Annotated in this window: 80 protein-coding genes, 1 tRNA gene and 3 pseudogenes; 43 read left to right on the top strand and 41 right to left on the bottom strand. The window is 63.3% G+C overall.

Features of this window, described 5'->3' with window-relative positions:
• Positions 1–20 precede the first annotated feature (20 nt).
• From AC1RWI_RS10525 to AC1RWI_RS10500, 6 genes are all read right to left on the bottom strand, one after another.
• On the bottom strand, positions 21–260 hold the full coding sequence (locus tag AC1RWI_RS10525; protein WP_043352270.1) for a hypothetical protein: 240 nt from the start codon (positions 258–260) through the stop codon (positions 21–23).
• Positions 261–339: 79 nt separating this feature from the next.
• Positions 340–606, bottom strand: coding sequence for a hypothetical protein (locus AC1RWI_RS10520; protein ID WP_043349159.1), 267 nt, complete (start codon positions 604–606; stop codon positions 340–342).
• Positions 607–825: 219 nt separating this feature from the next.
• The gene (locus tag AC1RWI_RS10515) at positions 826–1,644 is read right to left on the bottom strand and encodes a LytR/AlgR family response regulator transcription factor (protein ID WP_492866204.1); all 819 of its coding nucleotides are present in this window, start codon (positions 1,642–1,644) and stop codon (positions 826–828) included.
• Positions 1,645–1,678: 34 nt separating this feature from the next.
• Positions 1,679–2,794, bottom strand: a complete 1,116-nt coding sequence (locus AC1RWI_RS10510; RefSeq protein WP_492866202.1) for a sensor histidine kinase — start codon at positions 2,792–2,794, stop codon at positions 1,679–1,681.
• Entirely contained in the window at positions 2,787–3,686 is a 900-nt protein-coding gene (locus AC1RWI_RS10505; RefSeq protein WP_043349153.1) for a sterol desaturase family protein, read from the bottom strand. The genes AC1RWI_RS10510 and AC1RWI_RS10505 overlap by 8 nt, the downstream gene beginning before the upstream one ends.
• A gap of 74 nt (positions 3,687–3,760) precedes the next feature.
• The gene (locus AC1RWI_RS10500; protein ID WP_492866200.1) at positions 3,761–4,273 is read right to left on the bottom strand and encodes a DUF6622 family protein; all 513 of its coding nucleotides are present in this window, start codon (positions 4,271–4,273) and stop codon (positions 3,761–3,763) included.
• A gap of 511 nt (positions 4,274–4,784) precedes the next feature.
• Between AC1RWI_RS10500 and AC1RWI_RS10495 the strand changes: the two genes are divergently transcribed.
• Positions 4,785–5,153, top strand: coding sequence for a DUF1484 family protein (locus AC1RWI_RS10495; protein WP_052494674.1), 369 nt, complete (start codon positions 4,785–4,787; stop codon positions 5,151–5,153).
• Between the two features lie 108 nt (positions 5,154–5,261).
• Here the strand turns inward: AC1RWI_RS10495 and AC1RWI_RS10490 are convergent, their stop codons facing one another.
• The 3 genes from AC1RWI_RS10490 to AC1RWI_RS10480 form a co-directional block, all read right to left on the bottom strand.
• Positions 5,262–5,642 (bottom strand): RidA family protein, encoded by a 381-nt coding sequence (locus AC1RWI_RS10490; protein WP_043349146.1) that lies wholly within the window; start codon positions 5,640–5,642, stop codon positions 5,262–5,264.
• 195 nt (positions 5,643–5,837) lie between these two features.
• Positions 5,838–6,794: a prolyl aminopeptidase gene (pip, locus tag AC1RWI_RS10485; protein ID WP_492866197.1), complete on the bottom strand. Its 957-nt coding sequence runs from the start codon at positions 6,792–6,794 to the stop codon at positions 5,838–5,840.
• A 144-nt stretch (positions 6,795–6,938) separates the two neighbouring features.
• Positions 6,939–7,640: a DUF2076 domain-containing protein gene (locus tag AC1RWI_RS10480; protein WP_492866195.1), complete on the bottom strand. Its 702-nt coding sequence runs from the start codon at positions 7,638–7,640 to the stop codon at positions 6,939–6,941.
• A 281-nt stretch (positions 7,641–7,921) separates the two neighbouring features.
• Here AC1RWI_RS10480 and AC1RWI_RS10475 point away from each other — a divergent pair, with 281 nt between their 5' ends.
• Positions 7,922–8,359, top strand: a complete 438-nt coding sequence (locus tag AC1RWI_RS10475) for a YciI family protein (protein WP_043349138.1) — start codon at positions 7,922–7,924, stop codon at positions 8,357–8,359.
• An 87-nt stretch (positions 8,360–8,446) separates the two neighbouring features.
• Here the strand turns inward: AC1RWI_RS10475 and AC1RWI_RS10470 are convergent, their stop codons facing one another.
• Positions 8,447–8,797 carry a DUF1428 domain-containing protein gene (locus AC1RWI_RS10470; RefSeq protein ID WP_492866193.1) on the bottom strand — a complete coding sequence of 117 codons (351 nt, stop codon included), beginning with the start codon at positions 8,795–8,797 and terminating at the stop codon, positions 8,447–8,449.
• Positions 8,798–9,132: 335 nt separating this feature from the next.
• Here AC1RWI_RS10470 and AC1RWI_RS10465 point away from each other — a divergent pair.
• Both AC1RWI_RS10465 and AC1RWI_RS10460 read left to right on the top strand, forming a co-directional pair.
• Positions 9,133–9,219: transfer RNA gene (locus AC1RWI_RS10465), tRNA-Leu, on the top strand.
• Between the two features lie 148 nt (positions 9,220–9,367).
• Positions 9,368–9,775: a hypothetical protein gene (locus AC1RWI_RS10460; protein ID WP_052494673.1), complete on the top strand. Its 408-nt coding sequence runs from the start codon at positions 9,368–9,370 to the stop codon at positions 9,773–9,775.
• Between the two features lie 78 nt (positions 9,776–9,853).
• Here AC1RWI_RS10460 and AC1RWI_RS10455 read toward each other — a convergent pair whose 3' ends face one another.
• The 3 genes from AC1RWI_RS10455 to AC1RWI_RS10445 form a co-directional block, all read right to left on the bottom strand.
• Complete coding sequence (locus AC1RWI_RS10455; protein WP_043349131.1) at positions 9,854–10,228, bottom strand: hypothetical protein; 375 nt, start codon at positions 10,226–10,228, stop codon at positions 9,854–9,856.
• 164 nt (positions 10,229–10,392) lie between these two features.
• Positions 10,393–10,761: a c-type cytochrome gene (locus tag AC1RWI_RS10450; protein ID WP_043349128.1), complete on the bottom strand. Its 369-nt coding sequence runs from the start codon at positions 10,759–10,761 to the stop codon at positions 10,393–10,395.
• Between the two features lie 158 nt (positions 10,762–10,919).
• Entirely contained in the window at positions 10,920–11,684 is a 765-nt protein-coding gene (locus AC1RWI_RS10445) for a DUF899 domain-containing protein (RefSeq protein ID WP_492866224.1), read from the bottom strand.
• Positions 11,685–11,817: 133 nt separating this feature from the next.
• On the opposite strand from AC1RWI_RS10445, the gene AC1RWI_RS10440 reads away from it, so the two are divergent.
• The 3 genes from AC1RWI_RS10440 (at position 11,818) to AC1RWI_RS10430 (ending at position 14,385) form a co-directional block, all read left to right on the top strand.
• Positions 11,818–13,038 carry a helix-turn-helix domain-containing protein gene (locus AC1RWI_RS10440; RefSeq protein ID WP_492866191.1) on the top strand — a complete coding sequence of 407 codons (1,221 nt, stop codon included), beginning with the start codon at positions 11,818–11,820 and terminating at the stop codon, positions 13,036–13,038.
• Positions 13,039–13,101: 63 nt separating this feature from the next.
• Positions 13,102–13,788 carry a Vgb family protein gene (locus tag AC1RWI_RS10435; RefSeq protein ID WP_492866189.1) on the top strand — a complete coding sequence of 229 codons (687 nt, stop codon included), beginning with the start codon at positions 13,102–13,104 and terminating at the stop codon, positions 13,786–13,788.
• A 234-nt stretch (positions 13,789–14,022) separates the two neighbouring features.
• Positions 14,023–14,385, top strand: coding sequence for a hypothetical protein (locus tag AC1RWI_RS10430; RefSeq protein ID WP_492866187.1), 363 nt, complete (start codon positions 14,023–14,025; stop codon positions 14,383–14,385).
• Between the two features lie 54 nt (positions 14,386–14,439).
• On the opposite strand, the gene argC is transcribed toward AC1RWI_RS10430, so the two are convergent.
• On the bottom strand, positions 14,440–15,369 hold the full coding sequence (argC, locus tag AC1RWI_RS10425; RefSeq protein WP_492866185.1) for an N-acetyl-gamma-glutamyl-phosphate reductase: 930 nt from the start codon (positions 15,367–15,369) through the stop codon (positions 14,440–14,442).
• A 129-nt stretch (positions 15,370–15,498) separates the two neighbouring features.
• Here argC and AC1RWI_RS10420 point away from each other — a divergent pair, with 129 nt between their 5' ends.
• Complete coding sequence (locus AC1RWI_RS10420) at positions 15,499–16,383, top strand: LysR family transcriptional regulator (RefSeq protein ID WP_492866183.1); 885 nt, start codon at positions 15,499–15,501, stop codon at positions 16,381–16,383.
• Between the two features lie 704 nt (positions 16,384–17,087).
• Here AC1RWI_RS10420 and AC1RWI_RS10415 read toward each other — a convergent pair.
• The gene (locus AC1RWI_RS10415) at positions 17,088–17,759 is read right to left on the bottom strand and encodes a Crp/Fnr family transcriptional regulator (protein WP_492866181.1); all 672 of its coding nucleotides are present in this window, start codon (positions 17,757–17,759) and stop codon (positions 17,088–17,090) included.
• Between the two features lie 137 nt (positions 17,760–17,896).
• Here AC1RWI_RS10415 and AC1RWI_RS10410 point away from each other — a divergent pair, with 137 nt between their 5' ends.
• From AC1RWI_RS10410 to AC1RWI_RS10395, 4 genes are all read left to right on the top strand, one after another.
• Entirely contained in the window at positions 17,897–19,000 is a 1,104-nt protein-coding gene (locus AC1RWI_RS10410; RefSeq protein WP_492866179.1) for a 2Fe-2S iron-sulfur cluster-binding protein, read from the top strand.
• A gap of 24 nt (positions 19,001–19,024) precedes the next feature.
• The gene (locus tag AC1RWI_RS10405) at positions 19,025–19,504 is read left to right on the top strand and encodes a hypothetical protein (protein ID WP_492866177.1); all 480 of its coding nucleotides are present in this window, start codon (positions 19,025–19,027) and stop codon (positions 19,502–19,504) included.
• A gap of 16 nt (positions 19,505–19,520) precedes the next feature.
• A complete protein-coding gene (locus tag AC1RWI_RS10400; RefSeq protein ID WP_492866175.1) occupies positions 19,521–20,420 on the top strand; it encodes a sterol desaturase family protein in 900 nt (299 codons plus the stop codon).
• Between the two features lie 698 nt (positions 20,421–21,118).
• Entirely contained in the window at positions 21,119–22,702 is a 1,584-nt protein-coding gene (locus AC1RWI_RS10395) for an MFS transporter (RefSeq protein WP_492866222.1), read from the top strand.
• Between the two features lie 191 nt (positions 22,703–22,893).
• Here the strand turns inward: AC1RWI_RS10395 and AC1RWI_RS10390 are convergent, their stop codons facing one another.
• Together AC1RWI_RS10390 and AC1RWI_RS10385 are read right to left on the bottom strand one after the other, a co-directional pair.
• A complete protein-coding gene (locus tag AC1RWI_RS10390) occupies positions 22,894–24,594 on the bottom strand; it encodes a GMC family oxidoreductase (protein WP_492866173.1) in 1,701 nt (566 codons plus the stop codon).
• Between the two features lie 150 nt (positions 24,595–24,744).
• The gene (locus AC1RWI_RS10385; protein WP_492866171.1) at positions 24,745–25,716 is read right to left on the bottom strand and encodes a LysR family transcriptional regulator; all 972 of its coding nucleotides are present in this window, start codon (positions 25,714–25,716) and stop codon (positions 24,745–24,747) included.
• A gap of 227 nt (positions 25,717–25,943) precedes the next feature.
• Here AC1RWI_RS10385 and AC1RWI_RS10380 point away from each other — a divergent pair, with 227 nt between their 5' ends.
• The 6 genes from AC1RWI_RS10380 to AC1RWI_RS10355 are packed head-to-tail and all read left to right on the top strand — an operon-like array spanning position 25,944 to position 32,486.
• Positions 25,944–27,536 carry a flavin-containing monooxygenase gene (locus AC1RWI_RS10380; protein ID WP_492866169.1) on the top strand — a complete coding sequence of 531 codons (1,593 nt, stop codon included), beginning with the start codon at positions 25,944–25,946 and terminating at the stop codon, positions 27,534–27,536.
• Between the two features lie 14 nt (positions 27,537–27,550).
• The gene (lipP1, locus tag AC1RWI_RS10375; RefSeq protein ID WP_492866167.1) at positions 27,551–28,486 is read left to right on the top strand and encodes a LipP1 family hormone-sensitive lipase; all 936 of its coding nucleotides are present in this window, start codon (positions 27,551–27,553) and stop codon (positions 28,484–28,486) included.
• A gap of 11 nt (positions 28,487–28,497) precedes the next feature.
• Positions 28,498–29,253: an SDR family NAD(P)-dependent oxidoreductase gene (locus AC1RWI_RS10370; RefSeq protein ID WP_492866165.1), complete on the top strand. Its 756-nt coding sequence runs from the start codon at positions 28,498–28,500 to the stop codon at positions 29,251–29,253.
• 18 nt (positions 29,254–29,271) lie between these two features.
• A complete protein-coding gene (locus AC1RWI_RS10365; RefSeq protein ID WP_492866163.1) occupies positions 29,272–30,033 on the top strand; it encodes an SDR family NAD(P)-dependent oxidoreductase in 762 nt (253 codons plus the stop codon).
• Between the two features lie 11 nt (positions 30,034–30,044).
• A complete protein-coding gene (locus AC1RWI_RS10360) occupies positions 30,045–31,394 on the top strand; it encodes a DUF1214 domain-containing protein (protein ID WP_492866161.1) in 1,350 nt (449 codons plus the stop codon).
• Positions 31,395–31,454: 60 nt separating this feature from the next.
• The gene (locus AC1RWI_RS10355) at positions 31,455–32,486 is read left to right on the top strand and encodes a DUF1254 domain-containing protein (protein ID WP_492866159.1); all 1,032 of its coding nucleotides are present in this window, start codon (positions 31,455–31,457) and stop codon (positions 32,484–32,486) included.
• A 136-nt stretch (positions 32,487–32,622) separates the two neighbouring features.
• Here AC1RWI_RS10355 and AC1RWI_RS10350 read toward each other — a convergent pair whose 3' ends face one another.
• The 9 genes from AC1RWI_RS10350 to AC1RWI_RS10310 all read right to left on the bottom strand — a co-directional run bounded on the left by AC1RWI_RS10350 (position 32,623) and on the right by AC1RWI_RS10310 (position 42,489).
• Positions 32,623–33,195: a hypothetical protein gene (locus AC1RWI_RS10350; RefSeq protein ID WP_492866157.1), complete on the bottom strand. Its 573-nt coding sequence runs from the start codon at positions 33,193–33,195 to the stop codon at positions 32,623–32,625.
• Between the two features lie 308 nt (positions 33,196–33,503).
• Positions 33,504–34,499: a fumarylacetoacetate hydrolase family protein gene (locus AC1RWI_RS10345; protein WP_492866155.1), complete on the bottom strand. Its 996-nt coding sequence runs from the start codon at positions 34,497–34,499 to the stop codon at positions 33,504–33,506.
• A gap of 54 nt (positions 34,500–34,553) precedes the next feature.
• Positions 34,554–35,516, bottom strand: coding sequence for a Bug family tripartite tricarboxylate transporter substrate binding protein (locus tag AC1RWI_RS10340; protein ID WP_492866153.1), 963 nt, complete (start codon positions 35,514–35,516; stop codon positions 34,554–34,556).
• Positions 35,517–35,550: 34 nt separating this feature from the next.
• Positions 35,551–36,579 (bottom strand): porin, encoded by a 1,029-nt coding sequence (locus tag AC1RWI_RS10335; RefSeq protein WP_052494671.1) that lies wholly within the window; start codon positions 36,577–36,579, stop codon positions 35,551–35,553.
• Positions 36,580–36,657: 78 nt separating this feature from the next.
• Positions 36,658–38,262 (bottom strand): AMP-binding protein, encoded by a 1,605-nt coding sequence (locus AC1RWI_RS10330; RefSeq protein ID WP_492866151.1) that lies wholly within the window; start codon positions 38,260–38,262, stop codon positions 36,658–36,660.
• Positions 38,259–39,497: a thiolase family protein gene (locus AC1RWI_RS10325; RefSeq protein ID WP_492866149.1), complete on the bottom strand. Its 1,239-nt coding sequence runs from the start codon at positions 39,495–39,497 to the stop codon at positions 38,259–38,261. Before AC1RWI_RS10325 ends, AC1RWI_RS10330 begins: the two co-directional genes overlap by 4 nt.
• 74 nt (positions 39,498–39,571) lie before the next feature.
• Positions 39,572–40,252 carry a TetR/AcrR family transcriptional regulator gene (locus AC1RWI_RS10320; RefSeq protein WP_043349086.1) on the bottom strand — a complete coding sequence of 227 codons (681 nt, stop codon included), beginning with the start codon at positions 40,250–40,252 and terminating at the stop codon, positions 39,572–39,574.
• Between the two features lie 70 nt (positions 40,253–40,322).
• Positions 40,323–41,126: a cyclase family protein gene (locus AC1RWI_RS10315; RefSeq protein ID WP_492866147.1), complete on the bottom strand. Its 804-nt coding sequence runs from the start codon at positions 41,124–41,126 to the stop codon at positions 40,323–40,325.
• Positions 41,127–41,514: 388 nt separating this feature from the next.
• Positions 41,515–42,489: a LysR family transcriptional regulator gene (locus AC1RWI_RS10310; RefSeq protein ID WP_043349083.1), complete on the bottom strand. Its 975-nt coding sequence runs from the start codon at positions 42,487–42,489 to the stop codon at positions 41,515–41,517.
• Positions 42,490–42,609: 120 nt separating this feature from the next.
• On the opposite strand from AC1RWI_RS10310, the gene AC1RWI_RS10305 reads away from it, so the two are divergent.
• Genes AC1RWI_RS10305 through AC1RWI_RS10290 form a run of 4 tightly spaced genes read left to right on the top strand, consistent with a single transcriptional unit; the run spans position 42,610 to position 47,232 of the window.
• The gene (locus AC1RWI_RS10305; RefSeq protein WP_043349080.1) at positions 42,610–43,839 is read left to right on the top strand and encodes an acyl-CoA dehydrogenase family protein; all 1,230 of its coding nucleotides are present in this window, start codon (positions 42,610–42,612) and stop codon (positions 43,837–43,839) included.
• On the top strand, positions 43,836–44,978 hold the full coding sequence (locus AC1RWI_RS10300; RefSeq protein WP_492866144.1) for an NAD(P)H-dependent flavin oxidoreductase: 1,143 nt from the start codon (positions 43,836–43,838) through the stop codon (positions 44,976–44,978). Before AC1RWI_RS10305 ends, AC1RWI_RS10300 begins: the two co-directional genes overlap by 4 nt.
• A 47-nt stretch (positions 44,979–45,025) precedes the next feature.
• Positions 45,026–46,030 carry a Bug family tripartite tricarboxylate transporter substrate binding protein gene (locus AC1RWI_RS10295; protein ID WP_492866142.1) on the top strand — a complete coding sequence of 335 codons (1,005 nt, stop codon included), beginning with the start codon at positions 45,026–45,028 and terminating at the stop codon, positions 46,028–46,030.
• The gene (locus tag AC1RWI_RS10290) at positions 46,027–47,232 is read left to right on the top strand and encodes a CaiB/BaiF CoA transferase family protein (protein ID WP_492866140.1); all 1,206 of its coding nucleotides are present in this window, start codon (positions 46,027–46,029) and stop codon (positions 47,230–47,232) included. The genes AC1RWI_RS10295 and AC1RWI_RS10290 overlap by 4 nt, the downstream gene beginning before the upstream one ends.
• 211 nt (positions 47,233–47,443) lie before the next feature.
• Here the strand turns inward: AC1RWI_RS10290 and AC1RWI_RS10285 are convergent, their stop codons facing one another.
• Together AC1RWI_RS10285 and katG are read right to left on the bottom strand one after the other, a co-directional pair.
• Positions 47,444–48,046: a cysteine hydrolase family protein gene (locus AC1RWI_RS10285; protein ID WP_492866138.1), complete on the bottom strand. Its 603-nt coding sequence runs from the start codon at positions 48,044–48,046 to the stop codon at positions 47,444–47,446.
• A 166-nt stretch (positions 48,047–48,212) separates the two neighbouring features.
• Complete coding sequence (gene katG / locus AC1RWI_RS10280; RefSeq protein WP_492866136.1) at positions 48,213–50,414, bottom strand: catalase/peroxidase HPI; 2,202 nt, start codon at positions 50,412–50,414, stop codon at positions 48,213–48,215.
• 283 nt (positions 50,415–50,697) lie between these two features.
• Between katG and AC1RWI_RS10275 the strand changes: the two genes are divergently transcribed.
• Entirely contained in the window at positions 50,698–51,162 is a 465-nt protein-coding gene (locus AC1RWI_RS10275) for an aminoacyl-tRNA deacylase (RefSeq protein WP_492866134.1), read from the top strand.
• A gap of 27 nt (positions 51,163–51,189) precedes the next feature.
• Here AC1RWI_RS10275 and AC1RWI_RS10270 read toward each other — a convergent pair.
• The 6 genes and pseudogenes from AC1RWI_RS10270 to AC1RWI_RS10245 all read right to left on the bottom strand — a co-directional run bounded on the left by AC1RWI_RS10270 (position 51,190) and on the right by AC1RWI_RS10245 (position 56,853).
• Positions 51,190–53,300, bottom strand: a pseudogene (locus tag AC1RWI_RS10270) (penicillin-binding protein 1A).
• A gap of 264 nt (positions 53,301–53,564) precedes the next feature.
• Positions 53,565–53,912, bottom strand: coding sequence for a cupredoxin domain-containing protein (locus tag AC1RWI_RS10265; RefSeq protein WP_043349057.1), 348 nt, complete (start codon positions 53,910–53,912; stop codon positions 53,565–53,567).
• 36 nt (positions 53,913–53,948) lie between these two features.
• A complete protein-coding gene (locus AC1RWI_RS10260) occupies positions 53,949–54,893 on the bottom strand; it encodes a metallophosphoesterase family protein (protein WP_492866132.1) in 945 nt (314 codons plus the stop codon).
• 126 nt (positions 54,894–55,019) lie between these two features.
• Positions 55,020–55,805 (bottom strand): anti-sigma factor family protein, encoded by a 786-nt coding sequence (locus AC1RWI_RS10255; protein WP_492866130.1) that lies wholly within the window; start codon positions 55,803–55,805, stop codon positions 55,020–55,022.
• Entirely contained in the window at positions 55,805–56,344 is a 540-nt protein-coding gene (locus AC1RWI_RS10250) for a sigma-70 family RNA polymerase sigma factor (RefSeq protein WP_043349047.1), read from the bottom strand. The genes AC1RWI_RS10255 and AC1RWI_RS10250 overlap by 1 nt, the downstream gene beginning before the upstream one ends.
• 164 nt (positions 56,345–56,508) lie before the next feature.
• The gene (locus tag AC1RWI_RS10245; protein ID WP_052494668.1) at positions 56,509–56,853 is read right to left on the bottom strand and encodes a DUF4148 domain-containing protein; all 345 of its coding nucleotides are present in this window, start codon (positions 56,851–56,853) and stop codon (positions 56,509–56,511) included.
• 403 nt (positions 56,854–57,256) lie between these two features.
• Here AC1RWI_RS10245 and AC1RWI_RS10240 point away from each other — a divergent pair, with 403 nt between their 5' ends.
• From AC1RWI_RS10240 to AC1RWI_RS10230, 3 genes are all read left to right on the top strand, one after another.
• Positions 57,257–57,475, top strand: a complete 219-nt coding sequence (locus AC1RWI_RS10240; RefSeq protein ID WP_492866128.1) for a hypothetical protein — start codon at positions 57,257–57,259, stop codon at positions 57,473–57,475.
• A 200-nt stretch (positions 57,476–57,675) separates the two neighbouring features.
• Positions 57,676–59,373: an adenylate/guanylate cyclase domain-containing protein gene (locus AC1RWI_RS10235; protein WP_492866126.1), complete on the top strand. Its 1,698-nt coding sequence runs from the start codon at positions 57,676–57,678 to the stop codon at positions 59,371–59,373.
• A gap of 162 nt (positions 59,374–59,535) precedes the next feature.
• Positions 59,536–60,558 (top strand): class I fructose-bisphosphate aldolase, encoded by a 1,023-nt coding sequence (locus tag AC1RWI_RS10230; RefSeq protein WP_492866124.1) that lies wholly within the window; start codon positions 59,536–59,538, stop codon positions 60,556–60,558.
• Between the two features lie 264 nt (positions 60,559–60,822).
• Here AC1RWI_RS10230 and AC1RWI_RS10225 read toward each other — a convergent pair whose 3' ends face one another.
• Positions 60,823–61,644 (bottom strand): aminotransferase class IV family protein, encoded by an 822-nt coding sequence (locus AC1RWI_RS10225; protein WP_492866122.1) that lies wholly within the window; start codon positions 61,642–61,644, stop codon positions 60,823–60,825.
• 152 nt (positions 61,645–61,796) lie between these two features.
• Between AC1RWI_RS10225 and gcvA the strand changes: the two genes are divergently transcribed.
• The 3 genes from gcvA to AC1RWI_RS10210 all read left to right on the top strand — a co-directional run bounded on the left by gcvA (position 61,797) and on the right by AC1RWI_RS10210 (position 67,384).
• Entirely contained in the window at positions 61,797–62,729 is a 933-nt protein-coding gene (gene gcvA, locus AC1RWI_RS10220) for a transcriptional regulator GcvA (RefSeq protein ID WP_492866120.1), read from the top strand.
• Positions 62,730–63,200: 471 nt separating this feature from the next.
• Positions 63,201–64,436: an ABC transporter substrate-binding protein gene (locus tag AC1RWI_RS10215; RefSeq protein ID WP_043352254.1), complete on the top strand. Its 1,236-nt coding sequence runs from the start codon at positions 63,201–63,203 to the stop codon at positions 64,434–64,436.
• Positions 64,433–67,384 (top strand): bifunctional diguanylate cyclase/phosphodiesterase, encoded by a 2,952-nt coding sequence (locus AC1RWI_RS10210; RefSeq protein WP_492866118.1) that lies wholly within the window; start codon positions 64,433–64,435, stop codon positions 67,382–67,384. The genes AC1RWI_RS10215 and AC1RWI_RS10210 overlap by 4 nt, the downstream gene beginning before the upstream one ends.
• Positions 67,385–67,456: 72 nt before the next feature.
• Here AC1RWI_RS10210 and fusA read toward each other — a convergent pair whose 3' ends face one another.
• Positions 67,457–69,505: an elongation factor G gene (gene fusA, locus AC1RWI_RS10205; protein WP_492866116.1), complete on the bottom strand. Its 2,049-nt coding sequence runs from the start codon at positions 69,503–69,505 to the stop codon at positions 67,457–67,459.
• Positions 69,506–69,711: 206 nt separating this feature from the next.
• The gene (gene pdxR / locus AC1RWI_RS10200; RefSeq protein WP_492866114.1) at positions 69,712–71,283 is read right to left on the bottom strand and encodes a MocR-like pyridoxine biosynthesis transcription factor PdxR; all 1,572 of its coding nucleotides are present in this window, start codon (positions 71,281–71,283) and stop codon (positions 69,712–69,714) included.
• 147 nt (positions 71,284–71,430) lie between these two features.
• Between pdxR and AC1RWI_RS10195 the strand changes: the two genes are divergently transcribed.
• The 8 genes from AC1RWI_RS10195 (at position 71,431) to AC1RWI_RS10160 (ending at position 78,168) form a co-directional block, all read left to right on the top strand.
• On the top strand, positions 71,431–72,168 hold the full coding sequence (locus tag AC1RWI_RS10195) for an NAD-dependent epimerase/dehydratase family protein (protein ID WP_492866112.1): 738 nt from the start codon (positions 71,431–71,433) through the stop codon (positions 72,166–72,168).
• Positions 72,165–72,710 (top strand): cupin domain-containing protein, encoded by a 546-nt coding sequence (locus AC1RWI_RS10190; RefSeq protein WP_492866110.1) that lies wholly within the window; start codon positions 72,165–72,167, stop codon positions 72,708–72,710. The genes AC1RWI_RS10195 and AC1RWI_RS10190 overlap by 4 nt, the downstream gene beginning before the upstream one ends.
• A 145-nt stretch (positions 72,711–72,855) precedes the next feature.
• Positions 72,856–73,032, top strand: coding sequence for a hypothetical protein (locus tag AC1RWI_RS10185; RefSeq protein WP_158408288.1), 177 nt, complete (start codon positions 72,856–72,858; stop codon positions 73,030–73,032).
• A 240-nt stretch (positions 73,033–73,272) separates the two neighbouring features.
• A complete protein-coding gene (locus tag AC1RWI_RS10180) occupies positions 73,273–74,073 on the top strand; it encodes a substrate-binding periplasmic protein (protein WP_082054922.1) in 801 nt (266 codons plus the stop codon).
• Between the two features lie 67 nt (positions 74,074–74,140).
• Positions 74,141–74,857: an amino acid ABC transporter permease gene (locus AC1RWI_RS10175; RefSeq protein WP_063778419.1), complete on the top strand. Its 717-nt coding sequence runs from the start codon at positions 74,141–74,143 to the stop codon at positions 74,855–74,857.
• Positions 74,857–75,630: an amino acid ABC transporter ATP-binding protein gene (locus tag AC1RWI_RS10170; protein ID WP_492866219.1), complete on the top strand. Its 774-nt coding sequence runs from the start codon at positions 74,857–74,859 to the stop codon at positions 75,628–75,630. Before AC1RWI_RS10175 ends, AC1RWI_RS10170 begins: the two co-directional genes overlap by 1 nt.
• 44 nt (positions 75,631–75,674) lie before the next feature.
• Positions 75,675–77,111 carry a dihydropyrimidinase gene (gene hydA, locus AC1RWI_RS10165; protein ID WP_492866107.1) on the top strand — a complete coding sequence of 479 codons (1,437 nt, stop codon included), beginning with the start codon at positions 75,675–75,677 and terminating at the stop codon, positions 77,109–77,111.
• Between the two features lie 52 nt (positions 77,112–77,163).
• Entirely contained in the window at positions 77,164–78,168 is a 1,005-nt protein-coding gene (locus tag AC1RWI_RS10160; protein ID WP_043349010.1) for an NAD-dependent epimerase/dehydratase family protein, read from the top strand.
• 477 nt (positions 78,169–78,645) lie between these two features.
• Here the strand turns inward: AC1RWI_RS10160 and AC1RWI_RS10155 are convergent.
• Positions 78,646–78,987: pseudogene (locus AC1RWI_RS10155) on the bottom strand (IS5/IS1182 family transposase); the annotation flags it as partial.
• 98 nt (positions 78,988–79,085) lie between these two features.
• Positions 79,086–79,949: a class I SAM-dependent methyltransferase gene (locus tag AC1RWI_RS10150; protein ID WP_043349006.1), complete on the bottom strand. Its 864-nt coding sequence runs from the start codon at positions 79,947–79,949 to the stop codon at positions 79,086–79,088.
• Positions 79,950–80,017: 68 nt separating this feature from the next.
• Between AC1RWI_RS10150 and AC1RWI_RS10145 the strand changes: the two genes are divergently transcribed.
• Complete coding sequence (locus tag AC1RWI_RS10145; RefSeq protein ID WP_492866105.1) at positions 80,018–80,266, top strand: DUF736 family protein; 249 nt, start codon at positions 80,018–80,020, stop codon at positions 80,264–80,266.
• Here the strand turns inward: AC1RWI_RS10145 and AC1RWI_RS10140 are convergent.
• On the bottom strand, positions 80,161–81,054 hold the full coding sequence (locus AC1RWI_RS10140) for an NAD(P)/FAD-dependent oxidoreductase (protein WP_492866103.1): 894 nt from the start codon (positions 81,052–81,054) through the stop codon (positions 80,161–80,163). The genes AC1RWI_RS10145 and AC1RWI_RS10140 overlap by 106 nt on opposite strands.
• Before the next feature lie 117 nt (positions 81,055–81,171).
• Here AC1RWI_RS10140 and AC1RWI_RS10135 point away from each other — a divergent pair, with 117 nt between their 5' ends.
• Entirely contained in the window at positions 81,172–81,804 is a 633-nt protein-coding gene (locus AC1RWI_RS10135; protein ID WP_492866101.1) for a TetR/AcrR family transcriptional regulator, read from the top strand.
• Positions 81,805–82,088: 284 nt separating this feature from the next.
• Here the strand turns inward: AC1RWI_RS10135 and AC1RWI_RS10130 are convergent, their stop codons facing one another.
• Positions 82,089–82,994 carry a LysR family transcriptional regulator gene (locus tag AC1RWI_RS10130; protein WP_043348994.1) on the bottom strand — a complete coding sequence of 302 codons (906 nt, stop codon included), beginning with the start codon at positions 82,992–82,994 and terminating at the stop codon, positions 82,089–82,091.
• A 169-nt stretch (positions 82,995–83,163) separates the two neighbouring features.
• Here AC1RWI_RS10130 and AC1RWI_RS10125 point away from each other — a divergent pair.
• The 4 genes and pseudogenes from AC1RWI_RS10125 to AC1RWI_RS10110 all read left to right on the top strand — a co-directional run.
• A pseudogene (locus tag AC1RWI_RS10125) lies at positions 83,164–83,312 on the top strand (IS110 family transposase); the annotation flags it as partial.
• Positions 83,313–83,911: 599 nt separating this feature from the next.
• A complete protein-coding gene (locus AC1RWI_RS10120; RefSeq protein WP_492866099.1) occupies positions 83,912–84,481 on the top strand; it encodes an ureidoglycolate lyase in 570 nt (189 codons plus the stop codon).
• A complete protein-coding gene (locus AC1RWI_RS10115; RefSeq protein ID WP_492866097.1) occupies positions 84,465–85,400 on the top strand; it encodes an allantoinase PuuE in 936 nt (311 codons plus the stop codon). The genes AC1RWI_RS10120 and AC1RWI_RS10115 overlap by 17 nt, the downstream gene beginning before the upstream one ends.
• A gap of 23 nt (positions 85,401–85,423) precedes the next feature.
• Positions 85,424–86,296: a substrate-binding periplasmic protein gene (locus AC1RWI_RS10110; protein WP_492866095.1), complete on the top strand. Its 873-nt coding sequence runs from the start codon at positions 85,424–85,426 to the stop codon at positions 86,294–86,296.
• The last annotated feature ends 40 nt before the right edge of the window (positions 86,297–86,336 follow it).

Raw genomic sequence — 86,336 nt, 5'->3', positions numbered from 1 at the left:
CCCCCCGCGCCGGGCGCCACTCAGCCCCTGGCGCCGTCGGTGTACGGGTCAACCTGGCGAGCGCCTTCGCCGAACGCGTCGAACTTGCCGGTGCGGCCGCCGTCGGTGCATGGGTCCACTTTGCCGGCCCGGAAGCTGTAGCCGCCTTGGCCACCGTAGAGAGCGCGGTCCTGTGGGGCGGCGGCCTGGGCGGCGCCGGCGAGCAAGGCCGCTGCAAGCGCGGCGGTGGTGAGGGTGGCAATGGCAAATTTGTTGTGCATGGCGTGCTCCTTGAAAGCGGGGTTCGGCCTCTTGCGTGCCGTTGGATCTCGTGACGTTCGTGACGTAAAAGGGGCGGGGTCAGAGAGGAACGATCTTTGGCTCGCCGGAGTCGGGCCTCATCAGCGGCCCGTGATAGATCGGCGAGCCGCACGGGAACGCGTTCGGGATCGCAGGCATGTCCGGCATTTCCGGCATGCCGGGCAGCTTCGGAAACTCGCCATAGCCGGGCTCCCTGCGGATGATCATGGGCATGGGGTAGACACCGGTGCCGCCGGTCACGGCAATCCGGGCGGCCTGCTCAAGCGCGCTGAGGCGAGGCAGGTTTCCGATGGATAGGGTGGACATGGTCTTCTCCTGAGTGGGTTGTGAAGGGGGAGCGCCGGGCTCGACGCTCCCCCTTCACCACGCACACGGCATGCCATGGCCCGGCGCCGCGCCGTGTGCGCGGGCGGGCATAACTCAGGTGGAAAACGATGGTGCCGCGCCAACACGCCGGGCAAGCGTTGGCGGCGCGCAGACACCTGCGCAGGTTTTTTGTCCGTGACTTGCGCGACACCGTGGCGCCTACATCCCCTTGAACGCGTCCGCATAGAGCCGGCTGACCCCCAGCTTTTCGGGCCGGTCGCGCAAGGTCAGGGTGAGCTTGCCGCTGTCATCGCGCAGCGCGCTGGCAATGGCCGTGCAGCGTACGATGGTGCTGCGGTGGACCTGCCAGAAGCACGCCGGATCGATCCGCATCTGCAGCTCCCGCAGCGACATGCGAATCAGGTGCTCGCGCTGCGCGGTGACCACCCGCACATATTTGTCCGCGGCCTCGAAATACAGCACCTCGTCGATCGGCACCATCGCGATGGTATTGCCGGCGCTGGCTTGGATCACCTGCAACGGGCTGGCTGCCGGCGCGGCTGGCGGCGCGGGCATGCCAACGCCAAGCAGCGCGCGCAACTGATCCATGGCAGCGTCCAGCGATGGTGGGGCGCCCTGCGGGGCCGCACGCTGTTGCAGCGTGGCTTGCAGGCGCGCGCAGGTCTTTGCCAGGCGGTTGGCCTGCACGGGCTTTAGCACGTAATCGACGGCCGCATGCTCGAATGCGTGCAAGGCGTATTTGTCGTAAGCCGTCACGAACACGATCAGTGGAAACGGCTTGGCCGAGTCGGGCCAATCCTCGGCCAGGGTCTGCGCTGCCTCCAGTCCGCTCATGCCCGGCATGCGGATGTCCAGGAACAGCAGGTCAGGCTGCAGCGCGAGCGCCTGCGTCACGGCAGCCTCGCCATCGCCTACGGTCGCGACGATGTTCAGCGCCGGCCACAAGCGAGCCAGCTCCGCGCGGAGGTCAGCGGCCAGCAGCGCTTCATCTTCGGCGATCAGGGCAGTGGTTTGCATGGAGGCGATATCGGGCAGAGTGGGCGGCAATCCATCAGAAGAGCGGAAGGCGCACGATGGCCAGCGTGCCGCCGCCGCCATCGCTGCTGCCATCGCCGGCATCCAGCAACTGGAAGCTCGCCGCTTTGCCATAGAGCTGGGCGAGCCGTTCGCGCACCTGCGATGTGCCAAAGCAATCCGGGCCGGGCGGCAGCTCGCTCAAGCCCGCGCCGGTGTCGCGCACGGTGAGCATCAGCGTGCCGCCTTCGCGGCGGGCCGTCACCTTGATCCAGCCGCCCGCGACGATGGGCTCCAGCCCGTGCTTGATGGCGTTCTCAACCAGTGGTTGCAGCAGCAGCGGCGGCACAGGCAGGTTGGCCAGGCCGGCGGGCAGGTCGAGTTCGACCTGCAGCCGCGCGCCCATGCGCACCTGCATCAGCGCCAGGTAGTCCGCAATGCGATCGAACTCGCATGACAGCGGATGCGAGCCGGAGCGCGATGCCTGCAGCGTGGCGCGCAAGAACGAGATCACCTGGTTCAGCATCTCTTGCGCGCGCTGCGGATCCTGCCCGATCATCACGCGCAGGTTGCCCAGCGTATTGAACAGCATGTGCGGCTCCAGCTGCGACTCCAGCAAGCGCAGCTGATTCTCCGCTGCGCTGCGCATGGCCGCCTGCGCCCGCGCGTCCGCAGCCGCCATGCGCCCGCGCGCATAGTGGAAGTAAGAGATGCAGAGCGCCAGCACCAGTGCCACCGTCATGCTCAGCAGCAGGGTGCGCGGATTGCGCAACAGATCCGACGGCGTGCCGTGGCTACCGGTGAGCACGTTGGCAATCGCGTGCCCGCCAAAATAGCCCGCTACGCCAGATATGACGATCCACGGAAACATCCACTTCCAGTCCGGCCAGCGCCGCTGCGTGGCGGGAGTGCCCGGCGAGGCATCTGGCAGCCAGCGCGTGAGGCCATAGTGCCCCAGCTTCACCAGCGCCTGTATCATCAGCGCGATGCACAGGGCGTAGACCAGGTTCATGCCAAACGGCTCGCGGAACATGACGGCGAAGAAGGCGGCGGAACCGAACGCCACGGGCACGCTAATCCGCAGTTGGCGAAACAGCCAGGCCAGTTCCTTGGCGGGATAGCGCATGATGCGCTGCGGCCGGACGTCAGCCATCACCAACGCCCCCGGACATCCCAGCCTGCGCGCGCAGCTCCATGGTGGTACTGCCCTCGCCATGCGGCGTCCAGCCCGGCGGCATGAGCAAGTACCCAAGGAACGCGCGCAAGCTGCGCGCCCCGGCCAGGTCGCGCAACAGATGCACCCACTGCGTGAACTCGATCCGCAACGGATTTGCGCTCTCGATCGGATGCACAAGGCCATACCGGCAGGGCAAGTCCTCGCGCTCCCTCACGTAGGTGCCAAACAAGCGATCGAACACCACCAGCACACCGCCATAGTTCGCATCCAGGTACTCAAGGTTGGACGCGTGATGCACCCGGTGCGCCGAAGGCGTATTGAAGATCCCCTCCAGCCAGCCCAGGCGCGGAATCCACGTCGCATGAATCCAGAACTGATAGAGCAGGTTCAGCGACAACACGGCAAACACGACGCGCGGCTCAAAGCCAATCCAGGCCAGCGGCACGAAGAACAGTGCCGTGCCGGTCAGCTTGCCGAGAACCCCGATGCGAAACGCCGCCGACAGGTTCAGCTGGTTCGGCGAGTGGTGCACCGCATGGTTGCTCCAGAACCACCGCACCCTGTGCGCCGCGCGGTGATACCAGTAGTAGCAGAACTCCTGCCCGACAAACAGCAGCGGCAACGCGATCCAGCCGGTGGGGTGGATCGTCATCCAGCGGTGCTCGAACGCCAGCCGCACCAGCGGCGCCGCGATCGACAGCGGCAAGGCAATGCCCACCGCGATGCGCGCCACCAGATCCAGCGCCGACACCCCGAACGCCCGCCAGTCGTAGCGCTGGCGGCGCGACAAGACGATGGCCTCGATCAAGGCGAATGCCAGTACCGACGGGGCCGCGATAAACAGCTGAAACTTCTCGAATGCGTTCATGACGGCAGGCCTGGACGTGGTTCGGGACAGCGGTTGCTGGCTTGAGTTGCTGGCATCAGTGGCGGCCTGAGTGATCAGCCCGGCACGCTGTCGAGCATTGCCTGCCGGGTCAGCCGCCAGGTCACCAGGCTACGTGAGAGGAAGATACCGCTAACGGCACCATAGATAAAGCCGATCGGCATCGCCACGCCGGCATGCCACAGCAAGCCGGGGTTTACCGCCATGGCCACGCTCACGCCGTAGCGGGTGATGAACAGGCAGAGGATCAACGACAGCGGCACCCAGCTTGCGGGCACCAGCAGGCGGCGATCGGCCTCCAGCCAGCGAATGCCGTTCCAGGCGCCGACGGTGTGGGCCAGCGCCAGCGCGGCAGCCGCGCCGATGCCCCATCCAAGCAGCGCGAGCGGTTGCGCCGAGAAGGTTGACATGACGCCGCCCAGCGAGACCACCGCCATGGCCACGGGCACAGCCGTGGCGCGGGCCGGCGTCATCCGTCTGGGGACGGCTTGCGCGAAGCCGAGCGCGATCAGGCTCGCGAGCAGGATCCAGACCCATCGCGGCGTGTGGAGGAGGATTTCGGTGAGCATGGGGGCGTCCAGTCTTGTCAGGGGGAAACGCGATGATGCTCATGTTCGGCCGACACTGGCGCGTTGGGCAGGTCGCTGCGATGAAACGCCGGATGGTGTCGCGAAGTGCAGGCGATGGCGGGCGAGTAACCAATCAGCGGGGCTGCAGGCGAACTGGTCTCGAGGGGGAGATCGACCGTGGCGCGAACGCGAAAGCTGCGACACGTCGGCGATTCCTAGCTCCGCCGGGTCGATTGACTTCGACCGTTGGCTGGCCGAAAATCTGCCACGTCACCCCAAACAAGGGTGACCGGGTGTGGAAACCCGATTCGTCACTAGCGGACTGCCGCTTTCTGCGGCTTTTTTGTGTCCGTTGCGTTCGCGCACGCCTATAACTTTTCTATGGCGGGCCGGGCGGGGCAGCCTTCGGGCTGACCGGATGTAGTGACGCCGGTTTCCACCCCCGCTGCGGGTCCGCCACCCTCATGTGGAAATGAGCGGCGGGCCTTCCATTCTGTCACTGGAGGCCGCAATGCCTAATACCGTCGCTCGCTCAGAGCAAACCACTCACCTTGATCCACCAGAGCGCTCGCTCGCCATCTCCCGGCAATCCTCCCTGCTAGCAGAACTAATCCGCCTGACCTTCCCGGCCGACACGCCCACCAAGCTCAGCGTCCAGGAACTGGCCTACCAACTCGAGGAACTTCGTAGCCGTGCGCAAAGCACCGCGCAAGAAAGCTGCGCCGACCTGCTGCGCGTCAGTGCAGGGCTTGGCGCTGTGCTCAGGCTGCTGGATTTTGATAGCGACGATGTGGAGGACAGCCACGGGCTGCACTGCCTGCTGACCCCGTTGAAGCAGCAGCTGGATGAGGCTTTGAACCGGGTGCAGGGCATGCTCTGAGCCAGGGCGGCAGGGCGAGCTGTGCCACCGTCCCGCAGGCGGGGGCGTGGCCGCTCGTAGCCGCCGTATCAGGCACTCGGCCACTCAGCCACTCAGCCACTCAGCCACTCAGCCGCTAAACACCGCAATGCACTCCACCTCCACCCTGGCCCCAAGCGCCAACCCATTCGCCCCAAGCGCACTGCGCGCCGGATAGGGTGCCTGGAAGAATTCCTTGTAGACCTCGTTGAACACTTGCCATTCGCTGATGTCGGCCAGGAAGATGGTGCATTTGGCGACGTGCTTGAGCGACAGGCCGTGTGCTTCCAGCGTGATGCGGATGTTCATCAGCGCCTGCTTGGCTTCTTCGCGGATGCCGCCGGGCACCAGGCGGGTGCTGCCTTGGACGATGCCCATCTGTCCAGAGAGGTAGAACATATCGCCGACGCGCACGGCTTCGGAGAATGGCAGCCCTGCGGGGAGGACTTTGCCGGAGTTCAGGAATTCCATAGTGCACCCTGTCGGTGAGAGCCTTGAACGGCGCTTTGCTATCCGCCGGCCAATGCGCGGCCGGGTGGCGGCAATGCGGTCTTCCAGTCTAGGACACGGGTGTTCAAGACCCCAACCGCCGGCCATCAAAAGTCCGCTTCGGTGCTGTCGGTGCTTTCGGCGCTGTGCCGCCCAGGGCTGGCAGCACCAGGACGATCATTGCGCCGCGGCAAACCGGTCGCTAGCGGCAATCAGCTGATCCATGATGCCGGGCTCGGTCCAGGCATGCCCCGCCCCTTCAATCAGGTGCAGATCCGAGTCTGGCCATGCCTGGTGCAGCGCGTAGGCGTAGCGGGCCGGGCAGGGCATGTCGTAGCGCCCGTGCACGATTACGCCGGGGATGCCGGCAAGGCGATGCGCGTTGCGCAGCAACTGGCCGTCTTCCAGCCAGGCGAGATGCGTGAAGTAGTGGTTCTCCAGCCGCGCAAACGCCAGCGCGAAATGGCCGTCGTCATGCTTGGCGGTGTTGGCAGGGTCGGGCAGCAGGGTGATGGTTTCTCCTTCCCACACGCTCCATGCGCGGGCGGCCTCCAGCTGCTTTGCCGTGTCGCTGCCGGTCAGCACCTTGCGGTAGGCGGCCATCATGTCGCCGCGTTCGGCTTGCGGGATGGGCGCCTGGAAGCGGGCCCATTTCTCGGGGAACATCTCGGATACGCCGTGCTGGTAATACCAATCCAGTTCCGCCTGGGTGGCGGTATAGATCCCGCGCAGCACCAGTTCGCTGGTCCGCTCGGGGTGTTTTTGCGCATAGGCCAGCGCCAGCGTGGAGCCCCAGGAGCCGCCAAAGACCAGCCAGCGCTCTACGTTGGCGAGCTTGCGCAGGCGCTCGATGTCGTCTACCAGGTGCCACGTGGTATTGGCTTCCAGCCCGGCGTGGGGTGTGGAGCGGCCGCAGCCGCGCTGGTCGAACAGCATGACGTCGTAGCGCGCCGGATCGAACAGGCGACGGTGGTCGGCCGATATGCCGCCACCAGGGCCGCCATGCAGGAAGACGGCCGGCTTGGCGCCGGGTGTGCCGACGCGTTCGTAGTAGACCACGTGGCCGTCGCCGACATCGAGCGTGCCGGTTTCATAGGGTTCGATGGCGGGATAGAGCAAGCGAGGTTGCGGCATGGATCGGGTTCCCAGGGTGAGAAGCGTAGTGCAAGAGTGTATCGCCGTTGCCGGTGTCATCTCCACCCGGGGTGCCGCAGTGCAATCAGAGCGGTGGGGCAAGTCAGGCCGCTGCCATGCACGCCTGGCAAGCCCCCGAACGCGCTAGGCGTTCCAGGTGTCGTCGCTCAGGAAGTCGTCGTTGCCCGATGCGTCATCCAGAAGGCCGCTGTCCAGTGCCGCATCCGGCGAGCCCAGCGGCGAGCGGTCGTCATTGCCGTAGTAGTTGTTGACGACGGTCTCCGTTGGCTGCGCCCCTGCGCCTGGCTGTCCCAGAAAGCCGCTTGCGCTGTTGCCATTGCCGTTGCGATGGAACATGTTCTCGATGCCCTGGAACAGGAGCGCGCCGCCGGCCACGCCGGCAGCTGTGGTGGCAATGCCGCCCAGCGCGCCGCCCAGGCCACCACTCAGGAATCCGGGCCGGGATGGTGGCTGCACGGGCGCAGGCTGGGCCGCCTGGAAGGCCTGCGGCGGCGCCACGGGCGCGGTCATCGGCGGCGGCATGACGGGGCTGGGTGCCACGCGGTTGGCACTGTTGCCCCAGGCGTTTTCCGGGTCGAGGAAGCGATTGGTGCCATTGGCCTGCGCCATCTGCAACTGGCTTTGCAGCGTGGAGATCTGCGCCTTTGCCGTCGCCAGGGCATGGTCAAGCATCATGGCGCGCTGGACCAGCAGGTAGGCGGCATCCGGCTGCCTGGCGACCGCGTCGGCGATGAGGGCGTCCGCCTGGGGGTCCTTGGCGCCAGCCCTGGCCTGCGTGAGTTGGGTCAGGAAGCCTTCCAGCGCTTGCATCTCTTGGGGGGTCATGGCAGCTCCTATCCGGGGGTCCGGGTTATCTTGTGTGATCGCAGTCTACGGGCCGAGTCTTAAGCGAGGCTTAAAAAAACCGATCGGATGTGATTGTCGCGCCTCGCGGCCAGGTCGGGCTGAATCGGGCCAGGTCGGGCCGGGCAGACTCCTCCCACCAGATACTTTGAAGGCGCTGTCGATTTCCGGTATCCCGATTCGTCGTAGTATCAGAGCCGCCCGTCAAACCTGTTCCGGGCTCAGGACGTGCGGCACCCTAAATCCACTCAAGGAGAGCGACGATGCGTGTCATGGTGATGATCAAGGCAACGAAAGAGTCAGAGGCCGGCGAAATGCCCAGCACGGCGCTGCTTACCGCCATGGGCAACTTCAATGAAGAACTCGTCAAGGCCGGCGTGATGCTCGCGGGCGAGGGCTTGCACCCGAGCGCCAAAGGCAAGCGGGTGCAATTTTCTGGCAGCCAGCGGTCCGTGGTCGATGGACCGTTCGCAGAGACCAAGGAGGTGGTCGCCGGGTTCTGGCTGTGGCAAGTCAAGTCCATGGAAGAGGCCGTCGAATGGGTCAAGCGCTGCCCCAACCCCATGCAAAGCGACTCCGAGATCGAGATTCGCCCGCTGTTCGAGCTCGACGATTTTGGTGCCGAGCTCACCCCTGAGCTGCGGGCTCAGGAGGAGCGCTTGTGGGCGCAGGCGCAAGACGCTGCGAAGAAGCCGCGTTGAGGGGTGCGCACGAAAGTGCCCCTCTGGCCAAAACGGTCCCAGCCCGGGAACCCCGGGCAAGGTCAATCACGCACTGCCGTCAAGCCACTAAGCGTCGACGATCACCTCGAAGCCGCCAAAGATCATCCGCTTGCCGTCGAACGGCATCGGCCCCTGGCTGCGCAGCCTGGGGTCTTCCATCGAGGCCTTCATGCCTTCGTCCCGGGCCTTGCGCGATGGCCAGGTGATCCAGGAGAAGACCACGGTCTCATCCTTCTCCAGCTTGACGGCCATCGGGAACGAGGTGAGCTTGCCCTCGGGCACATCGTCGCCCCAGCACTCGACCAGCCCCAGCGCGCCATGATCCTTGAACACCACGGCGGCAGCCTCGGCGTGCGCGCGGTAGACGTCGCGCTTGGCCGTGGGCACGGCGACAACAAATCCATCGATGTAATGCATGTCCGGTCTCCTTTGGGATTGCCTGCGAAGCGGCGAGCCTTGCGCGCGCCGTCATTGGGACGACGAACGGGAGCCGTCGAAATCGACAGGGCACGGGAGGAATGCCAGAAAAAAATACGCTGGGCTGGGAGGGCGGCCAACCGGTGTGGGCCGTGTACTGTGCGCCAAGTGATGAATGGAAATTTCTCCGGCGGCTTGTCCATCGCCCTGGGCCGGACGGACGCAAGCGGGGCCGTCAGCGGGCGTGCTCGGGGAAAGTTGTACTTTTCTGCTGATTCAGCGCGGCCAGCACTTGCAAATTTCGTTACGTTGGGTAGAATTCGCAACCTCACCTAGCCCAGGTGGCGAAATTGGTAGACGCACTAGGTTCAGGTCCTAGCGGTGGCAACACTGTGGAGGTTCGAGTCCTCTCCTGGGCACCAAGATTGAAAGCAAAAGGCCTGCATCCGTGCGGGCCTTTTGCTTTTTTGCTTCTACCGCGTCGTGTCTCGCGCGCGGCGAGCGCATCAGCATCAGCATCCGAATTCACTTGCTGTAACATCACCCGACTCATCTAGCCAAGGAGCGGGAATGTCAAAAGGTCGGGTACGGGTACGGGCATTGCTGGTTGTCGCGATGGCGGCGCAATGGCTGTCGGCCTGTTCGGGCGGCGTGACCGCCAATTCCATCCAGGCCATGGAGCCGAAGCGCGTGCACGCCAAGGCCAGCGTAGGCGACGTGGTGCTGTGCCTGAAGCAGCGGCTGGGCGACGACGCCACCGTGATCGCGTATCCGGAACCGGGCAAGGTTGATATCCGGGTCGGGCGTGCGGACGCGGATGAATACAAGTTCTTCCACCTGATCAGCTTGCGGCGCGCTACCGAGGGCGCCGATGGCACTGACGTCGAGATCCGCAGTTCCGGGGAGTGGCACCCCATGATGAGCGCCAGCCGCATCTCCGGCATGGTGGAAGACTGCACGCCGGGAAGGGCGCACTAAGCGGAACGCCAAATCCTTGCCGATACGCCGCACTGCGGCATTGCCGCGATGGCGTTATGGCGTCAAGGCGTTATGCCGTTACGGCTCCATCGTGCGCAGAACGTGCTCCTGCAGTTGCGATAATTCAAGCGCGATGCCGCCGGGGAACCCCTGGCGGCCGCCGCGCTTGTCGATCAGCAGGTCCGCCAGGAAATTCGATAGCGCGGCTGGGTCGGCCCAAAGCGCTGCCAGCTGGTTGCCGATGCGCGGATAGCTGCGGCACAGTTCCAGGGGCCGCGCCTGTGGTGGCAGCACAGCCAGCCATTTGAGCGCGGTGGCCGAGAGGGTTTTCGCTTCCGCGGTTTCGGGTTGCCGCTGGCCAGCCCAGTCGGGCTCGCCTTGCGTGGGCACGGCGCCATCCAGGATCAGCCTCGCTTCCTCGACGGTGACAAACTCGAATGAGAGGGGTTCCATGCCAACTCCGGATCAGATCTGTGGGGGCGCCATGCCATGTGGCGCCGGCACCTATTCTATCGGTTACGGAGCGTTTGATGCTTTCTGTAGTGCTGGTGTCCTGAGCCTGAAATTCGTTGAAGAAATAAGTTGTCCGAGAAGGCGTGGGGGCCTAGGAGCGAAGGTTACTGGTACGCATGCAGGTAGGCCAGCAGGTCTGCGATCTGCCGCTCGTTGCTGATTCCCCAGAAGCGCATCCTGGTGCCGGGCACAACCTTGCTCGGCGACGCGATAAACGCGCTCAAGGTTTTCTCGGACCACACAATGCCCGATTTCTTCATCTCCGGGGAGTACTTGTAGTCGGTCGTGCCGCCGGCGACCCTGCCGAAGATCCCATTGAGCTGGGGGCCAAAGGCGGCGCGCGCCGAGGGCCCGACGCTGTGGCAGGAGGCACACTTCGAGGTGAATACCGCCTTGCCGGCCTGCGCGTCGCCGGCGGCCTGCGCGGTTGCGTGCAAGGCCAGCGCCAGGGTCAACAATGCGGCGTTCTTCATGGGCGGATGCGGGGCAGGGGAGGAGCCTGGCATTATATTCGCCCAGGCCGCCGCGGACATCGCGTGCAACGCAAGCCAACCCGCAGGCAGCTTTGCGCAAGACGCTGGCGCAGTGAGCGGACCCGGGCGCGGCCCGCCTGTCGTGCCCATGGCCTGGCTCAGCGCTCGCCGTACTCGTCGTGGCGGCGCCACCAGATGCCCGTCTCGTTGCGTCCCTTGGGGGCGCGGTCGAGCCATTGGTACATGCCCCAGAGGCCGTCCACCCCGCGCGCATAGGTGGAGTAGGTGTGATAGACCACGCCATCCTCAAGCACGAACGTGCTCAGGCCCGGCCGATCGCGCGAGTACGTAGCCGCGTCGGTGCCGCATGTGGCCGCGAACCGGGCGACGGGTTCCGGAGCCGGTGTGGCGTCCATCGCGTGGCCGCCGCGCTGGTAGTTGTAGTCGACGAACCCGTCGCGCTGTTGCGCCTCGGTAAAGGAGACGTTGGCGTCAAAGTTGAAGTCGCTGCCGAGCGAGGACGCCCAGGGAAATGTCCAACCCATTCGCCGCTTGTATGCCTGCAGTTTCGCCAGCGGTGCGCGTGACACCGCCGCAAGCGTGACGTCGTGGTTCGCCAGGTGAACCACGACGCCGTCGAACCCGTCCGCGATCGACGAGCAGGACGGGCACCCCGCCGTGTAGTCGGGCCCGAACATGAAATGGTAGACAAGGAGCTGCGAGCGTCCCCGGAAGAGGTCCGCCAGCGAGGCGCTGCCTTCGTCGGTCTCGAACCGGTACGCCTTGTCGACCCGGACCCACGGCAGCGCCTGGCGTTGCCGCGCGAGCGCGTCGCTGCGCCGCGTCAGGTCCTTTTCCGCTTCGAGCAGTGCGAGCCGCGCTGCCAGCCACTCTTCGCGTGTCGCGGTCATGTGTTGCGTCATCATGCTTTCCTTCGTTGGGTGTCCATCGTCGTTCGCTCCGTGCTGGGTACGATGTGCGGGTTGGTGGTCGTGATAGATTAGTGCCGGGCATCCGAACGGTGGGAGTGACAAGGGGGGCGCGATTGGGATTCCGATGGATGCGCTGATCACGGCCGCGGCGCGCGCGCTCGCGGCGGGTGACCCGCTTGGCGCGCTGAACCGGGTTGCCTTGCGCGACGACGCGCCAGCGCTTGCGCTGCGCGGCATCGCGATGGCGCAGCTTGGCGATCTCGTGCGCGCGAAGGCGCTGGTGCGAAGCGCGGCGCGCGCCTTCGGCCCGAAAGAGGCCGTAGCCCGCGCGCGGTGCGTCGTCGCCGAGGCGGAGATCGCGCTGGTCTCGCGCGACCTGAGCTGGCCAGCGAAGGCGCTCGACGCGGCGCGCGCAACCCTGGAGGCGCACGGCGACCGGGTGAACGCCGCGCACGCGCGGTTTCTCGAAGCCCGGCGCTTCCTCCTGATCGGGCGCCTCGACGACGCCGAGCTTGCGCTGGCCCAGCTCGACCCGGCACCCTTTCCGCCCGCGTCCAGGGCCGCCCATGCGTTGGTCGTCGCGGGGATTGCGATACGGCGCCTGCGCACGAAGGCGGCACGCGCCGCGCTTGCCCGGGCCGAGCACGCGGCGCGCCACGCCGGCATCCCCGCGCTGACGGCGGAGGTCCAGAGCGCATGGCTCGTCCTGAAAACGCCCGCGGCGCGCCTGATTGCGCGTGGGGAGGAGCGGCTCCTCCTGCTCGATGAGGTGGAAGCGTTGCTGGCGTCCAAGGCGCTCGTCGTGGACGCGTGCCGTCATGCCGTGCGTGACGCGGGCACGGTGGTCTCGCTGGCGAGGCGTCCGGTGCTGTTCGCGCTCGCACGCGCGCTGGCCGAAGCGTGGCCCGCGGACGTGCCGAGAGACGCGCTCGTTGCGCGGGCATTCCGTGCCAGGCACGCCGATGCGTCGCATCGCGCGCGGCTACGCGTTGAAATCGGGCGGCTTCGCACGGTGCTCGGGCCGCTGGCTGGCGTGAGCGCAACCCAGCGCGGGTTTGCGCTGGTGCCGCAAGTCGCCCACGAGGTTGTCGTGCTGGCGAGACCCGTGGACGAGGCGCACGCGGCGGTGCTCGCCTTCGTTGCAGACGGTGAGTCATGGTCGAGTTCGGCCCTGGCGGTGGCCCTTGGCGCTAGCCAGCGCACCGTGCAGCGGGCACTCGACGCGCTCGCGGCAGCGGGCAAGGTGCAGTCGTTTGGCCGCGGGCGCGCGCGCCGCTGGCTGACGCCGCCCGTGGCGGGATTCGCGACGACCTTGTTACTCCCCGCGCCACTGCCGGGTGACTAGAATTCACTTCATCGATTGCAGCTCATCGATTGCACTTCACTACGGTGTCACGAGGATGGAAACATGAAACGATCGGCGGCAGAAATCACCCGTGAATATGGCCCTTTCCCGGGTGTCGACAGCGTGCACGGGGTCACGTATGACGGTCGGCAAGTCTGGTTCGCCACCGGCGACAAGCTGATCGCGCTGGATCCGGCAAGCGGCAAGACGCTGCGCTCCATGGATGTCGCCGCACACGCAGGAACGGCCTTCGACGGCCAGCACCTGTTCCAGATCGCCGAGGATCGCATCCAGAAGATCGATCCGCAGACCGGCCGCGTGGTCGCCACGATTGCGGCGCCCGGCGGTGGCAACGACTCGGGACTCGCATGGGCCGAAGGGACGCTCTGGGTGGGGCAGTACCGGGAGCGCAAGATCCATCAGGTCGATCCCCAAACCGGGGAGATTCTTCGCACCATCGAGTCCAATCGCTTCGTCACCGGGGTCACCTGGATCGAAGGAGAACTCTGGCACGGCACCTGGGAGGGTGAGCAGAGCGAGTTGCGGCAAGTCGATCCCCGCACGGGAAAGGTCCTGGAGAGCATCGAGATGCCAGCCGGCGTTGGCGTGTCGGGACTCGAGTCCGATGGCGGCGACCAGTTCTTCTGCGGAGGCGGCAGCAGCGGGAAGGTGAGAGCCGTGCGGCGGCCCGGACGAGGCGGCGCGGCCGGCAGCGACACCGGCATCCCCGTCGACGCCACCGGCAAATAACCGAGGCGCCCCGCACGGGCGAAGGGGGCGGCTTGAGGAGCCGCCCGATGCCCGTCGCTAAACGGTATATACTGTTTAGCCTGTTTTTTTGATTTGAGAATCACCGTGAATTCACCCATCATCAAGCCGCCGACGAACGAGGTCTTTCATTTTCCGACGAGCGCGCCAGCAGCCGACAGCAACGCAGCCGCCTCCAAGGAGAAGACGCCAAAGGGCTCGGGCAGCAAGAAGGCAGTGACCAAGGCAGTGCCCAAGGCGGCAACGAAGGCGGCAACGAAGGCCGAAACCAAGGCCGGGACGAAACCCCGGAAGAGCAAACCATCGAAGGTGGAAGCGCGCGCCGATGTGACCGCGCCGAAAAAGGCGCAGGGCGCCAAGAAGGAGAAGGTGCTGCGCGACAGCTTCACGATGCCGAAGTCCGATTACGAGAAAATCGCCGAACTCAAGCAGCGATGCCTGGACGCGGGCGTGCACATCAAGAAGAGCGAGATCCTGCGCGCCGGCTTGCTGCTGCTTGCCGCGAGATCGCCGGAGCAACTGCTGGCCGCGGTCTCAAAAGTCGAAGCCATCAAGACCGGGCGTCCCGCGAAGGCCTGAGCGTCTGGGGCCACGCCAGGTGCTTCGTTAGCGCAAGCCATCGGCCACTATTCACTATTGCCGCGTGAGCATCAGGTCCAGGTTCTGAACCGCAGCGCCGGACGCGCCTTTGCCAAGATTATCGAACACCGCGGACAGCAGGACGTGCCCGTGTTCCGCGTTGGGAAACACGCTCAAGTGCATGTCGTTCGTTGCGTTCAGCGCTTGCGGATCCAGGTGCTGCAAGGCGCGTGATTCGTCCAGCGGCAGGACACGTACGTGGGCCGCATCGGCATAGTGGCGTGCGAGGCATGCGTGTAGCGCGGCGCCATCCACGCCGGGTGGCAGCAGCCGCAACGCCAGGGGCACCGTCAGCACGATGCCCTGGCGGAACGCGCCATACGCCGGGACAAAAATGGGACGCTGCGCCAACCCGGCGTGCAACTGGATCTCCGGCGGGTGCTTGTGCGCGAGTGCCAGGCCATATACCTGGTATGCCGGCGCATTGACGGCACCCTGTCCCTCATGTTCCTCCACGCCAGCGCGCCCGCGTCCGGAGTAGCCCGACACCGCATGAATGCTGACAGGGTAGTCGCCCGGTATGAGCCCGGCCTGCAACAGGGGACGCAGCAAGCCAATGGCCCCGGTCGGATAGCAACCGGGATTGGTGACCCGACGCGCGTTCGCAATGCGCTCAGCCTGTCCCTGCGTCATTTCCGGAAAGCCGTAGGTCCAGTCCGGTTGCGTGCGGTGGGCGGAACTGGCGTCGATGACCCTGACGGCGGGATTCACGATGGCATCCACTGCCTCGCGCGCGGCGGCATCCGGCAGGCAGAGGATGGCGATGTCGCAGGCGTTGATGGCTTGCGCGCGACACCGCGGATCCTTGCGCTCCGCAGCGGCAAGCGTGAATAGCCTGAGGTCGGTCCGATCGCGCAGCCGTTCGTGGATTTGCAACCCGGTGGTGCCTTGGTCGCCGTCGATGAAAACAACGGGAGAGCTCATATGCGGAATACTCCGGTGACTGTGGGGTTTAACAAGGAGAACGAGCCCCTATGTTCCATTGGCCGCTAGAATAGAGAAAGTTGTATTTCATAACGTGAAGATTCAGATTTTCTGAATCTGGAGGCCAGCATGCGAGAGATCAGCCTGGACCGTTTGCGCACTCTGGTCGCCATTGCCGACCGTGGCTCATTTGCCGAGGCGGCGCGCGCATTGCACCTGGCGCCGCCAACGGTCAGCCTCCACATCGCTGAACTCGAAGACCGCATCGGGGCTCCACTCCTGTCACGCAAGCGCGGGCATGTCAGGCCGTCGGCGATAGGCGAGGTGCTGGTGGAGCGCGCGCGTCGACTGCTGGCTGATGCGGAGCAGGCGTTGGACGATATTCAACGCCAGGTACAGGGGCTCGAAGGGCGCGCGCGGCTCGGTGCGTCGACTGGCGTGATCGCGCACCTGTTGCCGCAAGCACTTGAGGTGCTGCGCAAGCACCATCCCGCTATCGACATTCAGGTTGCCGTACTCACTTCGCATGAAACGCTGTCCCGGCTGGCGGATGGAACGCTGGATGTCGGGCTGATCGCACTGCCTCAGCCCCCGGTGGCCGGACTCGTGATAAAGCCCTGGCGCCGCGACCCCGTGATGGCCTTCTTGCCGGCGCATTGGCAGTGTCCGGCCCGCGTCACGCCCGCATGGCTCGCCGCCCAACCTCTCATTCTCAATGACGCGACCACGCGTCTCTCGCGCCTGACCACGGAGTGGTTCGCGGCCGGAGGGCACCATCCTGCGCCGCGCATTCAGCTCAACTACAACGATGCGATCAAGAGTCTGGTAGCGGCAGGTTACGGCGCGGCGCTGTTGCCCCATGAGGCCACCACGCCGTTACCCGACAAGCGCATTGTCATGCGTCCACTGCGCCCGGCGTTGTGGCGTCGGCTCGGCATCGCACATCGCGCGGGGCATGTTGAGCGTTCCACGCAACACGTACTTGATGTGTTGTGGGATCTGCGATTGGCGTAGGCGTTGCCATTCGCTATTCGCCACTCGCCATTCGCCGCTTCGGCTCGTTCTCGCTGGGACAGTAGCCTTATTGCACGCCACGACGAGCAAATGGCCGGTTTGTAGAAATTTGACTGACTGAATTGGGTCGACCACGAAAGTTCGTAGCTTAGTCGGGGCGATCGAGGACTGGCCGGAGACGAACTTCCGGGTTCGGCCATGAGGCGCCATTCGCCTCGGCCGTCGGCGCGACACCCGGGTGGCGGCTTTGCTTCAGCCACTGGCCGCTCGCATATCGAGGACGCAATTCGCATCACCAGCAAAATCGTATGGGTTCGGGCGCACAAGCGCGCACTACTCACAGCGATACCGTCTCTACCTCCAACTACTCGGCGAGCGCATGCGCGCCGTTCCCAGACGACTTATACCCGCCGAACGACATCGACAGATCCGTGCCGCTGCTCGCACGACTGCATGGGGAACCTGACCTTGCTCCGGTGGAGCGGCGTATCCGTATTGCGTGTCGGTTCGCCATTGGCCGCATCATCAATGCAATGCTCACCCAATCCGGGGCCGCTGCGGCTGAGCAATCGGGAATTCGATGAAGAACTGACACGAGCTCTTTGCGTATCTGAGCGCATAGGTCGACAGGCGGCAGGTAGTTATCTGCGGCCCTACAGTCCTACCGTCCCGATGCGTCAGTCGCCCGTACTGCCTTCCTGATCTCAAGGACCATGCTCGACCGCAATACGCAATGCTTCGAGGTCCAGAACGTTGATTGCGCGGTACCGAGTTTCGATCAGTCCGGTCTCTCGGTATCGTCGTAAGGCCGCAGCGACCGCCTCTCGCGTCACACCGAGTGCGTCCGCAATGTCCGCCTGCCTCACGTCGAGTGATAGCTGGCCTGCGCGGGCGTCAACCTCGGCGACGAGATATTGGGCAACGCGTTGCGGCACCGCCAGCCGAAGCGCGCTGTCGAGCTTGTCCGCCGCATGTATCAGCCTCTGAGCCAGTTCCGCTAGCAAGTGGTCGCGCAAATCTGGCTTCCGGTTCAGCAGATGCCGAAACTGTTGATCGGAGATGCGAAGCAACCGTACCGCACCGACCGCTACCGCGTCATGGGTGCGCGGACGCCCCGTCAATAGGGGAATTTCGCCGAAAGCTTCGCCGGGACCAATAGCGGCCACAGTGACCCGCCGGCCCTCGCTATCCATGCGGCTAAAACTCACCCTGCCTTCCAGGACGATTTGAAATGAGCGGTCGTAGTCACCCTGGCGGTGGATCGTCCTGCCAGATCGGTAGCGAACTCCTGTTCCCAACTTCAGCAACTCTGCGCGCATATCTTCATCGAGCGCGGCAAGCAACAAACGCGGTGCAATAGCGGCGTAGGAAGCCATCCTCTCCTCCACATTGTGAACTTATTCACATTCTATTCGGAACCTGACTGATATAAAGCTCGCGTGGCAAGCGTGGCGCGACCCAGCCGCAAAGAGCGAAAGGCGCTGTCTAGAGCACTGAAAGGCCGGAGAAGTAGATGATGAATACCTCAGACAACACGAAGACGGTGCGCGATGACACGCCCATAGCAGGGTTTCGCCTCGAAGTGGCGGACGGCGCAGAATCCTGCTGGCTGCGTCCTGGCGAATCCCTGCTCAAAGCCGCAGTGCGCCAGGGTATACGCATCCCTCACCTTTGCATGACGGGCGAATGCGGTTCATGCCGCTGTCGCCTCATACGAGGCAGGGTACAACTCAAGCGCGATATTTCCCATCACGTCGACGCAGCCGCGCTGCAGCGGGGCTACTTGCTGGCATGCCAAAGCGAAGCGCGAAGCGATGTAGTGCTGGCGGTTCCTGGCCTGTCAAACGACATGCACGTCGGCGCATTGATCAACACGAACGGGCGGATCAAATCGGTTGCAGCGTTAAATCATGATATCCGGCTGGTTACGGTCGAACTGGACAACGCGCTCTCCTACCGTGCTGGTCAATATGCCCAGCTTCGCGTCCCGGGCCATCCGTCCCTGGAGGACACGCCGCGTTGCTACTCGTTTTGCTCGGCGCCCGGGAAAGAACCGCAAACAGAAGTGCAATTCCATGTGCGGCGCGTGTCCGGCGGGCAATTCACCGAATGGCTGTTTGCCGCGAGCCGTGTCGGCCAGCCTGTCAGCTTGACGGGCCCGCTCGGCGAGTTTGGATATCGCGACGATGGGCGCGCCGTCGTGTGCATCGCGGGTGGCAGCGGACTCGCCCCGATCAAATCCATGCTGGAGCACATGTCGTTGCGCGCCAGCGCCCCGGATATAACGCTTTTCTTTGCCGCTCGCAGCCAGCGCGACCTCTATTGCACGGACGAACTCGCGCAACTACAAGAGCGTTGGCCAGGCCCTAGGCGCCTGCTAGTGCTTCCGGTTCTGTCCGAAGAGGCGCCCGATTCCGGCTGGGAAGGTCTGCGCGGCTTCTCCACCGAGCATCTCGAACGCTTCTGCAGTCTGACCGATAGCAGTTTCTATCTGTGTGGCCCGCCGCCCATGATCGATGCAACGCTGGAAAAGCTGCAAGGCGTCACGCCACCGCATTGTGTCCACTACGACCGGTTCCTCGACCGCAGCCATCTCGCTGGTGCGGCGGCCGCCTGATCCCACTTCTCCCAGGAAATCCACGTGCTGAAGAAAATTCTTGTGCCTTGCGTACTGATAACTCTCGCTGCTCAGAGTCAAGCCGCCAGCGACCCTATACACATCACCGTTGCTGGCGCCGTCAAAAACTTATCGCATATGAATATCACGCCCGAGCGCTCGCGCGTGGACATCCTCTCCGAAGGTGCGGGGATCATCATGGCGCAGGGCAAGACGGTCCGCTTTTACGCGCTGTGCAATATCGTCGATACGCTGGCCGGCAAGAAGCAGGTCGATGGCACGGGCGACTGCGAACTGAAATCTACTGCGGGGGGAGTGGCTTACCTCCACTACCGCGGTGATGCAGACCATGCCGATCGCGGATTGATCTCCATAGACAGCGGTACCGGTGATTTTTCCGGTATCTCAGGTAGTGTCGCGGTCGAGGCGACCGTCAATCCTTCCAAAGTTGGAAAGCCCGTCTTTCTGATGGAAGACCGGCAGGACGCCGCCGCTCAGCGGTAAGATCGGGAGTGTGTAGATGAATTTGATTGTCATTTTTGGCCTGATGTTCCTGTTGCTTGCGCTCGATTTTTCGACTGGACAATTTCGCAGCCCGCAAGCATCGAGCAGGCATGAAATCGCCGTTAATCTGCTCAGCCAGGTCATGACATTTTCTGTTCGGGCGCTGCTTCTCGTGGCGCTAGCGTGGCCGATTGCCAGATTTCTACCGCAATGGAAAGGGGCTCTTGCTCACGTCCCGATGTGGCTATTGTTCTTTCTCCTACTGGCCGTCGACGACTACCTCAACTACTGGCTCCATCGCATGGCGCATCATTGGCCATTCCTGTGGCGCCTGCATAAGCCCCACCATACCCCGACCTACCTGAATGTCCTGATGGCGGGACGTGAGAACACGCTCTACTACTTTCTCGTCCCGGCGTTGTGGATGGCGCCCGTGCTGATCTACGTCGGCGCCGGGGGCGCGTCGGCGCTGGTATTTGCATTCAAGGGTATCGTGACATTGCTGCAGCACACAGGCTATCGCTGGGATTTCTGGCTGCGTCGCTATCGCTTTGGCTGTCTGCTACTCAATGTTGTAGAGAAGGTTGTTGTATTGCAGGACTTTCATCACGCGCATCATGGCCTCGGCCGTTACGGCAACGCGTCATCCAACTACGGCAATATCCTGTGTATCTGGGATTCGCTGCATGGCACAACTAGTGGGCAGCAGCAGCCGCGGCGGCAAGATGCGTATGGCGTGCCCGCAGGGATGCCGGTGGAGCCAGGAATGGTTCAATTGTTCTGGCCACTTGCGCGGGCGAAGCGCAGGCGAGCAAAGCACGAGACTGCGCCGGCGCAAAGCTCGGAAGCCGAACTTGCCGCTGCAGCCGCTGTCATCGTTACGGCAAACGGCATCGCAATTGCTGTCGAGAGCTAAAAGGTGTCTGAGCTCTACTGCCCGGAAAGGCCGAACCGAGATGGGCTGGAAACGCCGGGCCAGCGTGAGAAATGCGCTGCGCTGGGCCCGTTCGCCGAGATCAGTGCTTGTGTGGAGCGTGCCGAGCACAAATGGAGATTTCGCTTCGGGAGCGAAGAGTGACCCAAGCGAAGCCCGGGACGGCCGCAGCGCATCGAAAGCAGTCATGGAGATCGCCTTGGCTGAAACGACCGTTTCGGGTCGCTCAGAGACAGTCGTAAGCCACCGTCAGTTACCTCCCGACCTGGAATCCCGCGTGCGCGGCCTGATTCGCCGACTTCGGCCCAATGCTGGGCTGCGAGGCGCTGCGCGAGCGGCACGACATCAAGATTTTGCCAGCCTTGGTATGGCGGATCATATACATTCCCGCCCTTTGCGCGGCTGATGCATTTTGGGTGGGCGCAGCTTCCCGGACACCCGGAAGCCGGCGTCGAACCGCATTTCCGGGGCGAACTGGTGCAGATCGATGGCAGCGATCACGCCTGGTTCCATGCGCTCGACGAGGCGGACCGCGCAACTGATGGGCGCCGCGACCGACCGCTCGCACGCACCCGACCAACCGTATCTGCGGTCACGCGCTCCCGTTACTATGCTAGTAGTCACCATCGACCGGCACGGGAGCGAGCTTGGCCAACCCGGATCTTCTCGATAGCGACCAAATGACCGCGCACGTCGTCGCTGCACAAGCGAGCCCGTGCGACGCACTCGTCATCCGCACGCAGCCCACCGCGGTCGACCGCCCGTGCCGGCGCAAGCGTCTAGCACTCGCCGCGACGATCCTCGGCTCAAGCATGGCGTTCATCGACGGCTCCGTCGTCAATGTCGCGCTACCCGCCATTCAGAGCGAACTCGGCGCGAGCGTCGCGGCGATGCAGTGGATCGTTAACGCCTACCTGCTCTTTCTCGGGTCCATCGTGCTGGTGGGCGGATCGATGGGCGACAAGCTTGGCCGCCGCACGGTATTCATTGTGGGCATCGGGGTCTTCACGCTGGCGTCGGCCGCTTGCGGGTTCGCGCCGGGCGCGAATTCGCTGATCGCCGCGCGCGCAGTGCAGGGCATTGGTGCAGCACTCTTCGTACCCAGTAGTCTCGCGATCATCGGCGCCGTGTACGAAGGCGAAGCGCGCGGACGGGCAATCGGCACTTGGGCGGCCGTCGGAGCGATCACGTCCGCGGCGGCGCCGGTGGCAGGCGGCTGGCTCGTCGACGTGTTGTCGTGGCGCGCGATATTCTTCCTCAACGTCCCGCTTGCAGTGGTGACGATCGCGCTCGCGATTTCGTCGGTGCCGAATAGCCACAAGCTCGATGCGTCTCAACGGTTGGACTGGCCCGGCGCGCTTAGCGTCGCAGCGGGGCTCGCTGCCCTCACCTATGGTCTGACCGAGGCGTCTGCGCGCGGTTTCGCAGATCCGCTTGTACTGTGCGCGATCGGCGCCGGCGCGCTCGCGCTGGTCGCATTCGTGATGATCGAATTGAACAGCCGTCACCCCATGATGCCGCTCGACGTGTTCCGCTCACGCGATTTCACCGGCGCCAACCTCGTCACACTGCTGCTCTACTTCGGCCTGAGCGGCGCATTGTTCTTCCTGCCGTTCACGCTGATCCGCGCACATGCCTATACCGCAACTGAAGCAGGCGCGGCGCTGCTGCCGGTGCCGGTCATCATCGGCTTGTTGTCGCGCTTCACCGGCGGCCTGACGAGCCGCTTCGGTTCACGGATCCTGTTGAGCGCTGGCCCGGGTATCGCGGGAATCGGATTCGTGATGCTGGCGTTGCCGTTTGTGCGCGGCAGCTATTGGGCCGGATTCTTCCCTGCGCTCACCGTGCTCGGGCTTGGCATGACGATCACCGTCGCGCCACTCACAACGACTGTGATGGGCTCGGTGCCGGCTGACCACGCAGGCGTTGCATCCGGCATCAACAATGCGGTTGCACGTGTGGCGAGCCTGCTGGCGATTGCGGTGCTCGGCATCGTGTTCGTGTGGTCGCACCAAGCGGCGCTGTCAGCGCGGCTGGATGAACTGGACGTTCCGAGGGACGCGCGCCTGACCGGGCAGTTGCTGGAGCCGGGGGCGCAAGCCGGGGCAGCAGCGGGCGACGCCCATTTGCCGACTCAAACACCCGTGGCGCTGGCGGAAGCCGAAGCTATCACGGACGCGCTGCGCGCCGTTGCGCTGGTGTCCGCGGTGTGCGCGTTCGCCGGAGCAGGTCTCGCAGTGGCGACCATCCAACCCCGCAGGTGATATGCCTCGTGTCGCAGGACGCGTCCGTTGCCTATCGGCGACCTCCCCTCAACTAGCCGAGATCGGCCAGTTTGAGCCAGTCGCGCCGGGGGCGCCATATGACCCAATCTCCCCGGAAGCTGTCGCCGGATCCTCCTTGAATTTCAAGCCACGACGAATTCCTGACCCGTCCATATGCGCGCCGGCAACGCCTATCTGTCCCCGGTCGCCACTGCCTCGTCCATCGCAACAGCACGCTCCCCCTGCGCACTGGCTGCACCCGCTCTCCCGATCCCCCGCACGAGGTCCGCCGCCTTCTCGCCAATCATGATGGCGGTCGCGTTGGTGTTGCCGCCGATCAGCGTCGGCATCACCGAGGCGTCCGCGACACGCAGGCCTTCCACGCCACGCACGCGCAGTTGCGGATCGACCACCGAGCCAGCATCGCCGCCCATGCGGCAGGTGCCGACCGGATGGAAGATGATGTCGGTCGTCGCGCGGATGAAGGCACGGGCGGCTTCGTCATCGGTGCCGTCGAACCGCAGGCCGGCGTAGTTGTGCGGCGTCGGGCCGAGTCGCGCAAGCGGTTGTTGCTCGAGGACGCGCCGAGCGATGCGCAGGCCGGCCAGCATAGTCTCGACATCGCGCGGATCGGCCAGCAGGTTCTGGTGGATGCGGGGCGCCGTGCGCGCGTCGGCCGATGCCAGCAGGACCTGTCCCCGGCTGTGCGGGCGCAGTACGCAGGCGTGCAGGCTGTAACCGTGCGCGCTGCGTGCCGATGGGTCGCTGAGGGCGGTGGAGAAATGCAGTTGCACGTCGGGATCGGCCAGTGACGGGGCCGTCTTCACGAAGCCTCCGGTCTCGGCGATGTTCGACGCGAACATACCGAAGCGGTCGCGCTTGTAGCGGCGCCATTCGCCGTACAGCCGCAACGCGCCGCGCACGCTGAAGGCGTACAGGTCGGTGCTCGACACGCGCTGCTGCAGCTTCAGGTTCGGGTGCTCCTGAAAATTCTGGCCCACGGCCGGAGCGTCGTGCACGACGGGAATGCCGTGCGTCTTCAGGTGCGCGGCCGGCCCTACGCCCGAGACCATCAAGAGTTGCGCCGAGCCGAAGGTGCCGCCGCTGAGGATGATCTCGCGTCGCGCGCGCAGTGTGAACTCGCAGCCGTCCCGTTCGATCACCACGCCGGTCGCGCGCTTGCCTTCGAAGACGATGCGCAGCACCTGCGAGCCGGTCAGCACGTCGAGATTGGCGCGCCCGCCATTGATGCGGTCGCGGTTCCCGTTGTGCAGGTACGCGCGTGCCGCGTTCCATCGCTCGCCGTCGCGCTGCGTGCGTTGGTAAAAGCCAACGCCTTCCTGTTCTGCGCCGTTGAAGTCGTGGTTGTAGCGCAGGCCGGCGCGTTGCGCCGCCTGCAGGAAGCGGCGGTCGAACGGATTGGTGGAGCGGGTATCGGCGACGTCGAGCGGACCCTGTCCGCCGTGCCGTGCGTCTTCCGCGTGGCCGCCGAGGCGTTCGTTGCGCTCCGAGCGCTTGAAGTACGGCAGCACGTCGTCCCAGGCCCAGCCGTCGCAGCCAGACGCGGCCCAGCGGTCGTAGTCCGACGGCGTGCCGCGGATGTAGATCATGCCGTTGATCGACGAACTGCCGCCGAGTCCCCGGCCGCGCGGCTGGTAGCCGATGCGCCCGCCGAGCGCGGGCTGCGGCTCCGTCGCGTAGCCGTAGTTGAAAGGTCCTGGCTTCGGCACCGTGGAAGCGATGCCGATGGGAATCGTGATGGCCGGATGGAAATCGTGGCCGCCCGCTTCCAGCAGCGCGACCGTGTCGGCGATGCCGTCGGCCAGCCGTGCGGCCACGGCACAACCGGCGGAGCCGGCCCCGATGACGATGAAGTCGAATTCGCGTTGCATGTGTCTTTGTCCCCTGGTCTCCTGGCGCGGCAATTCTTCGCGATTCGGCGCAGCGCATGCAACAGGCAAGACGGGGGGGCTGGGGAAAACCACTAGCGCAGCGGAACTTATGCGACGGTGCACAAGGCACGACAGCGCACAATCCAGCTATCAACGTTGGCGCGGCGTGTCCTCCAATGGCAACGCCGCGCATTCGTGCCCGAACAACCTGCTCTCGATGTCGCTGTTCAGCAGGCCCTCGGCATGCACCTGCTGCAGGATGTCGACCAGCGTGCCCACGGCCGGCTTGGGCGTCCATTGCTCGCGCATCGCGCAGACGATGCCCGCGGTGGCAGGCGCCTTCATGCCCGGCACGACGGCGAAGCGCGACTGGAAATACGCCGTCTTCGTGAGCTCCAGGTCGACGACGCCGAACGCGTTGGTGTTTTCGATGACCTTGCATTGCAGCGAGAAATTCTCGATGCGATGGACGCGGTTCGGCTCCGCATGGCCGCAGATCCGGCTGAGGATGGGATAGAGCGACAGGTCCCAGATCTGCGTGGGGAGGACCATGTCATAGCGCGCCATGTCTTCCGCAGCCGGTGCGGCGAGTGCGTGCAGCGGATGCCCGCGCCGCACGAAGAGCGTGGCGGCAATGGTGGCGACGGGCTCGACGCGGAAACGAGCCTTGTCCGAGAACGTGGAGGCGAGCCCGATGGCCATGTCGATATCGCCCTGGTCGAGCAGTTGCACGCCGCGTTCCTTAGCGCCGGACGTGATGTCAAGCAGCAGCCGCGGATGGCGCCGCACCAGTACTTCCAGCGGCTTAGCGAGCATCCACTCGAACGTGGGCGGGAAGATGCCGATGCGCAGGCTACCGCTAAACGGGTCCGTGCGGCTCGCTTCGCTCAGCAGTTCGTCCGCATCCGCGAGCAGGCGCGAGGCGCGCTCAAGGAAGGCACGCCCTTCGCTGGTTGGCACTACGCCCCGCGACGTGCGCAGGAAGATCGGGAAGCCGACGCGTCGCTCCAGCTCGGCCACGCTCTTGGTGACGGCCGACTGCGTCACATTCACCGCTTCGGCCGCCTTCGTGAACGAGCCGAACCTGCCCACGGCGACAGCCTGCTTCAGACGCGCATCCATTCTCCTTTCTCCCTCATACCGGTCGCCGACAGGCATTGATTCTGCCACGCGCGGCGCCCGCGCGTCTCTGGGGACCAACCCGGTCCGCGGGCGGTATGACTTTCAGGAATGCCGCGGAAAAAGTTGAATTGGACACCCTCAACAGCCGATGCGAGCATGAAAAAACCAGACGATGTGTTTCGGCCCCGAGTCGGGCGCCAGTCGAAAAGAATGAAGGAGACAGTGAGATGGACAACTACGACGCCATTGTGGTCGGCGCGGGATTTTCGGGCCTCTACATGCTGCATCGCCTGCGCGAGGCGGGCCTCTCGGCGCGGGTGTACGAGGTCGGCAACGACGTGGGCGGCGTGTGGTACTGGAACCGCTATCCGGGCGCCCGCTGCGATGTCGAGAGTATCTACTACAATTTCACGTTCTCGAAGGACCTGCTGCAGGACTGGACGTGGTCGAGCCGCTACGCGGAGCAGCCGGAAATCCTGTCCTATCTGAACCACGTGGCGGACCGCTTCGATCTGCGTCGTGACGTGCAGTTCCGCACGCGTGTCGTCTCCGCGCACTTCGACGAAGCGGCCGGCAAGTGGCGCGTGCGGACCGACGACGGCCGCGAGGTCACGGCGAAGTACTTCATTTCGGGCGTCGGCTGCCTGTCGTCGTCGAGTACGCCCGCCTTCAAGGGGCTGGAGCAATTCGGCGGCGCGCAGTACCACACGGGCACGTGGCCGCACGAGCCGGTCAGCTTCGCGGGCAAGCGCGTTGGCGTGATCGGCACCGGGTCGAGCGGCGTGCAGGCCATCCCGCAGATCGCCGCGCAGGCGGAACACCTGTACGTGTTCCAGCGCACGGCGCAATACAGCACGCCGGCCGCCAATCATCCTTACGACCGCGCATATGTCGACGGGATCAAGGCCAACTATCCGGCGCTGCACGCCACGGTGATGAAGTCGTGGGGCGGCACCACGACCCGGCCGCGCGGCGACCGCTCCGCGTTCGAGGATACCGAAGTGCAGCGCCTGCAGCGCTACGAGCAGGCATGGACCGAAGGCGGCTGGATGCACGGTCTGTACAAGGATCTCGTCACGGACGCGAGCGCCAACGAGACTGTGTGCGAATTCATCCGCAGCAAGATCCGCGAGATCGTGAAGGATCCGAAGATCGCCGCCAAGCTCACGCCGACATACCTGTACGGCGTGAAGCGTCCGGTCATGGATACCGGCTACTTCGAGACCTACAACCGCGACAACGTGACGCTCGTCGACGTAAAGGCTGACCCGATCGCGGAATTCATGCCCACCGGCCTGCGCACCCGCGACGCAGAGTATCCGCTCGACGCAGTCGTCTTCGCCACCGGCTACGACGCGATGACCGGCGCGCTGCTCAAGATCGACATCCGAGGCCGCGACGGCGTGACGCTGCGCGACAAATGGGCCGACGGCGAGCGCATCCGCACCTACCTCGGCCTCGCCACTGCCGGTTTTCCCAACATGTTCACGATCACCGGACCGCAAAGCCCATCGGTGCTTTCTAACATGGTCTGGTCGATCGAGCAGCACGTGGAATGGATCGACGCCTGCATCCGACGCATGGAGGCGAACGGCATCGGTGTCATCGAGGCGAAGCCGCAGTCGGAAGAAGCCTGGAGCAAGCATTGCCATGAAGTGGCCGACGCCACGCTCTTTCCGAAGGGCGAGTCCTGGTACAACGGATCAAACGTCGAAGGCAAGAAGATGAGCTTCCCGATCTACCTCGCTGGCATCAGCGTCTACCGGGACATCTGCGAGCGCGTGGCGGCGAACGGCTACGACGGCTTCCTGCAGGCCTGAGGAGAGGGATCGACATGGCGCTCGACCAGCAATCCCGCTACATCCTGGACATGATCGCGGCCGTAGGCAGGCCGCCGCTGCACACCTGCACGCCGGAACAGGCGCGGCAGTCCTTCGACTTCCGCAAGCTCGCCGGTCCGCCCGATGACATCGTGCGCGTGGAGGACATGGCGATTCCCGGCCCGGCCGGCAAGCTCCGCGTTCGCGTCTACACGCCGCACGGTGACGGCCCGTTCCCCGCGCTGGTGTACTGCCACGGCGGCGGCTGGGTGGTGGGCGACCTCGACACGGTGGACGTACCGTGCCGCCGCCTCGCCAGTCGCGCGGCGTGCGTGGTGGTGTCGGTCGACTACCGGCTCGCACCGGAACACCGGTTTCCCGCCGCCGCCGAAGATGCCTACGCAGTATTCCAATGGCTGGTGGAACACGCGCCCGCGAGGCACGTCGACGCCACACGCATCGCCGTGGGAGGCGATAGCGCCGGCGGCAACCTCGCCGCAGTCGTCGCGCTGATGGCGCGTGACCGCGTCGCGCCGCAACCGTGCTTCCAGGTGCTGCTCTACCCGGTGACCGACGGCGCGCTCGACACGCCGTCGTACCGCGAGAACGCCGAGGGCTACATGCTCACGCGCGACAGCATGGTCTGGTTCTGGAACCACTACGTGGGCGATGCCGACCGCACGCATCCTTACGCCTCGCCGTTGCGCGCCGAACACCATCGCGGTCTGCCGCCAGCTTTCGTGATCACGGCGGAGTTCGATCCGCTGCGCGACGAGGGCGAAGCCTACGCGCGCCGTCTTGCAGAGGCCGGCACGCCGGTGGAATGCAAGCGGTATGACGGCACCATCCACGGCTTCTGCTGGATGCCGGGCGTACTGGACAAGGGCCGGCAGGCACTCGACGACACGGCGGCCGCGCTCAGGGCGGCGTTCCAGAGCGACGATCGATAAGAGGTACGGACATGCGACTGCAAGGCAAGGTTGCAATCATCACCGGTGCGGCGGGCGGTATCGGCCGCGCTACCGCGCTTGGTTTCGCGCGCGAAGGCGCAAGCATCGTGGTGACCGACATCAATCGCTACGGCGCGCAGGAAGTCGCCGACACGATCAACGCAGCCGGCGGGCGCGCCGTGGCACTGGCGCACGACGTGGGCTGCGAAACGCAGTGGACGCAAGTCGTCGGCGCTGCCGTCGAGGCGTTCGGTACGGTGGATGTGCTCTTCAACAATGCGGGCATCTTTGTGCTCAAGCCGCTTGTCGAGACCACACTCGATGAATGGAACCGCCTGATGGCGATCAACGTCACGGGCGTGTTCCTAGGTATGAAGCACGTCATGCCACTGATGGCGCGCGCGGGCAAGGGCTCGGTCATCAACGTGTCGTCGGTTGCCGGGTTGGTCGGCTCGCCCCGGTCCGCGATGTACAGCGCCAGCAAGGGCGCCGTGCGCGCCATGACCAAGGCTGCTGCGTTGGAGTTCGCTGCCCGGGGCGTAAGGGTCAACTCGATCCATCCCGGGCTCATCGATACGGCGATGGCGGACTACGCTTCGGGCACGGCGGGACGCAGCAAGCAGGACCTCGGCCAGGTTATGTCGCCGATGGGGCGACTGGGCACGGCGGATGAAGTCGGCGGCCTCGCACTGTTCCTCGCTTCGGACGAGTCGTCCTACATGAACGGTGCCGAACTCGTGCTGGACGGCGGATTCACGGCGGCATAGCCGGCAACCACAGACTGAATGGAGGGCATCGACATGAAGCTCAAGGACAAGGTCGCCATCGTAACGGGCGGTGCCAGCGGTATTGGCGAGGCAACGGTTCGGCTGTTTGCGTCGGAAGGCGCCAACGTGGTCATAGCCGACCGCTCGGCACTCGGCGAGAAGCTGGCGCGTGAACTGGGCGCAAGCGGCTTTGCTGCGCACTACAGCGAAGTCGACGTGTCCCGGGAGGACGACACACGCAGGCTCATCGATGACACCGTGAACCGCTTCGGACGGCTCGACATCATGGTGGCCAATGCCGGCATCGCGCATCCGTCCGCACCGGTCGAGGACGTCAGTGTCGAGCAATGGCAGCAGATGATCGACGTCAACCTGACTGGCGTCTTCCTGAGCAACAAGCTTGCCATCGTGCAGATGAAGAAGCAGGGCACCGGTGGCGCAATCGTCAACATGGCGTCGATACTCGGCCATGTCGGCATGCCGGGTGCCGCGTCGTACAACGCGGCAAAGGGCGGTGTGGTCAACCTGACGCGTTCGCTTGGCGTCGCCTATGCGAAGGACGGCATACGCGTCAACGCGGTATGCCCCGGCTTTGTAGCAACACCGCTGATCGAGCGGGCCAGCGACGAAGCGCGCGCGCGTCTCGTGGCGGCGCATCCGATCGGCCGCCTGGGACAAGCCGATGAGGTCGCAAAGGCCGTGCTGTTTCTCGCGAGCGACGATGCATCGTTCGTCGTGGGTACGAGCCTGATAGTCGACGGCGGCTATTGCGCGCAATGAGGAGACGACCGATGAAGGGCTTGCGTGCGACAGCAACCGCGGGCGCCGCGCTGCTCATGCTGGCGGCCTGCATGGCGCCGTCCGCGCCGCAGGGTGGTGGCGCAGGCGAGCCGTACGTCCAACAGCAACAGGCCTCCGCGCCGACGGACCGGCAGATCAGCGACGCCTACCTCTACCTGCTGGGCCGCGTGCTGATTCTCCGCCAGCAGCGGCTCGACTTCGCGCGGGACCGATTCCAGTGGAACCAGCTCGTCTACCGCGAGCCCGGCGGCGTGGCGTGGGCGAATCCGAACCTGGATGTCGCCTATTCCGAAGCGTGGGTGGCAGTTGACGAGAAGACGTGCGTGCGGCTCGATATGCCGAAGGTGAATGGGCGGTATTACACCTGGCACATGCTTGACGGCTGGGGCGATACCGTCCTCAATATCAACGAACGCACCTATCCGTCGCATCCCGATGGCAGCTATGCGCTGTGCCTCAAAGGGGCAGCCGTCAGTGTGCCGGCGGGCCTGCAACGCATCGATCTACCGGGCAAGACCTTCCGTGTGCTGGCTCGTATCGAGCTGGGCGCGGACCCTGCCGGTGCTGCACGCCTTCAGCGGCGGTTCACGCTGATGCCACTGGGACAGCCGAAGATCGATCCGCCGATCGAGGTACCGGTCTTCACCAACAAGAACCTGCCCGGTGCCGAGGTATTCGACTGGACAGATGCCATCCTCCGCGGCGAGCCCGATATCAATCCAGGCATGGCGGCGGTTCGCGCGCAGGTGGCTTCCGTCGCCGCCTTGGCACGATCTGGTGCCGAGGGACGTGCACGGGTCGATCGCACGATCCGCGAGCAGGCCTGGCAGGCGCTCCAGGCTCAGATCCGAAACCTGGGCACGGTCCGCAACGGCTGGGTCCGGCCGTCGATTGTCGGTAACTACGGCAGCGACTACAAGACGCGGACGGCCGTGAACCTGGTCGGCATCTGGGCGAACAACAGCGCCGAGGTGGCCTACTTCGGCAACCGCGGGCTCGATGGCGGGCAGGTGTATTCCCAGACGTTCCCGGCCGCGGCGCTGCCGTCGAAGCGTGCGCGGTACTTCTGGTCGGTGATAGCGGTCGATGCGCAGGACTTCAAGGTCATTCCGAATCCGATCAGCCGATTTCTGCTGAACAAGGAGTCGGCGCTGAAGTACAACGCGGACGGCTCGCTGACGATCGTCTACGCCCCCACGCTGCCGTCGGGTACGCCCCGATCGAACTGGCTGCCGACTCCCGCCGGGAGCCGCTACAACCTGACGTTCCGCTACTACGGCCCGGATGCCGAGGTCGCGAACGGCGATGCCTATCCGCCGGCGCTTGTCCGGGTGGACTAGCCCGGGCCGCTGAAGCTGGGCAATTGCGGCGCATCGGATGAACAACCGGAAGGAGAGCAGATGAAAGTACGATTCTGTGGCGTGGTCGCTTCCACGCTGATCGGCACGGTCGCCTTGAGCGCCCACGCACAGTCCGCAGCGCCGGTAGCCGTCACCGTCGACAATTTCCCGCGCGCGGAGTCGGACCGGTACTTCGAGCGGGTCGTGAAACGCGGCGCGCTGGGCCGCTTCATGCATGCGAGGAGCCTCATGCCGGTCGAGGCGCAGACCGTCGTGCGCGGCAACCGCGACACGTTGTACTCCAGCGCCGTGTTCGATCTCGACGCCGGCCCGGCCACACTCACGCTGCCGGACGCCGGCACGCGCTACATGTCGCTGTCGGTCTTCAGCGAGGACCACAATGTGGCCGCGGTCCGCTATGGCACGGGCCGCTACACGCTGACGAAGGAAAACGTGGGAACGCGCTACGCGCTAGTCGGCATCCGCACGATGGTGGACCCGCGCGATCCTGCGGACATGCGCGCGGCGCACGCCCTTCAGGATGCGATCACCGTCAGTCAGCCCGGTGGTCCCGGCCGGTTCGACATGCCCGCATGGGATACCACCAGCCAGGATGCGCTGCGCCGCGCATTGATCACACTCGGCGCGACGGTCCCAGATTCACGCGGCATGTTCGGGCCAAGCGGCATGGTCGATCCCGTCCGTCATCTGGTTGGCAGCGCCATCGCATGGGGCGGCATCCCGGAGCGCGATGCGCTCTACCTGATCACGAAGCCGGCACACAACGACGGCAAGACGGCGTACCGGCTCGACGTGCCGCAAGTCCCGGTGGACGGCTTCTGGTCGGTCAGTGTGTACGATGCGACCGGATACTTCGCGCCCAATGCGCAGGGGGCCTACACCGTCAACAGCCTGACGGCGAAGCGGGGGGGCGACGGCACGGTGTCGATCCGCTTCGGCGATTGCGGGTCGGACAGCCCGAACTGCATCCCAGTCATGCCGGGGTGGAACTACATGGTGCGGTTCTACCTGCCGCGCGCGGAGATCCTCGACGGGCGGTGGACGTTTCCGGATGCGCTGCCGGTGCCGTGAGCGGACGCCATCAGCAAAGAGAGGGGTCGCTTCTTACCACGGGGGGTAGAGTGTCCGCTCTACTTCAGGTGGAGCCGTTCGCCTTCCACGCCCGCCGTGGCCGATCGTTCGAATCATGGATACTTTATCGGCGCGGCTACGCCGGGCAGACAGGGGTGCGCATGGCGTTTGCAACGGGGACCAGCCGATTACCGTCGGCGTCACTGACGATCTGCGATACGGCAATCGAGCGGAGCGCATTGCCCACCAGGATCTCGTAGTCCTTGCCTGGCTCAAGGGTCATGCGCCACTGTACGTAGCGGGGGAACATGTTGAGGGTTCCGGCGCCTTCCATCATCTTGAAGCGCAGGGCAATCGGTACCCCTGCACGTACCCGGGTCTCGGCATAGGAGATCGAAGGGTATTGTTCGCCGCCAGGCATGCCAAGACGACTCAGCCTGCTCTCAACGATCCATTGAATGGCGTGGGTGTCGTAACTCACCTGGACAACACGGCCTGCCGTGGCGTCTGTTTCAAAAAAACACGGGGTCGGCATTGCTTCGCTGACGAATACGCTGCCGGGCTCGGCCAGGCGGAATCGAACGCGTGCCCCATCCTGTCCGGGGTCCACCGTCGAGACCATTTCCGCACAGCCTGCGAGCAGGGTGCTTATCAGCAGGGCAGCGGCCGTGCGTGGAACCCAACGTGGGGATGGAATCCGTTGCATCATTGGGCTGCCTTCAGCGTGATATCGACGTCACCGGTATAGGAATAGGGGACGCCCCAGATGGTGCCATTTTCCGAAGCAATGGTGGACCGCACGGACAGTGGACTTCCGGAGTACACAACGACATAGCGAGCCTGGCTCGGAACCGTATAGGTCGCAATCTTCGACACAGTAGCGGTCACGCAGGCGGCCGACACGCAATGGCCGACGTTGTTAAGGATTGTTTGATGTCTACCCTCGTCGGCAGGATTGTGAGAGGGAGCGGCGCGTGTGGGCGGCATGCGCAAGCCCATCCTCAGTGCATGGTTGCCTTAGCGCCCCCATGGCGTGACACGATAAACCTGATCGATCGCGCCGAAGACAGTCGACCCATCCGGCATTCTGACTTCGATCCGGACCCGATCGTCGGGCTTTAACCACGACGTTCTTTCTTCGCCGAACTCCAAAAGGTCCAGTGCACGGCGCTCGAGAATGCAACATTGGCCGAACGTGTCCCGGTCATAAGTTGCGACGGTGCCCCCACCGATAATTGTGCCCGCGGTGAGCTTTCTATGGCGCGAGGCCTCCGAAACCAGCGTCGCGAAATCGAACATCATGTGCTCCGCCCCGTCTGGGCAACCAAATACCTCGCCGTTCCACCTGACTTCCACCGGAAGTGAAACTTTGAAATTGATCCAGTGCTCACCAAGCTCGTCCGGCGTAACCAGGAACGGCGCGAGCGTCTTTTTAGGCTTGCAGTGGTAAAAACCGAAACCTCTCGCGTGCTCCACCCTTTGAGTAAGGCGAAGACTAATGTCATTCATAAGCCCGACCAGCAGAATTCCGTTTGCGCCTTCGGCCTTTGTTGCCATTTGCTTGACGTCGTTGGTCACGACCACCAGTTCGGCCTCGAAGTCCGTACCCTGATCGTCGGTGCCGAGAATGAAGTCTTCCGTCGGACCCAGGATCGAGTCGGAAACGCTCTGATAGAAGCTGGGCTTCTCCGCCATTTCCTCAGGGAAACTCTGTTTTCGCATGCTAAAGCCGAGTTCTAAATGCGGCCTGTATCCGCCGCCGTCGAGCAACTGATACGCACGAGGTAACGGCGCGCGCCATCGCAACTCGCTGATTGGCACCGTTGCGCACAGTGTGCCTTTCTGCAGGCGTCGATACTCTTCATGCAGAGGTTCCGAATATTTCGACCACGAATCGATGGCTTCTTGCATCGTGCCAACGATGTGCGATACAACGATCGCCTGGCCTGAGCGCGTGTCTGCCAAAGCGAGAGCACCATCCCGCGTCCAATTGTCAATCGTCCCAAGTTTCACGCTTGCATCTCCTTCAAAAACAGGTTGTTTGCCGGGCTGCCCCTGCGATCTCGATCAATCAAGTTGAATATGGTGGTCCCTGATCAATTTTCCCCAGATTTCAGATTCTTTGTTGATTCTTGAAGCCATTTCCTGGGAGTTGGTTGAGGCGGGAAAATAACCGAGATCGCGCGCGCGATCCTTGATAATTGGAGTTTGATTGATTTTATCGAGCTCCTGCTGATACCGCTGAATAACGCTATTCCCCGTGTTTCCAGGCGCCCAGAATGCGTTCCATCCCGACAAATCATAGTTTGGCAACGTCTCGGATACTGCCGGCACATCTGGAAGAGCGGCGAGCCGCTTCAGCCCGGTCACCGCAATCGCCTTGACTTTCCCTGCTTTGATTTGAGGGATGGCGGTGGCCGCGGGCTCCATCAACAATTGGATATGCCCCGCCGCCAGATCGTTAATCGCCGCTTGCTTGTATGGCACGTGAGTCAGTTGAATTTTTGTTGCCTGCTCAATCAACATTGTGCCCAGATGCATCATGCTCCCGTTTCCGCTGCTGCCGTAGTTGAGCGCTCCCGGCTTGCTTTTCGCGAGTTTGATTACATCATCCAGATTTCGGACAGGTAAATCATTGTTCGCAATGAGAACATATGAGCCTGCCAAAACTATCGAGATAGGCTTCAAGTCGCGCTTTACGTTAAATGGCAATTTTGGATAAAGATATGGATTTATCGTGACAAGTTGATTGTAGCCAAAAAGAATCGTGCTCCCATCCGGATCAGATTTCGCAACATTTTCCGTTCCGATGATGCCAGAGGCGCCGGGCTTGTTGTCGACCACAACAGATCGCCCCAACGCTTTCTGTAACTCACTTGCATAGATTCTCGCGAAAATGTCCGGCGCAGACCCGGCAGAAGCAGGAACCACGATTCGGACGGGTTTTGACGGCAACCACGACGATGGTTGAGCCATAGCGGCGGACGAAACTAGTGCAAATGCGAGAAAAAGGTATCCATGCATATTCATGTGGGACTCCTCAAATAAACGGTGTCTGAATAAATCAAAATTTATGTCGCATACCGATGCCCGCCGTAATTCCGCTACCGAAATTGCCTAGCTTGTCATAAAGCACGTTTCCGTAGATGTCGGTTCGCTTTGACAGCGGATAAATGTAACCAACTGCCGCGTCGCGCCGGCGAACGTCCGCTTGGGTGGAGGAGCGAACATTGGTTTGCGTCACAGCGAGCGCAATTTTTCCGGTCGAAAATGGAATATTCGCGCCAACCATGAACGTATCCGTCCTGAAGGTCGTGCCGCTCGCGCGCGTCGCGTCGTATTGCAAGATTGGCTTGATCCAGCCAAAGTCATAAGCGGCGCCTGCCACCAAGACGCTTTGTGCCCAACTTCCCGTCGGCAGGCCTGGACCTACGCGAGTTCGTTGAAACAAGATGGTTGCGGTAAGCGGTCCGCGGTCCAGATACAACATAGCGACGCCATTGTTCGAGGAGTTCGTGCCACTGACCTCGCCAAGGCTATAGACGAAGCGACCAGACACCCCAGCATATTCGGGTGTGTAGTAGCCGACGGCATTGCTCCAGGCCGTGTCGCTTGCGATGTATCGGCCAAACGATGGAACCCAAAGTGGGTTCATCACCGGGGAAAAGACCGTCGAGCCTCCAAATGGATCAAACTGGGCGGTCGCCAGGTAGGTAGGGCTGGATAGTCGCCCGATGCGCACCTCTCCACCCCTTCCCTCAATGCCAACGTAGGCGTTCCTTGACAGAAGACTGTCGGCTGCCGATCTCCCGGATGCTCCCGTATCGATTTGGTAGAAGCCTTCCACGCGGAAGTTTGCCTTCAGGCCATTCCCAAGATCCTCACTGCCTGCCACGCCCCAAAATGACAACGACATTCCGCCGCTGCCGATGCCAACTACACTGCCGCTGGCCCCACTTGGCTTCACCGTGCCAAAGTATGCGTCCGCAATGCCATACACCTGGCTGCCCGCGTTGACGGGCGTCGCTACAGCCAGAAGAATCGCCAGGGCGAACGTTTCCCGGCCGCGACGGCGGCCATATTTATCAATCATGTCTCCTCCAATTTCTTATTTTTTAGTTACGAACGTTAAAGTCGTTTATTTTTTTGTTTTTATTGTGTCTGATCCGGATCAGATGACATATTTTCCAGTATGAAAAACGTTACCTGGATTCTTCTCGAAATCCGAAATCAAGAACCTGTCCTGCGGTTTCTCCGACGCAGTTTTTGGTATGTTTTCCATCATGTGAATGTAAGTTGGAACGAAGTTGGCCTCCAACATATCGCGGCAGATATTGATAAGCTTTTGCAGATCGAAGCGAATGATGCGGGACGGTACGATTGCGGCAACGATATCCTTCTCTCCGGGAGCTTTGGACGCTGCATCGATGCCGTAGACATAGACGTCGTCCACAAGTCCTGAATCTGCAATGACGCGCTCGATGAATGCGGTATTGACAAAATCTCCATTTTTTCGAATTCCTCCGCCCTTTCGATGTGAAAAGAAGATCCAGCCGTCCGAATCTGTGCGAACAATGTCCCCCATGTGCAGCCATCCGCCCGCACATTTGCGCTTTGACGCTTCTGGAGCGCCGATATATTCGACTGTGACAGGCGAGCCATCGGCCCGCCCAATGAGCAGTTCGCCCAAGGCTCCCGGTATCACCGGCTCTCCAGCCTCGTCCACGATCCTTGCAATAAAGTCATTTCCGAGGCGCCCGCAACTCCCCACGGGGCCAACCCCTGGAGGATTCACTGCGAGCCCACCTTCTGCCGCACCATAGAATTCAAGAACCTGGACGCCAAAGCGCGACTCGAATCTGCGCCAGATCGACTCAGGCATACCGGCAGAGACCACCAGGCGCACTGGATTCGCCGCATCGTCACCGCGCGGAGGCTCCGCATATACCGCCGTAGTCATCCCGCCGAGCAAAGTAAATGAAGTACATGCGAAGCGGCGCGTAATATCCCAGAGACGGGTCTTCGTGAACCTGCGCGAGATCACGATGGAAAGCCCACCGACTATCCCGGCGCCGAGGGTTGCAATCTGCGCATTGGCGTGCGTTAGCGACAAGCCGGTGTAAAGGCGATCCGACGCTACGTATCCAAACTGATTAAAAGCTGCCCTCGACGTGCTGAAGTAGCGTCGATGGGTCATGACGATACCCTTTGGATCGCCGGTGGTCCCCGATGTGAAGAGAATCTCCATGGGATCGTCCGGGTCGATCTGATGCACGATCTCGTCACCATCACGATAGAAATCGGCAAAGTCTCTTATCGAATCGTTGCAGGGCCTGGCGGCTGCTTTTTCACCGGTGGCAACGACCGCAATGCAGGTGCGCGAGGGCGATTCATCCAATACTTCCAGAACGTGCGCAAGCGAGTAGTCGGCCGACACCAATGCAGACGCGTTGACCTGCGCCAGCATGAATGCGAGTTTTTCCCCACGCGTTCGTGGATCGATTGGCACGAGCGTCACGCCGATCAGACTGCACGCGAATAGCAACTCGATGAACTCGAGATGATTTGCCATTAGCGTGGCGCACCTGTCACCGGATGCCAATCCGCTATGCTTCAGGCCGCGGCCCACTGCCTGAATCCGATCCCACAATGCGGCATACGTGACTTCGACGTCGGCGACCGTCTCCGCCCCTTCAAATATCAATGCGACGGAATCGGGCGTTTCGAATGCCCTGCGGCGTATCACATCGAGGATGCTCACCTCAAGATGTTTCATTGGTCTTCTCTCTGCAAGACAGAAACCACGACGGTCGCTGCGTCGTCCCCAATCCAGCCTCCACCATTCTCTGCGATGGCAGTGCGCGCGCCGTCAACTTGGCGAGCGTCAGCGCGTCCCAACAGTTGATCGAATAGCTCAACGAGTTGAGCACATCCAGAAGCACCAATAGGATGCCCTTTGCGAAGCAATCCGCCGGACGTGTTGACGGGAATGCGGCCGCCGAGTTCCGTCGCGCCACTTTCAATCAGTTCGATCCCCGCACCGGGCTTCGCAAGGCCCAGATACTCGTAGTACATGAGTTCCGCTGGCGCCCCCGCATCGTGTAGCTCGACTACGTCAATGTCACTGGGTTCGATGGCGGCCTTTTCATAAGCCTTCCTCGCCGCATACGGCACGAGCCTCTCCTCGCCGCCCTGATAATCCCATCCAGTAGCGGCAACGGACGACAGTACCCGCACACGCTTTTGCAGTCCGAGCCCCTTCGCCTTCTTTTCTGAGACGAGTACCAGGGCCGCCGCTCCATCCCCGATAGGCGAACACATGGGTCGCGTCAACGGAGCGACTACCATTGGAGCCGCTAGCACTTCATCCACGGTCAACACTTCCCGGAACTGGGCTTTAGGATTCAAGCTGCCGTGCCTTGAATTTTTTGCCGATACCATGGCGAAGTGCCGAGCGGTAGCCCCAGTCTCTTTCGAATACTCACGTGCCATGGCCGCGTAGATATCCATAAAGAGAGATCGAGTGGTACCGGCCCCGGCAAGGTCGGCTTCCGAGCCGGTATCTCTGATACTCTTCGCGAGCGATGCCAGAACGTCGTCCATTGCTTCCACGTCGACCGCGCCCTGGAAGACCGAGAACGTCTTGCGCTTATCTTCGCTATACAATTTTTCGAAGCCAGCCACCAGCACAACGTCGTAGGCGCCCAGTTCGATCATCGTGACGGCTTGCTGGAATGCAGAGGCAGACGTGGCACATGCATTCTCAATATTGACAACTGGAATGCGGCCGATGCCCATGCCTCGAAGTACAACCTGTCCGGGGACCAGCACTTGTCCCGTCATTACACCCGCGGCCGCGTTTCCCATGTACGCCGCCTGAATCGCATCTTTGGACATTCCCGCATCACGCAGCGCAGCCGAAATCGCTTCGGAAGCCAATGATTTCAGACCTCGGTCAAGATGTTTTCCGAAGGCGGTCATTCCCGCCCCGGCTATATATACTCGATTCATAAGGAAGGCTTTCCGTCGACATTAAGTAACGTTGTTACTGCGTGGTTATAAAAAGATGGATTGAGCGTCAAAAATTACGTCGAAACAACGGTCTGGCTAGAGCTGATGCCCCCCCATATAATCGAAAAAATCTCTTCTGTCTTTCCAACCAGTGAGTATTTCCTGCGACGATACTCCCACATCACGAACGTTCTGTTCAACATGCCAGCGAATGCGTCGAGGATCGACAGCGCTGAAATATCCGAACGGACTTCGCCGCGTGCCTGGCCATCACTGATAGACTTCAGGAAGATCTGCATGACGTCATGCTGATGGTAGGTTGCATCTCTCATCCAACGCTCAAGAGGAACGGTCAAGAACACGATTCTGCCGACTTTTGGATGTCGTTCGTAGAACTCGAAATGCCGCCTTAGACAGTCTTGCATTCCTTCCCTCATCGATTGGCATCCCACCAGCGGAGCAACGGCATGAGGATAAAGCTCTCTAAACCAATCATTAATAAACCAAAAGAGCAAAGACTCCTTATCGCCGAAATAGCGGTAGATGGTGTTAAAACTCATTCCCGCTTCCTTCGCGATGGACCGCATGTCAGCGCGGTGGAAATCGCCCTCCGAATAGATGTTCAGAACCACCGGGGACAACCGTTCGCTAACATCCAAGGGGATTGCGCGGACGTCTGAAGGCGCACAAGCGGGCTCACGAACGCCGCTGGCGGTATGTTTGGCGTCACGTTGCAACTTCGTTACCTTACTCATGATGTTTGCCGGTTGCTATCAACACAGTGTCTTTCGATGGAATGGGCTTCGGCGCCCACGGTGCATCACTTCAATCCGGGACGAAGCCGATCACCCGCGCGGGAGCAGCGCTGCATCGTGCGAGCTTTAGTGGGAACAGGCCAACTTGAAAGCCGCTAGCTGGCAAGGAGGCGAGATTGACCAGTTTCTGAATGATAAACGCCTCCTTGACGGTAATGGCCTTGTGCGCATCCCATAGAAGTCGTTTGTTTCCGGTCCGCTTGAAATCGGCGCTCATGACTGGAAAGGGGCGGTCCCACCCAATGGCATCGGTCCCAATAGCTCGAGCACCACGCTCGGTGAGATGGAGGGTGCTTTCCCAGGTCATGCCAGGGTAGTTGAAGTACTCCGGATCGGAGATTTTGAACCGTTCCTGACCTGTGCGGATGAGTACGGCATGACCATGTACATCATCTACCGCGGCTTTCCGTTGCGCCTTGTCGAGCATTTCGCTGGTGATGGCTTGCCCTGGAACGACATACTCGCGCACGTCAAATACGACGCCCGGCAGGAAAAGTTCGTTCAGATCGATTTCGTCGATTGTTCTGGAGGTTCGTCCTTCGCAAAGCGATCCGCTGTGTAGAGGTGCATCAACATGAGTGCCGCAATGCGATGACATCTCCAGCAACACTTCTGAGCCCCATCCCTCCCCATCCGGCAAGTCGGCATGCGTGCACCCAAGTGCTGCACAAAAAATATCCTTCCCGGCGGCGTCAGGCGCGTGATATTCAATTCGGGGCGCGAAGACGTTCGCAATTGGCGTACCACGCATAGGCTCGGGCAAGCGATCCCGATCAGTCGGATCGATAGTACCGGTCAGGTCAACAAGCTTCATCTGAGATTCTCCGAAATTGCTCAGCCACGCGCCAAGCGACAGATACGGTAACATTGTTACTCTCGGCAATGATACGGAGCGGACCAGCAGAGGTCAACCGCCGCTCCTTGCGCGTTTTCCCTAGTGACCGGGGTTGGGAAGACATTGCGTCCTGCGCGCCGCTTGGCTTCGAGGCCTTGGACATCTGGCGGAACAGCCCGTCAGGTGCAGAAGGAGCCGTTCGCCTCCCACGCCCGCCGTGGCCGTTCGTTCGAATCAGGGATACGTTTCCGGCGCGCTACCGACCGAAGCGCGCCTGGCAGGTGGCTGGGTCATGGCGTTCTACAAGGAGGAACGCCTTGACCTCAGTACGCGTGAACGTCGGCGCGTGCCAGCATCGCCGACCCCGCTAGACACGACGCCACCGACCTTCCTGGATGAGTGCCTCGGCCAGTTTCGGGATGATCTGTGCCACCTGCCGCGCCGCCGCCGTGAACGGGCGCTGGCTGCTGGTCGCCAGCACCACCGATTGGCGCAGCGCGCGGTCGGTCAGTGCGACTGCCTCGAGTTCGCCGCTGTCCAACTCGGTAGAGACCGCGTGGTAAGGCAGCACCGAATACGCCGTGTGGTCGGTCAAGATGCGCTTGATGACCACCGATGAACTGGCCTCCATGCACACATTGAGCGCAATGCGCTGCGCACTGCTCAGTTCGTCGAGCAGGTTGCGGATTGCATTGGGCGGCACCGGCAGCACGAGCGGCAGGCCGGCCATCTGCCGCATCGGCATCGACGGTGGCACCCCGCCCGCCGTGCGCCAGTGCGCGCGCATCGACGCGCGGCTGCCGACCAGCATCAGCGGTGTGTCGAACAGGCGCCGGTAGCTGTTGCGGCCCTCGGCGCGGTAGCGGTTCAGCACGGCGAGGTCGACACTGCCCTGCGTCAGTCGCGTCTCGATGTCGCCGCTGTAGCCCTCGACGAAGCGCAGCCGCAAAGCGGGCAGCCGTTCGCAGACAGCCGCATACAGCCGGCTCGCCAGCAGCGGCGCCACCGCCGGCACCAGTCCGACCGTCAGTACGCCGCTGACGTTGCCCGCTTGCCCGCGCGCAGCCTCCACCAGTTGCCTCGCGCCGGCGAGCAGCGGCTCGGCGTCTGCGAGCACCTGTTCGGCCAGCGCGGTCGGGCGCACGCCGCGTCCGGTCCGGTAGAACAGCGCGCCGCCGAACATGCGTTCGAGCTCGGCCACCTGCCGGCTGATCGCGGACTGCGCGAGCCCGAGGTGCGCTGCCGCCCCCGACACGCTGCCCGCGCGCGCCACCGTGACGAAGGTCGCCAGCGCCTTCAGCGTCAGTTCCTGGCCGGCGTCCGCCAGCAAGCCTGCCTCCATCTGTCTGTCCCCTGTTATCTGATTTTCAGAAATCTGGTTTCCGCCCACGGCATTGATCGCAGCATAGCGGCAATCTATCGTTACGGGCAAGCAACGCTGACAATCAGGAGACACCGGCCCATGCCCCTCATCGCACAGAACCACCCGCTCGCCCCACTCGACGGCGCCGAAGCCGAGATGCTTGCCCGCGTCCAGGTGCTCGCGCAGGACCACATCGGCCCGAAAGCGAACGCGGTCAGCCGCGACGACGCATTCGCCTGGGACACCTTCCGCCTGCTGGCCAGCCACGGTGTGATCGCCACCGCATTCCCTCGTGAACTGGGCGGCACCGAGGCGTCGATGCTGCTGCGGGTCAGGATGATCGAGGAGGTCGCACGGGTGTGCAGTACGGCGGCGTCGCTGATCACCGGCACCGACCTGTCGTCGCGGCCCATCGTCGCCGGCGCATCGCCGGAACTGGCTGCGCAGACCGTGCCGCTGCTCGCGAGCGGGGAGAAGCAGTCCGCCTTCGCGCTGACGGAGCCCGGCGCCGGCTCCGACCTCGGCCGGCTGTGCACGGTCGCCAGGCGCGATGCGGGCGGCTACCGCCTGCACGGGGTCAAGAAGTTCATCACGCGCGCGTCGGTGGCCGACATGTTCGTCGTGGTCGCCTCGCTCGCCGACGGCCCCGGGGGAAGCAAAGGCCTGACCGCGTTCCTCGTGCCGCGTGACGCCGCCGGCCTGAGTGTCTCCCCGATCATCCCCAAGATGGGCTGGCATGGCGTGCCAATTGCGGAGGTGTATCTTGACGACGTCCATGTGCCCGCCTCGCACCGGCTGGGCGAGGAAGGGCAGGGCATGGCAATCGCGCAGGACACGCTAGTGCGCGCCCGCGTCGGCCACGCCGCCATCGCGCTGGGCCGCATGACCGGCGCATTGCAGATCGCCGCGCAGTACGCCGGGCACCGGCAGGTGTCGGGCAAGGCGATCGGCGAGCACCAGGGTATCCAGTGGATGCTGGCCGACATGGCCGCGCGGATCGAGGCGGCGCGATGCCTGGTCTACAGCGCCGCGCAGCGCTACGACCGCAAGGACCCCGAGACGTCGATTCACGCGTCCATCGCCAAGATGCACAGCACGGACCTCTGCATGCGCGTGGTGGTCGACTGCGCGCAACTGCTTGGCGGCAACAGCTACCTGAATGCTTATCCGATCGAGCGCTTCCTGCGCGACGCCAAGATGAACCAGATTGGCGAAGGCACCAGCGAAGTCCACAAGAACCTGATCGGTCGCCACGTCATGAAGACCGCCTCGGCCATGCCGCAACATCCGTGCCTCGACTTCGAGCCGGACCTGTTCGGAGGTGCATGATGGCCAGCACCGACAGCCTCACCGACAGCCTCACCGACAGCCTCACCAACAGCCTCACCAACGACCTGTGCCGCCGGCTCGGCATACGGTATCCGATCTTCGGACTGGCGCACAGCATCGAGGTAGCCGCCGCCATCTCCAACGCCGGCGGGCTCGGCGTCTACGCCGCCGCGCGCGACGGCCCCAACGAACTGGCGCGCAAGCTGCGCGACCTGCGCGCGCTGTGCCCGGGTGTGCCGGTCGGCGTGGACCTGCTGCTTCCGACGTCGCTGCCCGGCGTGTCGACGCCGGAGGACATTGCTGCCGCCATCCCGGAAGGCCATCGGCGTTTCGTCGACAGCTTGTTTGAGCGCTTCAACGTACCGGAGGCCACACGCGGCAACTTCTTCTCGCAATACGTGCGCTCGCAGGCGCTGTTCGAGGAACAGGTGACGGCGGTCGCGCAGAGTGACATGGACGTGTTCGCGGCCGGCGTCGGCACGCCGGCCGATACCCTCGCACGCGTGCGCCGCGCCGGCAAGACCACGATGGCGCTGGTCGGCGCGGTCAAGCATGCGCAGAAGGCCATCGCGGCTGGTGTCGATGTGCTGGTCGCGCAGGGCTACGACGCCGGGGGCCACACCGGCAGTGTCGGCACCTTCACGCTGGTGCCCCAGATCATCGCGGCAGCAGGCGGGCGGCCCGTTCTTGCAGCCGGCGGCATCGGCGAGGGCAGCCAGATTGCCGCCGCGCTCGCGATGGGCGCGCAGGGTGCATGGCTTGGCACGGTCTGGCTCGGCAGCACCGAACACGGCCTGCCAGCCGCACTGACCGACCGGCTGCTGTCAGCCGGCAGCGAGGACACCGTGATCACCCGCGCCCACAGCGGCAAGCCGTGCCGCGTGGTGCGAAGCGCGTTCTCCGATGCGTGGGAAGCCCCTGGCGCGCCGGCCCCGCTCGGCATGCCATACCAGCAGGCGCTGACCGGCCGGCTACTTGCGGCGGTGGAAGAACACGAGGTCGCGCCGCTGATGTACGAGGCAGCCGGGCAGAGTGTGGCGTGGGTGCGCGAGGTCGAACCGGTCGCGCACATCGTGGAGCGGCTCGTGCGCGAGACGCGCCAGTCGCTGGAGAACCTTCGCAGTTACCTGCCGCTATGACCGGCCACGCCCGACGCAGACCGGGCAAGAACACATCAGGAGACAACATGAATCGTCGCGCTTTCGGCAGGACCGCCTTTCATACCGCGCTGATGCTGTCGGCACCCGGCTGGTTTCCCGCGCTCGCCCGCGCTGCCAGGCCGCCGGGCCCGAGCGGCTTCCCCGACAAGCCGCTGCACGCCGTGGTGCCTTACCCGGCCGGCGGCGTGGTAGACGTAACGCTGCGCCCGGCGATCGACCGGATGTCGCTCGACCTGCCGCAGCGCGTGGTGGTGGAGAACCGCCCGGGTGCCGACGGCCGCATCGCCATCGAGTACGCCATCCGGGCCCCTGCCGATGGCTACACGATCCTCGGTGTGACGCCAGTGCTGGCGGTGGCGCAGACGCTCTATCCCAACGCCGGCATTCGCGTGCAAAACTTCCGCGCGATCGGCGCGGTGGCGGCGGTGCCGTCGGTGTTCGTGGTCCACGAGAGCGTACCGGTGAAGACGCTAAAGGAGTTCGCTGCGTGGGCCAAGGCACGCCCAGGCGAGGTCAACGTGCCGGTGCCCGGCAGCGGCAGCTCGCTGCACCTGGCGCAAGAGCTGTTCTTCGAAACCGCCGGCATCCGCGTGACCAACATCGGCTACAAGGGCCAGCCACCGTCGGTGCCGGATCTCGCCGGCGGGCAGTTGCAGTTTGCGCTGCTGTCGCAGAACCTCGCACTGCCGATGATCCAGGCGAAGAAGCTGCGGCCGCTCGCCGTCAATGCGGTCAAGCGCACGCGCTCGCTGCCCGATGTGCCAACCATCGCCGAGGCCGGCTTTCCCGATTCGCTGGTGCAGTCATGGTATGGGCTTGCCGTACATTCCGGCACGCCGCAGCCCATCGTCGACTACCTTGGCGTGACGCTGCAGTCGGCAATGGCGACTGCCGACGTGCGCAACAAGCTTGCCGCACTCGACGCCGAGATCCTGGCGCTCGATGGCAAGCAGTTCGACACACTGATGCAGTCCGAATCCGCACGCTGGGCCGCCCTGATCAAGGCGCGCAACATCAAGGCAGAAGCATGACCACGACCACGAACGGGCCGCTCGCCGGCCTGCGCATTCTCGACATGGCGACCGTCGTGGCCGCGCCACTCGCCTCCACGCTTTGCGCCGACATGGGCGCCAATGTCGTCAAACTCGAACTGCCTGACGGGAGCGACCCGCTGCGCGGGCTGGCCCCGGTCAAGGACGGCATTCCGCTGTACTGGAAAGTCGCCAACCGCGGCAAGCGTGGCATTTCGCTCGACGTGCGCAAGCCCGCAGGCCGTGACCTGTTCTTGCGGCTGCTGCCCGAGTTCGACGTGCTGGTCGAGAACTTCCGCGCCGGCACGCTCGAGCGCTGGGGTCTTGACACCGCCACGCTGCGCCAGGCCAATCCACGGCTGATTGTGCTGCGCCTGACCGGATTCGGCCAGACCGGGCCCTATGCCGCGCGCGCGGGCTTCGCGCGGGTGTTCGAGGCGATGAGCGGCTTCACCAACCTTGCCGGTGAGATCGACGGGCCGCCGCTGCACATGAACTACCCGACCGGCGACGTGGTGGCGGGACTGTTCGGCGCCTTTGCCATCGCCACCGCTGCGGCGGAGCGGCGGTTGTCGCCTGACGCACCGGGCCGTGATATCGACTTGTCCGCCACCGAGGCGCTCTTCCGCCTGCTGGAACCGCTTGCGGTCGAATACGAGCAACTTGGGCAGGTGCGCAAGCGCGCCGGCAATCGGGCGACATACACCGCGCCATCGAACATGTACGCCACGCGCGACGGCGAATGGGTGTCGATGGTCGCGTCGTCCAACCCGATCTTCCGACGCCTGTGCAGGGCGATCGGCCGGCCGGAACTGGCCGACGATCCGCGCTTCGGGACCAACCCGGCGCGCGTGGCGAATCTGGACGCGCTCGACGCTGTCATCGTCGCCTGGTTCGGTGAGCACAGCTACGACGCGGTGGCAGCGGCGCTGGAGGCGCAGGAGATTCCATTCAGCAAGATATTTACGATCGAAGACATCGTGCGCGATCCGCATTTCCAGGCGCGCGCGGCCATCGTGCGCCTGCCCGACCCGGAACTCGGCTCCGTGCCCGCGCCGTGCGCCGTGCCGCGCTTCTCGGGACACACCCCCGCCGTCCCGCGCACCGGGCCGGCGGTGGGCGAGCATAACGAGGAGGTCTACGGCGGACTGGGGCTGACGCCGCGCGATCTCGCTGCGCTGCGCGGAACGGGCGTAATCTGACCGGCGATGGCGGCTGGTCCTTGATAGCGGACGCCGCCATCGCAGAGATCCGCATGACGGCCACGGGTAGGTCCGAGACCACCACGCTTTGGCGGCGGGCATCCCACCGAGACCGGTTGAATCCGCAGCCGCAACCGGCCATTGAGCAAGCCGTACGACGTGCGGTGAAGCGACTGCTGTGCTCCCCAAACCGTTGAAATCCGGGCAAATGCTAGGCAAGCAACCGCAAGGCATCAGCGAGCGAGAGCACCGTTGTGCGCGAGTCGAACGCCGTTGAAAAAAGATGATCGTGCACGACCTGATCCGGGTCGTAGCAGCAATCCTTGACCGTGAATAAACGGAAGTCCGCATCGCTCGCATACGCGACCGACGACAGCACCACACCGGTCGAGGCAATGCCCACCATGAGCAGGGTATCGATGCCCTGCGCGGAAAGCCGCACCTGCAGGTCGGTACCAAAGAACACGCTGGCGCGATGCGCGATGATGAGCGGTTCCGTGGCCTGTTGGCCGAGTTCCGGCGAGATCTGGTCGTCGACGAAAAGACCAAGTTGCTTGATTCCCTGCCCGTTCCTGTTCAACGGACTGACTTCCGGATAGCCTGGACCAAAGTGGATCTTGGCGAAATAGACGCTGACGCCCTTGGTCCGCGCGGCGTCACACAGCTTGCGCGTGTTGGAGAGCAAAGTGGGCGCGACCGATGGAAATAACGCCAGGATGTCGGTCTGATAATGCATGACCACCAGAGCGGTATGCGCTGGAGCAATCGCCGGAGTCCGCATGGTCGCATCGTGCGCATCGGCGGCGCTTTCCATGCTCTGTTGATGGTCTGATGAATCGGCGGGCCCACGTTCAACGGGTGGCTCCATAAGGCTGCGCGATAGAGAATGATGATCGACTCTACCACGACCAACCGGCCCGGAAGGGCGCCGAACGTGGTCCGGCGCCCTTGTTTTCCCCTTGCTTTACGCTGATGTATGCCTATGTGCGCAGATCGAAGCGGTCGAGGTTCATCACCTTGACCCAGGCAGCGACGAAGTCCGTGACGAACTTATCCGCGCCGTCCTCGCTTGCGTAGACCTCGCTCAGGGCCCGGAGCTGAGAGTGTGAGCCGAACACCAGATCCACGCGCGATCCGGTCCATTTGACCTGCCCCGTCTTGCGGTCGCGTCCCTCGAACACATCCTGGCTGAGCGCTTTCCATTCCACGCCCATGTCGAGCAGGTTGCGGAAGAAGTCGTTGGTCAGCGTTTCCGGGCGGTCGGTGAAGACGCCGTGCGCATCTTTCCCTGTGTGGACGTTCAGCACGCGCAGGCCGCCGATCAACACAGTCATTTCGGGCGCGGTCAGCGTCAGCAACTGCGCCTTGTCCAGCATCATCGCTTCTGCCGGAACGCGAACCCTCGGGTCGAGGTAGTTGCGAAAGGCATCGGCCGTCGGTTCAAGGGCGCCAACCGATTGCACGTCGGTTTTTTCCTGCGAAGCGTCCATGCGGCCCGGCGAGAAGGGTACGGTCAGCTTCCGCCCGGCCTTCTCCGCTGCCTTCTCGATGCCGGCGCCGCCCGCCAGCACGATCAGATCGGCCATCGAGATCTTCTTGCCACCCGACTGGGCACCGTTGAACTCGCCCTGGATACCTTCCAGGGTCGTCAGCAGCTTGCCCAGCTGATCCGGCTCATTGGCCGCCCAGTCCTTCTGCGGCGCCAGGCGAATGCGTGCGCCGTTGGCGCCGCCGCGCTTGTCCGAGCCGCGGAACGTCGATGCCGATGCCCAGGCCGTCTTCACCAGCTCCGAGACCGACAGCCCCGACGCCAGGATCTTCTGCTTGAGCGCCGCCACGTCCTGGTCATTGACCAGCGGATGGTCCAGCGCCGGAATGGGGTCTTGCCAGAGCAACTCTTCGGCCGGGACTTCCGGGCCGAGGTAGCGGGCGCGCGGTCCCATGTCCCGGTGGGTCAGCTTGAACCAGGCACGGGCGAATGCATCGGCGAATTCCTCGGGGTTCGCCATGAAGCGCCGCGAGATCTTCTCGTAGATGGGGTCGAAGCGCAGCGACAGGTCCGTGGTCAGCATCGTCGGCTTGAGCTTCTTCGACGGATCGTAAGCGTGCGGAACCGTTTCGCCGGCATTCTTGGCCACCCACTGGTTGGCGCCTGCAGGGCTCTTGGTCAGCTCGTACTCATAGCCGAACAGGTTTTCGAAGAAGCCACTGTCCCACTTCGTCGGCGCGGTCGTCCAGGTGACTTCCAGGCCGCTGGAGATCGAATCCGTGCCCTTGCCTGTGCCGAAGCTGCTCTTCCATCCCAGACCCTGGTTTTCAAGGGCGGCGGCTTCGGGCGCGGGGCCTACGTGATCGGCGGGACCGGCACCGTGCGTCTTGCCGAAGGTGTGGCCGCCGGCAATCAGCGCGACGGTCTCCTCATCGTCCATGGCCATGCGGCCGAACGTATCCCGGATGTCGTACGCCGCGGCGAGTGGGTCCGGATTGCCATCGGGGCCTTCCGGGTTCACGTAGATCAGGCCCATCTGCACGGCACCCAGGGGATTCTCGAGGTTGCGGCCGGGGTCGGTGATCCCCCCCTCGCTGCCGCCCTTGCCGTAGCGGACGTCGCCGCCCAGCCAGGTCTTTTCATTCCCCCAATAGACGTCCTGGTCCGGTTCCCAGGTGTCTTCACGGCCGCCGCCAAAGCCGAATGTCTTGAAGCCCATGGTTTCGAGGGCAACGTTACCGGCGAGGATCATCAGGTCGCCCCAGGAAATCTTCTGGCCATATTTCTGCTTGATGGGCCAGAGCAGCCGGCGAGCCTTGTCCAGGTTGACATTGTCCGGCCAGCTGTTGAGCGGTGCGAAACGCTGCTGGCCCCGCCCGCCACCGCCACGGCCGTCGCCGATACGGTACGTGCCGGCGCTGTGCCAGGCCATGCGGACAAACAGACCACCGTAATGGCCGAAGTCCGCCGGCCACCAGTCCTGCGAGTCAGTCATCAGCGCCGCGAGGTCCTTCTTGACTGCAGCGAGGTCGAGGCTCTTGAACGCCTCGGCATAGTTAAAGCTTTTGTCCAATGGATTGGACTTGTCGGAGTGCTGGCTGAGGAACTCTAGCCGCAACTGATTCGGCCACCAGTCCCGGTTGGTGGTGCCGTCACCGGCGGCGTGGTTGAAGGGGCACTTTTCGTTAGACATGCTCTCTCCTTCGGAGGCGTACCAAACGTGAGTTCTAATGTGAGTTCTAGTAGTTCCGCGTCAATGCTGCCACTCGGGACCTGCATCGGCAGGCCTGCCGCACACAAAATATAGTTGAAAGCGCTCGCCAACCAAATGAGAGGTTTGCAATTGCCTCAATAGCGCATCGCTATTGCTTACCCGCAACCGTGCCGGGGTTAGCTCCACCGATTGTTGCCCGGTGCTTGACCTATAGTTCCGATACGTAAGCAACTGCAGCGATCAGCGCTCGGAGGTTGCAATCATGACCATGGCTACCACGCTGGCTAGATGCCTGAGCAAGAAGCAGAGCCGGTTTGAAACCGTTCGCCGCCCAGGCGGCCCCGCAACTGCGCAGGCTGCGTATGTTCCCGCAGACCGGCGCGCCCGAACTGTCTTGCTGGAGGACAACCGAGGCTACCTGGCAGCGGTGATCCCTTCCAGCCACCAGCTGAAACTGCTGGATATCTGCAAGCAAACCGGCCGCAAGCTGTCGCTGGCGCATGGGGATGGTGTGCGAGAAGTGTTCAGGGATTGCGACATCGGCGCGCTCCCGCCAGTCGGCATGGCGTACGGCACGCTGACCTGGCTCGACGACAGCCTGCTGGCGCATCCCGATGTCTACTTTGAAGCTGGCGACCATGAGGAACTGGTGCACATGAGCACCGAGCAGTTCACCGCGCTCATGGCGCAAGCCCGGCGCGGGCATTTCGCGCACCGGATGATGTAGGGCGCCGCGCGTGCGCCAGCGGCGACGTCAGAACGTCCAGAAGAGGAAGTGTCGACGCCGCCGCTCATGGACCGGGCGAGGAGGCCGGGTTTCGGGGCCGAGCCGCGCATCCGGGTCGATCACCCGCGCGCGCAGCGCCATGTCGTAGAACGCGCCCACCATCGGTAGGGCGCTGTGCGCGCCTTCGCCCCAGTAGTTGCCGAGCGTCACGCGTCCATCGTCGAAACCCACCCACGCGCCCGCCACCAGTTGCGGATGCATCAGGATGAACCAGCTATCCGTGTTGTCCTGCGTCGTGCCCGTCTTGCCGGCCACGTCGGCGCGAATCCCGAAGCGCGCCCGGATCGCCGCGCCGGTGCCCCGGCTAACGACGTCGCGCATCACGTCCACGAGCGTTTGCGCCGCGCCGGCGGGCAGCGCCTGTTCCGGCGGTGCGCTCGGGAATTCGGCCAGCACCTTGCCGTCGTGATCCTCGATGCGCGTGACCATGCGCGGTTCGATATAGGCACCGCTTCGAGCGGACTCGCGCGCACCCCCATTGCGCGCGCGAGCCGTGCGACCTTCTCGGGGCGTTCCTTTTGCATGAGCTGAGCGGTGACGCGGTTGCGCGAATACACTAGCGCGTCGCGCAGCGTCATCGGCCGGCCGGTGGGCGGTTCCGCGTCGGTAGGCCGCCAGATCGCATCCCCGGACAGCGCAATGGCCACGTTACGGTCTACGATCGTATCGCTTGGCCGCGCACCGTCCGCGAAGGCCGCGCCGTAGACGAACGGCTTGAACGTCGAGCCCGGCTGACGCCGGGCCTGCTGCACGTGATCGAACGGTTCGTCACGGAAATCGCGGCTGCCGACCCATGCCTTGATATCGCCGTTGCGTGGATCGATCGCGACAAAACCCGCCTGGATCTGCGTCTTGCTCCGGCAGAGCGCGCGCACGAACGTGGGGTTCGCGCCGAGCTTGCTGAGCGCGGCCTCATCCGATTGACCCGCATCGCGCGCGGCGCGGTAGTCGGGCGACTGCCGGATGAAGGTGCGGAACAGGTCGTTGCCTGGCCAGCAGCCCGTGCGTTCGTTCCATGCGCCGTTCGCGATCCACTGCAACTGGTTCGTCTGCCAATCCAACGCCTGCGTCGCCATTGCCTGCAGACGCGAATCGATGGTCGTGCGCACGACCAGCCCGTCGGCATAGATGTTGTAGCCGTTGCGATCAGCCCACGCGATCAGCCACTTGCGCAATTGCGCCGAAAAATGCGGCGCGGCGCCCGGTTGCGCGGTCTGCAACTCGAAATCGACGTTGAGCGGTTGTCGCTTCAATGCGGCGTAGGCATCGGGCTTGAGCTTCCCGTATTTGTTCATCTGCCCGAGCACCGTGTTTCGCCGCTGCAATGCGCGTTCGGGATTGAGCACAGGGTTGTAGGTGCTGTTGGCCTTCAGCATGCCGACGAGCGTCGCGCTGTCGAGAATGTCGAGCTGACTGGCCGATTTGCCGAAGTAGGTGCGCGCGGCCATTTCCACGCCGTAGGCGTTGTACAGGAACGGCACCGTGTTCAGGTACGTCTCCAGGATCTGATCCTTGCTGTACACGGCTTCGATCTTGAATGCCGTGATCGCTTCCCTGAGCTTGCGCGTGAGGGTCGGCGCGCGGCCGATTTCATCGGGATACAAGTTGCGCGCGAGCTGCTGCGTGATCGTCGATCCACCTTGCCGGTCGCCGGAGAACGTATGCAGCGCGGCCGACGCGGTACGCTTCCAGTCGATGCCATGATGCTCGTAGAAGCGGCGGTCTTCGGTCGCGATCAATGCAGCCACCATGTGCGGCGAGACCTGCCTGAGCGACACCCACTCGCGATTGACCGGTTTGAACGTATCAAGCAGCTTGCCGTCGGCCGACACGATCCACGCTGGCCGATCAACGCGGGCTTTGCGGATGTCGCCGATGCCCGGCGTAGACGGCACGAGCGCAAGCACGTACAACACGAAGAGCGCCGGCAATGCGGCGAGCGTCAGCGCGACGCCGCGTCGCGTCGGGTGGCGCAGGCGGCGCAGCGCGCTGTCGAGCACTAGCCTGGTGATGGTGCTGCCGGCGGCGGCCAGCGGTCGGACGCGGGCGAGCCACCGTGCGCAATGCTCACAAAACAACGATGCATATCGGCGAATCACGGTGGCGGGGCGCTGGCGGAAAGAGCGCGATGGTAGCAAAGCGCAAGGGCGCTTCTGTTATCAAAACAGGGCCGCGGCGCGCGGCACTTACATAAGCTTACATTTGTTTCACGTGGACAACGTTCGCCATGGCCACGCAAGCGCCGATCGCCAAGCGCGAGCGCAACGCGCCGGATGGCCGCCTGCGCTCACCGGCCATTCGGCGGGCGGCGAGCGCAGGCTGGACGGCGGGTTCGTCGGCCCCTACTGGACGGTGATGGTCGCCATCATATTTGGATGTATGCCGCAGAAGATCTTGTAGACCCCCGGCTTGTCGAACTTGAACTTGTAGGTGTCGTTCTGATCGAGCGCGCTGGAGCGGAACAGGCCGGCGTCGTTGACAACCGTGTGCGGTTCGCCATCGAGGTTCTTCCAGGTCACGGTCGAGCCAGCTTTGATCGTGAGCGACATCGGCGAGAACATGAAATTCTTCACAACGACGACGTGGTTCTCCTGCGCTTGCGCGAAGGAGAACTCGCAAGCCAATGCTGCCATGAGTATCCCGGCTCCGAGGGGGACGACGAAGGCGCGGCGAAGGATGGTTGTTAGCATGATCTGGGTCCTGGTTGGTTGGCGGTGCCTGGAAATTCAGGCGAGCGTGGTGTCGGCGAGTGTCGCTGCGAGCGGGTGGCCCATGATCTTGATGCTGGTCACGCCAAGCATCCTGGGAAGCTGATCGCCCGGCACCGTCAGCGGCATGGGACCGGGCCCATTGCCGGCCGTCGGTTGTGGATAGGCCGTCGAGCGCGCCGTATGGAAGGTGATATTGCCTTCCACCTTCGACACGATCTGGTGGATATGGCCGTTCAAGACCGTGACCGAGCCGAAGCGCGTCAGATAGCGCATCGCCTCGCCGGCGTCGCCGGTGCCCCAACCCCATGGTTGGTAGATCGTCCACATTGGCATGTGTGCAAAGACGACGATCGGCGTGCTGGACGAGCGGCCCTTCAGATCGGCTTTCAGCCAGGCGAGTTGGTCGTCGCCCAGGCCGCCCAAACCGTTTGGCTTGAAATGCATCACGTTGACCAGGCCGATAAAGTGGACGCCGCTGTGGTCGAAGCTGTAGTAGCCCTTGTTGCCGGAGGCTTGACCGAAGCGGTTGAAGTATTCCGTTCCAGGCCCGTCGGTCACGTCATGCTCGCCGGGCACGGTATGCAACTCGGTGATATTCAGCCCCGACATCAATTGGGCCGCGCGGTCGAACTCTTCGGCCTTGGAAAGATGCGTAATGTCGCCCGTGTGGATCGTCAGCGCCGGCTTGACCGGCATGGCATTGACGAAGTCAATGGTCTGCCTGAGCGTGCCCGCGACGTCGGGATTGGCTTCCTTGTTGAAGCCAATATGCGTGTCGCTGATCTGCAGGAAAAGCGGGACGCCCGCGGCAGATGACGGGCCTTTCCCGGAGGCGGCAAGGCCCAGTTCCACGGGCGCGAGAACGCCGCCTGCCAGGACAAAGACGGTGCCCGCGCCACCGAAAGCGAGACACTTCAATGCGCCGCGGCGCGACGGGTTGGACGGAAGATCTGACGACATATTGCCCTCACAAGGAAAGTTCGAGAGGTGGGCCGCCGGACCATCCGGCGGACCTCCCGATTGGATTCACCAGGTAAACCGCCGGGCCATCCGTTTTATTCCGCGATGTGTACCGCGCTGCGGCGGCTAGGAAGCCGGGTGCGCACGCAGGTCCGTGATGAAGCCATTGAGTTCAGCTTCGCCGGCATCGGTAATCGCCCAGTAATTCATCCCCGCGGCACTCCAGTGGGCGAGGTGATAGCCCTGCTGCGCGTATAGGCGAGGCGTGGCGCCCGCGTCGTTGCCCGGCCACACATAAAGATTGATCGGGTGCAGCTTGTAGCGATAGACCATCACGGCCACCGCCCGCCCGTTCAGGTAATCCAGCCGGCCGCCGACCAGCGGATACCCCTGCTGCACAAGATCGACCACAGGCGGCGCGAAGTCCAGCTTGCCGTCAAACCACGGCTTGACCGTATGCCGGTCGGTTGAAATCACATCGGAGAGGTGATTGACCTGCAGCGAGCGAATATGGTTATCCACGAGTTCCTGGGTCAGGCGCGTCTGGCTCGACGGCACCGAGAGGTACAGCCCCACGCTCCAGGTCAACGCGACCACGCTCATCAGCATCGCGCCAGCCGGCGCCCAGGCCAGCGACCCACCGCCACGCCACTGACCAAATCGCTCACCCAGCCGCTGCCAGAGCGGGCGGCGCGCCGGCAGCGCAGCCTTGATGCGTTTCACCAGTGCCTGCGGCGCCGCCACGCGCAAATCCGCCTGGCGCAGTTGCGCACTCACCAGGCGGTGTTGTGCATAGACCTGTTGGCACTGCTCGCAGTCAGCAAGATGGCGCTCGAACTCGAGCGCATCGGACAGGCTCAACTCCTGGTCGAGATAGCCCGGCAGCAATTCAAACGCTTGCTTGTGATCCATCACGCCTCCTGATCCGTCGGGGCGAGCAGCGCCGCGAGTTGCTGGCGGCCTCGGCCCAGGCGAGACATCACCGTGCCGATCGGGATGCCCACGATGGCGGCGATTTCCTTGTACGACAAATCCTCCAGCTCCCGCAGCACGACAACCTCCCGGTATTCCAGCCGCAAGCCCCGCAGCGCCTTGTGCACCCGCTTCTGGTTCTGGCTGCGTATCAGCATCGCTTCAGGACTGTCGTCATGGTCGGCGACACTCGTCTCAAGGCTATCCATGTCTTCTTCGAACATCATGGTTTGGGCTGCATGCCCCCGGTTTTGCTGATGCCAGGTGTAGAAGGTGTTACGCACAATGCTCAACAGCCATGCACGGGCATCCTCGCCGTGGAATCCGCCAAAGAACCGGAACGCGCGCAGGTACGCCTCCTGCACCACGTCCTGGGCATCCTGGTCGTTGTGCGTGAGCCATCGCGCAACATTGAAGGCCGAGTTCATATGCGGCAATAAGAGCGTCTCGAAGCGCTGCGCGGTGTCTGGATCGGCCATTGTGAAGTTTCTGCTGTAACCGCAATCCGTGCCCGGCAGTGCGTTAACAGCAAGACCGCCGGCATGCCATTTTTATTCCCGGAACCGCCGCCTGAAATGGATCCTGTGTGGATTTCGCATGGCAAGTGCCGATCATGTGACCGGTGTGCCGCCTGCGCCCGTAATCAAGGGGTGGGCTTCGTCTGTGCGGTCTGGCTGTCACCGGCCTGTGCTGCCTGGTTTCCACCCATCAGCGCATTCCTTTGCGCTTGATGTTTGGCTTCCAGCCTTTGTTCCGCTGCTTGAATGTCGGCGGGATAGTCACCATTGTCGCCTTGGGAAGGGTTGTAGCCGACCGACTCCAATTCCTCGAGTTCATGTCGCACTTGCGCACGCGTGATTGGATGCGTGGCCGGTGCCGGCGGCATTTGCGCATAGACACTAACGGACGTTGCCATCAACGCCGCGCTCACGATGAGCGAGCCGCGCATGGGCAACACGAAAGGCCGGTTCAGTGAATTCGATTTCATGGCAGTACTCCTTGGTTGTGCGAGCGAGCCATGCCCGCGGTCGACACGACTGCGCAGCAATACGCTCTGCACGGGTAAACCGCGGGACCGGTCTGCTTATTCCCCAATTTCCTTCGCAGGAAAAACGCATCCGCGACATCAGCGACATCAGCGACATCAGCGGCATCAGCGGCAAGAGGACAAAGGAACATGAACCCGGGCGCAGGCATTTCCCTTGGCCGCTGGCCGCATCCATAGCCTGTGCGGGAATAAAACGGGTGGCTGCGCGGTTCTACAAATGCACGGCGAACCAGTTCTCGGGATGGATCGATACCCCCGGAAACCGGAAGCGCGTTACGTGCCCAGGCGTAGCCTTCACGGAGACGCGCTTTGGAAGCTATCTCTACTGTATTTGGAGCTCGTCATGAAAATCCTGATTTCGGCCGCTGTCGCGGCATTGACTTCCTTCGCTGCCCTGGCGCAGTCGTCCAGCACCCCCCCGACTTCTGACAGCAGCACCCATATCGTCGGGCCGCGCGATCCCTACACGGATGGCGCGAAAGCCGGCAAGTTCGACGTGTATTCCGACGGCGCAAGAATCACGGATCGGCGCGATCCGTTCACCGACGGCGCGCACAGCTAAGACGCTGCCAGATCCACGGGCGGCTTGAATGGAAAGGGCGGGGCCGCGGCCCGCCCGTATCGCGCCAGAGCCCGGAAATTGCCAAGGCCCTCAGGCGGCTGCACACTACCGATTGGCAGTGATGCCAACCCAGCGTGCGCTCGGCAGTGCAGGCGCCTGGTGGCAAGCGCTGGCGCATCGAGAGCCGTGGAGGGCAGAGCATGTCACGCGTTCCCTATCTTCAAAGGTGGCGGCCGGCGGGTGTGCGATCGGTCCGTCTGACTACCGGACTGGTGCTGTTTACCTATGTGGGCACGCACCTCCTGAACCACTCGCTGGGGAATATCTCGCTGGCCTGGCTGGAGCGTGGCCTGCTCGTGCAGAAGTTCATCTGGCAGGGATGGCTTGGAACGGCCCTCTTGTACAGCGCGCTGGTGGCGCATGTCTTCCTGGGTCTGTGGGCTCTGTACGAACGGCGCTCGTTGCACTGGACCCCGGGTGAGGTAGCGCAACTCGTCCTCGGCTTGTGCATACCGCCGCTGCTAGTCAACCATGTCGTGAATACACGGGTCGCCTTTGCCGAGTTCGGCCTCAACAAAGGTTACGCACAGTTGCTGTACGCGTTCTGGATCGATTCACCGTTTTTCGGCCGCGTGCAGCTGATGCTATTGGTGGTGGCCTGGCTGCATGGGTGTTACGGCATCTGGTTCTGGTTGCGCTTGAAACCATGGTTCGGGGCGTGGCGCAGCGTGCTGCTGAGCGTCGCCGTGCTGGTCCCGGTGCTCGCGCTGCTCGGCTTCTTGCAGGGCGGACGGGAAGTGATCGCGCTCGCGCAGGACCCCGTCTGGCGCGCCGCGGCGACCCGGACCACGATCATCGGAACGGGGCTGCAAAACCTCTGGCTCGCCGAGTTGCGCAACGACTTTTTGCTCTTCGATGGTGGTGCGCTGCTGCTGGTGCTCGCAGCGCGGCTGGTGCGCACGGTGCGGGAGCGCCGGGCCGGGCGGCTCTGCGTTCAGTATCCGGACGGGCGAAAGGTATTCGCGCCGCTCGGATTCTCGGTGCTGGAGGCTAGCCGCATGGCCGGGGTGCCCCATGCCAGCACCTGCGGTGGCCGTGCCCGATGCACGCTGTGCCGGGTGCGTGTGCTCAGTGCCGTGCCGCTGCCCGCGCCGGCGGAGGCGGAGCGGCGCGTTCTGGAGCGGCTGGGAGCGGATTCGCGGACAGTGCGCCTCGCGTGCCAGTTGCGGCCGACCCATGATCTGCGCGTGTGGCCACTGGTGCCGCCGGCCGCATCGGCAGCCTTCCTGCAGCGGCGCCAGCGGGACGTCATGCCGCAAGAGCGGTTCGCGGCATTCATGTTCGTGGATATGCGGGATTCCACAAAGCTTGCGGCGGCACAATTGCCGTACGACAGCCTGTTCATGGTCAGCCGCTTCCTCAGTGCGGTCTGCGCCGCGGTGGTTCAGGCGGGCGGTCTGCCAAACCAGTTCCTGGGAGATGCGGTGCTCGCGATCTTTGGCTTGCGCTGCGAGCCGGCCGAGGCCTGCCGCCAGGCGCTTGGCGCAGTGCCGCTGGTTGCAGCCAATATTGAGGAACTCAACGCTGCGCTCAAGCAGCAGTTGCACACGCCAATCCGCTTTGGCATCGGATTGCATTGCGGCCGGGCCGTCATGGGCGAGATTGGTTTCCGCGACCACGTTACGTTTACGGCAATTGGTGACCCGTTGAATGTGGCCTCGAGACTCGAGCAGTTGACAAAGGAGATGGCTTGCGAGGCGATCGTCTCGGAACAGGTCTTCCAGCAAGCCGGCGTTTCGGCCGCAGGCCTGCCGCAGCTTGCAGCACACCTGCGAGGCCGCGATGACCCGGTGCCCGTTTGCGTGCTGACCAAGGCGGCGCAGATGCCTCGGGCCTGACTACGCCCTGCGCGCCGCGCTCTAGTGTCCAGCAGGCCAAGGGCAAGCTGCGCGAAGTGTTCGGTCGGCCACCATCAGCGCTGGCGACGCGCCCCGGCTCGCTTGCGCGATCGCGCTTATGCGTCAATGCTTGTTCCCATACCACATTCACGGAGCCGCATCATGGACACACGAAGCGAACTGCAAGCCACCGTGGATGCCCTGGTTCAAGCAGGCAAAGGACTGCTGGCCGCCGACGAGAGCGGGGCGACGATCGCCAAGCGGTTCGAACGCATCGGCGTGGCATCGAGCGAGGAAAGTCGCCGGGCGTGGCGCAACCTGCTCCTGTCGACACCAGGTCTTGGTGAATGCATCAGCGGCGTGATCCTGTACGAGGAAACGCTGGGCCAGTGCGCCGACGATGGCACGCCGCTGCCAGCGCTCGCCGCGCGCCATGGCATTGTGCCCGGCATCAAGGTGGACAAGGGCAAGCTCGCGCTCGCCCACGCTCCCGGCGACGAGATCACCGAGGGCCTCGACGGGCTGGCCAAGCGGCTTGCCGCCTATCGCCAGCAAGGTGCACGCTTCGCCAAGTGGCGCGCGGTGTACAACGTGTCCGGCGAACTGCCCGGCCGGCTTGCCATCCAGGCCAATGCGCAGGCGCTGGCGCGCTATGCCGCGATCTGCCAGGAGATGGGCGTGGTGCCTATCGTCGAGCCTGAGGTGCTGATGGATGGCGCGCATTCCATGGCGCGTTGCGCCGAGGTCACCGAGGCGGTGCTGCATGACGTCTTTCACGCCTTGCACCGGCATGCGGTAGTGCTCGAACACATGCTGCTGAAACCCAGCATGGTGCTCCCCGGCAAGGACGCCGGGCACGCGGCGCCGGCCGAGGTTGCCATGCAGACCGTGCAGGTGCTCAAGCGCACGGTGCCCGCGGCGGTGCCGGGCATCTTCTTCCTGTCCGGCGGCCAAACGCCCACTGAGGCCACCGCCAATCTCGATGCCATGAACCGGCTCGCCCCGTTGCCCTGGCGGCTGTCGTTCTCCTACGGGCGCGCCTTGCAGGAGCCGCCCCTGCTGGCCTGGCGCGGCGAGGCCGCCAACGCGGCGCAAGCGCAACGGGCCCTGCTGCAGCGCTCACGGCTCAATGGCCTGGCCAGCCTGGGACAATATGAAGCGGCGCTGGAGACCGCTGCGGGGTGAGCATTCGGCAGGCGCGGCCAGGGCAGGGCGCTCAAGCTTTGCGGCAGCGCTCCAGCAGGAAGCGGCGTAGCGCTCGGACGCGCGGCGCCATGCCGGACAGGGGGCAATCCAATGCGTGTTTCAACATCGCGGCGGCCCCTCATGTGGCTCTGCGGCCTTGCCTTGGCGGGGTCAATGACCTGGGGGCAGGTTGTCCAGGCTGTTCAGCGCATACAGCGCATACAGCGCGATGGCCGGCACGTGCAACGCCACCGCCGCCTGCGCTCACGGCGAGACGGGTTCCTCCATCTGATAAGCCCGGTGAAGCAGTGCCAGGAAGCCCGGCGCCGCAGGCATGGGCGCGGAACCGATCCGGTTCACCGCCACCCCCGGCGTCCAGGAGTTCATCACCGCTGCCCCGGCCAGGCCAGGCAGGTCCGCAAGCGTCACCGGCTGGACGCGCTGATGCACACGGAGGCGATCCAGTTGCCGGCGGACGATACCCATGGTCGTGCCTGCCAGCATCTCGGCCTCGGGCCACACCACCGTTTCCGCGTCTGCGTCCCAAAAGAGCAGGTTCCAGATGGTCCCCTCGCTAAGCCGCCCCCGAGCATCGACGAAAGCGGCGTCGTCGAAGCCTTTGCCCACGGACTGGCGGAGGAAATACGTCTTGGCCACTTCGCCAACGTGCTTCAGGGCGGGGAGCACCCGCTCGTGAGGGACAGCGGCCAACCCCAACGGCCCCTGTGGGCCGGACGCGGGCGGCCCGGTACGCACCAGCACTTCAGGCTCGACATCCGCACCGGCCACGGTGAACTCACCCGCCGGCGAGTACACGGTGGCCACCAGCGAGACGTCCGCCGGCGCGCATGCCAGCGCCGCGCGCAGATAGGCACGCACCTGATCGTCGGGCAAGGCGCGGCCGAACAACGCCATCGAGGCAACCCTGAGCCGCTCGAGATGGAGGTCCAGCCCACGGGCCCGGCCCCCGCGCACCTGCATCGCGGTGAAATGCGCATAGCCCGCAAAGGCAAGGGGTGCCAACCCGGCGAGCGTTGCCGGCAGGCCGTTGCGGTGAACGATAAAGGAAGACTGGCTGGCTGACATGGGTCGCTGTGACTCCGGTAGTGGCATGCAATGGGCTTGGCGAAAGCCGCGTCCCGCCTGCATGTGCAGGGTTGGCCGCAACTATCTGCTATTGACCGCGCTTTGAGAAACGAGTATTTCTTGCCGGATCATTAAAAATGGCTTGAAGATCGATGAAGCGAATGCTGCCGGGCACACGCGCACTGAGGACCTTCGAGGCAGCCGGGCGGCACTTGAACTTCACGCGCGCGGCGCAGGAGGTGGGGTTGACGCCAGCGGCCGTCAGCTACCAGATCAAGGAGATCGAGGACCAGCTGGGCATCACGCTGTTCGCGCGCACCAGCCGCAGCATCCAGCTCACGCCAGCCGGCGCCGTCCTGTTCGAGGCGGCCGCCGACGCGCTCGACACCTTGCAGCGGGCCACCAGCCGGGCCCGGAGAATGGCGCGGGGCCCGGCGCATCTGCGCATCTCGCTAGGTGCGATGTTCGCCACCAACTGGCTGCTGCCACGGCTTGCGCGGTTCAGGGCCGCCAACCCGACGCTCGAACTCACATTCGATATTTCCGATCAGGTACGGGACTTCGACGCGGACGACGTGGATATCGCGATCCGCTTTGGCGCGGGGCACTACGAAGACACGTGCTCGGACCGGTTGTTCGACACGGTTGTCGTCCCGATCTGCAGCCCGAAACTGCGCGAAGCCGGTGCCCGGCTGCAAACACCGCGGGACTTGCTTGGCCACACGCTGTGCTATGTCGACTGCCCGGTGGACGGCATGGCCTGGCCCGACTGGCGCATGTGGATGGCCGCCGCCGGCATTGACGATTTCGACGACAGCCGATGCGTCGCCTTTGCCGATTCGAGCCATGTCGTGCAGGCCGTGATCGACGGCGCTGCCATTGGCCTCGTGGAACTGCCCATGATTGCCAATGACCTGGCCCAGGGCCGCCTGGTGCGGCTATTCGAGATTGGCGTGAGCATCGCGCCGGCGTATGCCTATCATCTCGTCTATCCGGCGCGCAGCAGCCAGGATCCTCGCATCCTTGCGTTCAGCCAATGGATGCGCCATGAGACGGCGCACACGGCGCACCCTGTTAAAGGATAGGATTTTGCCGCCCAGCCTCGCTGAAAGAGACGGTGGGAGCACACCGATCAGCGGCGGTCAATCGGCTATGATGCTGACGCCGGCGATGCCGGCAGCGACTGGTCATGGCGGGGAGATTCGGGTTTGCCCCGGTAAAGTATTTGCACTCGTTGTCGATATACAGTGTAGGCACTGCCCCCCTCAATTCGCCCGATCTGCTGTCATGGCCAAACCTACGCATTCCAGCCGTCGTAAGCGTTGCCCGATGCGGGTTGGCTGCGCATTCACGCGTAGCTATCGCGGCCCGGACGCCACCATGCCGCGCCATCGGTTCTTTCGCGATGCAAGCGCCAACGGTTCGCTTCCCGGCACGGCAAAAGTGCCTGCCGAAGCGCGGCTAATCCATCCCGAATCCGCAAAGTGAATCACCAGGCGCGACGCATTGGGTTTGCCTCCCTGCTAACGGGCCTGGTCAGCCTTCTTTTATTGTTCTTGTCCGGTTGCCAGCAGCAAGACAACGCTTCGCCAGGCGCCGCCGTGCCCGCCAGGACTTCCATCACCGCGTTGATATGGGCGCCAGACTGGCCAGAGGAGATGCTCCAGATTGCTGCCGAATTCAGCAAGCTCAATCCAGATGTCCGCGTGGATGTGCAGTTCATGATCGGCAATTCGGTCGAGGAGAACATCAAGCCCCGGATCGCCTCTGGCAACTTGCCGGATCTGGTGAGTGTCAACCCGAACGCCTATGCGGCTGAATTGGCCGATCAGGGCATCCTGGCAGACGTGAGCACCACATCGGCATGGAACAACATGCTCAGCCCGCTCAAGGGGGACTGGACCAGTCGCCAATCCAGGCGATTTGGCATATCCGGCGGCGTGGCGACAACGCTGATCTACTACAACAAGGCACTGTTCGCGAGGGCTGGGATCAAGGAACTGCCAACCAATTTCCACGAGTTCCTGATGGTTTGCGAGCAGCTCAAGCTTGCGGGCTTCACACCCATCATGTGGAGCGGCGGCTTCCCGAACATGCTCGGCAACGGCCCCTTCAGCTTTGGCTTTGCCAACAACGTGGTGGCGCGCGAGCCAGCCTGGAAGCAGAAGATCGGCGATGGCACGCTGGACCTGAACACGCCCGAGGTAGCCGATATCTTCGCCAGTATTGCGCTGATGCCGCAACGCGGCTACGTGCAAGACGCCTTCATGGCGACGGATTACGATGAGGGCATACGGCTGTTCAAGGATGGCAAGGTCGCGATGGCTTTTCACGGCAGTTGGGCGGCTGGCCATTTGCTGCACGGCAATCCGTTCGAGGTTGGCGTGTTCATTCCGCCCTGGAACGCGCCCGGCAAGCGTGTGGTGCCTGTGATCGGCAGCGAAACCGGGTTTGCGGTGTGCGACACGCCCCACAAGGCCGCAGCCATGCGTTTTCTCGAATTCATTGCCGGCAAGGGGTTCTCCATTCTCCAGAGAAAACGCCAGAACATCCCCCCATTCAAGCAAGGCGCGGGAACGCTTGCGAGCGATCAGAGAATGATCGACTACACAAACATGGTCAGCCGCTATCCGGTGACCGCCAGCCCCTACTATTCGGTTCTGCCCTCCAACTCGATCGAGCAGCTTCATCGATTGATGCAGGACGTGCTGACCGGGACGATTACGCCCGCACAGGCAGCCAGACGCCTCGACGCGTCGGTCAAGAATGAAGCAAAGATGCACTACAAATGAGCTCAATCACAGGTTCGCTGCGAAGCGCCTTCGCCTATCTCTCGCTGGACCTGCTGCGCCGTGTCGAAATCCGCTACCGGCTGATGACCGCGTTCAGCCTGCTGTCGCTGATACCGATACTGATTTCGGGCTACATCTCGTATGTGGAATCCACCGCCGCGATCAAGGAGAAGGCGCAGATCTTCTCCAAGGAGATGGTCAAGCAGGTCTCCAAGAACATCTCGCTGCGCATGGAGCAGGTCGAGACGGAAAGCAGCCTTCTTGTCCTGTCCGATCGCGTTCAAAATGCGCTGACAAACGTGGTCAACGGCAGCGCAAAGGAGCAGAACGAGGCGCGCCAGGATATGACCCGGCTGCTGCTGCAGCACTACGGATCGGCTGACTTCATCAACCAGAAGTATCTGCTCGACAAGAACAACCGGATCATGGACACCCAGGTGTTCGCGCAGCTGACGCGGGGTGTCATGCGCCTGGTCAAGCAGGCTCCCGAGCGCAACGGCCGGGCTTACTGGGGCAGTTACGACAACGGCGCCGGACAGCAAAACCTGGGGATGGTGCGCGCCATCATTGGCAAGAGCAACAATCGGCAGATCGGCAACCTGGTCCTGGTCATTCGCCCCGACTATTTCTCGACCATGTTCAATGACGTCGCCTTGGGGAGCGGAACGCAGATCTATGTGCTCGATGCCAGCAGCAACAAGCTGGTTGTCCGCACCGACGGCATATCCACGAACACCGACGGGACGGCCGAGCCTGACCTGATCAGAAAAATCGCGAACAACACGCTAAACGGGGAGCCCAGTGGGTTCGTCGACTTCGAGGGCCAGCGCGAGGGGCGCTACCTGGCCGCGTACACGGGAATTCCCGGCACGACATGGATCGTGGTCAGCACCATCCCTGAGAAGAAGCTGATGGCGGAGGCACAGTCCGTGCGCAATCAGATCGTACTGGTTGGCATCTCGGGTTTCCTGCTCTCGATCTTCCTGGCCTATTTCATCTCCCACAGCATTTCGGCACCACTCAAAGAGCTGGTGCGAAAGATGCACGACACCGGCAACGATGCGGGCGCCGAGGCACAGGCGCTGGCGCGCACCGATGCCGGTGGCAAGGACGAACTGGACTGGCTCGCGCAGTGTTTTGAAAGAATGAGTGGGGCCATCAAGCAAAAGATCCAGAAGATCAACGAAATCAACGCCTCCCTGGAGCAGACCGTCGACGAGCGCACCGCGGAACTCGTCACCAGGGAGCAGGAGTCGCGAACGTTGATCGAGAACTCTCCGGACACCATTACCCGCTACGACCGAGACCTGCGCCGCACCTACGCCAATCCCGCCTTCTGCAACTCGGCAGGGTGCAGCCTTGCCGAATCGCTCGGCAAGCGGCCCTCGGAAATCCCCGGCGGCGCCAATGCGCTGATCTACGAGGAGAAGATCGCCGAAACCATTGCAAGCGGGAAAAGCGGGCAAATGGAGCTGAGATGGCTTAGCAGGGATGGGCAGGAACATTGCACCCATATCCGCCTGACGCCGGAGATTGACCGCTCGGGCAAGGTGAACTCGGTGCTGGCCGTGGGCCGCGATCTATCGGACCGGATGGCGTTCGAGGCGACCATCTGGAAGCAGGCCAATTTCGATGCGCTAACCCATCTTCCGAATCGCCAGATGTTTCACAGCCGACTCGAGCACGAAGCCGGCATCGCGCATCGCTCCCGGCAGCATATGGCCTTGATGCTGATCGACCTGGATCGTTTCAAGGAGGTCAATGACTCCTTGGGACACGACACAGGCGACATCCTGCTGATCGAGGCGGCCAGGCGCATCATTTCGTGCGTGCGCGAATCGGACATCGTCGCGCGCCTGGGCGGTGACGAGTTCACCGTCATTCTGCCCAACACGGGCGATACCAAAAGCATTGAACGCATCGCCAAGGCCATCATCCACAAGCTGGCCGAGCCCTTCGCGCTCGGCGCGGACGAGGCTTTTATTTCCGCCAGCGTCGGCGTCACGCTTTACCCCGACGACACCAGCGAACTGGACGTCCTTTTCAAGAATGCCGACCAGGCCATGTATGCGGCCAAGAACGCCGGGCGCAACCGCTTTTGCTACTTCACGCCCGACTTGCGCGTAGCGGCAGAAAAACGCCTGCGCCTCACAAGCGATCTGCGTGCCGCCCTGCCTGGCGGACAGTTCAAGGTCTACTACCAACCCATCGTTGACCTGGCCACCGGGGAAATCCGCAAGGCCGAGGCACTGATCCGCTGGTTGCACCCCGAGCGCGGCACGATCAGTCCCCTGGACTTCATTCCCCTGGCCGAAGACACGGGGCTCATCGTGCCAATCGGGGATTGGGTGTTCAAGCAGGCCGTGCATCAGGCCCGTCAATGGCGCGGCCGCTTCCATCCGTTTTTCCAGATCAGCGTCAACATGTCGCCGATGCAGATTCGGCAAGACAGCCAGGTTTGCGCGCAATGGTCCGACTATCTCATGCGCGAAGGGATGCCGGGGCAGAGCATGGTGGTTGAAATCACCGAGGGCCTGCTGCTGGACGCTGAACTGAACAAGAAGCTGCTGACCTTCCGCGATGCGGGAATCGGCGTCTCGATCGACGACTTCGGCACCGGCTACTCGTCCCTGGCCTATCTCAAGCGCTTTGACATCGATTACCTCAAGATCGACCGTTCATTCGTGCAGAACCTCGGCTCTGACGGCGACAATCAGGCGCTTTGCGAAGCCATGGTCATGCTGGCTCACAAACTGGGTTTGAAGGTCATTGCCGAGGGCGTGGAGACGACGGAGCAACGCGATTTTCTCGTCGCCGTGGGTTGTGATTTTGCCCAGGGCTATTTGTATTCCCAGCCGGTTCCGCCTGATCAGTTCGAGGGCTTGGTATGGCCGGATATCGGGAAAAGGCCGGGTAGCCAGGCCGGCGCGATGATCTGCTCCGCATAGGCCCGGCAGTCTTCATCGCCATGCCCATCCCGGCATGGCGGCATGGCGGCATTGCGGCAGCCCGGCAGCCCCTCAGTCCACGCCGTTGCCATGCGCCTTGTGCTGCGACGCCATCACCTGCTGCTGGGCGGGCGGCACGGCTTCGTAGTGACTGAGCTGGATCGTGTAGTTGCCGTGGCCGCCTGTGATGCTGTTCAGGCGCGATTGATAGTCGTTCAACTCCGACGGCGGCACCTGTCCGGCGACGAGCACGCTGTTGCCCGCCGCGGTGCGCGTGCCACGCACCTGGCCGCGCTTGGCGGAGAGGTCGCTGATGATGTCGCCCATTGACGCCTCGGGCATTGTCACCTCGATATCCACGATCGGCTCCAGCACGCTCGGCCGCGCCTTGAGCACTGCCTCGATAAAGGCCTTGCGCCCTGCCGCCGCGAACGCCACCTCCTTCGAATCCACCGAATGGCTCTTGCCGTCGAACACGGTGACGCGCACGTCCTGCATCGGAAAGCCCGCCAGCGGCCCGCTCTCCAGTACCTGGCGGATGCCTTTTTCCACGGCGGGGATGAACTGGCCCGGAATCGCGCCGCCCTTGACCGCATCGACAAACTCGAAGCCCGTGCCGCGCGGCAGCGGCTCCACGCGCAGCTGCACCTCGCCGAACTGGCCAGCACCGCCCGTCTGCTTCTTGTGGCGATGATGCCCCTCGGCCTTGCCGCCGATGGTTTCGCGATAAGCGATCTTCGGCGGCCGCGTCACCACCTCCAGCTTGTACTGGCCGGTCAGGCGCTCCAGCGCGCAGCGCAGTTGCAGCTCGCCCAGGCCAAGCATCACCGTCTCATTGGTGCCCGCCGGATGCTCGATGCGCAGGCAGGGGTCTTCCGCGCCAAGCTTCTGCAGAACCTCCGACAAGCGCTGCTCGTTGCCGCGGCGCGCCGGCTCGATCGCCAGGCCGTAGATCGGGGTGGGGAAGTCAAGCGGGGCCAGGTGGATGTTGCCGTCCTCGCTGGCGTCGTGCAGCACGGCATCGAAGGCGATCTCGTCGATCTTGGCCACGGCGCAGATATCGCCCGGCCCGGCCTGCGGCACTTCAACGCGCTCCTTGCCCTGCAGCATCAGCAGATGCGCCACCTTGAACGGCTGGCGCGCATCGCCGATAAACAACAGGCTGTCGCGCGTGACCGTGCCCTGGTGGATGCGGAATACGGCCATCTTGCCCAGATACGGGTCCATCGTGATCTTGAAGACATGCGCCAGCACATGCTTGTCGGGCACCGGCTCCGCGCGAATCGCTACCTGGCGCCCGCCCGCATCACGGTAAAACAACGGCGGATTGCCCTCGGCCGGGTTCGGCAGCAAGTGCACAAACACATCGAGCAACTCCGCGACACCAGCCCCGCTGGCCGCCGAGGTAAAGCAGATCGGCACCAGGTGGCCCTCGCGCAGCGCCCGCTCGAACGGCGCATGCAACTGCTCCGGCGCGATCTGCTCGCCCTGCTCCAGATACAGCTCCATCAGCTGCGGATCGATCTCCACCACCTGATCGACCAGCGCCTCGTGCGCCGACGCCACCGACAGGAAATCCGCCTCGCCCGCCGGGTTGAAGAAGCAATCCACCACCTCGCCCCCGCGCCCCGCCGGCAGGTTGATCGGCAAGCACTCCTTGCCGAACGCCTCCTGGATATCGGCCAGCAGCTTGGGCAGGTCCACCTTCTCCTTGTCGATGCCGTTGACCACGATCATCCGGCACAGCTTGCGCGCCTGCGCCCAGGCCATCATGCGCCGGGTCGTCATCTCGATGCCGGTCTGCGCGTTGATGACGATGGCAGCCGTCTCCACCGCCGCCAGGGCGCTCATCGACAAGCCGGAGAAATCGGGATAGCCGGGCGTGTCCAGCAGGTAGATGCGGGCGTCGCGATAGTGCAGGTGGGCCACCGCGGTGGTGAGCGAGTGGTGGTACTTGCGCTCCAGCGGATCAAAGTCGCAGACCGTGGTGCCGCGCTCCACGCTGCCGGGAATGTGCAGCGCACCTCCCTTGTGTAGCAGCGCCTCCACCAGGGAGGTCTTGCCGCACCCCGCGTGCCCCAGCAGGGCGACGGTACGAATTGCATCGGGACTATAAAGCATGGTCGCCCTCGTCCGGCAATGTCAGTTAGACCATTATTGGCGAAATGGGGTGGGAACGCCATGTGGGGTGAATCCGGATCTCGGGCAGGGTGGCGACGGTGTGCTTGGTGGGAAGGGGATTGTCGGCAGGAGCTTCTTCTTTTGGTGCGCTGCACGATGACTGTTTCGCACCTGCAATTCACCTGGCGATGCCGTCGTCACGGGACCTACGCTTCCACCAGTCCACGCACCAGTGCGCGCGCAAGCGCTATCACCCCCGCCTCGATGGCATCGATGCCGACAGACGCAAAACCCAGCACCAGCCCCGGCGGCGCCGGCCGGTCGATCGCGTAGAGCGATAGCGGTCGTGTCTCGATGCCCTCGCACGCCGCGCGGTGCGCTACGTCGGCTTCCACCATGTCTGGCGGAAGAAAGGCCGGCGCATCGAGCCCTGCAATGATCCGAGGGACATCCAGCAGCCCCGAAAGATGCCGGTCGGCGGCGCTATTGAGCGCTTCGGCGCGCTCGCCGTACAGCATGCGCATGCGGCGGATGTGGCGGCCAAAATGGCCGTCCGCGATGAACTCGTGCAGCACTGACTGCTGGTCCAGTGGCACATGTCGCGCAGTCAACGACAACGCAGCCACGAACGGGTCGACTAACCGCTCGGGCAAGATTGCGTATGCGGTCCGCAGCGCGGGAAACAGTACCTTGCTGAACGTTCCGCAGTAGATCACGTGCCCATCGTGATCGATGCCCTTCATCGCGGCCAATGGATTGCCCACGAAGCGGTATTCGCTGTCGTAGTCATCCTCGATGATGACGGCGCCGCGCTCCCGCGCCCATTCGAGCAGCGACAACCGCCGTTCAAGCGCAAGCGGCGGTCCGAGCGGCGCTTGCCGCCCAGCGGTGACATAGGCGAGACGCGCGTCTGGCGCGTGCTGCCGTCCCCATTCCACGTCGATACCGCACGCATCGACAGGCACGCCGACAACCCGGGCACCCGCAGCTTCGAGCACCAAGCGCGCGCCCGGGTAGCCCGGATCTTCCATCCACGCGACGTCGCCCGGATCGAGCAGCAGACGCGCGCCCAGATCAATAGCCTGCTGGACGCTGCCCAACACCACGACGCAGTCTGCCGTGCACGTAATCCCGCGGGACATCCCCACGTATGCGGCAATCGCCTCGCGCAGCGGCCGATACCCTTGCGCCTCACCATCGCCGAGCAGATCGCGCCGGGTGCGGCGAGCGCGTTTCGCCGCCAGTCGTGCCCACAGGTCGAACGGAAACGCATCGAGATCGGGTTGGCTGGCCCGAAAGGCCTTGGCGGGACTCGAGCGGCCGCTCGCCTGAAACGCTGTTCGCCCAAGAAGACGACCACGTGCGGAGAGTGCGACACCATGATTGCGCGCGCCGTCCTCGTCCTCGTCCTCGTCCTCGTCCTCGTCATTGCCCTTGCCCTTGCGCTCGTGCGCGCCTAACCGCCCGTCGCGCTTCTTGATCGACGGCCGATCGCTGCTGTCGATGCGTCGATCCGGCAATTCGGACGCGACGAAACTGCCTCGCCCGACCGCGCCCGTCAGATACCCTTCGGCCGTGAGCTGTGAAAACACGCCTAGCACCGTGCCGCGAGATAACGCAAAACGTGCCGCAAGATCGCGCGACGAAGGCAGGCGCGCCCCTGGCGACAGCCGGCCCATCAGAATGGCGTTGCGCAGTTCGTCGTATAGCCAGCGTTGCAATGGCATCCCGTCCGGTCGCGGCGCAAGTGCAAGTTCGATCTGTTCGGCTCGGCGCATCGTTGCTTTTCATAATGGCTCAATCAATTTCTCAATAATGGACCTTTTTTGTGACCATTAACACCCCTATCCTGCTCGTCATCAAGCATGCGACAACCCGTTGCATCGTTCGCAATCGCAATCGCAATCGCAAACAGGAGAAGAGAGATGACGCACAGGGTTTTGGTGGCCGGAGCAAGCGGCGCCATTGGCACCGCACTGGTGCCCCTGCTAATCGCCGCGGGCTATACGGTGTTCGGCAGCACCCGGCGCCCCGACCGGGCAAAACACCTCGAAGCCGCCGGTGTCACGCCGGTCGTCGTGGACGTATTCGATGCGCTCGCGCTACGCGACGCGTTGGGTCGCATCGCGCCGCATAGCGTGATTCACCAATTGACGGATCTGCCCTCCGGGCTGGACCCCGCCCGCATGGCCCAGGCGGTGACCGCCAACGCCCGGATTCGCGACGAAGGAACGCGTAACCTGGTTGCCGCGGCAATTGCAGCCGGTAGCAAGCGGATGATTGCGCAAAGCATCGCGTGGGCGTATCGACCAGGCGCGACGCCCTACGATGAAAGCTGCGCACTCGATATCGATGCCCATGGCCCGCGCGGTACCAGCGTGCGGGGCGTAGCGGCACTGGAGCGCCATGTGTTGGAAACGGCGCCGCTGACCGGGACCGTACTCAGGTATGGACAGATTTACGGGCCCGGCACGGGTCGCGATGTCCCCGCCGGCTCAAGCCCGCTGCACGTCGAAGCCGCCGCGTTTGCGGCTTGGCTTGCGCTCGAACGGGGCACATCGGGGATATACAACATTGCGCAGGACGACGCCGAGGTCAACAGTGCCAAGGCGAAGCGTGAGCTGGGTTGGTCGCAGGACCTGCGATCGGGGACACAGGTATGAACCCGCGTGCTCTGCCGCTCCTCGCACACTTGGCGCACCTGCCGCGGCTGCCGGGCAATCCCATGATGCTTGCGGCAATCGCAGTGGCATTGCTGGCGCCTGGTCCGGCGACGCCCCGTTCGGCGATCGACTGGTTCGCCAGCATGTGTAGCAGCGGTGGCGATCCGCTGCTGTCCCGTGCATCGCCGGATGCCAGCGCGACGGGCCGTCCCACTTCGACCGTAAAAGTGCTGTCGTGCGAAGCCCTGCCTGACGCGCCGGGCAAATCGTTGACGACGGCCATCGTCGACTTTCCGCCGCTCGGCTTTACGCCCGCACATCGTCACCCGGGTTCGGTGACGGCGGTCGTGCTGGAAGGGACGATCCGCTCTCAACTGGCGGGAGGCCCACCCATCGATTATGTCAGTGGACAGACCTGGTTCGAGCCGCCGCGCACGCTTCACCTGTTCGCCGAGAATCCCGATCCGACGCGCCCGGCACGGCTTCTTGCGACATTCGTTTCCGACACCGGTTGTGGGGCATTGGTGCTGCCCCAGGATTAGATTTCAAGGTCAGTGCACAGGCGGCCGCCCCAGAGCGGCATCCCCGGGCAGTTGACGATGGTGGCGTTCGATAACGCAAGAATTTGTCACCACATCGATCAGCGGACATCAGCGGGCACTTGACCGCTGGCTCTCCGAACCTCGCATGGTGCTGCTGCATCCGCCGCCCTGCAGCCCCGCGCTGAACCTGATTGCAATCGTCTGGAAACAGGCCAGGCGCCACTGGGGCAACTCTGTCACCCGGGCCAAGGAAACCATCGGCTCCGAGATCACTGAACTTCTCGGCGGCTATGGGGAAAAACGCCAAATCAACTTCTCTTGAGCGCTTAACCTGCGGTTATAGGGCGACCATCAAAAAGCACGCGACGACGAAAATATTTGTTCCTATGATACGGACAGCCTCCTGACCAGCATGCGACAACGTTCCGGGGGGGCCTAAGGTTCGGTAATCCATCGGCAGCCCAAACCACGGCGTCGTCGTCAATGGCCGAACACCAGTCGGTGGTGTGCGTCTCGCGCGCGGAACCGCTCTTCATGCGAATCGACAACAAGTGAGAGTTCGATGAAACGATGGACTTATGCCGCCACGGCAGTGGCGTTGCTCAGTGGGTTCGCGACGGCGAGCGTCGCTTTCGCCGCACTGCCGGCGAAACTCAACGCAGCAACGAGCGGCGACCTGCCGCCGGTGTCATTTACGAACGCGCAGAACGAGCTCGACGGATATGACGTCCAGGTCGCGCGCTTTGTCGCTAAATACCTCGGCATTCCCATGCGACTGGACCGCCTCGAATTCAAGGGGATTCTGCCCGGATTGCAAACCGGTCGCTTCGATATCGTTTTCTCGAACGTCAATATCACGCCTGAGCGAGCCGCTATCTTTGATTACTCGATCCCATATTCGCGATCCGCAGTCGTCGTCGTCGTGCGCGATGGGGTGACCGACGTGAAGAGTTTCAAGGATCTGAAAGGCAAGCGCGTCGGCGCTATCGCCGGCGCGAGCGATGGCGAAATTCCGGCTCGGGAACTCGAAAAGCAGTATGGGGAGTTCGCGATCTTCAAGGGTTACGCCGGCTACGCCGAAATGTTCACGGATCTCGCTGTTGCTCGGCTCGACGCCATCATCGCGCCGGATACCTCGGCGGCGAACCTGTTACGCCAACGCCCGGGGGTAGCGTCGATTGTCCGCGAGCCCTATCGGATCCGCTATGTCGGCGCGCCAATGCCAAAAGGTTCGGCCGAGCTGAAAGCCAAAGTGGATGCGGCGATTCGGGAGATGAAAAAGAACGGACTGCTCGACAAATGGGGCATGCAGTACTTCGGCATCGATCATTACAGCGCCCAACTACCGGAAGACACGAAGTGACTTTAACAAACGAAAGCGCTAACGCATCTGCGGGCAGCGATTCGACTGCCACGCACGAGGGGAACCCATGAATATCGATTTCGTACAGGTTCTGCCATATCTGCCGATCTTGCTCAAGGCCGCGCTGCTGACGATACTCCTGGCCGTGGTGACGCAGGTTTGCGGAACCGTGTTCGGCCTTCTGCTCGCCCTCGGGCGCGACTCGCGCCATGCAGTCCTGCGCGGCGCCGCGTTCATCTACATATGGATTTTCCGGGGCACGCCGGTTCTGTTGCATCTGTTTTTCGTCTACTACGCAGCGCCCATGTTCGGGTTGCGGCTCGAGGCGTTGCCCGCGGCAATCATCGCCCTTTCGATGAGTTCCGCCGCCTATAACGCCGAGATTATTCGCGCCGGCATTCGCGCCGTGCACCGTGGCCAACGCGAGGCCGCCCAAGCGGTCGGCATGACCAATCCACGGATTCTGCGGCATGTCATCCTGCCACAGGCCACACGCATCGTGCTGCCTCCGTACATGGGCAACTTCATCAGTCATACCAAGAGCACGTCGCTTGCGTCGGTGATTACGGTGCCAGAACTGATGCTGAGCGCGCAGACGATCTACAGCAGCACGTACCGCGCCGTGGAAGTCCTCACGATAGCCGGGGCAATCTATCTGGCGCTTACAACCGTACTGACGCTGGTGCAGCTCCATTTCGAGAACTCGACGGTCGAGCGTCGTGGCCTGCCAGCGCGTCGAAGGCGCGCACTCGGCCTCGGCGCTGCAACGCGGGAGGGCGCGTGATGATTGATGTGCCGATGATCGACGTACGCGATCTCTACAAACAGTTTGACGCCGTCAAGGCCCTGAATGGCGTGAATCTTGAAGTTCAGCGCGGCGAGGTGGTTTGCCTGATAGGCCCGAGCGGATCGGGCAAAAGCACGCTGCTGCGCTCGATTAATTATCTGGAACGTCCGACCCGCGGCGACATTTCCATTGACGGCCAAACTGTCGGTCACGTGAATCAAGCCGCTAAGAAAGCGCGGCCGATGTCCGGCAGGGAGCTCGCTCGCGTGCGCTCCGAAGTGGGCATGGTGTTCCAGATGTTTTACTTGTGGCCGCATCTGTCCGTGCTGGAAAACGTGACGCTCGGCATGGTCGAAGTACGCGGCGTGCGACTTGCGGATGCCGCACAACGGGGACGCCAACTGCTTGCGAAAGTCGGCCTTTCGGGAAAGTATGATGCCTATCCCGAGCAATTGTCGGGCGGGCAGCGGCAACGTGTCGCCATTGCTCGTGCGCTGGCGATGGACCCCAAGATCATCCTGTTCGACGAACCGACGTCCGCGCTAGACCCTGAACGTGTGGGGGAAGTGCTGCAGACCATGGAAACCGTAGCGGCGGAAGGCATGACGATGATTGTCGCGACGCATGAAATGGGCTTTGCCCGGCGCGTCGCCGATCGCGTCGTCTTCATGGACGAAGGCCGCGTTGTAGAGGCAGGTAGTCCCGGGGACATATTCGATCGGCCACAGAGCGCCAGACTCAAGCAATTCCTCGACAAGGTGTTGCAATGACTGAGCACCCGCAGTCAATCACGCTTTCGGGAGGGGCGCGCGCAATGTCTGAGTTCGACCTGGTAGTGCGCAATGGCAGCGTGTTCATCGATGGCAGGCTGGAACGCGTTCATGTGGGCGTAAAGGACGGCCGGATCGCGGCACTGGCGGAAACGCCGCTCGAAGGCGCGACTGTCCTCGATGCGTCAGGCAAACTCGTGCTGCCCGGCGGCATCGACGTTCATTGCCACATCGCACAGATGACCTCGACCGGAGCCACCACCGCCGACGATTTCTATAGTGCGACGGTAGGCGCGGCTTTTGGCGGCACCACACTGGTGATGCCTTTCGCCGCGCAACATCGAGGCGATTCGCTGCGTGCAAGCGTGTCCGCCTATCGCGAGCGAGCAGCGGGACGCGCGGTGGTCGATTACGCGTTCCACATGATCGTGACCGACCCCAGCGAGCAGGTGCTGAAGGAGGAGTTGCCGGCGTTGGCGGCGGAGGGCTTCACGTCGGTGAAGCTCTACATGACCTATGATGCGCTACGCCTTGACGATCGGTCGATGCTGGAAACACTCTTGCACGCGCGCCGACTCGGCGTACTGCCGATGATCCATGCCGAAAGCCACGACATGATCGGATGGTTGACCGAGCGCCTGCTCGCGCTCGGCTACCGGAAGCCGAAGTATCTTGCTCACGCAAGGCCCGCGCTTGCCGAGCGAGAAGCCACGCATCGCGCGATCAGCATGGCGGAACTCCTCGATATCCCCATCTTCGTGGTTCATGTATCCTCCGCTGCAGCTGCCGAGCAGATCGCTATCGCTCAGCGTCAGGGCCTGCCGATCCTCGCCGAGACTTGCCCCCAGTATCTGCTGTTGACTGAAAGCGATCTCGATCGGCCGGCGAAAGAGGCGGTCAAATATTGCTGTTCACCGCCCCCGCGCGATGCCAGCAATCAGGCCGCGCTATGGGACGGTTTGCGCGATGGTCTGTTTTCCTGTTTCTCATCCGATCACTCGGTATTTCATCTCGACGGACCGCATGGCAAGTGGCAGGCCGGGGACGACCCGCCATTCAACAAGATTCCGTATGGCTTGCCTGGACTAGAAACGCGGCTGCCTTTGCTGTTTTCCGAAGGCGTGACCAAAGGGCGGATCTCGCTCGAGCGATTCGTCGAATTGACGTCGACGGGGCCCGCGCGGGTATTTGGCCTCGATGGCCGAAAAGGCAAGATCGCGCTGGGCGCCGATGCCGATCTCGCGCTCTGGGATCCGCAGGCCGAAGCTACGCTCTCGACGGCCACGCTGCACGACGGCACCGGCTACACGGTCTATGAAGGAACGAACGTACGCGGCATGCCGGTAACGACAGTGAGCCGCGGTGTCATCGTCTGCCACGAGGGCACGCTGCGGGCTTGCGCTGGCCATGGAACGCTCGTTCCTTGCGAGCGTATCGCCAGCGTCGGCAGGCGGCCAGCGCCTGCGCCATGGCTCGCATGACCGCCGGAGGCTGTTGCGGGGCGAATCCGCTCTGCCTGCCAGGAGCGGCGCGATGACAGTCCTGATCACCGGGGGCTCGGGTTTTATCGGGTTGAATGTTGCCGCGTGCCTGCTTTCCCGCGGCGATACGGTTATCGCGTTTGGACCCGAACCGCCGCCCGCGCCAGCGTTCGAGCAACTCAGCGAGCTTGCGGGAACGTTCCTGTTCAAATCGGGCGATGTGCGGGATCGCGGCTCGATTGTCGACGCGCTACGCCATCACGACGTTTCGCGAGTCATCCATGGCGCCGCGATCACCGCGAGCCTCGCGCGAGAGCACTCGCAGGCTCCACTAATCGCCGAGGTCAATCTGATCGGCACGCTCAACGTGCTTGATGCGGCTTGCGCCGCAGGCGTGCATCGAGTCGTTCACTTGAGCAGCGGTGCGGTGTACGGCATGGGTGGCCACGGGCAGACCGAGTTGGTCGAAGATCGCGATGTGCCGGAGCCGGAGTCACTGTACGGGATCACGAAATATGCCGCGGAGCGCGCGGCCCTGCGCTACCGGGCAACGCGAAGCCTCGACGTGATAGTGGCCCGGCTCGGCGTGGTATTCGGACGATGGGAATACGATACCGGCGTGCGCGACACGATGAGCATTCCCCTGTTGCTCGCCCAATTGGCAGAAGCGCGACACCCAGCGCGCTTCTGCGCTGACTTGCCGGACGACTGGCTTTACGCCGGCGACGCCGCCGATGCCATCGTCGGAATCACCGATGCAATCAACCTGGCGCATTCTCTTTACCATATCGGTACGGGCCGGCGCTGGTCGCCATCCGCATGGTGCGAACGCCTGCGCGCGGTCTATCCGGGCTTTACGTACGAACGGGTTGCGCGGCGGCAGGACGCAAATGTTGGTGTGCATGCCCCGGCCGCGCGACCGCCGTTTTCGGTCGAGCGCTTGCGACAAGACCTCGGATTTGCGCCACGTTTTCACGAGGAGCGAGCCTTTTCCGATTATCTGCAGTGGCGGGCGAGCGTGTATGAGGGGGCTGCGCAAGGCAGCACGGGATCCTGATCGCATGCGCGCCGAGCCAGGGAGCACGGGGGCGAATTCGAACGAATGGGCGTGATGTGGTGCGTGGTCGCGGCGCATCGGTCGCGGCTCCCCGGCGGATACAGGCGCATCGCCATCAAGAGACGCACCAGCACTTCGCGCGGCATATCCCGCCATATCACGCCGTATCACGCCATATCCCGCTGGCACGCCACACCTGGCGAAAGCGCCTCTTTAACCTGCCCCGGCTGGCAGTCGAGCGCCAGGTGCCTCGCCGTCAGATAGTCCGCCAGCCGCGCCTCACCGGGCAGTTCCTTCTTGTGGCATCTCAGGCCCAGAGACTCGAGCTAAGGATGGTGTTCAGAACTCGTTTTGCCGCACTGAGCCATCAACATAGCGCCGATGCGGTGCAGGCGGTGCGGCACCGGGCTCGAATGCAGCGCGACGTTGGGCATAAAGAAGGCGCCGATTGCCTCCCCGCTCGGGCGGCTTTTGCGCTCATGCAATGGCCTCGCGCATCAGTCGTTCGCGCGTCATCCGCAGATTGCTCAGAGCGAACAGCGTGTGCAACTGCTGCGTGTTCTTCATCAGGCCGCGATAGCGCACCTTTAGATGCCCGAACTGGCGCTTGATGACCCGAAACGGATGTTCCGCTTTCGCCCGGATACGCGCCTTGACCCGCTCCAGTTCATCGGCGAGCTTGCCCACCACGGTGGCCTTGTCCAACGCGCGTCGCTTGCCCGGGCGCAATGCCGCGTGCCAACGCACCTTCAGCTTCTGCGTCTCTTCGCGCTTGTCTATGCCCTGATCGCCCGCATCGCCAAACACGTCGGCCTCCTTGCTCGCTAATGGCGGCTTCCAAACCAGAAGGGACATCAGTCTGAGCGCCCAAAGACGCCCAGCTCCACCGAGCGGGGCGTCTCCCCTGTTAATGCCTGTCAGCTTGCCGGATTGCGTGCCATGACGATCCACGCAGCGCCGTCGATCATCACCGACCGCTCGCCGGGGAGTCCCGCGAATGCGGCACGAACCGCGGCCGAGGCGCGGGCGCGGATGTCGTCGGGCTGATCAGCGAGCGCACGCGACAGTGGGCCGACCTCGAGCGTCATCTTCACCGCGTCGTCGATCGCCGCGTCCCGCGTCCCGCCCTCGCCGAACGGGACGGAAGCGTCGAAGGGCACGATAGCGATATCGGTGAAGCCGGCCGCCGTCAGGATGCGTGCCACGCGCCCCCGGTCGCCGAACGAAAATGGGCCGGGCGCTTCGGGATCGGGCTGCGCACTCGGCGGGACGATGCCCTTGAGCGCGCCCATCGGCACGCGCACCCAATCGTTTTCGGCCGCGCCGCGCCAGCAGACGAAAGCGACCCGCCCGCCGGGCCGCAGCGCGCGTCGCATATGGGTGAACGCCGCTGTCGGATCGTCGAAGAACATCACCCCGAAACGCGAGAACAGGATGTCGAACGCGCCCTCGGGCAGCTCGGCGCTGCTGGCGTCGGCCACCTGGAACAGGACCGGCGTATCCTGTGGCGCAAGCGCGCGCGCTCGGCCGATCAGCGGTGCGGATATGTCCACGCCCAGCACTTGTCCCCCCGCGCCGACGCGGGCGGCCAGAGCCAGACTCGACGCGCCCGCGCCGCAGCCGACGTCCAGCACGCGCTCACCCGTCGCGGGCGCGGCGGCTTCTATCGCGGCCTGGCCGAACACCGCCACCATAGCGTCGAGCCGGGCCTGGTTGGCGACCCAGCGCTCCCCGCTTTGACCATTCCAGTCGGCGACCTGATAGGCATTTTGCTCTGCCATGTCATCTCCTTGTTCTGATTCGTTATTAACTAGCTACCCTTTGTTCGAGGCAAGGGGGAGCCGAACCGATGATCGGTGCCGCCTGGTGCCGGACCTCGAAGGACAACCGCTCCTGCCATTCCGTCAAACTCGACGATCCGTCCTTCACCGCGCCGATCTACGCCAACCTTTTCGAAGGCGACGACGCAACGGGAGAAGTGAATCTGTGCTCTCAAACCAGCATCGACTGCTGGGCGAAGATACCCGCCATCGCGCCCTGCGATGATGCCTGGGTGACCGAGGGCAAGAGGGGCGTGGCAAGGTCGCCGGCGGCGTAGATGCCGGGCATGGTGGTTTGGCGGCGCTCGTCGACCTTAATGGCGATGCCGGCGGGCGTATCCACCGTGGCGAGGCCCAGCGATTCATGCAGGCTTGCGGACGGCTTGTTGCGCGGCTGGGCGAACAGGACGTCGACCGCGACATTGCGGCGGGTATCGAGATTGACGGTGGTGATATGGCCCTTGTGATGGGCGATCTCGACGATCCGGCCATCGACGACAGGTATGTTGCGGCGCGCCAGATCGGCCTGGATATCGGACGCAATGGCATGACCATCGGCGAAGACAGTCAATTTGTCAGTCCAATCGCGGAACAGCCTGACAGACTGGTGCGACTGCGGGCCGGACCAAACGAGGCCCCAATGCTGGCCGGCGACTTCAAAGCCGTCGCAATAGGGGCAGGGCACGATGGACGTGCCCCAGCTTTCGGCAAAGCCCGGAACATCAGGCATCTGGTCGGCGATGCCATAGCTCAGTATCAGGCGGCGCGCCCTTAGGCTTTCGTTATCGTCAGTGACGACGCAGAAATCGTCGATGGCGCCAGACACGCTCTCGGCCCGGGCATTGACCAGCCTGATCGTTGGATAGCGCGCCAACTGCTGCCGCGCCTCGACTAGGATGTCCAGCGGCGGCTTGTGATCGTGGCCGAGCAGGCCATGCGAGTGGGCGGCAAAGCGGTTGCGCGGCCGGCCGGTATCGAGAACGGTGACCTTGCGGCGGGCACGGCCGAGCTGCAGGGCGGCGGCGAGGCCGGCAAAGCTGCCGCCGATGATGATGACGTCATCCATGGTGATGGGCTCCGTGTTGTGGATGGAGGGGGTTGGGCTGGGCCTGGCTTGCACATTTAGGGTACTATGTGGTATCGTAATGCAGGAATTTTAATACTGTCAAGTACTGGAATTGTCGTGACCGAAAACAGCCAGGGCCGGCGCGGCCGGCCCGCCAACGAGGCGCTTCGCCAAACGATAGTCGACGCCGCCTGCGAACTCTTTGTGGAATTGGGTTTTCAAGCGACGACCATGGACAAGGTCGCCCAGCGGGCGAAGATATCCAAGCTAAGCATCTATCGGCACTTCGAGAACAAGGAGGCGCTGTTCAGCGCGGCCATGGCGGCCCACTGCCATCAGTTTGCACCACAGGCCCTTTTTGAAGGCGTCAACGGTTCGGCCGAAGATCAGCTCATGGCGGTGGGATCATCCCTGCTTCGCACGCTGTTGAGCCCGGACGTCCGCAGTGTCGAAGCCATGGTCTTGGCCGACAAGACGAATCAAAAGTCGTTAAGCAAGCTCCATTACGAAGCCGGGCCCGCGTATGTCATCGCCCAAATCGAGGCCCTGTTGCGTCAGTTGCACGCGAAGGCGGTTCTGAACGTGCCCGATGCTCCCCGGTCCGCCCGCTTGTTTGCCGCGCTTTTCAAAGGATCCGATCTCCTGCTTATCGCACGCTTCGATGAGGCGAGAGCAGGGGACGACAACGAAATCGAATCCTATTGCCGGTCGGCCGTCGCCATGTTCATCGCCGCGCACGGTGGCATCTAAAGGTGCGCTATCTGTTAGCGCCGATGTCAAAATGACCCACCTGGGTCAGATTTCAATCGGCGCCTTCTTTATGCCGAACGTCGCGCTGCATTCGAGCCAGGTGCCGCACCGCTTGCACCGCATCGGCGCTATGTTGATGGCTCAGTGCGGCAAAACGAGTTCTGAACACCATCCCCAAATCCAATGTCTGCGGCACATTCCGCCCCAGTGCCGTCCCGGAACAACCCCGAGCTTGCGAAAGTGCGGCTAGACGGCACCCCGCGGCGGATTACCTGGCGAGTGTGTCAGGCAACTCGCCGCAGCGATTCGAAATCCAGTTCGGTGAGCGTATGGATGAACTCTTGTGCCAGCTGCGACAGTGGCTCGAAGCGCGCGTGCAAGACGTTGACGTCCATTGTGATGTCCGGCAACAGGGGTCGAATGACGACACCCGGCCAGACCTGCCCGAGTACGGCAACTTCATCGGCGATGGTGATACCGACACCCGCTTGTACCAAGGCGCAGGCGGCATGGGTCAGCCGCACCTCGACCGCCAGCCGCACCGCTATGTCGGCGCCCGAAAACAACTGATGGATCAGATTGCCGAACGGCGTATCGGCTGAGTAACCGATCAGGTCGACATTTTCCAGGTCACGTACATGCAATGTACTGCGGCTTGCAAGTGGATGGTTTTGCGGAAGAACGACGACGAGATGATCCTCATAGATCGATTTTTGCTCGATATTCGGGTGGTCGAGCGAAAACATCGCGACACCCAGTTCAGCTTTACTGGTCAACAGCGTCTGTATGAGCTGCGTCGAGGTCTGCGTCATCAGGTTGACGCAGACCGTCGGAAAGCGCTTGCGAAAGCGGGCGATCGCCGCCGGGATGAGTGTCTGGCCCAGGCTCGGACTGACCACTAGTTGCAGCGTCCCACTTGTGTTCTGGACCAGATCCTTAGCCACATCGTTGACGCGCAGGAGGCTCTGATGGAGCGCGTTGACTTCGACATAAAGCCGGCGTGCCTCCGGCGTAGGATACAACCTGCCCTTGATGCGTTCGAAGAGCTTAAGCTTGAGCTGTGATTCCGTGTGCGAAATCATCCTGCTGATCGCCGGCTGGGAGACGTACAGAAGCTTTGCCGCACCGCTGATTGTTCCAGCCACCATGATGGCGCGGAAGACTTCGATCTGACGCAGGTTTATTTGCATTTCATTGATCTTGTTGTGTCAAGAAGCTAACCGGACATGCCAGCAAAACGGATGGCGAGCAAGCCTGCTTGTGATCACGCGGGCGATGGGCAATCGCAACGTAGAAATCAGGTGCAGGCGCGTCATGATGCCTTCCTCTTCGCCCGGGCCTCGCTGCGTGTCCTGGCGTCCACATTACATCACGTCATTCGTCAAGACGAACAAGAATGATCGCAACGACGCGCAAGCCATAGGTGGGGTCGCGTCTCTCCCGATCATGAGCTTGTCACAGTGAAGTCCGTTGAACAACAGGACGGGCAAGCGGCACATCGTCTGCGCAAATCGTCCTGGCGGCAGAATAGTGATGCCATCTACACCCCGATGTCTGCATCGTGATCCGTCATCCGACAGCGCAATACACGATGAAATTTCTTTGGTGGAGGGCAACCCGGTACCGGTTTGCGAAGCCTCTTAAAGGTGATGATAAGACCGCCTTGAGGGGTGCATGTGGCGCTATCAACGCAAAAAAATCCTGCTACGGCACCACGCGTCGCTTTTCATCGAGAAGTATTGCTCGCGTCTGCGCCGGCTTCTCAGGTTCAGGTCGGTCCGTTTCATGAGCTTATTGGGCCCGTTGTGCCTATTGGGCCTATTGGGCCTATTGTGCCTCTTCTGTCCATCCGGCAACGACCAATATCGGCTGCGTGTTGAACGCCACCGCTGCCGCCATTCTCGAATACCCGTTGCCTAGGGTATTTACGAATTGCGATAAATTATAAAAACTATCCTTAACAACCGGTTATGCGATGGAGAAAAATAAGCATACGACATTCGGAATTTGAAATGGTTAAATCTGTCGGTATCGCGCCCCTGCCCGCAGCCGCAAAGCGTGTGAAAACGCGCTCGACAGTGTCGTTGAGTTGCGGTAACGCCATGCCATGGAATTCCTTGAGCCACAACATCCGCTTATGCAAGATCCGAATGCTTCGTTTCTCATGCTGACCCCAAGCCCCTTGACCGCGGAAGCGTTTGCCCCGTTCGGCGACGTCATCGCGATTGCCAATGGTCAGCGGCGCAATCACTTCAAGCTCGCGTTCGAATCGTCCTCCGAGACGGGCGAGCCTGCGTTGTGGGTGAGTTGGCCGCCGCAGGTTGCAGGCGACCTGATCGAGGTCGCCAAGCTCGAGCGCCATCCGTATGCCGCTCAGACCTTCATTCCGATTCGCGAGGGCAGGTACCTGGTGGTCGTGTGTCATGCGGCCGCGGACGGAAGTCCTGATTTATCGACGCTGCGCGCACTGATCGCGCAGGCCGATCAGGCAGTCACCTATCGCCGCAATGTCTGGCATCACGGGTTGACCGTACTCGATGACCGGACCCGTTTTGCGGTCGTGACGACGATATCCGGTCAGCACGACGACGACACTTTCTTCGAACTCGAAACGCCGGTGCGGGTGAAGTTGCCGGCGGCCGGCACTGCAGGAGCGTTCAATGTCCAAGCCAGATGATTCGTTCGTTCGCGACTTCGTGGGTTATGGCCGCACTCCGCCGGATCCGAAGTGGCCCGGCGGCGCCCGCCTTGCTCTGAATTTCTGCATCAACTACGAGGAGGGCGGTGAACCGTCCATCGGGGACGGAGATCCGGCGACCGAAGCCGGACTTACCGAGGGTGGCGCGGGTGGATTCGACGGGCGCGATCTTGCCGCCGAATCGATGTTCGAATATGGCAGCCGTATCGGATTCTGGCGCATCGCGCGCTTGCTTCAGCAGCACGGTATGCCTGCGACCGTTTTCGGCTGCGCGCTGGCGCTCGAACGTAACCCCGAAGCGTGCGCGGCCATCCGGGAATTCGCTTTCGACGTGTGCGCGCATGGCTGGCGTTGGGAGCGGCACCAACTGTTCGACGAAGCCACCGAACGCGAACGTATCCGCCGCACCGTGGCGAGCCTCGCACAAAGCGTCGGTGAGCGCCCTCTCGGCTGGTATTGCCGCTATGGCCCGGGGTTGAACACGCGAAGGTTGGTCGCCGAGGAGGGCGGTTTCCTGTACGACTCGGACGCCTATAACGACGAGCTTCCCTACTGGACCATGGCTGCCGGCAAGCCGCATTTGGTCATTCCCTATGGGCTTGTCAGCAACGATGCCAAGTTCATCCGGGGCGGCATGGCGACCGGCAACGACTTTTACGAGTATTTGCGCGACGCGTTCGACCTGCTTTATGAGGAAGGTGCCGACGCACCGAAGCTGATGTCCGTTGGCTTGCATCTGCGCCTGAGCGGCCATCCGGGACGCGCCGCCGGCCTGCGACGGTTTCTCGATCACGTGTCGCGTCACAAAGATGTCTGGGTCTGCCGGCGTGCGGATATTGCGCATCACTGGTACGCGTTACACCCTCATTCGGTCAAGCCTTTGCAATCCCATCGATAAACTTCAAACAGTGAGCGGAAAAAATGAATCTCGGAAAATCATCGCGTAAGGCGGTCGTCGCATGCGTCGGCCTGTTGCTTGCGTTGGGCTACGCCGCGAGTCAGGCGGCCGAATCGGAACATCCGGCCAGCCAGCCCGTCGTGGTCGGCACCGATTTCGGGATCGCGCCATGGGTCACGCGCACCGAAACCGGTCCGCAAGGCTTTGGTGTCGATCTGATCAACGAGGTCGCGCGCCGCATCGGTCGCCCTGGCGTGAAGATCGTGGATATCAATTTCTCGGGGCTGTTCTCGGCGTTGTTTTCGAAACGCATTGAATTCACGGTGAACCCGTTGAACATCACTGCCGATCGTGCCGAACGCGTGCTGTTTACCGAGCCCATTATCTCCACCGGCAATGGATTCCTGGTGCGCGCGAACGATCAGATGAAGGGATTTGACGACCTTAGAGGGAAGGATGTGGCCGTCAATCGCGGCACAATTTCCGATACCTGGGCGACGGAGAATGCCGCGAAATTCGGCTTCGAGATCCAGCGGTACGACGCGTTTCCCGACACGGTTCAGGCCGTCATTACCGGGCGCGCATTCACAGCGCTGAATGAAATCCCCACGGTAGTGTTCGCCGCCAGCCGGAATAAAGCGATCAAGGTCGGCTACGAGGATTTCAACGGCCGCAATTTTGGCTATGCATTCCGCCCCGACGATGTGGCCTATCGGAACAAGGTTGACGAAGCCCTGAAATGCATGAAGCTGGATGGCACGCTTCGCAAAATGTATGTGAAATGGTACGGCACGGCGCCCGGCAAGGGTTCAGCCGCCGACACGGTCTATCCGGGTTACGGCGCGCCGGGCTTCAAGGGCTACGATCCGCACCCGCATACGCCGCAATGCAATTGACGACCCAAGTCGCGGGGGGGGGGGGGGGGGGGGGGGGGGG

The sequence above is a fragment of the Cupriavidus sp. MPR-AND1C genome (assembly GCF_058809705.1).
This window is presented reverse-complemented; position numbering and strand designations above follow the sequence as displayed.

Excerpts from the sequence above, each read along its gene's own strand:
- AC1RWI_RS10385 (WP_492866171.1), bottom strand. The coding sequence starts at position 25,716 with ATGGATGCGCGTCTGAAGCAGGCTGTCGCCGTGGGCAGGTTCGGCTCG.
- AC1RWI_RS10245 (WP_052494668.1), bottom strand. The coding sequence starts at position 56,853 with ATGAAATCGAATTCACTGAACCGGCCTTTCGTGTTGCCCATGCGCGGC.
- AC1RWI_RS10300 (WP_492866144.1), top strand. The coding sequence starts at position 43,836 with ATGATGGCCAGCACCGACAGCCTCACCGACAGCCTCACCGACAGCCTC.
- AC1RWI_RS10115 (WP_492866097.1), top strand. The coding sequence starts at position 84,465 with ATGTCCAAGCCAGATGATTCGTTCGTTCGCGACTTCGTGGGTTATGGC.
- AC1RWI_RS10455 (WP_043349131.1), bottom strand. The coding sequence starts at position 10,228 with ATGGAACCCCTCTCATTCGAGTTTGTCACCGTCGAGGAAGCGAGGCTG.
- AC1RWI_RS10515 (WP_492866204.1), bottom strand. The coding sequence starts at position 1,644 with ATGCAAACCACTGCCCTGATCGCCGAAGATGAAGCGCTGCTGGCCGCT.
- AC1RWI_RS10460 (WP_052494673.1), top strand. The coding sequence starts at position 9,368 with ATGTCAAAAGGTCGGGTACGGGTACGGGCATTGCTGGTTGTCGCGATG.
- AC1RWI_RS10295 (WP_492866142.1), top strand. The coding sequence starts at position 45,026 with ATGAATCGTCGCGCTTTCGGCAGGACCGCCTTTCATACCGCGCTGATG.
- katG (WP_492866136.1), bottom strand. The coding sequence starts at position 50,414 with ATGTCTAACGAAAAGTGCCCCTTCAACCACGCCGCCGGTGACGGCACC.
- AC1RWI_RS10320 (WP_043349086.1), bottom strand. The coding sequence starts at position 40,252 with ATGAGTAAGGTAACGAAGTTGCAACGTGACGCCAAACATACCGCCAGC.
- AC1RWI_RS10435 (WP_492866189.1), top strand. The coding sequence starts at position 13,102 with ATGAAACGATCGGCGGCAGAAATCACCCGTGAATATGGCCCTTTCCCG.
- AC1RWI_RS10505 (WP_043349153.1), bottom strand. The coding sequence starts at position 3,686 with ATGAACGCATTCGAGAAGTTTCAGCTGTTTATCGCGGCCCCGTCGGTA.
- AC1RWI_RS10180 (WP_082054922.1), top strand. The coding sequence starts at position 73,273 with ATGAAACGATGGACTTATGCCGCCACGGCAGTGGCGTTGCTCAGTGGG.
- AC1RWI_RS10390 (WP_492866173.1), bottom strand. The coding sequence starts at position 24,594 with ATGCAACGCGAATTCGACTTCATCGTCATCGGGGCCGGCTCCGCCGGT.
- AC1RWI_RS10330 (WP_492866151.1), bottom strand. The coding sequence starts at position 38,262 with ATGAAACATCTTGAGGTGAGCATCCTCGATGTGATACGCCGCAGGGCA.
- AC1RWI_RS10500 (WP_492866200.1), bottom strand. The coding sequence starts at position 4,273 with ATGCTCACCGAAATCCTCCTCCACACGCCGCGATGGGTCTGGATCCTG.
- AC1RWI_RS10415 (WP_492866181.1), bottom strand. The coding sequence starts at position 17,759 with ATGGCTTCCTACGCCGCTATTGCACCGCGTTTGTTGCTTGCCGCGCTC.
- AC1RWI_RS10440 (WP_492866191.1), top strand. The coding sequence starts at position 11,818 with ATGGATGCGCTGATCACGGCCGCGGCGCGCGCGCTCGCGGCGGGTGAC.
- AC1RWI_RS10130 (WP_043348994.1), bottom strand. The coding sequence starts at position 82,994 with ATGCAAATAAACCTGCGTCAGATCGAAGTCTTCCGCGCCATCATGGTG.
- AC1RWI_RS10235 (WP_492866126.1), top strand. The coding sequence starts at position 57,676 with ATGTCACGCGTTCCCTATCTTCAAAGGTGGCGGCCGGCGGGTGTGCGA.
- AC1RWI_RS10185 (WP_158408288.1), top strand. The coding sequence starts at position 72,856 with ATGGTGCTGCTGCATCCGCCGCCCTGCAGCCCCGCGCTGAACCTGATT.
- AC1RWI_RS10260 (WP_492866132.1), bottom strand. The coding sequence starts at position 54,893 with ATGTCGTCAGATCTTCCGTCCAACCCGTCGCGCCGCGGCGCATTGAAG.
- AC1RWI_RS10110 (WP_492866095.1), top strand. The coding sequence starts at position 85,424 with ATGAATCTCGGAAAATCATCGCGTAAGGCGGTCGTCGCATGCGTCGGC.
- AC1RWI_RS10315 (WP_492866147.1), bottom strand. The coding sequence starts at position 41,126 with ATGAAGCTTGTTGACCTGACCGGTACTATCGATCCGACTGATCGGGAT.
- AC1RWI_RS10360 (WP_492866161.1), top strand. The coding sequence starts at position 30,045 with ATGAAGGGCTTGCGTGCGACAGCAACCGCGGGCGCCGCGCTGCTCATG.
- AC1RWI_RS10170 (WP_492866219.1), top strand. The coding sequence starts at position 74,857 with ATGATTGATGTGCCGATGATCGACGTACGCGATCTCTACAAACAGTTT.
- AC1RWI_RS10325 (WP_492866149.1), bottom strand. The coding sequence starts at position 39,497 with ATGAATCGAGTATATATAGCCGGGGCGGGAATGACCGCCTTCGGAAAA.
- AC1RWI_RS10480 (WP_492866195.1), bottom strand. The coding sequence starts at position 7,640 with ATGACCCCCCAAGAGATGCAAGCGCTGGAAGGCTTCCTGACCCAACTC.
- AC1RWI_RS10265 (WP_043349057.1), bottom strand. The coding sequence starts at position 53,912 with ATGCTAACAACCATCCTTCGCCGCGCCTTCGTCGTCCCCCTCGGAGCC.
- AC1RWI_RS10395 (WP_492866222.1), top strand. The coding sequence starts at position 21,119 with ATGACCGCGCACGTCGTCGCTGCACAAGCGAGCCCGTGCGACGCACTC.
- AC1RWI_RS10145 (WP_492866105.1), top strand. The coding sequence starts at position 80,018 with ATGATCGGTGCCGCCTGGTGCCGGACCTCGAAGGACAACCGCTCCTGC.
- AC1RWI_RS10190 (WP_492866110.1), top strand. The coding sequence starts at position 72,165 with ATGAACCCGCGTGCTCTGCCGCTCCTCGCACACTTGGCGCACCTGCCG.
- AC1RWI_RS10365 (WP_492866163.1), top strand. The coding sequence starts at position 29,272 with ATGGAGGGCATCGACATGAAGCTCAAGGACAAGGTCGCCATCGTAACG.
- AC1RWI_RS10355 (WP_492866159.1), top strand. The coding sequence starts at position 31,455 with ATGAAAGTACGATTCTGTGGCGTGGTCGCTTCCACGCTGATCGGCACG.
- gcvA (WP_492866120.1), top strand. The coding sequence starts at position 61,797 with ATGAAGCGAATGCTGCCGGGCACACGCGCACTGAGGACCTTCGAGGCA.
- hydA (WP_492866107.1), top strand. The coding sequence starts at position 75,675 with ATGTCTGAGTTCGACCTGGTAGTGCGCAATGGCAGCGTGTTCATCGAT.
- AC1RWI_RS10305 (WP_043349080.1), top strand. The coding sequence starts at position 42,610 with ATGCCCCTCATCGCACAGAACCACCCGCTCGCCCCACTCGACGGCGCC.
- AC1RWI_RS10240 (WP_492866128.1), top strand. The coding sequence starts at position 57,257 with ATGAAAATCCTGATTTCGGCCGCTGTCGCGGCATTGACTTCCTTCGCT.
- AC1RWI_RS10225 (WP_492866122.1), bottom strand. The coding sequence starts at position 61,644 with ATGTCAGCCAGCCAGTCTTCCTTTATCGTTCACCGCAACGGCCTGCCG.
- AC1RWI_RS10420 (WP_492866183.1), top strand. The coding sequence starts at position 15,499 with ATGCGAGAGATCAGCCTGGACCGTTTGCGCACTCTGGTCGCCATTGCC.
- AC1RWI_RS10400 (WP_492866175.1), top strand. The coding sequence starts at position 19,521 with ATGAATTTGATTGTCATTTTTGGCCTGATGTTCCTGTTGCTTGCGCTC.
- AC1RWI_RS10310 (WP_043349083.1), bottom strand. The coding sequence starts at position 42,489 with ATGGAGGCAGGCTTGCTGGCGGACGCCGGCCAGGAACTGACGCTGAAG.
- lipP1 (WP_492866167.1), top strand. The coding sequence starts at position 27,551 with ATGGCGCTCGACCAGCAATCCCGCTACATCCTGGACATGATCGCGGCC.
- AC1RWI_RS10255 (WP_492866130.1), bottom strand. The coding sequence starts at position 55,805 with ATGGATCACAAGCAAGCGTTTGAATTGCTGCCGGGCTATCTCGACCAG.
- AC1RWI_RS10370 (WP_492866165.1), top strand. The coding sequence starts at position 28,498 with ATGCGACTGCAAGGCAAGGTTGCAATCATCACCGGTGCGGCGGGCGGT.
- AC1RWI_RS10160 (WP_043349010.1), top strand. The coding sequence starts at position 77,164 with ATGACAGTCCTGATCACCGGGGGCTCGGGTTTTATCGGGTTGAATGTT.
- AC1RWI_RS10290 (WP_492866140.1), top strand. The coding sequence starts at position 46,027 with ATGACCACGACCACGAACGGGCCGCTCGCCGGCCTGCGCATTCTCGAC.
- AC1RWI_RS10150 (WP_043349006.1), bottom strand. The coding sequence starts at position 79,949 with ATGGCAGAGCAAAATGCCTATCAGGTCGCCGACTGGAATGGTCAAAGC.
- AC1RWI_RS10520 (WP_043349159.1), bottom strand. The coding sequence starts at position 606 with ATGTCCACCCTATCCATCGGAAACCTGCCTCGCCTCAGCGCGCTTGAG.
- AC1RWI_RS10285 (WP_492866138.1), bottom strand. The coding sequence starts at position 48,046 with ATGGAAAGCGCCGCCGATGCGCACGATGCGACCATGCGGACTCCGGCG.
- AC1RWI_RS10450 (WP_043349128.1), bottom strand. The coding sequence starts at position 10,761 with ATGAAGAACGCCGCATTGTTGACCCTGGCGCTGGCCTTGCACGCAACC.
- pip (WP_492866197.1), bottom strand. The coding sequence starts at position 6,794 with ATGCCGCAACCTCGCTTGCTCTATCCCGCCATCGAACCCTATGAAACC.
- AC1RWI_RS10490 (WP_043349146.1), bottom strand. The coding sequence starts at position 5,642 with ATGGAATTCCTGAACTCCGGCAAAGTCCTCCCCGCAGGGCTGCCATTC.
- AC1RWI_RS10525 (WP_043352270.1), bottom strand. The coding sequence starts at position 260 with ATGCACAACAAATTTGCCATTGCCACCCTCACCACCGCCGCGCTTGCA.
- AC1RWI_RS10495 (WP_052494674.1), top strand. The coding sequence starts at position 4,785 with ATGCCTAATACCGTCGCTCGCTCAGAGCAAACCACTCACCTTGATCCA.
- AC1RWI_RS10410 (WP_492866179.1), top strand. The coding sequence starts at position 17,897 with ATGATGAATACCTCAGACAACACGAAGACGGTGCGCGATGACACGCCC.
- pdxR (WP_492866114.1), bottom strand. The coding sequence starts at position 71,283 with ATGCGCCGAGCCGAACAGATCGAACTTGCACTTGCGCCGCGACCGGAC.
- AC1RWI_RS10510 (WP_492866202.1), bottom strand. The coding sequence starts at position 2,794 with ATGGCTGACGTCCGGCCGCAGCGCATCATGCGCTATCCCGCCAAGGAA.
- AC1RWI_RS10335 (WP_052494671.1), bottom strand. The coding sequence starts at position 36,579 with ATGATTGATAAATATGGCCGCCGTCGCGGCCGGGAAACGTTCGCCCTG.
- AC1RWI_RS10475 (WP_043349138.1), top strand. The coding sequence starts at position 7,922 with ATGCGTGTCATGGTGATGATCAAGGCAACGAAAGAGTCAGAGGCCGGC.
- fusA (WP_492866116.1), bottom strand. The coding sequence starts at position 69,505 with ATGCTTTATAGTCCCGATGCAATTCGTACCGTCGCCCTGCTGGGGCAC.
- AC1RWI_RS10350 (WP_492866157.1), bottom strand. The coding sequence starts at position 33,195 with ATGATGCAACGGATTCCATCCCCACGTTGGGTTCCACGCACGGCCGCT.
- AC1RWI_RS10445 (WP_492866224.1), bottom strand. The coding sequence starts at position 11,684 with ATGACGCAACACATGACCGCGACACGCGAAGAGTGGCTGGCAGCGCGG.
- AC1RWI_RS10175 (WP_063778419.1), top strand. The coding sequence starts at position 74,141 with ATGAATATCGATTTCGTACAGGTTCTGCCATATCTGCCGATCTTGCTC.
- argC (WP_492866185.1), bottom strand. The coding sequence starts at position 15,369 with ATGAGCTCTCCCGTTGTTTTCATCGACGGCGACCAAGGCACCACCGGG.
- AC1RWI_RS10195 (WP_492866112.1), top strand. The coding sequence starts at position 71,431 with ATGACGCACAGGGTTTTGGTGGCCGGAGCAAGCGGCGCCATTGGCACC.
- AC1RWI_RS10250 (WP_043349047.1), bottom strand. The coding sequence starts at position 56,344 with ATGGCCGATCCAGACACCGCGCAGCGCTTCGAGACGCTCTTATTGCCG.
- AC1RWI_RS10275 (WP_492866134.1), top strand. The coding sequence starts at position 50,698 with ATGACCATGGCTACCACGCTGGCTAGATGCCTGAGCAAGAAGCAGAGC.
- AC1RWI_RS10380 (WP_492866169.1), top strand. The coding sequence starts at position 25,944 with ATGGACAACTACGACGCCATTGTGGTCGGCGCGGGATTTTCGGGCCTC.
- AC1RWI_RS10120 (WP_492866099.1), top strand. The coding sequence starts at position 83,912 with ATGGAATTCCTTGAGCCACAACATCCGCTTATGCAAGATCCGAATGCT.
- AC1RWI_RS10210 (WP_492866118.1), top strand. The coding sequence starts at position 64,433 with ATGAGCTCAATCACAGGTTCGCTGCGAAGCGCCTTCGCCTATCTCTCG.
- AC1RWI_RS10340 (WP_492866153.1), bottom strand. The coding sequence starts at position 35,516 with ATGAATATGCATGGATACCTTTTTCTCGCATTTGCACTAGTTTCGTCC.
- AC1RWI_RS10470 (WP_492866193.1), bottom strand. The coding sequence starts at position 8,797 with ATGCATTACATCGATGGATTTGTTGTCGCCGTGCCCACGGCCAAGCGC.
- AC1RWI_RS10140 (WP_492866103.1), bottom strand. The coding sequence starts at position 81,054 with ATGGATGACGTCATCATCATCGGCGGCAGCTTTGCCGGCCTCGCCGCC.
- AC1RWI_RS10230 (WP_492866124.1), top strand. The coding sequence starts at position 59,536 with ATGGACACACGAAGCGAACTGCAAGCCACCGTGGATGCCCTGGTTCAA.